We start from the raw sequence: 109,086 nt of genomic DNA, 5'->3' as shown, positions 1-109,086 counted from the left end.
AGCACGACGGCCGCATCGAAATCCGGTCCGCGCATGCGCACCGGACGACCCACTGTCCCTCAGTTCAACCGCGGCTCCAGACGCGCTTCGCGATCGGCATCGGCCATGTTCTTGACCGGATCTTCGTTCGGCTCGGGCTGGCACGGGCGGATTTCGTAGTCATTGTCCAGCACCGGGCGCGGCGAGGACTTCTCCTCCTCGGAGACGGTATCCACCACCAGGCCCGATTGCCGGGCAAGCTTCCAGACGTCGTCCTCGGTCGGGTAGGCCTTGCTCAGCTTGGCGTCTTGATAGAACAGCGCGTACGGCATTCGTCGTTTCCCCAAACAATTGACAACGCCAAGGCCCGTCCCGGGTTTCACACGAGATCGCCGTTCCGATCACGGAACCGTGAGCTAGATTCGGGCAAGCATCTGAAAACATGAGTCATTTCTGACCTTTCGCCGGAGGGGCCTGAGTCCTTAATGAGCGGTAAACCCCGGAAAAAAGAATCCCCGGGACTCCCCGGGTAGAATCGCCGGATGCTCCGAGCCATGAGAGCGATCCACCAGCCCCCCTACGAACGCGTGCAGCTCGCGCTTGCGGTTGTGCTGCTCGCAGCCTGTGCCGCCAACGTGGCGCTGGTCTGGTCGTGGCTTTAGGGAAACTTGGCTCCAGCCAAAACCTGTATGTAGCGGCCCACGCGAAAACGCCGTGGCCGCGCGACCCCGGCATCGATTGACGGCCCGGCCATTCCTTCCATCATTGCCGTCAGAACAAGTGCCCGCCGCCGCCTCCGCGGACGGGCCGCGATCGGGGTGGAGCTGACATGATCGAGATGCTGAAGGAACGGGTCAATTGCGACGCCGGCCTGGTGCGGCGCGGCCGCTACCTCACCACGACGTTCCTGCTCGAGATCGGCAAGGCCGCCTGGCTGATCGCGATCCATGAGGGCCGCATCGTCGCGGTGACGAAGGGCCCGTTCGTGATGCCGTCGTCGTCGTTTGCGCTGCGCACCTCGGACGAGGAATGGGACCGGTTCTGCGAAAAGCGGCCGCCGCCGGGCTCCAACGACCTGATGGCGCTGATCAAGCGCCGCGTGCTGAAGGCCGAGGGCGAGCCGCAGATCTTCATGGCGAACCTGCGTTACTTCAAGGAGGCGCTCGGCAAGCTGCGCCGCGAGGGAGCCGCCGCATGAGCGCCAAATTCGAACCGATCACCGGCCGCTACATGCATCTCGAACTGTCAGGCCGGGCGCACCGCGTCTATGTCGAGGAGGCCGGCGAGGGCACGCCGCTGCTCTGCCTGCACACCGCGGGCGCCGACGGGCGGCAATATCGCGGCCTGATGAACGATGTCAGCGTTACGCGCAACCATCGCGTCATCGCCTTCGACATGCCCTGGCACGGCAAGTCGTCGCCGCCCCAGGGCTGGCACGACGAGGAGTACCAGCTCACCTCGGCGCAATACACGGCGATGATCCTGGCCGTGATGGAGGCGCTCGATCTCGACCGGCCGATCGTGATCGGCTGCTCGATCGGCGGCCGGATCGTGCTGCATCTCGCGCTCGAGCATCCCGAACGCTTCCGCGCCATTATCGGCCTGCAGGCCGGCGCGCATGTCGATCCCTATTACGACCTGAATTTCCTGCACCGGCCGGACGTGCATGGCGGCGAGGTCGCGGCCGCCATCGTCTCGGGTCTGGTCGGACCTGACGCGCCCGACAAGGAGCGGTGGGAGACGCTGTGGCACTACATGCAAGGCGGCCCCGGCGTGTTCAAAGGCGACCTCTATTTCTACAAGATCGACGGCGATATCCGCGCCCGCATAGCCGAGATCGACACCAGACGCTGCCCGCTGTTCCTGCTGTCGGGCGAGTACGACTATTCCTGCACGCCGGAGGAGACGCTGGCGGTGGCGAACAGCATTGCCGGTAGTGAGGCTACCATCATGAAGGGCCTCGGGCATTTCCCGATGAGCGAGAACCCAAGCGAGTTCTTGAAGCATCTGCTGCCGGTGCTGGAGAAGATCGGCGGCGGCTAGAGCGTTTTCAAGCGAAGTGGATACCGGTTCGCGCTCAGAAAACGCGTCAGAACAAGAGTCGCCACTCTCGACCTCGTATGGCGCGGTGTGACAGACTGCGTCATCGCACGAAAAGGTTACGCGGGAGGTCTCCATGCTTCCGAAGGCTGAAGCGGCATATTTCGCGATTGCCGATATTTCCGGCTATACCAACTTCCTCGCGGCGGTCGAGCTCGACCACGCGCAGGATATCATCGCCGATTTCATGGACGTGGTGGTGAAAGGGCTGCGCCCGCCGTTTCGCCTCGCCAAGTTCGAGGGCGACGCGGCGTTCGTCTACTCGACCGGGACAATCGACGGCTCGCTCCTGCAGGACGCGATCGAGGGCGCCTATTTCAAGTTCAGGCGGCGCCTGCGCGACGTCCGCCAGGCCTCGACCTGCGAGTGCAAGGCCTGCGTCGCGATGGGCGATCTCGATTTCAAATTCGTCGTTCATCATGGCGAGATGGTGAAGCAGAAGATGGGCGGCAGGGAAGAGCTCGCCGGGCGCGACGTCATTCTGGTCCATCGGCTGCTCAAGAACACGGTGGGCGAGAAGGTCGGCGGGCGTGCCTACGCGCTCTACAGCGACGCGGCGATCCGTGCCATGGGCGTCGACCCGGTGGCACAAGGTCTGATCCCGCATCAGGAAACCATCGACATCATCGGCGATGTGACGCTGTGGGCGCGCGATCTCGAGGCGGCGTGGCAGCAGGACGACGCGCAAACGCGGATGGAGGTGACGCGCGAAGACGCCTACGCGATACTGGAGTTCGACATCGCCGCGCCGCGGCAGACGGTGTGGGAGTTCATCACCGTGCCCGGGCAATGGCGGAAATGGTGGGACGCCGACGACATCGTCGAGGAGTCAGGCAAGGGACGACGCGGTGTCGGCACCAAAAATCATTGCGCGCACGGCAACCATACCAACGTCGAGGAGACGCTCGACTGGCGTCCGGTCGATTACTTCACGGTCGGCATCACGCTGCCGGTGCCCGGAGCGCCGCGCATCATCATGACCCGGGCCGTTCTCGACGGCCCGGACGGAACGTCGCGTTTCGAGCTGCGGATCGCCAAGCCGAAGCCGAAGGACCGGGCGTTCCTCGATGGCGCCGCGGCCAAATTCGCCGAACGGATGACCCGGGCCGTGGCCGGCCTCCGATCGATGGTGGAAGGCAAGCAGCCTGCCGTTGACGCTGTGGAGGAGCCGACGCTGGCGCGATCGAGCGGACGCTTCCTGAGCGAGCCGGTGAAACCGGGCGCGCGCGGCTGAAGGTCGGCGAACGATTCGGAGATCAAGGGGAGGCGGTTACTTGCCGGAGCGCGGCAGCTCGCTGTTGTCGCGGATCGCGGCGCGGACCTTGGCCATGGTCGTGGTGCAGTATTCCTCGCGCTCCCTGAGGAAACGCTGCTGCTGCGCGCGGAAATTGGCAACACGCTCCCGCACCTCGGATCCGAAGTCGCCGCTGATGTCGAGCTTGGCAAATTGCGGCGGCTGCGCCGGCGGCGGCGGGACTTCGACGACGGTCACCGTCAAAGGCGGCGGCGCGGTGGGCAGCCCCTCGAGCACGGTCGGCACCGGAAGCGGCGGCGGCATGACCACCCTTTGGGCCTCCGCCGCAGGCTTGATCTCCAAGGCCGGCTTTGCCTCCAAGGCGGGCTTTGCCTCCAAGACTGGCTCTGTCTCAAAGACTGGCTCTGTCTCAAAGACTGGCTTTGCCTCAAACGCTGCCTCGGCCGCGGTGGCGGGCAGCGGGGCAGGCGGCACGGCGGTCTGCGGGGCAGGCGTCGGCAGCTCGGCGTCGGGCAGCTTGCCCTTCACCGACTGTACGAAAGCCATTGTCTGCGCGATCAGGAGATCGCGTTCCTTCATCCACTTCATGGCGCACCTTGAGCGGGCGGATTGCATCAGAGCAACCCCGCGGAAGCAAGCACTCGCGATCATGATGGTTGACGAAGACGCCTGTTTTGCAGGCACGGTGACAAAATTGTGACGTGCCTGGGCGCGAGGACGGTCAGCGCTGACGGGGATTGGTGTTCGGGACGAACGGGGTACCGACGATCCGGACCGGCGTCTGGGTCAGTGCTTGGCTTGGGACCGGCGCCTGATTCGCGGCCGGCCGGGGCGCGGCGCTGGCCGGCGCGGGCGCCGGATCGAGCAGGGCGACGATGCCGGCGGCAGCCACGCTCAGCAGCGTGAAGCTGCCTAGAAGCATCAAATTGCGGTTGGTCTCGCGTACCCTCATGCGGGGAAAATCGCGTGAGGGGGCATAATGTTCCGAACAAATCCTCAGGCGTTTTCGCGCGGTTTGACATCAAGCTTGAGAAAGTGCGGCAGGAGCAGACCTGAAAGCTCAAGTCGCGAGTCCACCGGCCCGGTGTGGCAACGGGAGCGGGCGGGTTCCGCCTAGTGAGCCATCGCCTCGACAGGTGCCGGTTCGGTGCCGCGGGCCTCGATCAGGTCGGCGTAGCGGCCATACTCCTCGGCCATTTCGAGCAGCTTTTCACGCACCGCGGCGTCGGTGACCTGGCGGGCCAGCCGTCGCGCCTGATCGGACTGGAAACGATAATGGGCTGTGTCGGACATCGTAGGCTCCTCACACATGTGTAAGGGCCATCCGACAAAGGTTCATCAAGACGTCATTCAAGGGAAGACGTCATTGAAGGGCAGGCGCTATTGAAGGGTGTTGGGCCGATCGGTCACCGTAGCCGCGACCGGGTGGCCGGCCTTGTCCTCGCGGACCTCGACCTCGAACCAACCCATCTCCTTCAGCTCGCGCGCCTTCTTCTCGGCCGCGTCTTCGCTGTCGCGCTTCAGCACGATTTGGCTGGTGCCATCCCGGGCAAGGATCAAATAGGTCATTGGCTGAGTCCCATCCCACATTCTGCATATCGCGTTTTGGGCTGCAAGGACAGAAACAAGGCAAGGGATGGGTGATCCTACGGGGATGATCCCACGATTCCTGCCAAGGCACAGGGCGTCCGGCTGTTCCCGACGGCTGTCGATATCGGCCAGCTACGCCGGATGATCGCCGACATCCGAGACGCGCTTGAGACCAGCGGAGCTTGACTGGCGAGCTGTCCGCCACTGGCTTCCAGTGGCAGGTGTACAAGTTGCGCTTCGTAAAAGCGCACTGAGATGACGGACATCATCCTGCTTTGCTTGCGAGCCTGCCGAGCAAGGCTCGTTCGATGAGTCGCCGCTGTCTTGCGTGTTCCCGCAAGTGCCGTCGGTGATGCGAGGCATCTGGTGGAGACCGGAAGACTACTGCTTCCGTTAAACGTTGTGGGTAATCCAACTGAGGCTCTTTGATTGAGCCGCAAATACATGCTCGGCTTGGATCAAGGACAATGCGCGGCGCAAGCCGCGAAGATCTGGATGGAGGACTCGATGCCCAGGCACTTCGGTTTGAAGGCAACATCGGCGGCAGGACGGTCGGCATTCACGGGATCATCAAGAGATTTGCAGCAGCGGACCGCGTCGGCATCTGCGTCGAAGAATCGTGCTTCGGTCAATTCGCCGGCGTCAAAGCCCGCTTCGCCTTGCTCGGAGCTGCCGTATTCTCCTACGAGCTGGCGGGGCTGCTGCGGTCGACGGTCGATCTCGGCCGACTGAAGCTGCGCGCGACGAGGCGCGGCTGACCAGTCTTCATAGCTCGGACGGCTCGTGCTTCTTGTCGCGCTTCAGGTCCAGGCGATCGACGCGTTCATCGATCAGTCGATTCAATCGCTCGTCCCGCGGCGTATCCTTCCTGTACAGCCCGCCATGCAGGCGATAGGCGACCAGGAGCAGGACAACAGCAACGCCGACGAGATAGTAGGACCAGTTCATCGTCAGAACCGCGCCTGGCAGTGTCCATTGTGAAATAGCGAGCCTCGGCAACTGTGCCAGGCAGCGCTACCGGCGGCTCGCCAGCATCACCACAAGGTCAGCTCAATTGGCGCCCGCGAGGATGAACAGATTGTTGTAGACGGGCAGTGCAATAAGGGCGACCACATAAGCCATTTGGCGTTCGCTGTTGCCGTGCCAGAGCAACCATATCACGAGGTAGGTCAAACCCAGTTTGGCAACAAGCCACCATTCACCCAGCCACTCCTGAGTGAGCCACATGAACGGGTTCAGTTCGCCCATTCCCCGCTGCAAGATCTCGTTGGTGGTGATGAGATCCGAGTAGCCCATCAGCAGGGCAGAGACCAGCAGCAATGCCTTCAGCAACGACGTCCTCGCCCGCGACTGCTTTTCCGTCATCCGGTGCCTGCCCGAAATCCGCTTGTGGCTCCTTGTGGCGCAATTTTGCGGAATGTTTTCAGCGAGTGCAAGCCTCCACCACCCCGTTGCCAACACCCCGCGCTCCAACGCAGCCACGTCGGGCATCCCGTACCGAGGCACGGTCAACTGACCCGTTTCGTTGATTTCGTGAAAAACTGGTGCCGGCTGAGTGCTCCACACAGTTTAGCCGACAGGAAAACGTTGGCATTATTAGCTTTGGAGCTTGGTCCGAACCGGTGAATCCCACAACTGCGAGGCGGCCAAAGCCACGGCGGCGGTAGGGCAGGGCCTTCAATTCGTTCTCGTTTTGCGGTCTGTTCCCGTCGCCCTCGGGGTACTGGCCTGTTTCCATCCCCAGTGGCCTACTTTGAAATTTCGAGTGGCCTAGTTTGGGTTTAACCGTGTCGCAACCATGCGTTGCCCGTTGTTCTCGGTAGGACTACTGAGAGGCCCCATCGGATGTTCTGCCCCATTCGATTTTTGATCCATATCAAGGAATTTTATCCCGCAGAACAACCCGGGAAGCGCCGTAAGGATCATGTCAGCATGGACACCTAAGATTCATGCATGGACCGCGACCTGATCTATTTCCGTCTCTCGCTGGTCTGGCTGGTGCTGGTCGCCGCTGGGTTCGTCTACGTGCTGCTCGCGTAAGAACGCGGCGCGCGAAAGCCCGGTGCATGCTAAAGCACCGGGCGAACGCTAATATGCTCCAATCGGGCAATGGACGATAAGGCGCTCTTACTACGGAGCTGTATACCCATACATGTACGGCTTGTGGCGTCCGCGCTGTAATGCCGCATCATGCAGGGCCGCCTCAGTTGGCGGCCTCTTTGTATCCGTCCGGGGAAGGCCGCCCCTGCCGGTGAGGCGTGGACTATGTGATGCTGCGATGTAGTGGATTTCACAAATTAGGGTTTGAATGTCCCGATTACATTGGATTGAGATTCGAGCGGTCGGACGGATAGCGATTATGGCGCGTCCTCGCGCTGACGATTGGTTGGAGACGGAGGTGACCGAGTGGAAGAACTCCGGCGTCGATGTGGTGGTGAGTCTTCTGGAGCATGAGGAGGTTTCGGAGCTTGGGTTGCAGCGTGAAGCCGAGCTTTGCCGTTCTAATGGGATCGACTTCATTTCTTTCCCGATTCCAGATCGTGGATTACCAGAATCTCGACGTGAGGCTTCGCAGATCGCTCACTTGTTGGCCACTGGCTTGCGAGACGGTCGTTCCATCGCGATCCATTGCCGGGCCGGGATTGGCCGGTCTTCGGTAATTGCAGCTTGCGCACTGATCTGTTCCGGAATCGAGGCGGAGGAAGCGCTTGCGCTGATTAGAGCTTCGCGAGGCCTGATCGTGCCGGATACCGACGAGCAGCGCGATTGGGTGGTGGCCTTCGGCAATGCGCAGCGCGGCGAGGTGCCGCCTGGCTGACTGCGTTCACGCCGCGTGAGCGACGTTCTGATGGCGCCAGTTCCAAGGTGGGAGTTCGCGAATGCGCTTTGCGGGGTGATCCGGCAGGCGGGCCAGCACATCGGCGAGCCAAGCCTGTGGATCGATGCCGTTGAGTTTGGCGGTGGCGATGAGGGTGTAGATTGCCGCCGCACGTCGGCCGCCCTCATCGGAGCCGGCGAAGGTCCAATTTCTTCTGCCCACAGCGACAGCCCGTAGCTCTCGCTCGGCGGCGTTGTTCGACATGCAAAGCCGCCCGTCATCAAGGAAGCGGCTAAATGCATCCCAACGGCTGAAGCAGTAATTGATCGCTTTGGTGGTGTCGTTGTTCCTGGAGAGCTTGGCGCGCTGCTCGCGTAACCACGCCTCCAGCTCGACGATCAAAGGGCGGCTACGCTCCTGGCGCACACGCAGACGCTCCTGCGCAGCAAGACCGTTGATCTCGCGCTCGATGGCGAACAGGACATCGATGCGCTTGACCGCCTCGGCCGCGATCGGCGCCTTGCTGAGCCGCGCGAGATCAAAGAACTTGCGCCTGCCGTGCGCCCAGCACGCGGCCTCGATGATCGGGCCGCCCTTGCGATTGGCCTCGTAGAGCCTACCAAAGCCGGCATAGGCGTCGGCCTGCATCAGTCCGGCATAGCCCGCCAGATGCTGCTCCGGATGCGCACCGCCACGATCGGGCGAGTAGAAGAACACGGCCGCCGGCGGATCTGGGCCGGCAAACGGACGGTCGTCGCGGACGTAGGTCCAGAGCCGGCCGGTCCGGGTCTTGCCCTTGGCCAGGACCGGCACCGTGGTGTCATCCGCGTGGATGCGCTCGGCTGCGAAGACATGGCTCCGGATGGCGTCAACCAGAGGCATCAGGGTTGCCGCGGAGGCACCTACCCAGTCCGCAAGCGTCGATACGTTGAGGTCGATGCCCTCACGCTGATAGACGTCGCTCTGACGATGGAGCGGCAGGTGCAGGCCGTACTTGGCAAACAGAACATGGGCCAGCAGCTTGGGCCCTGCACGCCCGCGCGCAATGGGATGCGAGGGAGCCGGCGGCTGGGTGATCGCTTCGCAAGCCCGGCAGACGAGCTTCTCGCGCACGTGCTGGATCACCTTCCACTGGCGCGGAACGAGCTCCAGCGTCTCGGTCACGTCCTCGCCAAGCTTGCGCAATCGGCTGTCGCCGCAGCATGGGCAGGTGGCAGGCACCGGATAGACAATGCGCTCCCGCGGCAAATGCTCCGGCAGCGGCCGGCGGGCTGGCTTGCGGCGCTCGAACGATGGCACCGCAATCTTCTCGGCCGCTATCCGCGCGGCCGTCTCAGCTTGCGCCGCGTTCTCCTCCAGATCCGCGAGCTGCAGCTCGAGCTGGTCCAGCAATGCGCCGCGCTCGGAGGACTGTCCGAACTGCTCGTGCCGCAGCTTCTTGATGGTGAGCTTGAGCTTCTCGATCAGCAAGGTCCCCGCCTGGGCCTCCGCTTCCGCGGCCATCCGGGCCGCTCGCTCGGCGCGCAGCATCGCCTGCAGCGTGGTCACATCGTCGGGAAGAGAATCATCGGCGCCCATCGCCGACCAGAGAATCACAGGACGCGTTCGCTGTCCGAACCGCTGATTGTGCCACCGATTCAAATCCCAGCGATCAGCCGGCCGCCTGCGGTCGCCAGGTATGTTGCGGCATCCGCCAGTCGATGCCCTCCAGCAGGTAGCCAAGCTGGGCGGGGGTGATTGTCACCACGCCATCAGCCGACGACGGCCACAGGAAGCGGCCGCGCTCCAGCCGCTTGGCATACAGCGACATGCCCAGCCCATCGTGCCAAAGGATTTTGAGCAGCTTGCCGCTCTTGCCACAGAATACGTAGAGATCGCCGCCGTGCGGGTCGCGCCTAAAGGCTTCCTGCACCAGCAAGGCCAGCGAGTTCATGCCGCGGCGCATATCGGTGTGGCCGGTCGCAACCCACACCCGTACGGCGGGCGCAATGGGGATCACCGCAGGCGTCCATCTGCCAGCGCCGCCACGGCGGCCTTCAGCGTCGCCGCGTCGACCGTACCCGCGATCCGCATCCGAACCCCGGCAGCAAACTCGATCTCGATCGACCCGCCGTTGCTGGCCGGCGCGACTGGACAAGACGTCGACCCTAGTTCCGCGACCACCATCGCCGGTACGAAGCCAGGTTGATGGGCGGCATCCTTCGGCTCAGGCCGAAACGACCGCCGCCATCGCAGCAGCAATGAGCGCGAAACACCATACCGCCGCGCTGTTGCCGCAACTTGGCGCGGCGCCTGTAAGCTCTCTAGGACGATCTTGAGCTTCTCATCCTCGGACCAGCGCCGCCGCCGGCCCGTGTCCACCACCTCAAGCCGCTCGACTTGGGCACTGCGCATATCACTGTCCATAAGGACAGTTCTCAACAACACGCCTCATTCTGCAAGGCGGCCTTCACCGGACGGATACGCCTCTTTCACCTACCGCAGCTGACAGTGGCCTATTTCGCATCTGCGAGTGGCCTATTTCGGCCAGTACCGCCCTCGGGGTGCTGTCTGTATTTAAGCCCCGTGTCCTGGTTTGAATTTGAGAGTGGCCTACTTTCGATTTTGTCGCGTCCACCGCAAAGCGGATCGCCCCATAAGCACCAAAACCAACACGACGGTCAGAAGACCAAAAATCGATTGTGTGTTAGCGGCGAACTCGCCGAATGAGCTACCGTCCTTCGGAAGGATGCTTGCAAACGCGAATGTGGCGAAACTCATGCCGCAAGAGAACTTGAGCCTGTCGATCCCCTGATGTAGTCGGGTTCCTCTAACATTAAGCCCCCCAAGGCCACCTTAGTTGGCGTTGTCCCTGATCTTGCCCTTACCTTCGCAGGCCGCGCATTTGACCGGATAGATTCTGTGACCCGGCTGCACCGCCTGCGCAATCGGCTGGACGCCCGTTCCATTGCAGGCCGGGCAGATACGCTCTTTGATTTTCGGCTGCATGTTGGGCCTTTCTGGCCACGCCTCAATTGGGCGAATCGAAAGGGGCCGCTCCACGCGCGGCCCCTTGCCGGCTTAGTTTCGAAAATCTGTTCGGGATGAAAAGCTAGCCCCGGCAAGGGTTAGGTTAGAGTTTTCAACAACATTGTTGGATTCCGGAAGACTACGGTGTTTCGCTATTGGAACCCTCCCGGAACCCGATATCACCCGCTCGCGTTAACTGACTGCCTCTCGCGTAATGCACAGGAGGAGGTTGGCATGATGGAGCATCCCAATCTTGATTCGTATGCAGTTCGAGCGCGCATCTGTCTTGGCTTTGCGATCATTGGAGCGGTGCTATTCGCCGCCGTAATGCTCACTGGCATACGATAAAGGCCGCCTCAGTTGGCGGCGCCTCCCCGCTCAGATTTTCGGCGCAGCACCGGCCCGATCGAAGACCGGCGTCTCTTCTTCGTCGTCAGGTGCAGCACCGGTCGGCGTATCTTCTGTCGCGTGTCGCAACAACTCGGTGTCAGCGTCGAGCCCGTCAACGGTTTCGTTTGCCTGACTGCCCGAGTCGCGCCGCCGAGCGGGAACCTGTGCCGCGCCGGAACCAGTAATGGCATCAATTGCGCTCGACCGACGTGGCGTCCAATTCTTCCGTGTCATTGGAACCTCCGTGACGAGTCAATCTTTTCGCTCGCTCCAGGTTCCGCTCAGCAGGTCTAGTCAAACCCGGCACGCAATGCCCGGCTATTTTTCTGCGTTGCATCCCACCGGAGTTATCCGGCCATCCACCGTCGCGTTAGCGGCGGCCTTTACACCTATCAACAACAGAAAATGAAAATGATTTGGAACGACAAAGACGATTGCGTTGAATCGATCGCTGGATCACTTGAACGAACCGCCGCTTGGCGCACAACACTGGTTGTCAAATTTCTGGACGATCCGCGCAATCTGCGGGCCGCAGACACGCTCGAAACGCTTGCTGCGGCCGCAGCTGATCTTACCGACGAACAATGGCACGAGCTACAGCCCCACTTTGGCGGTTGGGCCTCAGAGACGTGGCGAAACGCATTGAGCCAATCCGCAAGGGTTATCGGGTTTCAGCATCGCTCCGTGAACTTCAACTACTTCTTGAAAATTCTACTGCAAAATCTCACGCCAGAGAGTGTTGCCGCCTGATGGTCGTTGCCAGCCGGATATCGCTCAACTGTTCGAAGACATGAATTTCGCAGAGATCGAGATTCATACGCTGGCTGACGGCTCAATCAATGAAATGCATATTGGTGTTAAGGGCACCATGAGCGCACTATTCCTGAAGGGGCTCGCTCAGAAGGTTAGGCGCGGACTCGGGGGAGCTGTCCGGGCAGGCAGGAATCCCGGTGGCGATTTATACGGATAAGGGCGTAGTGTCGGCTAAACTGGTGGTGCCGGCTGAGGGGATTGAACCCCCGACCTTCAGTTTACAAAACTGCTGCTCTACCGCTGAGCTAAGCCGGCGACATGGGTATGATTTGCGCGCTCGCATAGCAGACTTGGTGCGCCGGGGCCAGAACCTGAAGGCCAGAACCCGGGAGGTCCGGATCGACCCTTCGCCTCCACCGGCCAGGCGGCAAAAAGGCGGCCCGAAGGCCGCCCTTTTGCGCATCAGCGGTTCGCCTGAGCTACTGGCAGGGATGCCGCAGGCCGTCGCTGCCGCGGAACCAGGTGCCGGGGGTGCAGACAAAGCCGTTCTGCCGGGCATATTCCTCGCCGCCGATCGGGGTGCGGGCATAGTCGGGGCCGCCGAACGGGGCGGTCGCGATCGCAGCCGCGGTGCCGACCGCGCCGCCGACCACGCCGGCCGCGGCGTCGACGGGCCCGAACGGGCCGGGGTCAACCCGGTTGTAGCTGTCTTGCCAGCTCGGATTCTGCCAGGCGCGGTCCCGCCGATAGGTATGATGGCGATAGGTGGCGTCCGACCCCATCGCCTGGCATCGAGCGTCCGGTGTGGCATTGGAGCAGCGCGCGGCGGTGCCGATTGTCTGTTGCGCCATCGCGGGGCCGGCCAGCACGGATGCGAGCAGGGCTGCTGCGCCAAGGAAACCACCAAGGATTCTGAGTTGTGTCATGCGAGATTCTCCTCTTGTCGTCGTGGAGAGCTAATCTCGCCATGCCGCGACCGTTCCGATGCGGCCTTGCCCTGCGTTCAAACCGGTGTGAAGTTCCGCGACACTCGCGCATGATGTGTTCCGGACCATGCTGTCATTGACGAGAATTGCATGCACACTGGTGACATCGACTACGCCGCCGGCGACGCCAATTTGCGCGGCTATCTTGCGTTCGAGGACCGCGGCGTAAAGCGTGCCGGCGTGCTGGTATTCCACGAAGGGCTCGGGCTCGGCGATTTCACGATGGAGCGGGCGCGCAGGCTTGCCGAGCGTGGCTATGTGGCGTTCGCCGCCGACATGTTCGGCGAGCGGCGGCAGGCCGCCGATCTGCAGCAGGCAATGACGCTGATCGGTCATTTGCGCACCAATCCCGCCACGCTCCGCGCACGTGCCCGCGCCGCGCTCGCGACGCTCACGGCATTGCCCGAGGTCGACGCTGCCCGTTGCGCGGCGATCGGCTTCTGCTTCGGCGGCACGGTCGTGCTCGAGCTCGCGCGCGACGGCGCGGACCTCAAGGCCGTCGTCAGCTTCCACGGCGTGCTCTCGACCACGCAGCCTGCGGCAGCGGGTGCGGTGAGGGCGAGCGTGCTGGTGTTGACCGGAGCCGACGATCCGCTGGCGCCTTCCGACCAGGTCGCGGCGTTCGAGAACGAGATGCGCGCCGGCAAGGTTGCTGACTGGCAGGTGATCAGCTACGGCAACACGCTGCACGGCTTTACCAACCCGACCGCCGACGGCTCGATCATGAAGTCGGCGCTCTACGACGCGCGGGCCGACCGCCGCTCCTGGGCGGCGATGCAAGGCCTGTTCGACGAGGTGCTGGTTTGACGAGCTGCCGGCCTGACAAGATCGGCGATGTGGTGTTTGATCTGCCGTCACGCACCGGCGCGGGGGATTGATGTTCGGAATCTTGAGTCTTGGTTTTCTGCTCGGCATGCAGCATGCGCTGGAGCCGGATCACATCGCGGCGGTATCGAGCATCGCGGCGCGCCGTACCCATGTCGGTGACATCGTCAAGCACGGCCTGACCTGGGGCCTCGGTCACACGCTCACGCTGTTCGTCTTCGCCGGCGCCGCGATCCTGCTCGGGCACGCGATCCCCGAGACGGTGGCGCAGCCGATCGAGACCGCGGTCGGCGTGATGCTGGTCGGCCTCGGCGCGCATGTCTGGTGGCGGCTGTGGCGCGACCGCGTGCACTTCCACACCCATTCGCATGGCGACGGCATGACGCATTTCCACGCCCACAGCCATGCCGGCGAAACCGTGGCGCGTGCGTCCACCGTGGCGCTTGCGTCCACCAGCCCGCACGTCCGCGCGGCGCACAGCCACGCCCATGGCTTCCGCTGGCGCACGCTGCTGGTCGGCCTGATGCACGGCATGGCGGGCTCCGCGGCGCTGTTGGTGCTGACGGTGTCGCAGGCCCCGAACCCGGTGATCGGGCTTGGCTATGTCGCGCTGTTCGGCGTCGGATCGATGATCGGGATGGGCGTGCTGTCGAGTGTGATCGCGGTGCCGCTCGCGGCCTCCGCGCGCTGGCTGACCTGGGCCAATCGCGGCCTGCAAATGGCGGTCGGCGCGGTCACGATTGCGATCGGCATCCACGCGATCATCGAGAACGCGTTCACCTGACGCATACGCACCCAGAGCCGCCGTTAACGATTCCTGATGCCGCACGGCCGCATTGACCGGATGCCGATGCTTACGCGTTAGGCTTACCGCCAGTTTGGCCCGCGGCCTTAACCCTTCCGCCAAGCCGTTGGATTAGGCTGCTGGTGGAACAATTCGGGACGCTGGGTGAACATGCGCGGAAGTCTTGCGCTGGCGATATTGGCTGCGATGACCTCGACGGCGCTGGCCGGCGGCGGTTTCGACATCGTCGTGCCCAATCGCCCCGCGCGTGCCCATCATCATCAATGGCGTCGACGCGTCCTACGCCGTGGTCGAAAGCGCGATGGGGCTGGCCCGCAACGACTCGATGGTGCCGACCGTTTATGGCGGCCGCCCGATCGATCCCGAGCCGAATGTCGGCCATTATTATCCGAGCCTCGGCCGCATGCCGGGTTACGGCCGCCTCGAAATCGAGCCACCGGCCAACCGCCGCCTGCCGCAGCCGGCCGAGAGTTATCATCAATCGTGGGGGGCGCAATCCGCGCCGCTCCCGGCGCAGTCCAGCGTGCCGGTCGATCCGCCGCCGGTGATCTACGCGCCGCAGTTCAACGGGCCGCGGCCGCTGCCCGGACCGGTCCCGCGGCCACCGCGTCCCCGAGGACCCTAAACCAACTGCCCCAAATCAAGAGCCCCTCGCGGGGCGCCTTCATAGCCACCAAGAGCTACGCGACGAACAGAGACCATCAGGAGAGAGTAATGCGTCAAATGATCAAAGGACTGATTGCGGCCGTGGCCGTCATGGTGACCGCGCCCGCAATGGCGTGCGGTTTCAACCCTTGCGGTGCGCCGGTTTATGCCGCGCCTGCCGTGACCTATGGCTGCGGCGGCTGCGGTGGCTACGGCTACGGCTATGGCGGTTACGGCGCGGTCGAACGCCTGCCTGACCCGGATGCGGCCTACCCCGACGCAGCGCAGCAGTACTATTACGTCAACCAGGGACCGAGCTACACCGGCCCGGGCAATTGGGCGCCGCGTCCGTACTACCGCCAAGGCTATGGCCGCCCGTATTACGGCTATCGCCACTACGGCTACCGTCATCACTATCGGCCCTACCGTCCGCACTACGGCTATCGCTACGGCTACGCGCCGCATCGCTACGGCCATCCGGTGCTGCGCCGCTACTACTGATCCGACGATCGGTCGAAGAGATATCAGCGCCCGTTCGCGTCAAGCGAGCGGGCGTTTTCGCTCACATCAGCCCGAGACGGCTGGCGCCGATATAGAGCGCGAGCACACAGGCGTTCGAGACGTTGAGGCTCTTGATCTCGCCAGGCATGTCGAGGCGGGCGACGACGCGGCAGGTCTCGCGCGTCAATTGCCGCAAGCCCTTGCCTTCGGCGCCGAGCACCAGCGCGAGCGGCTGCTGCAACTGAACCTTGCCGAGATCCTCCAAGCCCTCGCTGTCGAGGCCGACGGTCTGGAAGCCGTGGTCGTTCAGTTCGTTCAGCGCACGCGCCAGATTCTGCACGGTGACAACAGGCACCAGCTCGAGCGCGCCGGAGGCGGACTTCGCCAGCACGCCGGTGGCCTCCGGGCTGTGGCGGGCGGTGGTGATGATCGCCTTCACCGCAAATGCCGCGGCCGAGCGCAGGATAGCGCCGACATTGTGCGGATCGGTGATCTGGTCGAGCACCAGCACGATGCCCTCCTGCGCCAGCGTGTCGATGCCGGGCGAGGGCAGGGGATCGGCCTCCGCCAAAAGCCCCTGATGAACGGCATCGGGCGTGAGGCGCCGGTCGATATCGCCGGGCCGGACGATCTCCGGGGTGACCCGGGTCGCGATGTTTTCGTCGGCGAGGCGCTTGGCGGCGTTCTCGGTGAGGTAAAGCTTGCGGATATGGCGGTCCGGGTTGGCAAGCGCGGCCGCCACCGTGTGCCAGCCATATAGAATCACCGGCCCGTCGGAACCGGATTCGCGCTCCCGCCGGGCCGGCGGGCGGCCGAATTTCGGTCCTTTTTGGAAGGGTTTACCGCCCTTGCCTCGGAAATTGGGTTTGCGGTCGCGATCGCTCATGTGAGGCTTGTGTCACGGCTCCCGAATATTGGCAATTTAACCGGCAAATAGGCGGCCCGCTTGGTTGACTTTGGGGACCGCCTTCGCCCATAAACGCGCCCGACCGCGCACCCGCTTCGGGTCGGCCGGTTATCAGCGTCATTTCGATGACCGGTCCGCCGCCACTCGCGCGGCCGGTTCGATGCTGTTGGACGGGGGAGTGTCCCGAGTGGCAAAGGGAGCTGACTGTAAATCAGCCGCCTCATGGCTTCGCAGGTTCGAGTCCTGCCTCCCCCACCAGCAATTTCAATATCTTACATGGTGGGTGCTTCCCAGTAGCTGCGCGCTTCCGAGATTTGGGAAGCATATGGGAAGCATCAGAAAATGAGCCGCTACGCGGCGCGCCTAGCGGCCTGCTGTGCAATCCACTCGTCGATTTCCGACTCAATCCAACCCACGCGGTTCTCGCCAAGCTGAACGCGTCTAGGAAACTTGCGCTCGGCCTCCAGCGTGTAGAGATGACGGCGGGTATAGGTGATGCCGCGCGTGTCGTTTAGTTCGCAATATCGAAGCAGCTTGACCGGCTTCTGATTGTCGTTGGCAGCTACAGGTGACTCCAAAATCAGCTCCTCTGAAAAATAGAAACCGCTCGCGCTAAATCACACGAGCGGGGATGTGGTAGGGGCAAAACGTTCAGCTCGTCCAAGCGGGCTCAAGATCAGTGTTGAGCCAGGTTTGTAGACGGACGAAGCCGGGCCATTTAACCAGCGAGGTGGTGTCGCGAGCTTCAACGACGATTCCTGTGATGCAGCCCTCGGTGCCAGCTTCAACAACACCTTCACCGAATAGCGGCGACCAAGGCGTTAGTTCGCTGGCATGGTGCTCACCTTCCTCATCGCGATCTGTGCGAACGGCCTGATAGCGGCCGCCCTCGCAACCATGGATATAAACAGTTCCATCCGAGGTTCGTGCATACGCGCCGGTCTCAAAAAGACACGGCTGTTCGGTCCCGGAAACCGGGTTCACGTGAATGGTCATCTTGGACTTACCCCCCATTAGGACGACTCGTCCCACGGCACAATATGACACGTCGCGGCCAGCAACGCAAGCAAGCCATTGAAATAATTGATAAAATAGGACCAGTGGTCCTATCGGTCAACAAGCCATTGGAGTGCTTATTGCTTTCGGCGCTTGCAACATCGTTCTATTTTTGTTCTTATTGGTCGGCATCGATCCAAAGGGCCTAAAATGCCAGACCTCGATTACGTCCGACGGGAAATCGAACACATGCGCGTCCAGGTTGGGCGCCAGCGCAAAGAGATTCTTCAGCTTCAGCGAGCTGGTCTTTCGACAGCCTCAGCCGAACACCTTCTTGGACGGATGCACACCAAAATCGATGATCTTTGCGCCCAGCGAGACCGCCTCAAGAAGGAGCTGCCAGCGCCCAAGGCCAAGAATGTGCTTGGCGGCCGGAGTTGATAATGCAGTGGTACGACGACAGCGCGGATAATCCACCGTGGATCAAAGCGCTTGCCGAAGTCCGGCGCCTAGGGTCGCGTGAGGGGTGGCGCTACCAGCACGTCCAGGCAATCATCGTGGCGATCGACCAGTATGCCGAGTCCGCTCTTGGCAACCGGGACTTCTTTTTGAACAAGCCGCATTCGATCGGTGGTGGTGGCAAGGGCGGTGTGCCATAGCGCTGAAATCCAGCTAGGACGTCATCTGCGGCCTAACGCTGCACTACGCGGCGCGGGCAACTTGAGCCATTCAGATGCCGAGCTTAACTCGAAACGCCGATACTGCAGGGTCAGGCTGCCCAAATTTAATTACGATACGGTCGTCATCTCTGCCGCCGATGGACTCGACAGAAACATCAGTGATCAGTTGACCGTTGGCAAGCGCGCGCTTGAAGGGATTTGGAAATCCCGAAACGTTGGGCTCGACTAGTCCTCCGCATATTTCGTCAATGTCTGACGGAGAGTATTTGCCAGCTAAGATTTCCAGAAGCCTACGGGCGGACATGCTGACTGACAAGATTCTATCTCCACTAATGCCAAAGGAAAAATCTGTACGGGCGCCGGAATTAAAGGTCTTCTGCGCAGCCTGAATCGCAGCGTTCTGTGCGTCAAAGATTGGCGACGGCAGACTCGCGAGCATTCCGTTCAGTATGGGCTCAATTTGCGGCCTTACCGCAGCGTCACGCGTCCATATGTGGCTTATAAACTGGCAATCGCGACTCATTCCAGGTTTGCGCTTCGAGGTGATCGCGCAGACAAAATCAACAGACGAGCTGGTTCTTAGGAACTTTCGGATTATGTCGTCTGCGGAGAAGGCACCGATATCTCGTCCAGCATTCCCAGATAAGACTGAGCAGCCGCCATCGCAAACAATTACTCCAGTTATGCCGGTTGCGGTTCTAAGTTGCTTCGCCTTCTTATCGAGCCTGTTCCAAAGCGGGTTCTGATTGATGGACCGCGCCTGATTGTACATTCGATGACCATAGGTCATGTACCTTTGCAGAGGATCGTATGTGATGGTGATGGCAAAGTCAGGCTCGGCAATCGCAAACTCGCGCTTGGCGGAGCTGTCGTCGTTCAATTGACGCAAGAATGGACCAAGATATCTTTTTAGACTTTCCAAGCGATCGTTTGGCTCTGGTATGAGCAGCCAAACTCTATTTCCGATCTTCGTAGACTCGATCTGAAAGCCAAACTTGCTGGGGTCCAGTCCAAATCGCTGTACAATAGTGGCGAAGTCACGAGAAAACGCATCAACTTGGTTTTCTTCGTGATAGCCGTCGTCCGACACCGTAGTTACATCAGCGACGAACAAGGTTGTGGGGCTGCCCTGAGGCGTGAATGCAACATCTGGCTTTTTGCCGCTGGGAAGAACAACTTGGTAGGAAACACCGCCAATACGGCTAAGACCGTAGCAAACTGATATTTCCCAAATGGCGGCTAGACTCTCAGAATGGCTGTTTAGCCTCGTTGCGAGTTCGGCAAGATCGCTTGCGGGAAGGAGCGGGCCCACACTGTCAAGCAGAGCTTGGATCGTTCTTCGCGAGAACACGGGTTCTGCTCCTTCAGGCTCGCCGCCAGCTTTTCTGTCAAAATCTGAGGTTGAGTAGCTAAAATTAGTACCACGGGCGCGCATGCCACCATAGTCTAGCGAGATGAAACGGCACCTAGTATTTCCGATCCACTTTGACTCACGAGCGTTGACGCTTGCGGACGAGGGCGAGTCTTGGAGCGATCAAGTCAAGACCCTCCACCGAGAAAACAAAGAAAAAACGATCAAAGGGCTGGAGCTAGAATTTGGCTCACGTCATCTAGAAACGAAGATTCAGAATTTTCGTGATCTTGGCAACATGCCGTTTTCGATAATCTCGTACCACAACGGCTTCTTTCAGCAGGCTCGAAGCGCATTCGTCGTTGGATCATATTATCCGGCAGCTACGGGCGCGTGCGCCCTGGCCGAACGAATACTCAATCATCTCATTATCGACCTTCGGGCGGATCATTCGCATACGCCAGAGTTTAAGACGGTTTATAGGAAGAGTTCATTCGACGACTGGAATCGCGCCGTCAAAATTCTAAACTCATGGAATGTTCTGCGTGGTGATGTCCCTAAGACATTTCTTGAATTAGGACGCCTCCGCAATCGGCTAATACACTTCGACCAAAGTGTTTACGCCGAGCAACGTGCGTGCGCGTTAGATGCGATTAAACTATTAGCGCAAATCATAAGTTCGCAGTTCGGATTCTTTCGACCTGAGCATTGGTGGGCGATAAAGGACACTCGTGGGGCGCAGTTCATTAGTGAGGCCGCCGAGAGTGATCCGTTCATCAAGAAGTTCTACCTACCAAGCTGTCCCAAAGTCGGGCCGTACTATGCAGTCGACTTCATCGAAGGCGGAGTGGTTTTCTTCGATCGCGAAAATTACCCCGACAGTGAAATCTCAGACGAAGAATTTGCGTCTCTGTTCGCGTCGCGAAAGTCCGGCGACGTTGTTGAGAGCAAACCGTCTGACGACGTGCGCTTTGTTGGATACCTGATGAACAATGGCCGCTATGTATCAGCGAGAAGGGCGCCGGACGGCGGTAGTTGGATGCTTGACTGGTGAATTCACCCCTGCATGTGGAGGGAGTCTCTTGCAACCGCGGTCGGATACGTGTCAATTCGAAAACAACCGTAGAGCGTAGTACCGGAGTTGCCGACAAGGCCAACTAGCAAACGGAGCACGGAGTTTCATGAAGGCCCTATATGCAGCCTATCTCACCGGCGTAGCGGGACAGACGATCGGCCTATTCTATATCGGGGATGGAGTGTTGGCGGGTGTTGACGTGGGCATGATGAAGTACGAGGGAAACTACGTTGTCTCCGAGGACGGTAGCCTAGACGGCACATTAACCTACATCCTGCCACCCGGTGTTCCGTTGATTACAGGAGCACCGCCCGCAACCGGTTTAACCAGAGTGAATATGAAACTCGACTTACCCAGCAATTTCGCTGACGGCCGTGTTGTAACGATCGACACGCCTCTTGGTCGCGTCAACGCGAAGTTTGAGAAATTAAAGGACGTTCCATGATGGACTGCCCCGCCGGATTTTGGTGCATGCAATTCAAGGATTGGCTTAATCTGGCAATTTTGGTCATCACCGCCATTGCGATCGTTGTTGGGCCAATCGTTGCTGTACGTCTAACGCTCAGGCTTGAGGAGGTGCGAGAGAAGCGGCGCGACAAGTACCGTACTTTTCACGCTCTGATGCGAACAAGGCGCGTAACGTTGGCTCCAGACCACGTGACCGCGCTAAATGTCATCCAGACTGAATTTCACGACGACGAAAAGGTCATAGCTGCGTACAAGAAATACATTGACAATCTCGGCGGACCGTTGCTTCCGCCGAATTCATCGAACGATGAAATTAAGAAGTTCGTTGACGCTCGTGACGATGCGTTCAACGACATGATGTTTGAGATTGGTAAGCATTTGGGCTATTCGCTCGATAAGCGTGAGCTGGCCCGATACTCATACGCTCCGCAGGCGTGGGTTAATGTCGAGTCAGAGCAGAACGCCATCCGAAGTTTGGCTATCGAATTATTGCTGGGGAAGCGATCGCTGGCGATTTCTCCTTTCCAGCCAAGCTCGCCTTCCGATAAATTTCCACCGCCCCCGACAGTCACGAAGACTTGAGAATAGTTATGCTACAAGCCGCTCCTAAATCAAAGGAGCCTCCCATGGCGAAGAAAGCAACCAAGAAACGCGCGAAGCGGCGTGAGTGGACTAAGGCAGATATCAAAGACCTTAAGGCGCACTCGAAGGCACGTACGCCTGTCGTCAAGATCGCGAAGCTAACTAAGCGCACTGTCGGCGCACTGCGCCAGAAGGCGTTGCATCTTGGAATCGGGCTCGGACATCAGCGATAGAACAGGGCCGCCAGCGTCATTTTGCGGCTAGGCACATAAATGGCGATCGGCTCGTGTCGGTCGCCTGCTCGGGCGTTCCGGCACTTTGAGGAATGCGAGCTTCCCATTCCTGCTTAAACAAAGGAAAGATCGGAACAGTAGCCCTTTCGGACGAGCGCTCGTCATCGCCCCTGTTGTTGCGGACAAGTGTTGCGACCCAAGTCAAGGATTGACCTCCTCAGTGTAGAAGAATTTTCGCTTAACCCATTTAAAACCTTCGTGCTTGGTAATTGCAGCAATCTCGATAGCGCCCCCTACGGTTTCAGCGCGGAAGTTAAACCGTACAAACTTTATGGTCGTTTCTACCATGAAGGTAGCGAGGTCAATAGCATCTTGGATAGGCATTGCGGCCATCACGACTGGAACGCTTAAAGCGTTGACCATTTTGGTCGTCGCCGCAAAAGCATCCGCCTCACTCAAACCTTCCTTTTTCAAAAATTCACGAGTACCGGTGCCTATTCCTAAAATGAGCCGGTCCAACGCTTCGTATTCGCCGTCCCACCTGGGACCGAAGGACTCCTTTGTCTGAGTTCGTTCTGGCTCGGCGCACTTGTCGCCAATTATCTTCACGTCCCATACTTCCGGCAGTTCGGCGTCAGTAGAATAGCCGCAAATCTTGCAGCCAAGGAAATAGTCTTTCGGAGCGGCCGTCCCATATTCCGTGATGAAGCGTTCCTCAAAAAAGAACTTTCGAAATTGCTGAGCGACAAACTCCATTGTGTAGTTGTCGGGCAGCTTCCAATCGGTGTGGTTTTTGTCTTCACCAGCCAAACGCCTGCGCAAGTCTTTCGCGAGAGTTGCAACAGATGCCGACCCGATGCCGCCAACACCCCAAAACATTACACCGATCGGAAGGCCCTTTACGAGGTTGAAGACCTTGTTGGCGTTGCTGTAAATCTTCAACGGATTTCCAGTTGCTGGGTCGAAGAAGCTCACGGCGCTGTCCGCAGCGAGAACTATCCCGTCATTTATCTTGACCGTGACCACAACCGTCATTCCGCCCCCCCCGAATCGTCGAAGCCAAGTTATACCCGCTCGGGTGTTTGGTCTCGACGATTCTCGCTTGGGCTGCGTCAGCGATAAAGCTAAGGCCTACAGATTCCGACCCGCCTTCGCCTTGCGAACTGCAGCAATTGTTCTGTCTTCGAATTCGGCGCGATCTTGCGCCATCTGAGCCTTGAGAGCCGCGATTTCCGGACCAGAACCCTGCACGTTGTAGGATGGCGCGAAAGACACGTGCACATCGCCGCCGCCTGGTGAAACGCCGTTCGGAAGAATTTGCGCGCCTTCGGCACGTCCATCAACTCAGGGCCTTTCTCTCCGACGATAGACCAGCCGCCAAGTGCACTATCCGTGCCGTTGGCGAACATTGGGAAGGATAATCCGCGCGTACCGGCACCTTGACCACTACTCATTGTCATCGTGCTGGCACTCGTACGAGTGCAGAGGCTCCAACTGACTCGCTCTGCGACCGAGTTAACCGAAGGCGCCCTATGGGGCGCTTTTTTATTGTCAGAATATTAACGCGGTACCCGACGGCGAAGTGGACACCGGTGCTCAAGCCGGCAAGATCGCTTAGCAAGCTCATACATATAGGGCACGGGCGGAACGCGAGTTCTGCCCCTTGCCGTTTGATGACAGAGGGTTCACCTTTTCGGCTATATTGGGCGGGCTCAGGTGCTGCTGATTCAAAAACCTTGAGGGGGTTCGAATCCTAAGGCTTTGAGAACGAAACTGGAACCGGTTTTGCGCTAGAGTATATTAGGCAACAACCATCTGGCTGTAGAGCTTCAGTTAGGCTCCCTCGATTGAGGAATCGCTATGGCGAAGACGAAACTACCCGAGAGGGTGGATGATGGCGCTCGTCCGGAATCCAGGAAGAAACCCAAGGTTGAGCGCGAGGGTCTGTCGGACTTGGTCGAGATAGCCAAGCAGGCAGCCGAATATAGGAAGAACTTCGGCAAATGGTGGGGCGGGTTGCTTCTACTGTTTACGATTAGCGCTGCATCGCGGCGTCGCCCCTTTTTGTGGAGCGGGCTATTTGCGCTAGGGACCGTGGGCGTAGGCTTGATGACAAGATATGTTGTGCCGCTGATTGCTGGCTGAGGATGGCTTTCGCGAACTTGAGGGATGTCACGTGCCCTTTCGGCAACTGATCAAGAGCCCATCGGGGTGTTCTTCACTCTCTCTCAACTTGAACTCGCAATTCGACTGCGGTTGTGCGCATCATCGCTCTAATTTTTGATCGCGACGTCGCGGGAGAAACTATCTTCGAATTGCTTGATGCGCCTTTCTCAAGTCACACGTTGACTGGTCCCTGACCAATTCGGTCCGCTCGTGCTTGTTCATCAACGTTCCTAAGTTGAATTCGGTGGTGGACGTGCGGCGAAAGCGGCGCGTGTTGATAAACGAAAGGGACGTGCTACAAGGCCGCCTCACATGCGAGGAGCACATGCCGAAAAAGAAAAAGAAGACCGTTGCTAGGCGCGTATGGACGGCAACCGACGTTCACAAGCTCAAGGGGCTCGCCAAGAAAGGCCTCGGTGTCGCCAAGATTTCGAAGGCCTTGAAGCGGACTGTGGCGGCCACGACGGTCAAAGCATCGTTGCTAGGCGTGTCTTTGAGTACACGAGATTAGTTCCTGCGTTGGGTGGTTATGTTAAGCTTGCGGCTGCAGTTCGTGTATCGCTGGGCTTAGCCAGATGTCAGACTACGCCGTATTCATTGTGGATGCCGACCCTGTTTGGCCTCCGGCCGAGTTTAACGATTGGGACTCGGCCATTCGACATGCAGTTAGGGTTGCAAAGACGTTCAAGGGTGTAACAGGAAGTCCGGGTTTTCAAATTATCGGGCACGACTGCGATGACGGCGTCTGGTCGGTGGAAGGATTACTGTTTATCGGGATGATGATCGATGAATATGACGAGCAGCACTAGCGGCGTAAACCTCCGATTTCGCACTTTAGACGCGTGCGAAACAGAACCGTTGCAGCAGCCTGTAGATGATGTTCTTTCTAGAAGTATTTCTTTGAGGGGTCATCATTATCGCCTTGGCCATCGTCGGTCAGCGTGATTTTGCTGGCGTCGACAGGCGTTCCGCCCATCTGACCGAGCGTGAGCCGCAACAGGTTGAGCGCGTTTACACTCAGTTCCTCACCAGTGATCTGCCTTCCGCGAATCTCGCTGGCGATTTCGACCAGGGCGCGATGGGAATGGTTCAGCCACGGTAATTCGTCAGCAAACGTGTTCCATGCCTCGATCTGAGGTGCGCTTTTTATCCATTTGGGAGGCTTACCTAGCGGGCCTTTGGAGGGCGGGTCTTTCCTCGCCTTAAAGCGCTTTGGGTCGTGTAGTATCCGGCCGGTTGCGCTGGCTTTGGCCAACGGCGTGCGTGGACGCGGCATCATAAAATCCTAAAAAGTAGAGAGAAAGTTCTGAATTGCGGGAGTGCGTATGAAGGACCACTCCGGTTGGAGGCGCCTAAAGCCGCTAGACTTTCAGGGTGCCCCCTACCTCATGGAGAGCGCGTCCCTGCTGGTGCCCGTTCTTGACCAGCAGGGATCGCGGCAACCCGCGTCGTTAGAAGCAATGCAACAATCTGGCGCGAGCGGCCAGGCGTTCCGTTTCTTCGGTTCGACGCCGGTTGCTATCGGCGAGCGACCATCGCCTGTTCGGCCCGGCATCCGACCTCGGACCTGCCGAGAGTGTATCTCGGCGACCGCCGTCCAACGCGCTAAGCCGCTCCATCAATGACTCTATGCGGGTCGCGTTCTTCTCCCGCTGGGTCTTCGCGTTATGCATTCCGCTGTCTATCTGGAACGGCATCGAGTTGACGCTGTCCCTGAGAGACGGGCTATGATTGGCGTCGATCAGGCGGGCGAAGGCCTGCGTGCAGGCGCCTGCCGCCACAAGCGAGCATTCTCTTAACTCGGCACTTTCAATAAAGATCACCTTGTGGCGGCCGACCATCTCCGTGCGTTCTTTTGTGCGCATGATTCCCACAGAAACGGCGGCTTGCTTGCCGCTTGCAACCATCTGCTTAATCGTGTCCGCATAACGCTTGTTGTCGAGGGGAAAGCGGAAGGCGAGGCCACTTTCAGTATTGGCAAACTCCAAACCGCTATTTGTTGAGCAGATTACTTCGGTGGAATCGTGCGCGAGCCACATCTCTGTTCGGCTGTTGCTCGCGAAGTGCGCATCGAACGCACAGTCTTCGAAGACAAGTATCTCTCCCGTCTTCGTGCCGATAGGCTCGTTCATGAGAACGGCTAATCCTTCGACGCAGAGCCGGGGCTCATCCGCTTCACGTTCCCCTGTGGCTGGCCTGGAATGACCTTTGAGATATCGAGCGTATTTCTTAACCATCCGATCATGAGCGGATGTGTCGAATCCGATTAGATAATTCAACGGACGGCCTGCGGCATGTCAGATCGGTCAATGACGCCAGCGTCGACAAATTCGCGCATGCTGTAATGATATCCACCGCACGGATCGCGGGACGAACCTAAGAAGCTAAGGAACACTCGATTTAGACTCGAGATATTAGCTGACGTGTTCTCGACCTCATCCAAGTATCGATCATAGTCGGTGTGCGCTGCATGCAGATCAAAAAGAGCCTTTGCGAAAGCTTTGGCTCGCTTCATCACGTCTGGTTTGACGGCGTCACACACCAGACGCGACCCGATATCTCGCTGATTGCGAATCTCGCTATCGAGTATGCCGATCGCTTTATTTAGGTCGCTCAACTCTAAGAGTAGCTTATCCAGGCGAGGCATATCGGGATCAGCATCTGGGAGCGGTGCTTGGCCCAAGATAGAGCGCACCCTATTGTCGGCAGCGTTACCATTGCTTGGTGCCGTTTGAATTCGAGCGCGAATGATTGCCGCTTCGGCTACCTTTGCGGTCTTTTCGGCTTGCAGACTGTTGCGCTTATTTTCCAGCTCGGCAATGCGGGGATTAAGTTCGGTAGGCTTGGGGATAGTTTTCATCGGGTTGTCGTGTCCAGTCGGAAGTGCAAGTTTTCAATAATCGACCCGATATCAACTACCAAGGCGGCTTCGTTTTTGAGGATTGAGTCAACGTCGCCGTCTGGAGATACGTTATGGATCGTTGCCGCGCCGTCTAGCGTGGCGGTCATCACGGTTCTGCCGGCCGGGAATGGGCAACCAATCTCTCGACCGCGCTGCGGTTCGTCGGTGAATTTTGTGGCTAGAGATACGGCTATGTTTGCCGGAATGCCAAGGCGTGCGATCTTATGCGCGATTGCAAGTTTGGTGATGGTACGGAGACCAAACCGACGCGGCTTGCCTCGCCCATCGCCGGGGACATCATCGCCCGACAGGCCAATCACCTTGCGATCGAGCCACCGGTTAAAGGTTTCGATGGGAATGTTTGTCGCCGCCACTACAGCGGCACTTTTTAGTTTGCCACGTGCGGGCATATGCAGTCCTTATGATTGAACCTCAGAGGAGGTTTAATAGGCACAGAAAGAAAGCAGCCTGCGCCGTTGGCGGCGCCGACTGATTCAAAAAAAGAAGCCAGCGCACCGCTGAAGGGGAGTAAGCGTCGTTCTCAGGCCACAGCTTTGAGGTCTTGACGACAATAGGCCCACGGAAGCAGCTGATCGATGTCGCTGTTTGGATGGCCGTTGACGATCCTGGTGAGGGCGTCGGTCAGGTAAGCGAGCGGATCGACGTCGTTCAGCTTACAGGTTTCGACCAGGGAGGCGATGGTGGCCCAGTGCTCGGCGCCGCCGTCGGAGCCTGCGAACAGCGCATTTTTTCGGTTCAGCGTGATCGGACGGATCGAGCGCTCGACGACGTTGTTGTCGAGCTCGATGCGGCCGTCATTGATGAAGCGCGTCAGGCCCTCCCAGCGTGAGAGCGCATAGCGAATGGCGTCGGCCAACTTGCCCTTTTGGCTGATCAACGCGAGCTTTGCGCGGAGCCATCGCTCGAAGGCTTCCGCCAGCGGCCGGATTTTCTGCTGCCGAACGAGACGGCGCTCCTCGGCGCCGCGACCACGGATGTCTCTTTCGATGGCGTAGAACTCGGCGATATGCTTGAGCGCCTCGCTGGCAATGGGCGCGGGACCGGGTGTGGCAAGTTCGTAGAAGTTACGTCGCATGTGCGACCAGCAGAATGCAAGTTGGACATCGCCACGCTCGGCGAGCTTGCCATAGCCGGCATAGCCATCGACCTGCAGGATCCCTTCGAAGCCTGCGAGATGGGCGATCGGCCGATCGGCTTTGCGATCGGGGGCATAGACATAGGCAACGCCCGGCGGATCGGCACCGCCCCACGGCCGATCGTCCGCTGCATAGGCCCAGAGCTGACCGGTCTTGGTGCGCCCGCGGCCGGGATCGAGCACCGGCATCGTCGTCTCGTCGGCGAACAGCTTTGGCCGTTGCCTGAGCTTGGCGAGCAGACGGTCATGCAGCGGACGCAGGTGGAAGGCAGCTTGTCCTACCCAGTCCGCCAGCGTCGAACGATCGAGCTCAATGCCCTGGCGGGCGTAAATCTGCGCCTGCCGGTAGAGCGGCAGGTGATCGGCATATTTGGAGACCAGGACGTGGGCGACGGTGGCCTCGGTCGGCAATCCGCCCTCGATCAGCCTAATCGGGGCCGGCGCCTGCATGACCCCGTCCTCGCAAGCCCGGCAGGCGTATTTGGGACGCCGGGTCACGAGGATCCGGAACTGCGCCGGGACCAGGTCCAGCCGCTCGCTTCTATCCTCGCCGATCCGGTGTAACTCGCCCTCGCAACAGGGACAGGTCTTGCCCTCGATGTCGACGACGACCTCGATCCGCGGCAGGTGCATCGGCAAGGCGCCACGGTTGCCGCGGCGCGTGCGAGCCCGCGCCTCACGGCCTTCAGGCGCGCTCACGTCCTGTGCCGTCTCGTTGTATGCGGCAACCTGCTCGACGTCTTCCAGTCCCAGCAGCATCTGATCTTCAGGCAGCGTCTCTGCCCGCCGGCCAAACCGATGCCGCTGCAATTCCTTGATGATTTGACGCAGCCGCTCGCTCTCGCACCGCTCGGCAAGCAGCATCGCTTTCAGCGTCTCGGGATCGTCAGGCAGGGCGTCGCTCACACCCAATTCAGAGCATATTCGCCGCCATCTGGCCACGCGTCCCACGCTCCTGATTCACTTCGCCGCGGCGCTGCCAACAGCTATCCGGCTTGCGTTGGCGCCGGCGTCTCTCGCGCCTCATGCACAAGCCGCCAGTCGAGCCCCTCCAGCAGTGCCGACAATTGCGCCGCCGATAGGCGCATCACGCCGTCCTCGATCTTCGGCCAGCGGAAGATCCCATCCTCGAGCCTCTTGGCGAACAGGCACAGACCCGTTCCGTCCCAGAACACCAGCTTGATCCGATCCGCGCGCTTGGCCCGGAACACATAGACAGCTCCCGAGAATGGGTCTGCCCGCATGCTCTCGCGCACCAGGGTCGCGAGCCCTTCCATCCCCTTGCGGAAGTCCACCGGTTTGGTCGCCACCATCACCCGGACCGCACCCGACGGGCCGATCACCGGATCGCCTTCAGTGCCTGGACAATCGACGCAATCATCCTCGCATCCGCACCACGACCGGCCCGGATCGTGATGCCGTCGACTTCGATCTCGATGATCCCGGCATCGCAACGGCGAGCCCGGGTATCCGCCTTGGCCTTGCAGCGCACCGCTTTGCGCTCAACAGCGGGCGCCGGCACCGCGGCATCCATCACCGCCGGCACAAACTGTACTTCTTCTATTTCGGAATGACCGCCTGCTCCTTCTCGCAACTGACGTCGCCAGCCAAACAACTGCTGCGGCGACAATCCATGCCGTCGGGCTACCGAACAGACCGAGTCGCCGCTCGCCACGATCTCTGCAACGATCCGCGCCTTGTCCTCATCGCTCCACTTCCGCCGGCGGCCGGCTCCGGTGAAGACCTCAAGCCGCCGCACCGGCTCCGTGATAGCGCTATGCACTGTGTCCATTCTAAGCCTAACGGTCCAACCGAACCGCAGACTCGCAGATCACTCCGTCATCCGGAAGGTGGCCGCTGAACAGCGCTTACGAAGGGGAAACGGCGGTGCGCTGTGAAGTCGATTTAAGAATTGAAAGTATGGAAAGCGTCGAAACGCCAATCCATACTTTCAGTGTACCACGCTAGGTGGGGGTGCTGTAGACACCCACGGTTCAGCCAGTCTCACCGGTCCGGGTGTTTGGTTCAGATACGATTTTGCGCGCTGCGGATGACAGACGGCCGGACGTGGGAGCGTGAACGCCCCAACCATCGGCATGACAAATCTGGGAGACTCGCCGTTCTGTTCAATCCGATCTAGCTTGTCATAGAACCGGGTGAGTTGACGTAGCGCCGCCAGGATCATGGCCTGTCCGGCTGCGCTTGCCTGCCCACGATCCTTGCGACCTTGGTCGAAACCAAGCATTTGAGCGGACCAGCAATCAACCATGACTTGCTTTAGCACTCTGAACCCATCACCCAAAAAATCTTCAACGAGAGCCACCACCTGTCGAGCATAGAGATAACGCGCGGTCGGGTTCTTCACTGTTGGATCATCCTTGAAGGGATCGTGCAGCGGTTCGCCTAGCGCAATGGCGAGATGGATTCGGAATAGCTCCGCGTTGGTCCAATTTCTCCGATTTTCAAATTCATTGTCGCCCAACTCTTCCCGGGCGGCCATTTCCTTCAGCGGATAGGGTTGTGGTTTGTTGTCGTTTGCGACAGGCGGCTGACGGGCGTCGCCATAGACATTTACTTTCGTCTCAACAGGCAGAGGTTCGTTCGGGCGGAAGTTGACGCGGGGGCTGGTTCGCTTGCCATCCAGTGCACGGACTTGATCATCCGTCTGTCGTGGAGCAGCGACAGTAGTCAGTTCGCCTGTGTCCTGGTCGTGCTGTGTAACTGTTTCGGCCCGCTTCACGCGGACTACGTCTGAAATCGTTCTTGCCATGTTACTTTCAATTCAATGCTCAAAAAATCCCGCCGCCATTCTGGCTGGTCAGGTCGCGCAATAGGTCGTCACCCGCCGCAAGGCGAGCGCTGGCCGTTCGGTTAGATTGGTGGTGTCCCCGGGGCCGCGAAAAAATGCGGCCAGTTCCTAATTGCAATGACGGTGTTCTAGCGCAAAACGGTACAAAAATCTACCCGCGTGCACTTCTTCGTTGTCAGAGTTCTAACTGAATCTCGCGCCAAAATCTAGCTGCGGACACTTGCCCGTGTCGCGCGCGGGAGCCGATACAGACGGTGCGCTAGGAAATGGTCCCCAGGGACGCACGGGTCCCGAAAAAACAATTTTTGAAAATACAGGCTGAGCCGAGGCGGGTCGCCGAACGCCACTGCGTTCTCGTGGCACGCGTTGCTTGAATGGTCCGCTTTGGGGCGCAGAGCGGACTTAGGCTGACGCCGTGGAAGGTCCGAAAGGGCCATAAGCAACATAGCGGCTGAGTGGAGGTCAGTTGGGTACACTCGGCTGGTCAGGCGCGCAAGACTCGTCGCGCGAACCACGAAATGGCTACCGCGACACTAAAACTTACGAGCGCAAGACACGTGATAACCACGAAAACTACTGGTTGACGTTCATCATTATACAGGGTGTGGTTGAGAACGTTCACTGTTCCACCACCTATCCCCCCAAGAGAGAACTGGAACGGGTTCGACCACTCCAGTCTCACTTGAAACCAAGTAGCTGCAATTATGCCTGCAATAAGTGGACCCGCTATTCCAGTAACGAGTAGCCGAGTTCCGAAAAGCGATTGGCCGATAAACACTTGAATAAACACTTGCGATGCGGTGGTCACGATAACAATTAGCGAAAGGCACAGCGCACCCTGGAGCGCTCCTCGCCATGCGTTTCCGCTGGGCGGCGGCTTTTTACTATCTGCGGGAATCGAAGAAACTGAAAATTCTGCAACATCCGGAAAGTCGATTTCGTGATTGTAGCGGTAGGACAAACTCGGAATGGCTTCATCGATCAGTTTGAGCGTCTGACCAACAGTAATGTGGTTATAGTTACGCGGCTTAGTGATAGTTATGTGGGTCGCATCGATCGGGATTGGCGAACATTTCGGGTATCCACCGTCAGACGATGTTTCATCAACAACGCGAACCCCGGCGGTATTTTGTGTTTCGAAGAAGATGCAGGGAAGAATATTTAGCTGCATGTAGTTATTTCGAAACCAAATGTTCAAATCGCGTAGTCTGGCTTCGTGCGGAGCTAATTCGGAAATGGACGCTGTCGTCCGCAACACGTACTTTAAGAATTGAGCTATGCCAGCAAGGTGGCTACCCGCGTGCGGCGTTGAAAAAAATACTATTCCTCTAGTTTGATCAGCAACTCGCTTGAACCGCGGCGTCACTGTCGTGGAATGTCGGATGATCTCCTTTGCAAGCAGACCTCCCATGCTGTGGCAAACAAACACGATTGGCCGCGACCCAATGTTTTTGTTGTCAAAAAGTGCAAGCACGTTTAGAGCCCTGTCTGGCAGGGGCATGGAATGTCCGGTCCATTCGGAGGCGTGCACGTCATACTTCAAGGACCAGATATTCAAGTCCGGACGATTCCGACTTAGCCATTCGCCCCACGAATTAGGGCGATCGAGAACCCAGCTACCGCTTGAATCGCCTTCCAGACCATGGACGAAAATTACGTCACCCGCAGCTTGGGTTTCTGCCCTATGTACAGAGATAAGTTCGGTTTCAGCCATAGTACGGGTGCTCCGCACGAACATCATGGACCCTGGGTTGCAACATGACAAGGCGGCAGGAAAGCTTCCGCTATGGCAGCCCGGCTTACCGACGCCTGTGATGTCGCGGCACTGGATGTCCGACCCCAAGCTCAGGGAGACGACATCCCATCGGTTCAAACGGGAGATGAAAATCGCCTTGGCTGTTGCGCATAAGACGCTGGCGAATGGCCGCTTCCGGTCAGAAGCGGCTCTGGTCGGCGCGAGGCGCGGACTTCCGAAGTCCCATCAAGTAGACGTTCGTTGACCGTGGCAGCGGCGGTCGGGATGGCACCGGGAAGGCCAACCCGATCGCAATAACCGGGCTGGCCTGTAGTTCTACTGGGCTGCGTACTCGATGCGCCCCATCGCTTTAACGGTAGCCAGCAGAGTCTTGCCGTGGAAATCCGACGTGTCTCCGGGCTCTAGAAGACCGGTGGCTTGCCGCACCTGCGTAAAGAATGCACTACCTTCACGTTGCACATTTTCGTCGGCAGAAAGAAGTTTGAAGGCATGTGAAAACTCGGTGCCCTCGTGTCTTCCTTCCTCAATGCGATACGCGAATATTAGTCGTCGTTCTTCACTGAAGCTGTCGCCAGTGATTTCACTTCCGACGATCTTGACCCGATGCCTACCGATCGGTGTCTTCGATGACAGCCCGACATCTTTTGGAGCCGTTTGCAGCTTGCCCTTGTCCGGGCCGTTTTCTCGGTTGCGGGCTATGGCCGCCTCCTTTGGGTTTTCGTATGGCTCCGGCAAGTCTTCCAGGTATCGCTCTTCGGCGAGCCAGGTGTGCAGATGCTTCCACCATTTCCTTTCGGTGCCGGTTTGCTGGTAGTGGGAGGCCCAAGCAGTGGCCTTCGCCACAAGCTCGTCATGTAGCGCTGATGAGGGCGCCAACGCTCTGTACGCGGCCTGTGCCTTGGCACGCTGGTGTTTGCGAGGAAAGACAGCCCAAAGCTCTTCGAAGCCTCCCGGGTCCACCGCCGAAGCCGCCGGGTCGGCCTCTAGGCCGGACGCGGGCGGTGCCGTAGGCACGGCGGGGGTATCTTCATGTATACCTACCGTAAGCATGCCTGTAGGCATGTTACGTAGGTATGTTTGGGTGCCTTCAGGGGCACCGCTAGGGACCATAGAGGTGCCTTCAGGGGCCCCCCTTGAGGTGCCTTCAGGGGCACCGCTAGTAGAGGTGCCGTCTAAGACACCGCTAGCCGCCTTCAATGCAAAATCGAAATTCAGGTCGTATTCGGTTGGCCGTGTCCCGATGCCTTGCCGGATAACGCTGATTACGCCGTGTTCGATGATCCGGCGCAACGACGGAATAATCTTATTGCGCTCTGCACCGGTTGCCATTTCTAGATACCTCAGGCTGGCCCGAGCATTACCGAACTTCGCGTAATACCTTTCAATAACGTGACGTGCGATCTTGTGATCCAAACGCGTTGCCCACGGCGCATCGATAACAGCACCGAGCAATTTATACTGCTTGAGCAGAACTGGTTCGGAGGTGGGACTCGAACCGTTCAAACTTGAATGGGCCATTTACGCGGAAACACTCTCTGCCGTGAGATTTTGCAGCAGAATTTTCACGAAGAAATTGAAGTTCACTGAGCGATGCTGAAAACCGATAACTCTAGCGGATTGGCTCAAAGCGTTTCGCCAGGTTTGTGATTCCCACCCGCCGAACTTGGGCTGCAATTCTGACCACTGTGCTTCAGTGATATCAGTTGCGGCAAGCGCCAGCTTCTCAAGGGCTTCGGCTGCCTTTGCGTTTCGAGGATCGTCCGGAAATTTGACGACTAGCGTTCTGCGCCAAGCGGCGGTTCGTTCAAGTGATCTAGCGATCGATTCAATGCAATCATCTTTGTCGTTCAAAATCATTTTCAGTTTCTGTTGTTTGATATGATGAAGGACCCGTCGCTACAATTAGTCACGGGTTGGTGGCCGGAAATTCCGGTACTGATACAACGCTAAAGGAAGTGCCGGGCGTTGCGGGCCGGGTTATCTAAAAGTGACAGGAATTGCAGGAAAGACATGAAACAAGTAGTCAAACGATGCGCCGACGTGATCCTCAGCGGTCGAAAAGCGCGGCCGAAGGAATTCCATTGGTCGATCTATGGAATCGCGGCCGGCGCATTCGTAGGACTATTTTTGGGTGGAGTAGGCATAGCCGCGCTGGGCGCGGCCATCGGCGTATCGGCTTGGATTATCACGGCCATCGCCGGAGGAATGATCGGCAACCGAATAGGTATCGGGAAAGACAAGGCAACCCTGGCCAAGGTCAAGAAGTGAAGCCGTTCGAATCTGCATCAATTGTCGTCGCGCGGTAGTTTTGCGATTGCTCGACGGAGCATGATTCAATGCAGCGCGTGCGGACTAACCCGCCGTCACCGGCCGGTGGCCCAGAACGACCAACTCCTCCGGAGTAAACGCAGTGATCGCAGTGCGGATTCTCGGACATGTCGTATTTGCCTGTTGCGCACCTGTGGATGACTCGCTAGCCCCTGTTGCCACCCAGCTTAATATGCGGTTCGGCCGGATCGATCTTTTCTTCGTCAATGGAAGCCGCAACGACATCGCGGCCGTACGCCTTGCGGTGCTCCGTTCCATCAAATTCGAAGACGAAGCTAAAGGGTGCCCAGTGCTTTGAAAATTCCGACTCTTCTATGCCATCGTCGCCGTTCAGTTCGGCACTGAACAAATTGATTTGCGCGTTTGGTGGGATAACCCCTGAGTCTCTGACGGGAACGAGCATTACGTTTCGTCCATCAACGACCTTTATCGTCATTTCTAGACGCGCTCCCGTGATGCCAGATATCAAGTACGCGTTTTTCAGTCGTATTTCCCTGTCGCCAGTATTCTTCCCTTCGATGTTGATTGAAATAATATCTCTCCCGCCATCACCTCGCGGTGCCCAACGAAGATGCGGAATTGCCACCCACGCGAGTGGTGTGCCTTCCAACTTCCGGTGGGCTACTTCGTACTCGTAGATAATGTTGGGCCGAGCCGGTTTCGCAGAATTGAAATGCGCAGTTCTGATGAGGTCGGCGGGAATACTGACTGGCCCACTATTCGGGTCCGGTGCCCGCCCATCGTAGGTGACAATCAATTCGTCACGAGCATTCAAGGCCAATCGGAAATTCGCGACTGTCGGCGTGCGAGTTCCGTATATCGTTACCTCCAGGTCACAACTCTTAAAGCCGGGGATGTAATACATGTACTCGTCTTTCCCCGGCTCGAAGAACATGTGTAGTATTGGGTTTCCGTCTTTGCGGGCACAGACGCTGATCTTTTTTGTTTGTCCGGGCCTAAGATGAAACGGGCCGCCGCCATCTCTCTCTCGATTTCTTGCAGTCCTCAGAGGCAGTGGAAGATTCGGTTTATAGATGGCGGTCATGTCGTCGGCTTCGTTGCCGCGCGGGCCAGACGATCGAATCGGCCTCATATCTGTTACTACCGCTAAGCAATTCTGCAGGTCGTCTCCCGAATCGTTCTTGATTTCGAACTCAAAAACACGACTGTCCATGAGCGGGAGAAATCCACATTGGAAGCTGACGACCTTGATCTTGGCTCGAAGTTGTTCTTCGAGTTCGATTATGCGCAACAGGTGCGAATTGCGTCGGTCAAGCCATTTCCTCGACCCATCGAGAATGATGATTGCGCAAGCAGCCGCAATCAATGCCAGGCCCATGATGACGGATGGCGGAAGCCCCTTGAACCATGAAAGCCATGCGCTCACGAGTGCCGCCGCTGGCGGGCAAACGTATTGTATAATCGTCCACAGGTTTGAGGGAGAAAATAGATTCTTTAGCCAAGACATATCTTTCTCCACCCCGAACTCTAAGGTGCGTAGTGAAGCCAGACGATACGCGATTTGCGGTCCATGTTCAGCCGGCCTCCACGACCTTTATCACATGTTCTTCCCATTTGGTCAGCGCGGCGAGCTTTTGACGGAGATAGTTCGCGTTGTTGTACACACGGTCCATGTCTTTCTTGGAGTGGTTCAGTATCGACTCTGAGACCTCGCCCGTCACGTCCAAGTCTTCCGACATTGTGGTTTTGCCGGTGCGGCGCAAATCGTGAAAAACCCACGGCTCGTTGAATTTAACGATTTCGTCGAGCTTCTCTTTCAGGTGCGTGTAGTTGGCAAAGCCGGTGTCCCACTTACCGAACACCATCGTTCGATCGTCGAGCTTGCGCGACGATATGATTTCGTAGGCGAGTGGGGCGAGGGGGATAATGTGCTTTCCGCCCTTTTTGTTCTTGACCCGGCTCTTTGGAAACTCGAGTCGCTTTTCCGCAACGTTGATTTCGGACACGCTCATGTCGCCAATTTGACTCTCCCGTTGCAGGGTTAGCACCATAAGCTTGAGGACATCGCGTTCGTCATCGGAGAATACGTCGTTGGCCAACGCTGCCCAAACACGTTGCAATTCGCTGCCGCTCAACTCTCTGTCGCGTCGAACCTCTGGAGCCTTGTTCGTCTTGTCGACCGGATTATGGGTGCAGTGACCTTCGCCGATCGCCCAATTGAAGAACTTGGACAGGGCGGAACGGGCGCGGTTCATCGTTGTTGTGCCCGTCTTCCGGATTTCCGCCAGTTCAAGGGCAACGTCTGCAATCTGTATATCGTCCAACGCCATGCCGTGGAGCGCCTTGAAATGGACGTTCAACGCACGCTTGTTGTCGTTATAGTACTTCGCCGCCCATTCCGGCTTGAAGGTTTCGAGGAAAGGGTCAACGTAAACGCCGAAGGTCTTAGCCGCCTTGGCTACCGCTTTCTTCCGCTGGGTCGCTGGATTGATCTTCTGGGCGACTAGGTCAAATACGGCCTTCGCATGGACCTTGGCATCCGTGAGGCTGACCTTGCTGGCGTTGCCTAGGGTCATGCGACCCGATTTCGTACCAATACGGTATTGAGCGACATAATATTTCCGCCCGCCGCTCCGGACCCGGAGGCCAAAGCCGGGCATGCTCTCGTCAAACTCAATGTGGTCGGACTTTCCGGCTGGCGCCTTGAATGCCCTGACGTTGGCTTCGGTGAATTTCATGGTAGGCGGCCCCTCGAATTGGGAAGCATATGGGAAGCACTGAGAGTGCGTCCGACTGCTTTCCAGCTCCCAATAATCAGCCACCTTTTCATTGTGCCCGTGAAAAACGCAAGGGGAATGCTTCCCAGTTCACACCACTTCCTATTGAAAATCTGACTGTAAATCAGCCGCCTCATGGCTTCGCAGGTTCGAGTCCTGCCTCCCCCACCACGCTTCGCCCTGACGGGCTACGCGTGGCGCAGCCACGCCTGACCTGTCAGGGCAAAGCGTGTCCGGCGTAGCTTGAGCGCCAGCGAAAGCGAAGACGACGGACTGGCCAAGGGCCTCGCTTCCACGAACTTCAATTCGACACGTTACTCCCATTTCGCTGGGCATGCCGACAAGGCGTCTCGCGCCGCCACCACGACTCACCCCCGCAACCCGCGCCGCAGCAGTTTCGCGAAATCCTGCGCCATCTGCGACGGCGCTTCATGCGTCGGCGAGAGGATCGCGATCTGGTACTGGATCTTCGGCTTGAACGGGCGGATGGCGAGGCCCTCGGTGAAGGGCTTGCTCACCACCGGATCGACGATGCCGACGCCGCGGCCCTCGGCGACGAGCTGGCACGCGGTCGAAAAAAACTCGGTCTCCGCCACCACGTTCCAGCGCGCGCCATATTCGGAGAAGGCGGATGCCAGTTGCTGGTAGATCGGATCGCCGCGAAACAGCGTGACGAACGGGACGCCGTCGAGGTCGTCAGGGGTGATCTGCTTGAGCTTCGCGAGCGGATGCGCATGTGGCAGCATGCACACGCACTCATACGAGAACACCTCCATGTGCGAGGTCGGATAATCCAGCGGCAGTTCGGCGACCGCGAGATCGAATTGCTGCGTCGAGATCAGCTCGCGGACGGTCGCGGAATTGCGCGTGATGATCTTGATCTGCAGTTCGGGCTTGTCCCTGGCGAACTGCGACAGCAGGCGCGGCAGCAGGCTGATCGAAATGCTCGGATAGGCCGCGATCGCGAGGTGGCCGCGCCGCCCGGACCTGATCTCGGCCGCAACGCGCGCTGCGTTCTCGGCGGCTTCGAGGGCGCGCGCCGCCTCGACATAGAACAGCTTAGCTTCCGGGGTCGGTTGCAGGCGGCCGCCGCGGCGCAGGAAGAGATTGAGGCCGGTCTCGTGCTCGAGGCCAGCGATCATCGTGCTGATGCCGGGCTGCGACATGCCGAGCAGTTCGGCAGCCCTTGTCATGGTGCCGTGGAGCATCAGGGCGCGGAAGCATTCGAGCTGTCTGAGGCGCATGGGGCGACTATACGAATCTGCTATAATGGGAACAATTAATATTATTAGAATTACATGACGAGCGGTGCTCCAATGGCGCAACGAGCCATTGAGGAGGCACCAAATGACCGCAGCAACCATCGATCTGACCCGCGCCCGTCTGATTCCAGCCCGCAACGGCGTGGCGGCTCGCCTGGATGCGGGGGAGACGGTCATGGTCGTCAACACCCACGGCAAGCAGGTGGTCGATACCTGGGCGTTCAATGCCCGCGACACCGGCGAGTTCATGTCGATGGAGCACAGCCGCGCATCGATGCTGCGGCTTGTTCCGCGCGTGGGCGACACGCTGACCACCAACCGGCGTCGCGCGATCCTTACCTTCGTCGCCGACACGACGCCGGGAATCCACGACACGTTGATCGCGGCCTGCGACATTCACCGCTATCGTCAGCTCGGTGCCGCCGGCCATCACGACAATTGCACACAGAATTTGGCGCACGCGCTCGAGGCGATCGGCCTGTCGGCTGCGGTGACGCCGGCTCCACTCAATCTGTTCATGAATGTACCCGTCACCGACGGTGGTCAACTGGACTTCAAGTCGCCCGTCAGCGAGGCGGGGCAGTATGTGGCGCTGCGTGCGGAGATGGATCTCGTCATCGTGTTCTCCGCCTGTCCGCAGGACATGGTGCCGGTGAACGACATGCGGCCGACCGACGCTCACTTTCTCATCGCCTGATACAGGCCGCGCGGAGAACCAATCATGCGCAAGCTGCCGCCGCTCAATGCCGTCCGCGCGTTCGAAGCCGCGGCGCGCCACGAGAGCTTCACCGCCGCCGCCAATGAACTCTGTGTCACGGTGACGGCGATCAGTCACCAGGTTCGGCAACTCGAGGCAATTCTGGGCCACAAGCTGTTCGAGCGCTCAGGCCGCGCGGTCGTGCTGACCGCGGAGGGCCATGCGGTGTTCCCCATGCTGCGCGACGGCTTCGACCGCATGGCGAGCGCCTTCGCCGCGATCCGTCAGCCGGCCGACGGCGATGCGATCACGGTATCGACCACGCGCGCCTTCGCCGAGCGCTGGCTGATGCCGCGGCTCGCGCGCTTCAACGCGGCGTTTCCGCACCTCGTCGTCCACATCGATGCGACCGAAGAGGTGCGGACGCCGGGTGCCGACGGCGTCGATCTGGCGATCCGCTACGGACGCGTCGACCGCGCCGGCGAGACATCGGTGCTGTTCAGCGATCGCTACATCGCGGTTGCGGCGAGCGCGATCTGTCCGCCCGGTGCCCGGCTTGCCATCGACGACGTCCGTTCGCGTTCGCTGCTGGCCTACCGCTGGAAGAACGCCGCGCTGGATTCGCCGGCGTGGTCGGCCTGGCTCGCGGGGGCCGATCATGATCCCGGCCGGGACTTCCGTATCTCATGGTACAGCGAGGAGCCGCTGGCGTTGCACGCCGCCGAGCGCGGGCTCGGGCCGCTGTTGTGCAGCGATGCGCTGGTGGACGAGCAATTGCGTCAGGGCACGCTGCGCCGGCTTGATGGTCCCGCGCTTGCGGGCTTTGCCTATCGTCTCGTCGATGCGCCGAGCGCTGCCCGGCGCAAATCGGTGACGGCGTTCATCGACTGGCTGCGGGCCGAGGCAGCCACCTTTCGGGCGGCTCCCGAACAGGTCATGACACGGGCCGCGTGAAGTAGGGCAGGGTCTCGACGCGGACCTGGTAGGTGCCCGCCTTGACCAGGCCGTCGAGATGCGCGGCGATGTCCTCGAGCGATGCGAACCAGACCTTGCGTTCGGCAACGATTTCTTCGAGCCAGCGCTCCACGACGCGCCAGCGGGCAAGCCGGCCGGTCAGGAACGGGTGCCAGATCCCCATCCAGAATCCGCCGGCCTCATAGGCCGCCTCGAACTCCTCGAACGAGGCGGCAAGGCCTTCGCTCGGCGATTTGACCGGCATCATGTAGCCGATCTCCGCGTAATGGGCGAAGGGCGGCCAATCGTCCGATCCCCAGTGCGGCGGCATCTCGTAGAGCGACCCGCGCGCGGTGCGCATCTGGTACGGGATGTCGTCGGCCATCAGCGACGAATCGTAGACAAAGCCGTGCTCGATCAGGAGATCGATGGTGGTCTGGTTGGCGTTGTAGACCGGCGCGCGGTAGCCGCGCGGCTTGCGCCCGGTCATCGCGACATGGATGCCGAGCGCGCGTTCGAAGGCCTCGCGCTGCTCAGCCGAGGAAATTTCCGTCGGATCCTCGTGGAAGTAGCCGTGATGGCCGATCTCGTGGCCATCCTTGAGGATCGCCTCCACCGCATCCGGATAGCGCTGCATGGTCCAGGCCGGCATGAAGAACGATTGCTTCAGGCCGAGGCGGCGATAGGTCTCAAGGATACGCGGCACGCCGACGGTCGGCCCGTATCGTCCCATCGTGATCGGATAGAGCCGGTCGAAGGAGTCCTTCGGGCGCGCGATGTGGATCAGGCTGTCGGCGTCGACGTCGAACGTGATCGCACAGGCGCAACGCGCACCGTTTGGCCAGGGGATGGGGTTGCGGATCATCGGATCATCCTCGTGCAGCCGGCGGACAGCGGTGCATCATTCCGCGGCGACATTAACAGGCTCGTCGATTCCAAGACACTGCCGGACCAGCACCGGAATCGCGGCGAAGGCGTCGGCGAGCGAGCGCCGGTAGCGTTCATCGTTGAACTCCTGGTAGTCGACCGCGATCAGATGGCTCTCCTGCACCCCGAGATAGTGTGCGCAGGTGAAGATGTGAGTCTCCAGATGGTTCATGGTTTCCCGCACCCCGCCGGGGCCGAAGCCGAATTCGCCGCGCGAGCTCAGCACCACCAGCGTCTTGCCGCGCATGATCGGCTCGAGCGGAAAGTCGCCGCGCGCGAGATCGAAGCTGAAGGTCTTGTCGATGCGGATCACCTTGTCGAACCATGACTTCAGCGCCGCCGGCATGCCGTAATTGTGCATCGGTGCGCCGATCACGATCACGTTGGCGCGTTCAAGCTCGTCGATCAGCGCATCGGAGAGACGAAGCTCGTCGTGCTGCTCCGCCGTGCGGTCGCCGGGCGCGGTGAAGGCGGCGGCCACCCACGCCTCTGTGATGAGCGGCGGCGGGGCGCGGCCGACGTCGCGCGAGATGATCGCGGCGCCGGGCTCGTGCGTCAGCCAGTGCTCGACAAACGACTTGGAGAGCTTCCGGCTGACCGAACGGTCGCCGCGCGGGCTGGCATCGATATGCAGAAGTGTCGTCATCCCTGGCCTCGGCTGATTGGGGGCAATGCGTCGGCTCCACAATGACCCGGGTGTCGGGTTCGGCGTGATTGACGAATCCGGCAGCTGAGTTGAGAAAATCTCAACAGTGAAGCGGCGCGCCATGGTGACGCGGTCTGCGAGCGTGATCGCGGCGGGATCTGTCCGCTATTCAGCACGCAAACTTCACTCTCGATGTCGTCTCAACCCGGTTTGAGGATTTCTCATTATCGTCTCACGCTGCCTGCTGCTCAGATGCCCCATCCCGGCCCAAACCAATGCGCCGGACAACGGGGGAAACATGTTGCTCAAGCAGACACAGCTTCCGGCGCAGGATGAGGCCGGCTTCGATGCCCACGGAATTGAACCGGTGCCGGCGGCGCACCGCACGTCGTCATCATCAGATCAGTTCTGGATCTGGACCGGCGCGAACATTGCGCCGATCAACTGGGTGCTGGGCGCGCTCGGCATCCAGCTCGGCCTGAGCCTGCTGCAAACGCTTGCCGTCATCGTTGTCGGCAATCTGTTCGGCGCGGCGCTGTTTGCCGCCTTCTGCCTGATGGGGCACCGCACCGGCGTGCCGCAGATGGTGCTGGGCCGGCTGGCGTTCGGCCGCCGCGGCGCCTATCTGCCGGCACTGGCGCAGGTCCTGATGCCGATGGGGTGGGTCGCGATCAACACCTGGATCGTGCTCGATCTCTGCATGGCTGCGTTCGATCGGATGGGGCTTGGCGGCAGCATCGAGCTCAAATACGCGATCGCGGTGCTGGTGATGCTGTTCCAGATCGGCATCGCGGCCTGGGGCTTCAATGCCATCAAGGTGTTCGAGCGCTACACCATGCCGTTCATCCTGCTGATCATGGCGGTCATGACCGCGCTGGCTTTCCTGCGCGTCGATATCAAGTGGCAGTCGGCAACCGTCACCGGCATGCCGGCATTCGCGGCGGCGACGCAACTGATGACCGCGATCGGCGTCGGCTGGGGCATTTCGTGGCTGACCTATGCCTCCGACTATACGCGCTTCACCAAGCCCTCGCTCGGCGCCGCCAAGGTGTTTCGGGCGACATTCCTCGGCATGTTCCTGCCGACGGTCTGGCTCGCCTTCCTCGGTGCTGCCATTGCGTCCGCCGGCGCCGGCTCCGATCCGTCGAAGCTGATCATCGCGGCTTTTGGTGCGATGGCGCTGCCGGTGCTGCTGGTGCTGCTTCATGGTCCAATCGCGACCAACATCGTCGTGATCTATTCGGCGGCGCTGTCGTCGCTCGCGCTCGATCTGCGGCGGCCGCGCTGGGTGATCTCGGTGCTGTCCGGCCTGATCGCCTCCGCGATCCTGTACGCCTTCCTGCAATCGGGCGATTTTGCCCATGCCTTCGACAACTTCATGGTCGCCCTGATCGTCTGGATCAGCCCATGGGCCGGAGTGACGCTCGCCGACTTCTACCTGGTGCGACGCGGCCGCATCGATGTCGCCTCGCTCTACGAGGAACCGGGTCGGGATCGTGATTTCAACTGGGCCGGGCTGATCGCCTTTGTCGCCGGCTTCGTAGCGGCGTGGGCCTTCCAGATGGGCACCATCAAGGCCATGCAGGGCCCGCTGGCGTTGGCGACCGGCGGAGTGGACCTGTCGTGGCTTACCGGCATCGGTGTTGCGATGGCGAGCTACCTTGCGCTGCATCGGCTGTTTGGACGTCCGCTGGCGCGGAGTGTCCCGTCGCCGGCCGCAGACGCAGTGTCGATCGAGCCCGCGCCCACATCGACCTGACAGGGGCACGGCTTGCGCCTGTTCACTCCATCCGCGCAAACATCTCCACCAGTGTCTCGCGCAGCCAGCGCTGCGCGGGGACGGTGTCGTTGCGCTGGTGCCAGAACAGGCTGACGATGCGCGGCGGCGCCGGCAGCGGCACCGGCACCGCATGCAGATGGGGCGCATGGCGGGACTGCGCGCTGAGATCGCGCGGCAGCACCGCGATCAGGTCGGACTGGCGCACGATCTCGTAGGCGGCGTTGTAGTGATTGACGGTCGTGACCAGATTGCGCGACAGCCCGCGCGAGGCGAGGAACTGGTCGTAGGTCGGTAGCGTCTTGCCGGCAAGGCTGACGTCGACATGCTTGGCGTTGAGGAAGCTGCGGGCGTTCAGCCGCTTCCTGCTCGCCAGCGGATGATCCCGCCGCATCATGCAGGCATATTCGACGGTCCATAGCGATCGTGAGCGGATCACGGCCGGCGGCTGCTGCGCTTCGTTGACATAGACGCTCAGCACGCAATCGACCCGGTTGTCCTCGAGCCGGTCGCCGATCTCGAGAATGGTATTGGGCAGAGTGTGGATGCGCGCGGAAGGCGCGATTTCGCCGAAGCGCTTGATGAGCCGCGGCATCACCAGCGAGGACACGTAGTCCGACATCGACAGGCTGAATTCGGCCTCGGTGCGCCGCGGATCGAAAGCGTCCTCGTCGAGTGCATGGCGGACGTGTTCCAGCGCGTCGCCGATCGGCTGCCACAGCGCCACCGCGCGCTGTGTCGGGCGGATCCCGCTGGCTGTGCGTACGAACAGGGGATCGCCGAGCGCGTCGCGCAGGCGGGCAAGGGCGTTGCTGACCGCGGGTTGGGTCATCGTCAGCGCGCTCGCCGCGCGCGTGACGCTGCCCTCGGTCATCAGCGCCTCGAAGACTTTCAGCAGGTTGAGGTCAAGCGTGCGGAAGGACACGAGCAATATTCACAATGGTGATGTACCAGATAACAATTATAAATTATTCCCATAATATTGATTTGTCTATCATTCCCCCGGCTGACCTCGCGGCGCGTGCCGACCGTGGGGCGGAGGGGAGCTTTTTCATGTCAATGATTTCGGCGCGCATCGAGCGCCTGCCGTTCGCGCGTTTCCATGTGCACCTGCTGCTGATGGGCGGCCTGGGCTATCTGTTCGACGCCATGGATGCCGCCGTGCTGGCGTTCATCCTGCCGGTGCTGCGCACCGCCTGGGGGCTGACCAATGTCGAGACCGGCGTGCTCGGCAGCAGCACCTTTGTGGGCTATCTGTTCGGCGCGCTGCTTGCGGGGACGCTGGGCGACCTGATCGGCCGCCGTGCGGTGATGATGTCGGCGCTCGCGCTCTACAGTGCGGCCTCGCTGGTCAGCGCGACGGTGGACAGCTGGCCGGCGTTCTTCGCCGCGCGCGTCGTCGCCGGCATGGGCACCGGCGCGGAAAGCGCGATCATCGCGCCATATCTCGCGGAATTCGTGGCGCGGCGTTACCGCGGCGCCTTCACCGGCGCGCTCGCCGGCTTCTTCTCGTTCGGCTTCGTCGCGGCCGCCTTGCTCGGCTATTTCATCGTGCCGGCCTACGAGAATGGCTGGCGCATCGTGCTCGTCATCACCGCCATCCCTGTCGTGATGCTGCTGTGGTGGCGCCGGTCGCTGCCGGAATCGCCGCGCTGGCTGGAAAGCCGCGGCAGGGTGAAGGAAGCCGAGGCGGTGCTCGATAAGGTCGAGGCGAGCTTCGCGCGCGAGGGCCGTATGCTGCCACCGCCGGTCGCAGAGCCCGTTCTGCCGGCCGTATCGTCGGGAACGCTGCTGAGCAATTTTGCGGCGCTGTTGGCCGGCCGCCAGGCGCGGATCACCACCATGACCTGGATCATGTGGCTGTCGATCACGTTCAGCTATTATTCGTTCTTCGTCTGGATTCCCGGCCTGCTGGTGCAGAACGGCATGAGCATCACCAAGAGCTTCGGCTATTCGCTCGCGATGTATTGCGCGCAGGTGCCGGGCTACTTCACCGCCGCCTTTTTCAACGAGCGGATCGGCCGGCAGTCCACGATCGCATCCTACATGATCCTCGGCGGCGCCAGCGCGCTCGGGCTCGCCTTTGCCGCAAGCGACGGGCAGATCATGGCGGCCGGCCTGCTGCTGTCGTTCTTCATGAACGGCACCTATGCCGGCGTCTATGCCTACACGGCCGAAGTGTTTCCGACGGCGATCAGGACGACCGGGGCAGGCCTTGCGTCCGCCATCGGCCGCATCGGCGCGATCATTGCGCCGATCCTGGTCGGCTATCTCTACCCCAATTTCGGCTTTGCCGGTGTGTTCGGCGTCACCACAACGGTGCTGTTGATCGGTGCCGTCACCGTCGTGCTGATGGGCGTGCCGACGCGCGGCCGATCGCTGGAAGACATCGCAAGCGAGGCCGCGTGATCCCACCGGCTACGTTCTGACAGGAGACCCTTATGTCCACGACCCTCTTCAAGAATGCCGCGCTGCTCGATCCGCTGCGGTCCGATCTGCTCGAAGGCCACCACGTGCTGGTCGAGGATCGCCTGATCAAGGAGGTGTCCGACCGGCCGATCGAGGCCTCAGTCGATCGCGTCATCGACCTCAAGGGCAAGACCCTGATGCCCGGCCTGATCGACCTGCATGTGCATGCGGTCGCCGTCGAACTCGACCTGTCGCAGCAGGCGCGGATGGCGAACGTGCTGGTGACGCTGCGCTCGACCATGCTGCTGCGGGGCATGCTGAAGCGCGGCTTCACCACCGTCCGCGATGCCGGCGGCGCCGGCTATGCGCTCAAGCAGGCGATCGACACCGGCCTGACCGATGGGCCCCGGCTGTTCGTCTCCGGTCGCGCGCTCAGCCAGACCGGCGGGCACGGCGACGGGCGCGGCCGCTCGGACTATCTGGCCGACCCGACCTGCTCCTGCTGCGTGCGGGTCGGCGCGATCGCGCGCGTGGTCGACGGCGTCGATGCGGTGCGCAAGGCGGTGCGCGAGGAGCTGCAGATGGGCGCCGACCAGATCAAGATCATGGCGTCCGGCGGCGTCGCGTCGCCGACCGATCCGATCGGCGCGTTCGGCTATTCCGAGGACGAGATCCGCGCCATCGTCGCGGAAGCTAAGGCGCGTCACACCTATGTGCTGGCGCATGCCTACACCGCGGAGGCGATCGAGCGCGCGGTGCGCTGCGGCGTGCGCACCATCGAGCACGGCAATCTGGTCGATCTTCCGACCGCGCGCCTGATGGCCGAGCAGGGCGCCTATGCGGTGCCGACCCTCGTCACCTACGAGGCGTTGGCCACCGAAGGCGCCAAATACGGCCTGCCTGCCGCGAGCGTCGCCAAGGTCGCCGACGTGCGCGATGCCGGCTTGCGCTCGCTCGCGATCTATCGCGAGGCCGGCGTCAAGATGGGTTTCGGCACCGATCTGCTCGGGCCGTCGCAGCGGCTGCAGAGCGACGAATTCCGGATTCGCGCCGAGCTGCTCGGTGCGCAGGCCGTGATCCATAGTGCGACCATTGTCGGCGCCGAAGTGCTCGGCATGGAAGGCAAGCTCGGCCGCATCGCGCCGGAGGCTTTCGCCGATCTGCTGGTGGTCGAGGGCAATCCGCTGCGCGACGTGGCGTGCCTGCTCGGCCAGGGCGAGCACATCCCGCTGGTGATGAAGGCCGGCAAGGCCGAGGTCGACCGGCTCGGCGGGTAGGACGGGAAGAGGTCGGGCTGAATCGATCCTGCGACAGGCTCCCTGAACCGCTCCCGCTTGCGGGCAGGGCGATCGCATATGGCTATCGGCCAAGTTCCATAGCCGGCCATGACGACGTCGAGACGTCAGTTGTAGAAGTCCGCAAACGCCATATGCGATAGTCCCGGAGCGAGGCGCCTCTGCACGATTTCTGGATAATAGAAGAATGCCGCTGATTTGCCCGACGAGTCAAGTTGCCGCGTCCGCCGGTTACTTTGCATGGGGTTGTTTTCGATATTTTGGCAGTGCGTCCATGCGACGGCAGGCCGATTAGCGCGATCACGATACCGCTGGCGGCGTTGACGCGGCCGGGCGGAAGCACGACATATCGCGTGCCGACCCCACCCGCCGCTCCGGAGCAAGAAATGAACGCGCCCCCCAACATCGATCGCGTCACGCCGCAGTCCGACGGCGACGTTGTGAGCTGGCTGACCAACGAAACGCGCGACCAGCGCTTCATCGACAATATCTTCGCCGAGCTGTGCGTCCGGCTGCAGCGCACGGGCATTCCCCTCAAGCGGGCGACCATGAATCTCCTGATCCAGCATCCGCAATGGCTCGGCGCCCGGATCATCTGGGCCGACGGGAAACGCGAGGCCGAGATCACGCGGGTCGACTACGATGTCCAGCAGCGATCGGAATATATCGGCAGTCCGGTCTACGAAATCCATCAGGGCGCCGACGAGGTGCGCGAGAAGCTCGAACGTGACCCGTCGCAGGGCCGCAAGCACGCGCTCTATGACGACATGCGCGCGCAGGGCCTGACCGATTATGTGGCCTGGCCGCTGCTGCATACGCTCGGCAAGCGGCATGTCGTGACCTTCGCGACCGACCGTGCCGGCGGTTTCGATGATGCGCAGATCGCCAGCCTGAAGACGGTGCTGCCGGTGCTGGCGCTGGTCAGCGAGATCCGGATGAAGAACCGCCTGGCGCGGACGCTGCTCGAGACCTATGTCGGGTCGCACGCCGGCGAGATGATCCTGGCCGGTGCGACCCGGCGGGGCAGCGGGACGACGGTGCGCGCCGCGATCATGATCTGCGACTTGCGGGATTTCACCCGGATCTCGGACTCCTGGCCGCGCGATGACGTGATCGATCTCCTGAACGACTATTTCGACGCGATGTCGGAGCCGATTGCGCGGCATGGCGGGGAAATCCTGAAATTCATCGGTGACGGCCTGCTTGCCATTTTCCCGCTCAGCGAACCCAAGGCCTGCGCCAACCTGCTTCATGCGGTAGCCGAGGCGCGGCTGGCGATGGCGGCGCTGAGCGAAAGGAACGGCATGATGGGCCGTGCGCCGATGAATTACGGCATCGGCGTCCATGTCGGCGACGTCATGTACGGCAATATCGGATCGCGCACCCGGCTCGACTTCACCGTCATTGGCCCTGCCGTGAACATGGCTTCGCGCCTCGAAGCCCTCACCAAGCAGTTGAAGAAGACGGTGCTGCTGTCCCGCGCCTTCGCGGATCTCGTCGAGCACGATTTCGCGCTCGAACATGTCGGCGAGCACCCGGTGCGCGGCTTCAGCGAGCCGATCGAGCTGTTTGCCTATGACGGCTGAAGAAATCTTCAGGCCGGCGTCGCCTTCTGCGCCGGCGCAGCCCGATCGATGAATCCCTTGGCGAGGGCGTGATAGACGCCCTCCTTGCAGATCAGGCGCGAACTCGCATGGGCGATCAGGGCCGCGGCCATCAGCGGCACGACCATGGCGTGATTGTCGGTCATCTCGGTGACGATCACGAAGGCCGTAATCGGGGCCTGAACCACGCCGGCAAAATACGAGACCATGCCGAGCAGCATGAGGGCCGCAAGCGGCGCGCCGTGAAACAGCGGCGCGATGTTGGAGCCGAGCCCGGCGCCGACCGCGAGCGAGGGCGCGAAGATGCCGCCCGGCATGCCGCTGATCGAGGCGAATGTGGTCGCCAGGAATTTCCACACGCTGAAGCTCGCGGGCAATTGTGATCCGGCTTCGAGCGCGGATTTGACCTGCTGATATCCCGTGCCGTAGATCGCGCCGTCGGAGGCGATCCCGCAAATCGCCGCTGCAAATCCGCAGATCGCGGCAAAGCCAACCGGATAGCGCTTGATCGTGCGTCCGACCGGATTGGCAAATCCGCGCGCCATTGCGATCAGGATGCGGCTGAACAGGCCGCCCGCCAGACCTCCGGCCACGCCGCAGAGCGGGACCGCGAGCCAGTCGGCGCCGTTGCGCAGGGCCGTCGCGCTGGTGCCGAAATAAGTGTAGTTGCCCATCAGAGCGAGCGAGGTCAGGCCCGCGGCGATCACCGCGCCGATGATCAGGCTGGAGGTTCGCGTCTCGAAGGCGCGGCTCATTTCCTCGATGCCGAATACGATCCCGGCCAGCGGGGTGTTGAAGGCTGCCGCGACGCCGGCCGCCGCACCGGCAAGGATCAAGCCGGGTTGACGCCGGGGCGAGAAGCGGCCGAGCGCAAACATGATCGACGCGCCGATCTGCACCGTTGGCCCCTCGCGGCCGACCGATGCGCCGCACAACAGGCCGAACAGGGTCAGCAGAATCTTGCCGGCGGCAATGCGCAGCGAAACCAGACTTTCGCGGGCGGTCTGGTCGGTCAGATGGCGCGCGGCAATGGCCTGCGGGATGCCGCTGCCCTGCGCGTTCTGAAAAAAGCGATTGGTCAGGTAGACCGACAGGGCGAACCCTATCGGTGTCAGCACCAGAGAGGCATAGCGGACATGCGACACCAGTGCGGAGAAGGCGACCTGCGCCAGATCCGCGAGCTGCGCGAGCGCGACGGCCGCCGCACCGACTGCAATGCCGCCCAACAAGAAGATGGCCCGGCGCTGCCAACGCGCGGAAACGATTCTGAACAGCCGCCTCTGGCGGTTGGAGGGGAAGCCCATTCTGACGCAATTCCGGCTGATGTCGTGGTCCGGTCCGGACGGATCACGTCATTCCTAGCACGCGTCGATGGTGGGCGAAGCTCAACAAATCAGGAAGGCGTGCCCGCGCAGCCGCCACGTGCCGAAGTCGAAGTTTGTGTTTTTTCCGCGGGCAGCAGATATCCCGCCGCCTATCTCCGCTGTCTATCTCCTGCGCCGCTGCTTCCTCGGAAACAGCCGATCGCGGATGTAGCGCGAGGTCGGCGTCAGGCGAAGTCCGCGCGGCTTCTGCCAGGCGGCGCGGTCGATCTCTTTCTTGTCGCCGATCGCCAGCCGTCCCTTGGCGTTCTTGGCGATGAAGATCGCATCGCTCATCCTGCGGCCGGAACGCTTGTTCTTGGCCGTCACTTCCTTCCACAGGCTGAGCCTGCCGAGCTTGAGCTTCGGCAGCTCTTCCTTGATCTCACGCTTCAGGCAGTCCTTGCCGGTCTCGCGCGCACGCCTGCGCCCGCCGGGGAACATCCACAGCCCGTCAGATCGACGTCGGACCAGAAGGACCTTGCCGCGCTTCGCGGCAACCAGTTTGGAAGACTTCGTCATGTACTGCGCAATGATCGAAACAGAATCGACTCCATTCTAATTTGTCTATTTGAGTAGACAAGTTCCAAGGGCGAATTGTTCCACAGTCATATGTCGGCTGTTTGTCTGCCACGGATCGCCTGAGCACTGAGGAAATCCTGACGACACGCATCCTCTAAGAGGAGGCCGCAAATGAAGAGGCCGCCGGCTGTGGCGGTCTGTCGCGGCCTCACCGCGGACGCTTGCACGCGTTCGCCCGATCCCGGCCGGGCGCGTTCGTCCGTGGCTCTCGGTCGCTTCATCGAACATCCTCACGTTGAGTTTGTGGGAATGGTGATCCTCCTGGTTCCCGCAGCAGGAACCGGGCACGGCCTTCGATGACAAAAATCCACGACAGGCGGGCTCCGCCGCTTGACTGTATGTTCTCGTTTTGTTCTAATTGCCCTCCATCGTGAATAGGAGGCCGCCATGGACAACCGTATCAGCGAAATTCGCAGGCAGATCAGGGCGCTGCGCGTCAGCATGCTCGAGGCCGAGGCCATCATGCGACAGCAGATCAACCGGGATGAGGACTGCGCCTTCGTGGCCGGGGACCTCCTGAAGATGCGCCTGGTGATGAGCCGTCTGGTCGAAGAGCGGGGCATGCTAGGCGACCGCGAGCCGATCATCGTGCATGCGAGCGTTGCTCCGCGCCGCCGCGCCGCGACACCGATCTTCCTTCGCGCGGCGAAGCGGGAGCTCGTCGCCGGCGAAGCGCGTGGGTGATGACGCACTAAGGATGCGGCGGCTGCGCGCCGAGTTGCGCGAGCTCGACGCATCCGTGAACCGGCTCAGGCAGGCCGGACGCGATAGTGCATCGGCGCAGCTTCTGCTGTCGCGCAAGCGCGCCGAGCTCGAGGACGTGATCTGCCGGAGGAAAGATGAGAGAGCCGCTTCGGTATTTCCACGACAGCGATGATCATGCGCCCTGGATCAAGGCGCTGGCCGAGGTCCGGCACATGGCGACGCGGGAAGGCTGGTGCTTTAACCACGTACAGGCGATCATCGTGGCGATCGACCAGTATGCGGAGGCCGCGCTTGGCAACCGCGAGTTCTTCCTCAACCGCCCGCAGACCGTCGGCCCGCTGCGGCGAGGCGAGGTGCCGTAGACGCAGCATCGCGTGCGACATTTTGCGAGCTGGCGCTGTCGTCATCACCGCCGTGTGGTTGACATGCTCAAGGCAGCACATCGGCGGGATGTTTGTCGCGATGCTCGACATATTCGACGCGGGTCTGGTCCGGATGCAGCACCAGCATGTTGCGGCCGGTCGGGACCGGCTTGGGGGCCTCGAGTATCGTGGCGCCGACGCCGGGGAGATGCGCGGCGAATGCATCGATGTCGTCGACCAGAAACGTCAGATGCGTCGCCGTGAACGGCTTCAGGCTCCGTTCCGTCCCTGCAATGAACAGGATCGAGGCGACCTGCGCCAGCCTGAGATCATATTCGGGATAGTCGAACCGAAGGCGCGCCCGCTGGCCGATCAGGGCTTCGTGGAAGGCCACGGCCTCGTCCAGGCCCTCGAGCGGCAGGTAACGTCTCGCCAGGATATTGAGTATCTTCATCGCCAGGTCCTGATGTTCTCATGTTGCTGCGACCGCCATCCGCTGCAGCCAGACGACGCGACAAGGCGCGCCGCCGCTTGCGCAGCGCCGCGATCGCTCGATCGATCTGGTCGAGCTTCTCCTGCATCACGGCGGAGCAGTTCACGCGCGCGCCGCGCCGGCCGTCTTCAAGCGCGGTCAGAAGATTGCGGAGCTCGCGGGTCGAGAAGCCCGCGGCGATGAGGTCTTTCACCCACGCAGCTCGCTCGATCTCCGACGCGGAGTAGCTTCGATAGCCGTTTGAATTCCGGCGCGGCACGATCAGGCCAGCCGCCTCATAATGCCGAAGCGCCCGTGCACTCACGCCAAGATGGTGTGCCGCCTCCTGAATCCGCATCGCGATCTCCTGTCGAGGGTCGGCCTAGCACCTTCTCATTAGTGGCAATGTCAAGCGCCGTGTTGCGGGGGCTGTGCCGGGCGCCGCCGCTGAACTGCGTCAATCCTCCGACGCGGACGCAGGGGCCAAATGTCCCGGCCTGCCTGATGTGGCCGGGATGGCCAATCCGCTGCCGGCGACATATCGTGACGGTCCGCGGCCGAATCTGAGGCGGATCGTTCATCGCCGGGTCATCTACATCGGGCCATCGTCAGCGCCGCGCCCGCGAGGGGCGGCGGCACATTTTTCGGAGGAGGTTTCGGATGATCAGGGGCTGGCAGATTGCGACGTCGGCGCTCGCCATCGTCGTGATGGTTGCAACGCCGGGCGCAGAAGCGAAGGCGGCGCAGTGCGGCAACGGGCCCGGCGGATTCGAAGCCTGGAAAGAGCAGTTTGCCGGCGAGGCGAGGGCCAAGGGCGTCGGCGCCACCGCGATCGACGCGTTGATGCAGGCACATTACGCCAGTGCGACGATCGCCGCGGATCGCGGCCAGCGCAGTTTTGGCCTGTCGCTCGAGCAGTTCATGGCCAAGCGTGGATCTGCGACCATCGTGGCGCGCGGCCGTTCGCTGAAGCAGTCGCAGGCGGCGCTGTTCGCCTCGATCCAACAGCGCTACGGCGTGCCGCCGGGACCGCTGATCGCGATCTGGGGCATGGAGAGCGGCTTCGGCAGCCAGCGCGGCAACCAGAACATGCTGTCGTCGATCGCGACGCTTGCCTATGACTGCCGTCGCCCGGACTTCTTCACCGACCAGCTCTATGCTGCGCTGAAGCTGATCGACCGCGGTACTTTGTCCGGGAGCACGCGCGGTTCGATGCATGGTGAAATCGGCCAGACCCAGTTCATGCCGAAGAACGTCCTCGCCTACGGCACCGGCAATCTCGACGTCGCCGCCAATGCGCTGAGCTCGACGGCGAACTTCCTGCACGCCCATGGCTGGCGCGCTGGCGCCGGTTATCAGCCCGGGGAACCCAACTTCGCCGCGATCGAGGCATGGAACGCAGCGCAGGTCTATCAGAAGGCGATCGCCATCATGGGACGGCAGATCGACGGCCAATGAGCGCAGGGCAGGGTTCCTTCACCCCAGGTTCCTTCACTCCCTGTTAACGCAACGGTGCCCAGATCGTTTGCGGTGAAACGGAGCTAGGCTCCATGCTCAAGAACGGCACCTATGCGGCGTGGTTTCGAACGTCGCTCGCTGACGGCACCGGCATCGTGCACGTGGCCGATGGCAGGCTGTGGGGCAGCGATGCCATCATGCTCTACAGCGGCACCTACGAGGTCGACGGCGAGCGCTTCTCCGCCGTTCTCACGGCCAGACGGCACTCCGACGGACATTCGACCGTGTTCGGCACCGACGATCTCGTGGTGCGGCTCGACGGCGTCTCGAGCGGCGCAATCGCAACCTGCAAGGGCAGGGCCGATGCCGTGCCCGATCTCGCCTTCGAGGTGACGCTGATTCCGAGCCACGAGGTGACACCCGAGCCGCCGCCGGATCTGCCGCTGCCGAAGTTCGATCCGAGCAAGCTGCCGAAATTGCCGAAACGCTCGAGCCGTTGAGCAGCTCTCCAGGCGCGATCTCTATGCGTCGCTCGGGCCCGCGGTTTCCGGAAACGGTGCGCCGGGAGTGTAGCGCTTCAGCGCGCGGATCTCGTAGACCGCCGACGGGTTGACGCTGCGCAGGTCGCGCGCCGCGGCGATCGCTTCTGCTTCATCGGCGCAATCGATCACGTAGAAGCCCAGCAGCTGCTCCTTGGTCTCCGAGAACGGGCCGTCGATCACGATGCCGTGGCCGGGCCCGCGCAGGGTGCTGGCGTTGCGGGTCTCGCCGAGCCGGGCAGCCGGGCCGAGCCGCCCCTTCAACCGTTGACGGACCTCGCGCAGACCCGCCATGACGGCTGCGTCCTCATCGGCGCTCCACGACTGGACCTCGGCTTCGACGTGATAGGCCAGGATGGCATAAAGCATCTCGTGAGCTCCTCATTTCTGATGCGGCAGGCCCAAGGACGGCCCAAAGCCGGCCACGCCGACATTTCATGTGTAGCGGACCGGCCGGTTTTTGTGCTGCGACAAGGTATCCCGCCGGCGGCATGGCGGCGGCGAATCGCGCGGCCCGGACAGCCAAAAAAGGCGCGGCGAAATCGCTTCCGCCGCGCCCCCGGATTTGTTGTCTCGCTGGTCAGGGCTGAGAGCGCCCCGATGCCAGGCTGATTACTCAGAGCCTAGCGGGCGATCCCAGCGAGGTGACAGCGCTTGAGACAAGACACTAGATCACCTCCTTTCTTTGTTGATGGGACCAGCAATATAGGTGGCGAATCTGCCGCTGTTAAGGCCGCCGTCCGTCCCATCCGGGCCAGGAACCGGCCGGATTGCGCGAACATATTCTGGTTCACCGGCGCATAAGGACGCCCGCCGAGGCAGTTGAGACGGCCGTCCGGCCGTGTTAGGTGATCGCTCGATGCGGGTGTAGCTCAATGGTAGAGCAGCAGCCTTCCAAGCTGAATACGAGGGTTCGATTCCCTTCACCCGCTCCAGTCTTTTCAATCACTTGCGGCACCGCCTCGACCCTATTCGGGCAAAGGGGCCGCTGCTCCTGCGGACAAAATCCGCGCTTTGGTCGTGCACCGCAGCGCTTCCTAGTGCCGGCAAGATCACGCCGAGCGCTTCAGGTGGGCGCGCTGCAATGGCGCGCGGCATCCGTATTGAACTAGGCCCAAGATAGCGGCGACCAATTGTCGGTAGACTGGAGGACCACGACATGCCCGACTGGATTCTCGCGCCGATCTGTGTGGTCGCACTGGGCGGCTTTATCTGGTTCGCATTTCGACAGGGTTTCAGGGTCAAGCCCGACGAGAACAACCGCGACCATCCGACTTTGCCCCTTGGGCCGGACGGGTCGTGGCGCTAAGGGCAGCGTCGAGCGACAGCTGCTGCCGGCGCCACACCTGCGTGGCCCATGGTCGTGGTGAGATCGTGATGCGGCCGAGGGTGCCAGGGACGGGTATCAACGGCGTCCTTTGCGGTCGGCGACCCTACGCCTTTTGGAGCATGCCGATCGTCACGTGAACCTTCTGCCCAGATGTGTAGACGTAATAGCTACCGGGATTTTGCATTTCCTTCCTGGGGCTAGAGCCGGCGCCGTCCGCATGCATTTTAAGCGGGCGGTGTTGTGCTGATCTGAACCACCGCCCCGTCGCAGCATCCCGCTCCCGCGCGCGGAGGCGGCCCATGAAGCGCATACCCACGAGCGAAGCGATCATCACCGTCGCCTTGTTGGTGATATTCGCGCTCGTGATCTGGTTTGGCGCTATGCCTTGAGACTCAGGCGGCCGGCGCAACGAGCCCGAGAAATCTCGACGGGTCGGATGCGTAGGGTGTTTGGGACCGCGATGCTGGCGGATGGCTCCGTCAGGGGAGCGAAACGACTCGCAGGTTGTTCGTGCTTCCCGCCTGCCCAAAGGGAATGCCGGCGACAACGACCAGCAGATCCCGGCTTGATGCAAACTGCTCTGCATGCGCGAGAGCCGTCGCGCGCTCGACCATCTCCTCATAGCTCCCGACATCGTCGGACAGAACGCTGTGCGCGCCCCAAAGCAGGCACAAGCGACGCGATACTTCGCGGCTCGGGGTAATGGCGAGGATCGGCAGGCTCGGCCGCTTGCGCGCGACGCGTGCGGCCGTGGTGCCGCTCGACGTGTAGGCCACGATGGCTGCGGCGTGAATGACGGAGGCGAGGTCGGCGGCGGCCGTTGCAACCGCATGCGGCGGCGTCTGCTCTTCGCCGGGCTGGGTCGCCTCGACGATCGAGCGGTACATCTTGTGCTGCTCCGTGCTGCGGATGATGCGATCCATCATCTCGACGGCCTCGCGCGGATAGTGGCCCGTCGCGGATTCCGCCGACAGCATCACGGCGTCTGCGCCGTCATAGATCGCGGTCGCAACATCGGAGACTTCCGCGCGCGTCGGGGTTGGCGCTGCGACCATGGAGTCCAGCATTTGCGTGGCGACGATCACGGGCTTCACCGCGAGACGGCAAGCCCGCACCAGCTCCTTCTGGCGCCCGGGCACGTCCTCATGTGGAATTTCGACGCCGAGATCACCCCGCGCAACCATGATGGCGTCGCACAGCTGGATGATGTCGTCGATCCGCTCGAGTGCTGCCGGCTTCTCGATCTTGGCCATCAGGCCGGCGCGGTCGCCGACCAGGCTTCTCGCCTCGATGATGTCGGAGGGCTTCTGCACGAAGGACAAGGCGACCCAGTCCACGCCGAGGTTCAGACCGAACTCCAGATCGAGGCGGTCCTTGGTGGTGAGCGGCGAAAGGTCGAGCACCGTCCCCGGCAGATTAACGCCCTTGTGGTTCGAGATCGTGCCGCCGACGATCACCTTGGCTTCGATGAAATCGGCACCGAGCCCCGTAACGCGAACCCGGACCCTGCCGTCGTCGATCAGAAGGTCGTGGCCGGGGGCCACGGCGGCAAAGATTTCCCGATGCGGGAGCGGAATCGAGGATCGGTCGCCGTCCGATCCGGACAGCACGAACCGGATGGTCTCGCCGGCCGCCACGATAATCTTGCCATCGCGCAAGGTGCCGACGCGGATCTTCGGACCCTGGAGGTCCATCAGAATGCCGATCGGCCGGCTGACTTCCTGTTCCAGCTTTCGGATCGCGGCATGGATGCTTGCGTGGTCGCTCTGGGTTCCGTGGCTGAAGTTCAGACGGAACGTATCGACGCCGGCCAGCAGCAGTGCCTTGAGCATCTCGGGGGAACTGCTGGCGGGGCCGACGGTCGCGACGATCTTGGCCCGTCGATGACGACGCATGGGTCACCTCATTGCTGGCTTGCCGGCCGCAATCAGCACGGCACGGATATCGTTGACATTGGTAAGCGTTGGGCCGGTGCGCACGAGGTCTCCAAGGCGGTCGAAGAACGTGTAGCTGTCATGGGCTGCCAGATAGGCCCGTGCGTCGAGACTGCTCGCGGCTGCGCGCCGCAGCGTATCCGGACTGATCAAAGCTCCAGCCGCATCTTCCGTTCCATCAATACCATCGCTGTCTCCGGCAATCGCCCAGATATCGGACGTACCGGACAGGGCGATGACAAGCCCGAGCAGGAATTCGGTGTTGCGGCCGCCGCGCCCCGCCGGCCCGCGTCCGATCGTCACCGTCGTCTCGCCGCCGGACAGCAGCACGGCAGGGGCAGGGCCGGGCTGCGCATGGCTTGCGACCGAGCGGGCGATGCCCGCCATGACGGTTCCGAGTTCGCGCGCCTCGCCTTCGATCGCGTCTCCAAGGATGATCGGGGTCAGGCCTTCATCCCGCGCGGCCCTGGCCGCAGCATCAAGCGCGTGGAAAGGCGCTGCAAGGATGCGGACATCGGCCTCGATCTCGCCGGGTTTTGGGGTCTCGTCGGCTTGCGCGAGGACAAGCCGCGCCGCGTCCGGCAGGTCGATTGCAAACCGGCTCACGATCTCCTGCGCATCGGCTTTTGTGCTGCTGTCCGGCAGCGAGGGACCGGAGCCGATCGCGGTGGGATCGTCGCCGGGAATATCTGAGATCACGAGGGTCGTGACGTGGGCGGGGCGGGCGGCGAGCGCCAGCCGTCCGCCCTTGATCGCGGACAAATGTTTGCGGACGACGTTCATCTCGGCAATCGTTGCGCCGCTTGCAAGCAGGGCCCGGTTGACCGCCTGCTTGTCGGCGAGGGTCATCGGGGATGCAGGAAGGGTCATCAGGGCCGAGCCTCCGCCGGACATCAGGGCGATGACGAGATCGTCCGCTGAAAGCCCCTGAACGGCATCGAGCATGCGAAGGGCGGCGGCTTTGCTCGTGTCGTCAGGCACGGGGTGAGACGCCTCGAGCACTTCGATGCGGCCCGCGGGGACCGAATGACCGTGGCGCGTCACCACGACACCTGAAAGGTCGACATCAGGCCAGGCCGCGTCGAGGCCTGCCGCCATCGCGGCAGAAGCCTTGCCGGCGCCGACGACGATGCATCTGCCCTTCGGCTTTGCCGGCAGGGCGCGCGCAATGGTTATCCTTGGATCGCAGCTGGCGATGGCAGCATCGAAGATCTTCCGGAGCGCCGTCCGAGCCCGCGAGCCCGTCCAATCAGTGTTCAATCGCCGCACTCCGGCCAGGTGCAGGCGCGATCGCGGCCTTTGCCGTCGTCTCACTGCCGAGAATGAAGGCGCGCCGCATCGGCTTGATCACCAGCAAGGCCGTGAGAGCTGCGGTCGCATTGAGCGCAACCGCGACGATGAACACGGCCTGCCAGCCGAGCTGCGAGGAGATGATGCTCGCAAGCGGTACGAGCAGTGCCGCGGTGCCCTTCGCCGTGTAGAGCATGCCGTTGTTGGTGGTTGCGTATTTGGCGCCGAACGTGTCGCCCGACGTCGCCGGAAACAGGCTGTAGATTTCGCCGAAGACGCCGAAATAGACCGCCGTGGCCAGCACGAAAACAACCGGAATGTGGCCGTAGGTGGACAGCGTCAGCAACATCAGCGCCGCAGTCGCGAACGCAATGAACATCGTGTGCTCGCGGCCGATTGTGTCGGAGACCCAGCCGAAGAATGGACGGCCGAAACCGTCGAAGACACGATCGAGCGAGATGGCAAAGGTCAGCGCCGCCATCTGGAAGCCCGCCAGGGTGACTGGCGTATCCGCGATCTTGAAGTCGTGGGCGATCGGCCCGATTTGCGCGGCGGTCATCAACCCGCCGGAAGCAACCATGACGAACACCAGGTACATGACCCAGAAGATCGGCGTGCGCAGGACCTGAGGCGGCGTGTAGTCGATTGCGCTCTGCGGCAGGTTGAGCTGCTTTTTCCGCGGGGCCTCGACGCCATGCGGCGGGCGGACGAACCAGGCCAGCAGGAGAACGATGAGGCCTTGCCCGATTCCGAACGTCAGAAAGGTGCTTTGGTAGCCGCTGGCGGCAATCATGTTGGCGATCGGCACGACGGTGAGGGCTGCGCCGGCGCCAAAGCCTGCGGCGGTCGCGCCTGCGGCGAGGCCGCGCCGGTCCGGAAACCATTTCAGCGCGTTGCCGACGCAAGTGCCGTAGACGGCGCCGGCGCCGATGCCCGCGACAATAGCTGCTGTGTAGAGCATGATGAGAGAAGAGGCGTATGAGTTCAGCACCCAGGCCAAACCGATCATCAGCCCGCCGAACATGATGACGATGCGCGGGCCGTATTTGTCCACGAACCAGGCCTCCACCGGCACCAGCCATGTCTCGGTCATCACGAAGATCGTGAAGGCGAGCTGGATGGCCGGACGGCCCCAGTGAAACTTCGCGTCGATCGGATCAACGAACAGCGTCCACCCGTATTGCAGGTTGGCGATCATCGCCATGCAGACGATGCCGATCGCGAGCTGGAGCCAGCGGAAGCCGCCGGGCGACGATGCCGCTTTCGTGCTGGAGATCATGTGCGCTCCCAAAGAGAATGGTGGTCGTTTGGTCCGGCTGCGTCGGGCTGTCGTCCTGCCGCCGCCTACTGACGAAATTCGTTGGTCAACTCGCCGATTCCGTCGATCGCGATGGTGACCGTATTGACCGGCTCCTTCATCACTCCGACGCCGATCGATGTCCCGCAGCAGATCAGGTCGCCGGGCAACAGCGTCATGTCGTGTGAAATCTTGCTGACCAGCGCCTGCGCGCTGAAGATCATGTCGGCGATCGGATAATTCTGGCGCTCCACGCCGTTGAGGATGGTGCGCACGACAAGGCGTGCGGGGTCGACGCCCGAGGCAATCACGGGACCGAAGGGGCCATATCCGTCAAAACCCTTGGCCCGCGCCCATTGCGGGAAGGTCGGATCGCGGTTGAGAATGTCGGCGGCGGTGACGTCGTTGGTGCAGGTGTAACCGAATATGAAGGCGTCGGCCTGTTCGGGGGCGACGGCCGTGCAGCTCTTGCCGATGACAATGCCGAGCTCGCCTTCGTAGGTCGTCTTGCCGTCGTAGCCCAGGGGGCGCTTGATGACGGCGCCAGGCGCGGTCACGCTGGTCTGGGCTTTCAACAAATACAGCGGTTCGGCCGGCTCAGCTGATTTCAGCTTCGCCGCCAGTGCGTGAAAATTGTTCCAGAGCGCGATGATCTTGCTCGGCTCGGTTGGAGCGAGCAGCTCGACCTCGTCAAGCGCCAGCGTCTGTCCAGTCGGTCGTGTGTCGCCGAACATCTCTCCTGCGTGCACGGAGATGCCGGAGCGGGTGAGTTGCCCGAAGCCGATTTCGGCATGGTGGCGGAAGCGGACCCAGCGCGTCACATTGGCCATCGCGATCACGCCACCGCAAGCGATTGGGCTTCGACGCCGGCCGCCCCGTCATAGAGGCCTGCCAGTCTGGTGCGCTGCGCGACCAGCGCGAGCACCGCGTCGAGTGCAGGCGTCGCAATACCCGTCATCCGGCCCATCTCCTGCACCACGGTGATCAGCGGATCGATCTCGACGGGACGTCCGCGCTCGAGATCCTGCAGCATCGAGGTCTTGTGCGCGCCGACCTTGCGTGCGCCCTCGATGCGGCGTTCGACATCGACCCGAAACTTGACGCCGAGGCTTTCCGCGATCGCCTGGGCCTCCAGCATGATCGCTCTGGACAGCGCGCGCGTGCCGGGATTGGTGCAGATCACGTCGAGGGTCGCGTGGGTGAGGGCGCTGATCGGGTTGAAGCAGACATTGCCCCACAGCTTGAGCCAGATCTCGTCGCGGATGCGGTCGAGGACCGGCGCCTTCATGCCCGCTGCCGCGAACAGGGCGGCAAGCCGCTCGACATCAGGTGTGATCTCACCGGAGGGTTCGCCGAGCGGAAAGCTGTTGCCGTAGACGTGGCGGATCACGCCGGGCGCCTCGATTTCGGTGGCGGGATAGACCACGCAGCCGATGGCACGCGCGGGATCGAGCTCGTTCCACTGCCGTCCGCCGGGATCGATGCTCTCGAGCGCCGATCCTTCGTGCCGTCCGCCATGCTTGTAGAAATACCAATAGGGGATGCCGTTGACGGCGGTGACGATGCGGGTCCGCTCACCCAGCAGCGGGCGCATCGGTTCGATGACGCCGGTGATCGAATGCGCCTTGAGGCAGATGATGACGAAATCCTGTTCGCCGAGTTCGGCGGGATTATCGGTACAGCAAGGATGTACCACGCGCTCCTCTTCGCCGATCAGGAGCTTCAGGCCATTCTGCCGCATCGCGGCGAGATGCGGGCCCCGCGCGACCAGGCTGACATCGGCGCCAGCGCGCATAAATTCGACACCGAGATAGCCGCCGATGGCACCGGCGCCGTAGATGCAGACCTTCATGAAATCCTCGCGAGCAGAGTGGGGACACAGCATGAGCCGCAACGGCTCGAACCGAATTGCGTGGCAATGGCCTCGGGAAAATCCGTCAGGCCGCGCAGGCGGCTTCTTCCAGGGCCAAGCCGATGTCGCGCATGCTCACGACGCCGACGAGCCGGCCGTTGTCGATGACGGGGATATGGCGGATGTCGTGACGGATCATCAGACGCTCGACATCGGTGAGCGCGTCCTGCGAAGTGCAGGACACCAACGGCCGCGGCGAAATGAACTGCGCGACTTTCGCGGCAAGACCGCCCGTGCCGCGCTCGGCGATCACAGCGACGACGTCGCGCTCGCTGAACATTCCGACCACCGCGGCGTCGACGCTGCGCGAGGCGTTCCTGACCACCAGTGCGCCGACATTGCTCGCGTACATCAGGTTCGCCGCAATGCTCACGGTTTCGCTCGAGCCGATCGTCACCACGTGCGCACTGTTGGTGCGAAGGATGTCCCCGACATACATGGCATGGTCCTCCCGGTTACAGAATTGGGTCGTTAAGAAACAATCGTGGTATACATTATCCCAGAAGTCAAACAAAAGAATCGGCGTGTTCTGTAAGAAAATGGCAAAAATACTGACCTATTCTTCAGTTCTGCTGCCTTGACTCAGACGCCGTTTGGTATGCCATATGCCAATTGTGACGCTCGTTATCGGCGAGCAATTTCGTTCTGAACCGCAACCGGTTAGGGGCAGGTCGTGATGAAAAGAGAGCCGATCCGGCGCAAGCCGTCCGATCCCGATTTTCGCGCGCAGCCGGATCAGGACCCGCGAGACGGCGGCGTTCAATCGGTCGATCGCGCGCTGCAAATCATGGAAGCGCTTGCAGAGGATGACGAAGGCTATCGGCTGACCGATCTTGCGATCCGCATCGGCTTGCCGCCGTCGACGGCTCACCGGCTGCTGACGACGCTAGAGAATCGCAGGTTCGTGCAGTTCGACCGCGAAGAGTCGAAGTGGCACATCGGCGCGCAAAGCTTCGTGGTCGGCTCGACCTTCATGCGCCGTCGCAATTTTTCCGCGCGGGCATTGCCCTATCTGCGCAAGCTGCGCGACCAGACCAGGGAAACCGCCAATCTTGCAGTGGTCGATGATGATTCCATCATCGTCGTATCCCGCATCGAAAGCCGGGAGATCATGCGTTCGCTGACCAAGGTCGGCGGACGCGTGGCGCTGATCGCCTCGGGCGTCGGGAAGGCGGTGCTGGCCGCATATTCCGATGCCGACATCAACGCGATCATCCGCCGTCGCGGCATGCCGCGCCTGACGGAAAAGTCGATCATTCGGCCGGGCGAGCTGTTCAGGGAATTGGAGACCGTGCGACGCCAGGGCTATGCGGTGGACGATGAAGAGGCGCGGCTCGGCCTGCGGTGCGTCGCCGCAGTCGTCTTCAACGATTGCAGCGAGCCATTCGCCGCGGTTTCAGTGTCGGGGATGGCGGATCGGCTGACCGACGCGCGCTTGCCGGAGATCGGCGCCATCGTGCACCAGATCGCAGCCGAGCTCTCCGCAGAGCTTCGCGGCAGCAGCTGCACGCAACCGTAGCAGGGCGCAAGGCCTGCGGCTGTTCTCGCCGTTGCCGGTTTCCATTCTTTCGCAGGCGCTAATCACTTGGAGACATGCAAGAAATCGCAAGCCTTGCCATAGCGCGGAAAATCTAATCGTTTGCGTTGAGATCGATGATCGCGGGCCTGATGATCATGCTCAGGCCAACTCATAGCGAAGCGGGATCATCAGATGAAAATGCGAGCAGTGGATGCAGCAGTGCGCATTCTCGAACGCGAGGGGATCACCTGCGCGTTCGGCGTTCCCGGCGCCGCGATCAACCCGCTTTACTCCGCGCTGAAGCGCAACGGCTCGATCCGGCACATTCTGGCGCGCCACGTCGAAGGCGCCTCGCATATGGCGGAAGGCTATACCAGGGCGAAAGCGGGCAATATCGGCGTTTGCATCGGCACATCGGGCCCCGCCGGGACCGACATGATTACCGGCCTCTATTCGGCGATCGCGGATTCGATTCCGATCCTCTGCATCACCGGTCAGGCGCCGCGGGCGCGGCTCTACAAGGAAGATTTCCAGGCCGTCGACATCGAGGCGATCGCAAAGCCGGTGACGAAATGGGCCGTCACCGTGCGCGAGCCGGCGCTGGTGCCGCGCGTGCTCAGCCAGGCTTTCCATGTCATGCGGTCGGGGCGGCCGGGACCGGTGCTGATCGATCTTCCCCTCGATGTGCAGCTGGCCGAGATCGAGTTCGACGACGAGATCTATTCGCCGCTGTCGGTCTACAAGCCTGCGGCGACGCGCAAGCAGATCGAGAAGGCGCTCGAGATGCTCAACGCCGCCGAGCGGCCGCTGATCGTGGCCGGCGGCGGGGTGATCAACGCCGATGCGTCCGAGCTGCTGGTCGCGTTCGCCGAAGCGGTCAACGTTCCGGTGGTCCCGACGCTGATGGCGTGGGGCGCCATTCCGGACGATCACGCGCTGATGGCCGGCATGGTCGGCTTGCAGACCAGCCATCGCTACGCCAACGCCACGATGCTCGAATCCGATTTCGTGCTCGGCATCGGAAACCGCTGGGCCAACCGGCATACCGGTTCGATCGAGACCTACACCAAGGGTCGCAAATTCGTCCATGTCGACATCGAGCCGACACAGATCGGACGGGTTTTCAATCCGGACCTCGGCATCGTGTCGGACGCCAAGGCCGCGCTGGAAATGTTCGTGAGCATCGCCCGGGAGTGGCGGAAGTCCGGCAAGCTGCGCGATCGGCAGGCCTGGCCCGCAGCCTGTCGCGACCGCAAGCGCTCGATGCTGCGCAAGAGCCACTTCGACAACATCCCGATCAAGCCGCAGCGCGTCTACGAGGAGATGAACAAGGCCTTCGGCCGCGACACCTGCTACGTGACGGTGATCGGATTGTCGCAGATCGCGGGTGCCCAGTTCCTCAACGTCTATCAGCCGCGCAACTGGATCAACGCCGGGCAGGCCGGTCCGCTCGGCTGGACGTTGCCCGCCGCGCTCGGCGTGCGCGCCGCCGATCCCGACCGCGACATCGTCGCGCTGTCGGGTGACTACGACTTCCAGTTCCTGATCGAGGAGCTCGCGGTCGGAGCGCAGTTCAATCTGCCCTACATCCACGTCGTCGTGAACAATTCATATCTCGGGCTGATCCGGCAGGCGCAGCGCGGCTTCGACATGGACTATCACGTCCAGCTCTCGTTCGAGAACATCAACGCGCCCGAGATCGGCGCCTACGGTGTCGACCACGTGACCGTCGCAGAGGGGCTCGGCTGCAAGGCGATCCGCGTGACGGATCCGAACGAAGCACAGGCCGCGTTCGCGACCGCGCGCGAGTTGATGGCCAAGTATCGCGTGCCCGTGGTGGTGGAGTTCATTCTCGAACGGGTCACCAATATCGCGATGGGAACGGAGATCGACAACATCGTCGAATTCGAGGAGGTGCTCGATCTTCCGCTCGATGACGTGCCGAGCGCACAACGATCCGGCACGCTGTTGCCGGCCTGACGACATCATTAGCGCTGCTCCAAGCGGAGATTCCACCCGTGCCTCAATTTGCCGCCAACCTCACCATGCTCTTTAACGAGCTGCCGTTCCTCGATCGGTTCGCCGCCGCCAAGGCCGCGGGCTTCAACGCAGTTGAATATCTTTTTCCCTATGACTTCGAAAAGGGCGCGTTGCGGGAGGAACTGGCGCGCTGCGGCTTGACCCAGGTGCTGCACAATCTTCCGGCCGGCAATTGGGCTGCCGGCGAGCGGGGCATTGCGATCCTGCGCAATCGGGTCGATGAATTTCGCGACGGCGTGGTGCGCGCGATCGACTACGCGAAGGCGCTGGATTGCCGGCAGCTGAACTGCCTGGTCGGCATCGCTCCCGCCGGTGCTGATGCAGCAGAGCTGCGCGAGGTCCTGGTGTCGAATCTACGCTTCGCCGCCGGCGCGCTCGGACAGCATGGCATCAAGCTCCTGATCGAACCGATCAACACGCTCGATATTCCCGGCTTCTTCCTGAGCGGGACGGAACAGGCGGTGCAGCTCATTGCCGACGTTGGCTCATCCAATTTGTTCATCCAGTACGACATCTATCACATGCAGATCATGGAAGGTGATCTGGCGCGGACCCTGCAAAAGCATCTCGACCGGATCGCGCATGTCCAGCTCGCCGACAATCCTGGCCGTAACGAGCCGGGGACCGGCGAGATCAACTATCCCTATTTGTTCAAGTATCTCGATAGCATCGGATATCGCGGCTGGATCGGATGCGAATACAAGCCGCGGACGACCACGCTCGAAAGCCTTGCCTGGCACGCCGCGCAGACCTTCGTGACCTAGAGTTCTCCCGTTCCGATTGAATCGGAATGGAGCCCTGGATTTTTGCTTTGACGCGTTTTCTCCACGCGAACGGTATCCGCTTCGCAGGAGAACATCCAATCCGCCTGACAGGAGCGACGACAAATGAAAGACATCGGATTTATCGGGCTTGGCACCATGGGACGTCCGATGGCGAGCCACCTCCTGGCTGCCGGTTATCGCCTGTTCCTGCACGACGTCGCACCTCTTCCGCCAGAGCTGATTGCAGCCGGCGGCGTCGCTTGCGAGTCCGCGAGGCAAGTGGCGCAGGAAACGGACGCCGTGATCATCATGGTGCCGGACACGCCGCATGTGGAAGCCGTGCTGTTTGGTCAGGGCGGTGTCGCGGAGGGGGTCTCCAAAGGTATGATCGTGGTCGACATGAGCTCGATCTCGCCGCTGGCGACCAAGGAGTTTGCACGGAAGATCGATGCGCTCGGGGCCGACTATCTCGACGCGCCGGTTTCCGGCGGCGAGGTGGGCGCAAAGGCGGCGAGCTTGACCATCATGGTCGGCGGGCGGGAGCGGGCGTTCAACGCGATGAAGCCCCTGTTCGACGCGATGGGGAAGAATGTCACGCATGTCGGCGGCAATGGCGACGGCCAGACCACCAAGGTTGCGAACCAGATCATCGTGGCGTTGACCATCGAGGCGGTCAGCGAGGCCCTGCTGTTTGCGTCCAAGGCGGGCGCCAATCCTGCGCTGGTGCGCAAGGCGCTGATGGGCGGCTTTGCCTCGTCCCGGATCCTTGAAGTGCACGGCGAGCGCATGCTGAAGCGCAATTTCGATCCAGGCTTTCGCATCGAACTGCATCAGAAGGATCTCAACCTCGCGCTGGAAGGCGCGCGGGCGCTCGGGTTGTCGCTGCCGGGCACCGCGGCAGCTCAGCAGCTGTTCAACGCCTGTACCGCCCTCGGCGGCAAGGCCTGGGATCATTCCGCAATTCTGAGAGCGCTGGAAGTCATGGCGGCTCACGAGGTGGCGGCTGCCTGAGCTTCATGCAATGGTCACGGTGCCGAACTTCAATGGCGAGCCCCGGTGACGATCGCGACGGCCCGGCACCCGTATCCCAAAGAGCGATCTCTGGCTCCTTGACACGGTAAGTAAAAATATTATTACATACCGTGCTTGGGAGAGAGGGCTGATGTTGCAGACAAAACGAAGCTATGGCGGCATGGTGACCGCACCGCACCACCTGGCGGCGCAGGCTGGACTCGCGGTCCTGTCGGAAGGTGGCAATGCAATTGAGGCGATGATCGCCTCGGCCGCGACGATTGCCGTGGTCTATCCGCATATGAACGGCCTCGGCGGCGACAGCTTCTGGCTGGTCGGCCGTGCCGGTTCGATGCCGGTCGGGATTCAGGCTTGCGGACGCGCCGCGATGGCGGCGGATCGCGGCTGGTATCGCGAGCGTGGCTGCAGCAGCATTCCCGGTCGCGGCCCGCTGGCCGCGCTGACCGTCGCCGGGACCGTCGACGGCTGGCAGAAGGCCTATGAGCTCAGCCGCGATCGTCATGACGGTCGGCTACCGATGGCGCGGCTGCTCGAGCCCGCAATCCGGCATGCCGAGGAGGGCGTCGCCGTCACCAGCACGCTGCACGAGAACATCCGCAAGAAGCGGCATGAGCTCGAAGGTGTGCCCGGCTATGCCGAGGTTTATCTGCCGCAAGGCACCCCGCTCGCGCTCGGTGCGCGGCTGCGGCAGCCGCGTGTCGCCGAGACGCTGCGGCGTCTGGCCCAGGCCGGGCTGTCTGATTTCTATCGCGGCGAACTGGCGCGCTCAATGGCGGCCGACCTCGAGCGGGTAGGGAGCCCGCTGCGGCTCGCTGATCTGGAGCGGCATCAGGCATCGCTGGTGACGCCGCTGTCGGTCGAGGTGTCCGGACACAAGGTCTTCAACATGCCTCCGCCGACGCAGGGGCTGGCCTCGCTCCTGATCCTGGCACTTTATGCCCGGCGCATCGCTGACGAAGCCGACGGCGTCGATCATCTGCACAGGCTCGTCGAATGCACGAAAGCTGCGTTTCGTATTCGCAACGGCCATGTGACCGATCCCGACTACATGAATCGGCCGGCCGCTGAATTCCTGTCCGAGGAGTCGCTCGCCGCGCTTCACGAAACGGTATCCGACCGCCGCGCCGCGCCGTGGCCCGATCCATCCAAGCAGGGCGATACGGTGTGGCTCGCTGCGACCGATCGCAGCGGACTCAGCGTCAGCTTCATTCAAAGCGTCTACTGGGAATTTGGTTCGGGTGTCATCCTCCCCGAGAGCGGAGTCACCTGGCAAAATCGCGGAACGAGCTTCAGCCTAAACGAGACCGATACCAATCGGTTGGATCCGGGACGCCTGCCGTTCCACACGATCCAGCCGGCGATGGCCGAACTCGGCGACGGGCGGCTGATATCCTTCGGCACGATGGGCGGAGAGGGGCAGCCACAGACCCAGGCCGCCATCTTCTCTCGCTACGCCATGCACGGCCAGGAGCTGCAGTCCGCGATTACCGCGCCGCGCTGGTTGCTCGGTCGGACCTGGGGCGAGGAAAACAACAATCTGAAGATCGAATCCCGCTTCGATCCCGCGATCATCGATCGGCTCCGCGCGCTCGGCCACGACATCCAGGTGACCGGTCCGTTCGAGGAGTTCATGGGACACGCCGGTGCGATCGTCTGGCATCCGGATGGCTTGATGGAAGGAGCCAGCGATCCGCGCAGTGACGGCGTCGTTGCGACCCGCTGAGGGGCATTCCCGGCGCGCGATCCGCACGATATTGCGTCGTGCGGCTTGCCCCGCTAGCGGGACGGCTTGCTGAGGCGCGTCGTCGCCTTCGATGCTGCTGACCTGTCCTTGCGTGCCCCGGCAGGGGCCGTCAGCCAGGTCAGGATCATGTCCTGCGCATGCTCGCGCCGCAGCTCGAGCCAGTCAGACGCGCCGAGGTCCTTGTCGAACATCGCCGACAATGTGTACCGGTTGGAAACGTGGAAATAGCTCATCGCGGTGATTGAGACATAGAGCTGGATGGGATCGACGTCACCGCGAAACAGGCCCGCCGCCACGCCGCGCCGCAGAATGCTTTCGATGCTTGCAACCAGGGGCAAAGTGAGATCGGCAATCTTGCGCGACTTGCGCATATTGCGTCCGCGTTGAAGGTTCTCGGTGTTGATCAGGGCGATGTAGTTCTGGTGCTGCCCGAAGAACGTGAACGTGAAATCGATCAACCCGCTCATTGCGGCGATCGGCTCGAGATCATCCAGGTTCAGCCGCTGTTCGGCGGCGCGAATTTCGGTGTAGACGTCCTCGAGGACGGCAATGTAGAGCCCGTTCTTGTCGCCGAAATAGGCGTAGAGCAGGCGCATGTTGGCCTTGGCGCGCTGCGCAATGGCCTCGACGCGTGCGCCGCCGAGGCCATTGTGACAGAACTCGAAGGTCGCGGCGCGCAGGATCGCTTCCTTGGTGAGCGCGGAGTCGCGAGGCCGCTTTCCGCGTGTGGTGGTGCGGGTGGGGCTGGTCGGTGCTGTCGTCTCTGTCACGGCGTCAACCTTGCCTGGGCTCGGGTATTCACGCAGGGCACGTCCGCATCAGGCCACATCGGGCAGCGGACCGGTTCCCGGCGCAAGCAGCTGGGATTGAGATCGGCATTGCGACTGTTCGTCAAGTGCGATTCCTCCATGTTCACTGCTTCCGGGCGCCGGCTGCCACCATCACGCCGTTGTGCGCGACGAGTCGGCCAGCCTTGTAGACATCGCGTGGCTTGGGACGAGCGACCACGGCTTCCTGGACATGCCGGGCGTCCAGCACGACGAAATCCGCCGTCCCGCCGACGGTGAGGCCGTAGTCCTTGAGGCCAAGCGCGCGCGCTGCGTTGGTCGTCACCATGTCAAAGGCCGCGGCCAATTGATCGTCCGTGTTGAAGCCGGAGCGATAGCCGACCATCATTGCGCGTTCGAGCAGGTCGCCGTCGCCGTAGGGCCACCAGGAATCGCGGATGTTGTCGTTGCCGGAGAACACGGTGACACCGGCATCGCGGAGCAGCAACACGGGCGGAAATGCGTGCGCGCCCGGGGCATTGGTGAGAATGGCGACGCCGGCCTCGGCAAGCTGCTGCGCGGTACGCTGAGCCACGTCGCTAGCCACTTCGCCGAGCGCGTAGGCATGACTGATCGTGACCTTGCCGCCAAGACCCGACGCTTTGGTGCGTCGCGCGATCTCCTCGATCTCCGAGATGCCCTGCAGACCGCCGTCATGCAGGTGAATATCGATGCCGACGCCATGCCGTTCGGCGATCCCGAAGACGACGTCGAGATGCCCGGCGACGTCACCATCATGGCCTGCGGGATCAAGTCCGCCGACCAGATCGGCGCCGGCGCGAACGGCTTCCTCGAGCAATTTGGCCGTTCCGGGCGATGTCAGGATGCCGCTCTGGGGAAACGCGACGATCTGGATCGAAAGCTTCTCCCGGTGCGCCTCCCGCGCGGCGGCGATCGGTTCGAAATGTCGCAGGCCGACCTCGGCGTCGACATCCACATGGCTGCGCATGTGAGTGGTGCCCTGCGAGACGCAAAGGTCGATCAGGGCCGCGGCCCGAATTGGGATCGGCTTGGCGCCGGCGAGCGCTTCCTTTTCGAATTTGACGCGCTCGCGCACGTTGAAGCCCGCGGTGCAGGGCCGATGCGGCTTCCAGTCGTCGCCGATGAAGCATTTGTCGAGGTGGATGTGACCTTCGACCATGCCGGGGAGCACCAGGCGTCGGCCAAGGTCGCGCCTTTCGCCGACTGCGCCGTAGCTTTGCGGGGACGACGCGATCGCCACGATCTTGCCGCCGCGGACGGCGATTTCGACCAGCTGGCCGTCGGTGAGCCGCGCGTTCTGAAAGAGTGTGTCGATGGCAGTCAATTTGGGTCTCCAGTTTCTTATGTCGGGACGATGCCGTCGGGCAGGGCGCGCGAAAATGCCGCGATCTCACCGGCGGTGGTGATCCAGATGTCTTCGCGCCTTGCGACGATCGCCTGCAGGGCGCGTCGCAGCGGCCGCAGCCGGTGCGGCTGGCCGACCAGGTATGGATGCAGCGCGATGCCCATCACCAGCGACTGCTTGGCGGATTGCGTAAGCATCTCCTCGAATGTGTCCGTGATCATGGTCGCAAACTGTTCGCCGCTGTCCTTGCGCCCGACAATCGAGGGGATGTCGTTCAGTTCCTGTGGATAGGGCACGGACAGGATCCGCCCGCCATCCCTTGTCGAGAACCACACCGGCTGATCGTCCATGCACCAGTCGAGCAGATATTGGTAGCCCGCTTCAGCGAGAAGGTCCGGGGTCACGGCGGATTGCGAGATCCACGGACCGAGCCAGCCAAGTGGCCGTCGCCCCTCGGCACGCGCGATGACATCGGTCGCCTCCTCGATCAGTCGCTGCTCCTCGGCAGGTGAGAGCACGCCCTGCCGTTCGGAATTGGTTCGTCCATGGCCGACGACCTCGTCGCCGCGCGCGCGAAATGCGTCCATGACCTCCGGGCAGTAGTGATAGATGCTGCTGTTCGCGAGCACGGAGATCGGCAGTTTCAACTGGTCGAACAGATCGATGAGCCGCCACACGCCGACCCGGTTGCCATAATCGCGCCAGGCGTAGTTGAGGACGTCCGGATGTGGACCGCCCGGGCAGAGTTCGGCGCCAAGTCCATCGCCGAAAGCGAAATGCTCGAGGTTGAGCGCGATGTAAACTGCGAGCCGCTTTCCGTGTGGCCATACGAAGTCGGGGCGGCGCGTGATCGCGCTGTAGCGATAGCGGTCATGAGAGATGAGACCGCGCGCTGCATCCGCCGCTTGCGCGGATGTTGCACCGCCGAGAACGCCAGGTGAGGTGGCCCGCTCCGGTTCCGCTCCAGTCTCCCGTTGCATTGCAATCTCCATTCGGCGCGCGATCAGCCGCTTGACATTCGTCAATTTGTGAAGAAAGTTTTTACTTCCGTCAAGGCCGCGGAGACGGCGGCAGCGGACCAGAGGCGGCTCGGGAGCCGTCGGAGCGGGAGGAATTGCAGAAATGAGCTACGCTTGTACCCCCATCACCGGGTTGTGCCGCCGCGTTGTCTTGCAGGGCGCGCTCGCCATTCTCATCGGCTCTGTGCCGCTTGCGGAGCGGGCGCAGGCCGCCGAGCCGATCAAGATCGGCCTGGTCACCGCGCTGTCGGGGCAGTCGGCGCGCGCCGGCGAAGCATTGACCCGCGGCGCCACCATCGCGATCGAGGAGATCAACGCGAAAGGGGGCGTGCTCGGCCGTCCGCTGGAGCTGGTGCGCCGTGACGATGAAAGCAATCCCGCGAAGGGGCTGACCGCCGCGCGCGAACTGATCCAGCGCGAGAAGGTCGCGGTGCTGCTCGGCGGTCTCGATACGCCCGTCCAACTCGCGATCGTGCCGTTCGTCAACAACGTCAAGATGCCGTTCGTGGTGCCATGGGCCGCCGGCACCAACATCACGCAGAACGGCGCCGCCTCCAACTACGTGTTCCGCGTCTCGGCGATGGACGACGAGGTCGACAAGGCGATCGTTGCGTTCGCCGGCAAGACCTTCGCCGCCAAGAAGCCGGGCCTCATCCTGGTCAACAATCCCTGGGGCGAATCGAACGAGCATGGCCTGCGCGCGGCGCTGAAGGCGGCCGGGATCGAACCGGCGGGTGTCGAGAAGTTCGAGGCGAACGATGTCGACGTGGTCGCGCAATTGTCCCGGCTCAAGCAGGCCGGCGCCGACTCCCTGTTCCTGGTCGGCAATGTCGGTCCATCCTCGCAGGTCGTGAAATCGCTCGACCGGATGGGTTGGGCACCGCCGATCGTGTCGCATTGGGGGCCTGCCGGCGGCCGCTTCACCGAGCTCGCCGGGCCGAGCGCCGAGAGCGTCGTGTTCGTCCAGACCTACAGCTTCTTCGGCAACCTCTCGCCGGTCGGCAAGCGCGTGCTCGCCGAGTTGCAGGCGAAGTATCCGGACATCAAGGGCCCGGCGGACGTGACGCCCGCGGTCGGCTTCGCCAACGCCTATGACAGCGTCCTGGTGATCGCCGGCGCGATCCAGAAGGCCGGCAGCACCGATCCGACCGCCATTCGTGACGGCTTCTACGGAATCGACCGGCTGGAAGGCCTGATCAAGACCTATGAAAAGCCGTTCGCCGAGGACAAGCACGATGCGCTGACGGCGCAGGACTACATCTGGGCCCATTTCGAAGACAACCACATTTTGCCGTTCAAGAACTGACGGCAGCGGTCGTCCAGCAAGCAGATCGGGGTGATCATCGATGTCGTTTCTTTCGGCGATAATAACCGGAATGGCGCTGGGGAGCATGTACGGTCTGCTCGCGCTGGGCTTTCACGTCACGTACGCCGTATCCGGCACGGTCAACTTCTCGCAGGGCAGCTCGATGACCCTGGGAGCCGTTGCCGGATACTTCTTCCTCATCGTGTGGGGCTGGCCGGCCGCGATCGGCATCCCCGCGGTGCTGCTGGTCTGCGCGGTTTACGGCGTTCTGATTGAACGCTTCGCGGTTCGTCCGTTCGTGCTGCGCGGGTCGGACAACTGGCTGATGGCGACCGTTGCGGTCGGCATCATCGTCGACAATGTGATGCTGTTCGTGTTCGGCAAGGAGCCGCGCAGCTTCCCGTCGATGCTCGCGGCCAAGCCGATCCAGATCGTGGAGGGGGCAGGGGTCTACCCCCTGCAGCTCCTGATTCCCGTGGTCGGCCTCTTGCTTGCGCTGGCGCTGCATCTGATCACCCGCCGCACGCGGCATGGCGTCGCGATGCTTGCAGTGGTGCAGAATCCCAATGCCGCGCGGCTGATGGGCATCAATGTCAGCGGCGCAATTGCCGCAAGCTACGCAGTGTCGGCCATGCTGGCAGGCGTCGCCGCGCTGCTGATCGCGCCGCTGTTCAACGTCTCGTCCGAGATGGGCACGCTGTTCGGCATCAAGGCGTTCGCCGCCGCCATCATCGGCGGTCTCGCCAGCGCCTGGGGCGTCATGCTGGCCGGATTATGTCTTGGCTTGATCGAGGTGTTCGCGACCAACTATCTCGGGTCGGTCTACACCCAGATCATCACGTTCGCTTCCGTCATCGTCATCCTCGTCGTCATGCCGCACGGGCTGCTCGGCCGAGCTGGAGTTAAGAAGGTATGACCTCGCGCGCCTCCCTTCTCGTCGCGGTCGCGGCGTTCGCGATAGCCATCGGCTATGCCGCGGTCGCGGACAGCTATTCGGTGTTTCTGATCGCAACGATCTCGCTGACGGCGATCGGCTGCATCGGCCTCAACGTCCTGCTCGGCCTCGCGGGCCAGATATCGCTCGGCCATATCAGCTTCATGGCGATCGGTGCGTACACCACCGTGCTGCTGATGGAGAAGGCTGGCTGGCCATACCTCGCCGCGACGGCGGGGGCCATCGTGCTGGTCAGCATCGTCGGCGGGCTGCTCGCTATGCCGGCGCTGCGCGTGCGCGGGCCGTATCTGGCGATGGTGACGATTGCCTTTGGCTTCATCGTCGAGCATGTCACGATCGAGTGGCGCGACCTCACCGGCGGCGGCAACGGCCTGATGCTGAGTGCGCCGCCGAGCGTGTTCGGCTATGCGCTGTCCGAGCGTTCGCTTGCCATCGCCGGTGTCGTGCTGGTGTTTGCCGGCCTCATCCTGTTCGAGCGGCTGAAGCGCAGCGGCTGGGGCTACGCCATGCGTGCCGCCCGCGATACCGAGGTCGCGACGCGCTCGCTCGGCATCGATCTGGTGCAGGTCCGCGCCGTGGCCTTCGTGATCTCGGCGGCCGCGATGGCGCTGGCCGGCGCGCTGTTCGCGCCGCTGCAGGGCTATATCAGCCCGAGCTCGTTCCCGTTCCTGCAATCGGTGCTGCTGTTGTTCGCGGTGATGGTCGGCGGCGCCGGCTCGGTGCTCGGCCCGGTGATCGGCGCCGCGCTGGTGGTGCTGCTGCCCGAAGCGCTGTCGGACCTCGCCGAGTATCGCCTGCTGGCCTTCGGCGTGCTGCTGTTCGTCGTGCTGCGCGCCGCGCCCTCCGGCATCGTTGGCCTCGTGGAGCAACTCGCGGCAAGAGTCCTGCCGGCGCGCAAGCCGGTGGCCGAGCCCGCGATCGCGGCGGCGGAAACCGATGCGGCGATCCTCGAGACCCACAATGCGACGGGGCTCGACGTGACGGATCTCTCGATCTCGTTCGGCGGCGTGCGCGCGGTCCAGGGCGTATCGTTCAAGGCGGCGCCCGGTGCCGTCACGAGCATCATCGGTCCCAACGGCGCCGGCAAGACCAGCGCGCTCAATCTGCTCTGCGGCTTCTATCGGCCGCAGGCGGGGACGGTGAAGCTCGGCGACCGCGATGTCACGGGTATGACGTCGCATTTGCTGGCGCGGGTCGGCGTGGCGCGCACGTTCCAGACCACGCAGCTGTTCGGCTCGCTCACGATCCTGGAAAACATCCTGCTGGCCGAGCGGGTCGGCCGTCTCGGCGGCGTTGTTTCCGCGCTGCGCAACGCCGAGACCGAAGGCTTCGCCCGGTTCCTGCTGCGCTTTGCCGGTGTCGACGGCGATGTCGATCGTCTCGCGGATTCGCTGTCCCATGGCGAGAAGCGGCTGGTCGAGATCGCGCGCGCGCTGGCGTTGCGGCCCCGCATCCTGTTGCTCGACGAGCCCGCGGCGGGCCTCTCCAAGGGCGACAAGCAGCGCCTGACCGCGCTGTTGCGCCGGATCGCCGATCTCGGGATCGCCGTCATCATCGTCGAGCACGACATGCCGATGATCATGTCGCTGAGCGATCTCATCGTCGTGCTCGACGGCGGCAAGCGCATCGCGATCGGCGATGCGGCGGCGATCCGCAACGACCCGCTGGTCCGCAAGGCCTATCTCGGCGACGCGACGCCCGGTGAGAAGAGCCGCACGCCGCGGCCGGCGCGGCAGGGCACCGCACTCGAGGTCAAGACGCTCGATTCGTTCTATGGCCTGTCGCGCGCCTTGAACGGGATCGATCTGGTGGTCGCTCCCGGCGAGGCGGTCGCCGTGCTCGGCGCGAACGGCGCCGGCAAGACCACCCTGATGCGGTCGATCGCCGGTCTCGAGCCGCCGCGCTCGACGGGTGAAGTGCGGCTCGCCGAGACGCGCATCGACAGGATGCCCGCGCATGTTCGTGCCCGCCATGGCGTCGTGCTGGTGCCGGAAGGGCGGCAGGTGTTTCCGGAGCTGACGGTGAAGCAGAACCTGCAGCTCGGCGCCTATGCGCGCAAGGGAATCGATCTCGATGCCGAGATCGAGGCGATGTTCGTGCGCTTCCCGCGGCTGAAGGAGCGCATCGACCAGCGCGCCGGCCTGCTGTCTGGAGGCGAGCAGCAGATGCTCGCGGTGGCGCGCGGCCTTCTGACCGGCCCGAAGATCTACATGCTGGACGAGCCGTCGCTCGGGTTGGCGCCGCTCGTGGTCGATGAGCTGTTTGCGTCCTTTGAGCGGCTGCGCAGCGAGGGCATGACCATCATCGTGGTCGATCAGATGGCAGGCCACGCGCTCGCGCTGGCCGACCGGGCCTATCTCCTGGAGACCGGTGCGATCCTGAAGAGCGGCGCCGCCGACATCATCGCCGAGGATCCGCTGCTCGAGGCGGCCTATCTCGGCGGCGAGGCCCAGGCCGGCGCGCCGCAACGGCTCGCGGCACAGGCACGCTGAGGGAGGCGAGGGCGGATGTTCGTTGGAGGACACGAGGCTGACGGGCGCAAGCCGGATCGCGCGAGCGCGCCGGGCGAGCGGCGTCCCGAACCCGCAGCGACGATCTGTGCCGATGGGGAAGTGGGGCTCCTTGCCGACAGGGCGCTTCGCGATCGCGCCGCGGGCCAGGTCGTCGCCGTGTTCGAACGTTCGTTCTACGCCGTGATCGACGGGATCTGGATCTGCGTTGGACGGATCGGCATCGGATCGGGGCCGCTGCATGTGGTCGGCGACTTCCGATGGCCGGGATTGGCGGTCGGCGATCCGGTGCGGGTCGCGGACTCCATTCTGTGGATCGGAGCGACGCCGCTCGCGAATCTGGCCGCGCGGTCGGTCTGGGCGCCGCCCGCTGTACCACACTGGTCGACGGCCAGCCTGCGACACGGCCTTGATGCGGTCGATGAGGTGTGGGGCGGTGATCTGACTTCGGAGGGCCTGGCCGTGGTCGGGTCCGGACATGCTCCGGGCGACGGCTCTGCGCTGGTTCGGGCTGCCATGCCCGGTCTAGCCGCGCTGGAGCTAATCCTGGCAGGCTCGGATGACGATGCGGATCGAGACTCGGGGCTTGCCAGCCTGATCGGTCTCGGGCCGGGGCTCACGCCGTCCGGCGACGACCTGATCGGCGGTGCGCTGATCGCGCTGGCAGCGCTCGGACGCATCGAATGTCGCGATGCATTGTGGGACCATTGCCGCGCGCTGCTCGACGGCACCAACGACATCAGCCGAATCCATCTGCGCGCGGCGGCGCTGGGCTACGGCGCGGCGGCACTGCACGCTGCCATCCATGCAACGATGAGCGGCGAGGCCGCCGGATTTCATCGCGCCCTCACGGTCCTCACCGCGATCGGGCATTCATCCGGACTGGATGCATTTGCCGGCAGTCTGATCGTCCTGCGCCACGCCTTGCGCGAGCGGTGACGCCGTTGCGGATCAAATTTCGAGTTCTCCCAGACTGCTCCGAACGAAGTTCGGAGCTCTTTTTTTTAAGGCGCAATTGCGCTTCGACCGGTCCGCTGTTCGCGCGGGTATGGAAATTCGCATTCTTCGAGAATCCGGTCTTGACGAAGTAAGTGTTTTCTTATTAACTCGACACAACGAAAACGAACTTGGTTAGGGCGGAGACGATGACGGATCAGGATAGGCCGCAGTATCAGCAGTTGCTGGCGCGCAAGGTCGAAGTTGTGAATGTCGGGCTTGAGGGGTTCGTGAAGGACCTCCGCGACTGCGGCATCGACGTCGTTCACCTCGACTGGAAGCCGTCGGCGGGCGGAGATCCGCAGATGGCGGCCCTGCTCGCGAAGCTCGGTGTGTGAGGGCGCACCGATGAAGCTGATCGAAGACGCAAACCAGCAGGCGCTCGCCCGGATCCTCGAAGGGGAGCCGCGGCTGATCGACATCGTTCCCGCCCGCCAATTGATCCCGGGCCTGCGCGAACGAATGATCCTCCACGCCGGACCGCCGATCTCCTGGGACAGGATGTGCGGCCCGATGCGCGGCGCGGTCGCAGGCGCCATCGTGTTCGAGGGATGGGCGCAGGATCTGCCGACCGCGACCAAGCTCGCCGCCTACGGCGAGATCGAATTTCACCCGAACCACCACTTCGGCGCAGTCGGCCCGATGACCGGCATGACGACGATGTCGATGCCGCTGTTCGTGGTCGAGAACGCGCGCTTCGCCAACCGCGCCTATTGCGCGATCAACGAGGGGCTTGGCAAGGTGATGCGCTTCGGCGGCAACGACGCCAGCGTGCTGAAGCGGCTCGCCTGGCTGCGCGACGTGTTCGGGCCGACGCTCGGCAAGGCGATCCGTGTCGCCGGCGGCATCGACCTTAAATCGATCGTCGCGCGGGGCCTGTCGATGGGCGACGAGCTGCATCAGCGCAATCTGGCCTGCTCGAGCGTCTTCCTTCGCGAAATCGCGCCCTGGATGGCGCGAACCTCGACCGACAACGCCGTTCTCGCCGAATGCCTCGCATTCATCGGGCAGAACGATCAGTTCTTCCTCAACATCGCGATGGCGATGGGCAAGGCGATCACCGATCCCGCCAACGGCATTCGGGGGGCGACCATCGTCACCACCATGTGCCGCAACGGCACCGATTTCGGGATCCGCGTCAGCGGGCTCGGCGAGCAGTGGTTCACCGCGCCGGTCGAAATGCCGGAAGGGCTGTACTTTGCCGGCTATTCCGAGAAGGACGCCAATCCGGACATGGGTGATTCCGCCATCGTCGAGACGATCGGTCTGGGCGGATTTGCGATGGCGGCGGCGCCCGCCGTCGCAGGCTTCGTCGGGGCCGGCGCGCCGTCCGAGGCCGGCAACTTCACCCGCTCGATGGGCGAGATCACGGTAGCGCAAAATCCGGAATGGACCATCGCCGCAATGGACTTCGCGGGCGTGCCGACCGGCATTGATATCCGCCTGGTCGTCGATTCCGGCGTGGTGCCCGTCATCAACACCGGCATCGCGCATCGCGAGCCCGGCATCGGCCAGGTCGGTGCCGGCGTGGTCAAGGCGCCGTTGGCGTGCTTCCAGCAGGCGATCATCGCGATCGCCAAGGATTTGGGTGTGTCATGAACGTCGTTGTCCTGAACGAGGTCCGCAAGGGATTCTATCTCGACTCGGTCGCGCTGATGCGGCTGTCGCGCGAGGTGGCCGGCTCGCCCGGCGTGATCGAGGCGGCGTTGATGATGGGAACTCCGTCGAACGCTGCGATCATGCGCAATGCAGGGCTGCTGGAGGAGGGCACTGCCGTGAAGGGCAACGACCTCGTGATCGCGGTCAAGGCCGCCTCCGAGTCCGCTGCCCGCGAAGCCCTCGACAATGCGATCAAGTCGCTCGACAAGCCGAAGACCCAGGGCGAGGCGCAGGCTGCCTGGCGGCCGCACTCGATTGCCGCCGCTGTGAAGGTCAGGCCGGAGATCAACCTTGCGCTGATCTCCGTTCCCGGCGAGTTCGCCGCTGCCGAGGCCCGCAAGGCGCTCAATCGCGGCCTGCATGTCCTGATGTTCAGCGACAACGTGTCCCTCGAGGACGAATTGTCGCTCAAGCAGCAGGCGCGGGCGGCCGGCCTCCTGATGATGGGGCCGGATTGCGGAACGGCCGTGATCGGCGGCGCGCCGCTGGCGTTCGCCAACAAGATCAGGCGCGGCAGGATCGGCATCATCGGCGCATCGGGGACCGGAACGCAGGAGGTCTCGTGCCTGATCTCGGAAGCCGGTGCGGGAATCTCCCACGCCATCGGGGTCGGCGGGCGCGATCTGAAGAAGGATATCGGCGGCATCACCACGCTGATGGCGATCGATGCCTTCGAGTCCGATCCGGAAACCGATCACGTGGTGCTGATCTCGAAGCCGCCGCATCCCGATGTCGCCAAATCGGTGCTTGAGCGGATCGGCAGAAGCAGGAAGTCGTACACCGTGTGTTTCATCGGTGCTTCGGAAATCGAGCTGCCGCCGAACGCCCGCTTCTCGCCGACGCTGAAGGGCGCCGCGGAGCTGGCACTGGGAGACAAGAAGATCGGCGCAGGTTTCGACGCGAACGCGGTCGCGTCGCAGCTTCCGCGCAGTGGCCGAGGCGGCATCGAGGGCTTGTTCGCCGGCGGAACGCTGTGTGCTGAAGCTCAGGTGATCCTCGCTGCCGCAGGTCGGAAGGTGGCGTCGAATGCCGCCATCCCCGGCGTGGTCAAGCTCGGCGTCGAGCCGAACGCCGGACGGGATCGGCTGATCGATCTCGGCGACGACGAATATACCCGTGGCCGGCCGCACCCGATGATCGACCCGTCAGTGCGCGACGACGCGTTGCGTGCTGCGCTGAAGAACCGCGATCTTTCGGTGGTCCTGCTCGATCTTGTGCTCGGCTATGGCGCGCATGCCGATCCCGCCGAGCATCTGACCAGCATCGTCGCCGATCGCGGGCAAGATGCGCCGGCATTGATCGCGTCCGTCGTCGGCACGGAGCAGGATCCGCAAGGACGCTCCGCGCAGATCAAGAAACTGGAGCAGGCCGGAATCCTCGTTGCGCCGTCGAACGCGCAGGCGTGTGAGCTTGCGGTTGCCGTCGTCCAGAATGCCGGGAGGTAAGGAAATGCGTACACTCAATGACGTGCCGCGTCGCCTGGTGGTCGCGATCGGTGGCAATGCGGTTCACCCCGAGGATATCAGGGGCACTTCCCAGGAGCAGAAATCCGTCGCGCGGATCACTGCGGAAGCGCTGCTGCCGCTTGCGCAACTCGACAATGAGCTGGTCATCACGCACGGCAACGGCCCGGTCGTCGGCAAGATCATGATGCGCCAGATGCTGACGATGAGCCGAATCCCGCCGATGGACATGGACATCTGCGTCGCGCACAGCCAGGGCGGCATCGGCTATCTCTTGATGCAGGCGATCGAGAATGCCCTGCGCGAGCAAGGCAACCAGCGACATGTGGCAAGCCTGCTGACCCAGGTAGAGGTGGACAAGGACGATCCCGCGTTCAAGAATCCGACGAAGTTCGTCGGACCGTTCTTCTCCGAGGACGAGGCGAAGAAGATCAGCGCCGAGCTCAATTGGGCGATGCGTGAGGATTCAGGGCGCGGCTGGCGTCATGTCGTGCCGTCGCCGAAGCCCAAGCATGTCTGCGACATCTCGCTGGTCGATGCATTGGTCAAGCGGGGAACGATCGTCATTGCGGGGGGCGGCGGCGGCGTTCCCGTGGTTCGTGATGCAAAGGGCGTGCGCACCGGCGTGCCGGCAGTCATCGACAAGGATCTGACATCCGCTCATATCGCCAATGTGCTGGGCATCGAGGAGTTGCTGATCCTGACCGCGGTCCCGCGCGTTGCGGTGAATTTCGGCAAGCCGAACAAGAAGGAACTGGACCAGGTCAGCCTCGAGGAGATCAAGGCCTACCACCGCGAAGGACATTTTCCTCCGGGAAGCATGGGACCAAAGGTCGATGCGGCAATCCGGTTTCTCGAGGGAGGCGGCAAGCGCGCGATCATCAGTCACCTCGATTGCGCCATGGCTGCGCTGCGGGGCGAGACGGGGACGCACGTCGTTCAGTAACCACCGGGATTGGCGCATCGGCGGGACATTCGCCCGCGCCAATCTGCATTCGAGCGTCGAGCAAGATGGCCCGCGCTCATCGAGTTGAAGCAGTTGGGGCGCATCGGCGCCTCATTCTGATCAGGCGATCGAGCTGGCCGCTGGCTCAAGCTCACACATACAAGACAAACAAGCAGCCTGCGGGATTCAAGGGAACGACAAGGCGATGGCCATTCAATCCAGCATAAAGGCGAACCTGTACAAGGATTCCGTGTCGTTGATGCGGATCTCGCAGGTCACGGTCGCTCGGACCGGCGTGCAGCGAGTCACGCTGCTGATGGGAACGCGCAGCAACAAGGAGTTCCTGCAGCAGGCCGGGCTGATGAGTCCGGCGCTCGAGAGCGCCAAGCCAGGCGATATCATGATCGTTGTGGCGGACGATGCGCCCGAAAAGCTCGCAGCCGCCGAGCGGGAGATTCACTCCCTGATCGCCGGTGAAGAGCCGAAGGGCGGATCGACTGAAGCCGCGGCGGAAGCGCCGCCGCGCTCGATTTCCGGCGGCGTCGCGATTGCCGATCATGCCGACCTCGCATTGATCTCGGTGCCCGGCCCCTATGCCGCCGCGGAAGCCCTGAAGGCCCTGCGCCAGGGCCTGAACGTGCTGCTGTTCAGCGACAATGTGCCGATCGAACAGGAGCAGGCCATCAAGCGCGTTGCGGCGCAGAAGGGCCTGCTGGTGATGGGACCGGATTGCGGCACGGCCATCATCAATGGCGTGCCGCTTGGATTTGCCAACGTTGTTCGGCGCGGCGCGATCGGGCTCGTTGGCGCGTCGGGAACGGGTTTGCAGGAGGTGATGTGCCAGATCCATCGTCATGGCCAGGGCATCTCGCAGGCCATCGGCACCGGCAGCCACGACGTTTCGAGCGAGGTCGGCGGCATCACGATGTTGCAGGGCCTGGAGCTGCTCGCCGCCGACGCGCAGACCAAAGTTGTCGCCATCGTCTCCAAGCCTCCCGCGCCCGATGTCCAGAAGCGGGTAATCGAGCGGGCCAGCGCGATTGGAAAGCCGGTCGTGATCTGCTTCCTCGGCGCCGAGCCGGCTGCATCCGCCGGCAATGTTCACCGCACATCGTCGCTCGAGGAGACGGCGCGGCAGGCCGTCGCGCTTGCGGCACCCAGCCAGCCCGAGCGTAATGAAGGAGCGATCGAGCAGTTGGCAGCGAGGGTCTGTGCGTCGCTGGCACCCTCGCAGCGCTACCTGCGCGGTCTCTACTCCGGCGGAACGTTCTGCTCGGAAGCCCAGTCCATTTGGCGGGCGGCGGGTATTCGTGCCCGGTCGAACGCGCCGCTTGCCGGCGCAGACCGCTTGGCCGACTTGGAAGAGAGCCACGGGCACACGGCGATCGATCTCGGCAGTGACGAATTCACGGTGGGGCGTCCGCATCCGATGATCGATTATGGCGTGCGGATCGAATGTCTGCTGAAGGAAGCGGACGATCCGACCGTTGCCTGCATCGTTCTGGACGTCGTGCTCGGCTACGGCAGCCACCCCAATCCGGCGGAGGTCCTGGCTCCGGCGATCCGCCGGGCGAAGGCAGCCGCGCGAGCGCAAGGGCGGGAGCTTCCCGTGGTCTGCTTCGTCTGCGGCACGGATTCAGACCCGCAGCCCTACCAGACCCAGAAGGCCATGTTGGCGGACGCCGGCGCGGAGATTGTCGGCAGCAGCACGGGCGCAGCCCGCTCCGCGCAAGCCATCGCGAGCCGCATGGCCGCCGGCGACAACGCCACGGGGCGTCGCGTGATGCAAGGTGGAGAACGATGATGAACGCAGCCCCTTCCGCGCTCCAGCACAAGACTTCCGTCATCAGCCTCGGCGCCTCCGGCCTCGATCGCGGTGTCGAGAGCAGCGGAGCCCCGCTGGTGCGTCTGCAGTGGCGGCCCGTCGGCGACGGAAGTCCCGAGGTCGCCTGGAGTCTCGCGCAGCTGGTTGGCGATGCCGGCGATTCCGACTGCCTCGGATCGCGGATTGATCGCGCCAATGCGGAAGTGCTCGAGCGCATCCTGACCGCACAGCCGGTATGGGTCGACGTCGCCGCGCACGCATCCGAGGTCTGGCCGGACATGGGCCGGACGCTGCTCCATGCCGGTCCGCCGATCGCCTGGAACGATATGTGCGGCCCGATGAAGGGGGCGGTCGTCGGCGCAGTTTTGTACGAAAAATGGGCGGCGACCCAGGCGGAAGCCGAACAACTCGTCGCGGCAGGCGGCATCCGCTTCGCACCGTGCCATGAATTCGGCGCGGTCGGGCCGATGACCGGGATCATCTCACCCTCGATGCCGCTCTTCGTGGTGCTGAACCAGACCACCGGCAATCGCGCCTATGCGCCGATGATGGAATCCGGCGGCGCCAAGACGCTGCGTTTCGGCGCCTTCGCGCCCGAGGTGATCGAAGGCCTCAAGCTCATCGAGAATGTATTGGCGCCATGTCTGAAGGCCGCGGTCGCCGGCATCGACGGTGGTTTGCCGTTGAAGCCGCTGATGTCGCAATCGCTGCACATGGGCGACGACGTCCACAACCGCAACACGGCGGCGACCCTGCTGCTGTATCGCGCCGTCACGGAATCGCTGCTCAAGTCCTCGATCTCGCGCGATCTGGTTCACCAAACGCTGCGGACGATCGGGGCGGACGACATGTTCTTCCTCAGCCTGTCGATGGCGGCGTGCAAGGCGACCATGGATGCCGCGCACGGCGTGCCGTTCAGCAGCATCGTCACGGCAATGGCGCGCAACGGCGTGAATGTCGGCATCCGGGTCAGCGGCCTGAACGGGCAATGGTTTGTCGGTCCGGCCGACATCCCCGTCGGCCTATTCCTGCCGGGCTTCAGCGAGGCCGATGCCAATCCCGATATCGGCGACAGCGCGATCACCGAGACTGCGGGACTCGGCGCGTTCGCGATGGCGGCGGCTCCGGCGATGGTGCAGTTCGTCGGCGGCACGCCGCAGGACGCGCTGCGCTATTCGCGCGAGATGGCACACGTCACGATCGGCCGCAATCCCGGCTTCACTCTGCCGATGCTCGACTTCATCGGAGCTCCGGTCGGCATCGACATCCGCAAGGTCGTGGACGAAAGCATGCGGCCGGTCATCAACACCGCAACGGCGCACAAGGAGCCGGGTATGGGGATCATCGGCGCCGGCGTCGTGCAGGCTCCGATGAAATGCTTCGTCGACGCCGTCGGCGCGCTGGCGACGATGGCCGGGAGATGACGTTGCTTCGAGTCTGAGAACGACGGCAGCGGTCGCGCTGCCGATTGAAAAAATGCCGCAACAAAGATTGCGCCAACACCGGGAACGAACAGGAGGAAACAGATGAACGGTACCCGTCGTGCATTTCTGCAAACAGGCCTGCTCTCGGCAGCCTGGATCAGTTCATCAGGCCGACTCGCCTTCGCCGACGATGCGAAGCCGCTTCGCATCGGCATTCTCATTCCCGGGTCGCGGGCCGACCATGGCTGGATGGAGTCGGCCTATAACGGCATGAAGGCGGCCGAGCAACGCCACGGCAACAAGGTCGTGATCACGTCGATCGAGAACGTCAAGTTCGCCGACATGGAGCAGGCGCTCGTCACGCTCGCGAGCAAGAACGACATGGTGATCGGCGCCGCGGGGCAGACCCAGGCATCGGTGCTCAAGGTCGCCAAGCGCTTCCCGAAGGTGAAGTTCTCCATCGTCGGCCCGACCGGACAACCGACCGAAAACGTCGCGCAATACGACGTGCTGCAGGCCCAGATCGGCTTCATTGCCGGCGCGGTCGCCGCGATGATGTCGAAGAACGGCGCGGTGAGCTACGTCGGCGGGCTTGAAATCCCGGCCATCGTCAACACCGGAACGGAATTCGCTAACGGCGCCAAGCACGTCAAGCCGGACACCAAATGCTTCGTGACCTACACCGGCGACTTCGACGACGTCGCCAAGGCGAAAGAAGCGACCCTTGCCGCGATCGCGCAGGGGGCTGACGTCCACTACAACATCCTCAATCTCGGCGTGCGCGGAATGGAGCAGGCGGCGCGCGAGAAGGGCACCAGGATGATCGGGAGCTATACCAACTACTGCTCCGACAACAATCCGCTCTACATCGCCTACACGGTCAGCGGCATCGGCTTCATGGTCGAATATGCCATCGACCAGGCCGTCGCCGGAACATGGCACCCGGAGTACAAGCAGTTCGGCCTCGCGATGGGGCCACGTTCGGCCGACATCGAGATCTGCGCCGGCGCAACGCCTGAGATCCAGGCCAAGATCAAGGAGCTCAAGGACGACCTGCTGTCGAACAAGATCAAAGTCAAGGTGGGTTGACCGTGGCTCTTCTCGAACTGTCTGGCTTGACCAAGCGCTTCGGGGCTTTCACCGCGCTCGACGACATATCGCTGCTGATCGAGCGCGGCGAGGTGCACTGCCTGCTCGGCGAGAACGGCGCCGGCAAATCGACATTGTGCAACCTGGTGTTCGGGGTGCACCGGCCGGATGCCGGCACGATGACGTTGGGCGGGGAGCCGTTCGATCCGCGCGGCCCGGCGGAGGCGCTGCAGCGCGGCGTCGTGATGGTGCATCAGCATTTCAGCCTGGTGCCCAACATGAGCGTGGCCGAGAACCTGATGCTCGGCCGCGCCAGCGCGGTGCTGAAGCCGCAGGACATCATCGTGCGGATGGAGCAGCTCGCAGCGGAATACGGGCTCGAAATCGACCCCGAGGCGCGGATCGACGAGCTTTCGGTCGGCGAACGGCAGCGGGTCGAGATCATTAAATGCCTGCTCGGCGATCCACAGCTGCTGGTGCTCGACGAACCGACGGCCGTGCTGCAGCCGGACGAAATCGACGCGCTGCTGGCGATCTGCCGCCAGGTGGCGCTGCGCGGCAAGTCCGTGATCCTGGTGACGCACAAGCTGGGCGAAATCAGCCGCGTAGCCGATCGCACGACGGTGCTGCGGCAGGGCCGGATCATCGAGACCGTCGCGATGGACGGCGCCGACATCCGATCGCTGGTGCGCTCGATGGTCGGCCGCGACGTTCAGTCGGCAGGTTCGGTGCTCGCTGCGGCAGTCGACATCGAAGGCAAGACGCCGGCGAAACCCTCAGACGCGGCCGGTCCGGTGTCGCCGGGCGAGGCGGTGCTGCAGATCTCGGACCTCGTGTATCGCGACCCGCATGGTGTGCCGCGGCTCGATGGCCTGAGCCTCACGGTCGGCACCGGCGAGATCGTCGGGATCGCGGGCGTCGAGGGCAACGGCCAGACCGAGCTCGGACTGATCCTGGCCGGGCTCGCCTCGCCAAGCGCCGGCGCGATCGTGGTCGGCGGGACGCCGGTGGCCGGTTGCACGCCGCAGGAGATCACGGATGCGGGTGTCGGCATCGTTCCCGAGGATCGGCATGCGGTGGCCTGCATCAGGGAATTGTCGGTTGCCGAGAACCTGTTTCTCGGCGCCATCGGAAAATTCAGCCGCTTCGGCCTGCTCGACAAGTCGGCGCGCCGCAAGGCGGCGGAGGCGATGATGCGCGACTTCGACGTGCGCGCGAGCAGCCCGGACGTTTCGATGGCGAGCCTCTCCGGCGGCAATCAGCAGAAGGCGGTGCTTGCACGCGAGCTGTCGCTCGATCCGCTGGTGTTCCTGCTCGCCGCGCAGCCGACGCGAGGCCTCGACGTCGGTGCGATCGAGGCCGTCTACAATCGCATCCGTGCCGCGCGTGATGACGGGCTCGGGGTGCTTTTGATCTCCAGCGAGCTCGAGGAGCTGATGGCGGTGTCGGATCGGATCGCGGTGATCTACCGCGGAAAGCTGGTTGGCGAGCTCGCGGCCGGGTCGTTCAGCCGCGAGGCGATCGGAGCGATGATGTCGGGGCACGCGCATGTCTAGGTTGGCCATGGTCATGAAAAATCCGAAGCTTGCGCGGGTCGCGCAGGGCGCGCGGCTCGAACTCGTGCCGCTGCAGGTTCTGGTTCCGGTGGTAGCGACCCTTATCGCGCTCGGGATCGGCCTGCTCATCATCGCCGCCACCGGTGCATCCGTCCTCGAGGCGATCGAAGCCTTCTGGGACGGCATGGCGGGAAGCGATTTCAACATCGGTGCGTCGATCAATCGCGCCATCAGCCTCGCGCTGGTCGGTCTCGGCTTCATTTTCGCCAGCCGTGCCAACCTGACCAATGTGGGAGGTGAGGGGCAGATCGCGATGGGCGGGATGTTTGCGACGGCAGCGGCCCTGCATGGCGCCGGCGACCTGCCGTTGGGACTGGCGTTCATCGTGCCGCTCGCCGTGGGAACCATCGCCGGAGCCGTTTGGGGCGGCCTGGCCGGCTTCCTCAAGGCGGCGCGCGGCACCAACGAGGTCATCAGCACATTGCTGTTGAGCTTCATTGCGCTGCCGCTCGTGTACTGGTCGGTCGAATCCTTTCACCTGCTGCGCAAGCCGATCAGCGATGTGTCGTCGCTGCCGGAATCGGCGGAGATTCCTGACACGACCAAGCTGCCGTTGCTGTTCCCGGACAATGGATCTCCGCTCCATATCGGTCTGCTGATTGCGGCGATCGCCGTCGTCGTGGTGTGGCTGGTGCTCAAGCACAGCACGCTCGGCCTGCGACTGCGCGCCGTCGGCCTGAATGCCACGGCCTCCCGCCGTGCCGGCATGCGAACGAGCTTCTACGTGATCCTGGCCATGACGGTCTCCGGCGGCCTGGGCGGTCTCGGTGGCGCGATCATGATCCTCGGCCAGCAGTTCTATCTGACGAGTGATTTCTCGTCCGGCTACGGATTTGACGGGCTGGTGGTCGGCCTGCTGTCGCGCGGCTCGGCCGTCGGCGTGGTGATCGGTGCGTTGCTGTTCGGCTTCCTGCGATCGGGATCCATCAACATGGAAATCTCGGCGCACGTCCCGTCCGCGGTCGTCCTGATCTGCCAGGGCCTGATCGTCATTGTCATTGCAGGCTCCGCAATCCTCACCAACCGAAAGGCGACCCGATGATTGACGAACAAATGGCCGTGTTCATCGGTTCCGGACTTCGTCTTGCTGTTCCGATCATCTTCGCCGCAACCGGCGAGATGCTGAGCGAGCGCGCCGGCGTGCTCAATCTCAGCCTCGATGGCATGATGCTGATGTCGGCCTTCACGGCGGCGCTGGCGTCGTGGGCGACCGGCTCGCCGCTTCTCGGCGTGGCGGCCGGCGTCTTGGTCGCGATGGCGGTTGCCGCGGTCCAGGCCGTGCTGAGCGTGACATTGCGTGCCAATCAGCTGGTGGTGGGGATCGGATTCAACATCCTGGCGCTGGGAACAACCACGTTTCTCTACCGTGAGATTTTCGGGCCGTTGTCCCGCGATCCGATTCCCGGCTTCGCGCAGCTCAATCTGCCGTGGCTTGCCAGTATCCCGGTGATCGGGCCGGCATTGGCGAACCAGACCGGCCTTGCCTATGTCAGCATCCTGATGGTCGTCGTGACGTGGTTGATCCTGAAGTACACGTCGTTCGGGCTGGCGGTGCGGGCGGTCGGCGAGGATCCGCGCGCCGCGGACAAGGCCGGCATCAGCGTCGCCAGGACGCGCTATCTTGGCGTGCTCTACGCCGGCATCCTGGCGGGCCTCGGCGGCGCATTCATGTCGGTTGCGGACAGCAATACATTCACCGAGAACATGACCAAGGGCGCGGGCTATCTTGCGATTACGGCCGTGATCTTCGGCGGCTGGAATCCCTGGTACACGCTGGCGGCGTGCCTGCTGTTCGGCTTCGCGACCGCGCTGCAATTCCTGATGCCGGCGCTGCAGCTCGATGTGCCGGTCGCGCTGCTGTTGCTGTTGCCATATTTGCTGGCGCTGGTCGCTATCGCGGGCTTCGTCGGCAAGAGCCGACAGCCCTCGGCCCTGACCATTCCGTTCGAACGCGGCGGCTGATCGCAACAGACTTCAAGAAAACATAGCCAAGAAAACATAGGCAAGGGAGGACAATCCGATGACGAGTTCCACGCTAGCCAAGGCCGCGGAATCCGCCGCGACCGACGCCGCCAATCCCCTTGGGTCTGCTCCCGGCTACAAATGGCTGGTCGACGACAACAACGTCAACATGGCGATGGCGCCGCCGCCGCCCAAGGCGGTCACGATCGACGCGCAGCCTCAAACCGTGACGGTCGATCTGCACCGCACCGTCCTCATCGTCGTCGACATGCAGAACGACTTCTGCGCGAAGGGGGGATGGGTCGACCATCTCGGCCTCGACCACACGCCGGATCGGGCGCCGATCGAGCCGCTGCAGAAGCTTCTCCCGGTGTTGCGGAAGGCCGGCGTGCACGTCATCTGGCTGAACTGGGGCAATCGGCCCGATCTGAAGAACATGGCGCCCAACCAGCTCCATCTTTACAAGCCGAAGGGCGTCGGCATCGGCCTTGGCGAGCCGTTGCCGGGCAGTGGCGCGCGCGTGCTGCAGAAGGACAGCTGGGCCGCGGCCGTGGTCGATGAATTGAAGCAGGAGCCCGAGGACATTCACGTCGACAAATACCGGATCAGCGGCTTCTGGGACACGCCGCTGGATAGCATTCTGCGCAATCTCGGAACCAAGACGATCCTGTTTGCCGGCGTCAACACCGATCAATGCGTGCTGCATTCGCTCACCGACGCGAATTTCCTGGGCTACGGTTGCCTCCTGGTCGAGGACTGCTGCGCAACGACCTCGCCGGGCTACTGCGTTGAAGCAACCCTGTTCAACGTCAAGAAATGCTTCGGCTTTGTGACGCATTCGTCAAACGTCATCGAGGCCATCTCAGGAGCACATCCGACGGCGTGACGGACTTGGGCCCGGCGCGACACCACCTGTGGCGGGCCGCCGCTTGCGACGTCGGCCGCCTCCGAGTGCACACACTAGCCTTGTGACGCCGCTTGCGATTCTCGTTCACCTGAGCCCAGGCGCGGCTCGGTCCCGGCCAGCAGCCGCTGGATGTTCGCGCGATGGCGCGCGATCACGTAAAGGCCGCCTGCGATAACCAGCAGCCGATAGGGCAATGGCTGCTCCAGGGCGCAGACCAGCGCGATCGCAGTGAGCGCCGCCAACATTGAGCTCAGGGAAACGATCCGGGAAATTGCCAGCACAACGCCAAAGGCCGCAGCGGCTCCGAAACCGACTGGCCAGGACAGCGCCAGCAACACGCCGAGCCCCGTCGCTGCGGATTTGCCACCGGTAAAATTCAACCAGATCGAACGGCTGTGGCCCAGCAATACCGCAAGTCCGGCCAGGCAGACCGCCCAAGGCAGCAAGGTTTGCAGATCAGGCGCCGTCGGTGGCGTGACGGACGGCAATGTTCCGAGCCAGGGATAAAACCAGCGGGCAAATGCAATCGCCCCCGCGCCCTTCAACACATCGACCAGCAGGACCACCAACGCGGGCCACTTGCCCAAGGTACGCAAGACGTTCGTGGCCCCGGTGGACCTGGAGCCGTGCTCCCGGATGTCGATGCCCTTGAGCAGTTTCCCGGCGAGATAGCCCGCGGGTATTGAACCGAGAAGGTAAGCTGTCGCCAATCCAGCCGCACTCGCAATCCAAAAAACCATAGGCCTCTCCTCGATGCGCCAGTGTCAGGCAAGCGTCATCCGGAGTCTACCGCCATGCGACGGCCGATATCGTGGATACGAGGGGGCGATCCCCTTGCCGGCTCCAATCCCCTTTGGAATAGGCTGGCCTTGCGATAGATACCGCGATCGACATGCCGATCGAGCGGCGATGCTGCTGCGACGGAGACAGGACACGGAATGACGACGCAATCAATCGAGATTCGCCGCCTCTTGCCTGCGGACGCTGCGCTTTATCGCGACATCCGTCTCGAGGCGCTGCGCTTGAGTCCCGACGCGTTCGGCAGTGCGTATGAGACGGAGAGCGTGCATCCGGTCGAATGGTTCGCGGAGAGGCTCGCGCACGGCGCGGTGATACTTGGGGCGTTTCGGGATGATGAACTCGCCGGCATCGTTGGCTTCATCGCGGCGGAAGGGCCGAAACGGCAACACAAGGGCATGCTGGTCGGGATGTATGTGCGGCAGCTGGCGCGGAGGGTCGGTGTCGGCCGGCTCCTGGTCGATGCCGCGCTCGAGCTCGCCGCGCAATCGGTCGAGCTGGTGCAGCTCGTCGTGGTGAAAGGCAACGAGCCTGCCTGCCGGCTTTACCAGCGCGCGGGCTTTGTCGAGTACGGGTTGGAGAAGCATGCCCTGAAGATCGACGGCCGCTACTACGATGACATCCTGATGGCAAAGGACTTGGTCGGCAGCGCCTGACGTCGCGCAAGGTGGAGTGTCACAATTCCGGCGGCTCGTTGCGGTAGCCGCACATCCACGCTTAGGGCCACGCATTCGTTTGCTGTCATCGCCCCGGGGACGCTGCCATGCCGAAGATCGATCTGACAAAAGTGCCGGAACGCAAGGGGTCCGGCTATCCGGCCGAATTCACCGCACCGTGCGCGGAACGAATCCGGCAGCGTCTCGGCGACGCCGGCGGGCTCGCTGATTTCGGCGTCAATCTGATGCGGCTGCCGCCGGGCAACTGGTCGAGCCAGCGCCATTGGCATTCGGACGAGGATGAGTTCGTCTATGTGCTTGCGGGCGAGGTGGTGCTGATCGAGGACGGCGGCGAGACAGTGCTGCGCGCCGGCGATTGCGCGGCGTTCCCGAAGAACTCCGGCAACGGGCACCACATGATCAACCGGTCGCAGATGACGGCGACCTATCTCGAGGTCGGCTCGCGCTCGCGCGCCGACGTCATCACCTGCTCCGACATCGACATGATGAGCCCGAGCTCCGACGGCCGCTTCCTGCACAAGGACGGCCGGCCGTACGAATAGGCCCTGAACCGCAGGCCAGCGAAAAATCCGGCGTTGCGGATTGGCCGGCGAAGGACCAATCTTCCGGCGAGGGAGCTTTGGTCGCGTGCCATGACGGAATGGTATTTCATCTGGATTGATGGCCCGCGCGGCCCCGAGCCGCAGAAATGGTCGTCGGACGCGCTGTGGGGGCAGGTGGCCCGTCAGGACGTCATTGTTCGCTTTCCCTTGAGCGATCGCGAAGCCGGGTTGTCGCTCGACCAGCTGGCGCGGCTGCATCCCGTACCGCAGTGAGCTGCGCGCGACAGGCTCACACGATGAGCCGTCCTTCGCGCTCCGCGACCGTGATCTGGGCTTCCGTCCCCGAATTGAAATCAAGCCGGTCGGCCTCGATGCCGTCGCTGAAGATGACGCCGTTCTCCGGCATCAGCGAGCGGACGCTGAGGCGCTCGGTGCGTTCGAGGCTGCCGCAGACCAGCGTGACCTGCGAGGTGCGGCTTGGAAACGGCTCCCGCACCGCAAAGCGCAACGCGCCGGCGTCCCATGCCTGCGGGAGATAGGGCGGGCTGCCGGCGCCGCCGCCGAAGCTGCCTGCGATCGCGAGCGAACCGGTGACGATGCTCTTGAACCAGGCGGTCGAGCCGAGACCGGTCGCGACGATCAGACCGCTCGAGGACTGACGCTCCTTCTGATCGGCGAGGGCGATTTCGTAGACGGCTGATGTATGCGTGCGCGCGCCGATGAAGAGGTCGTTGACAGCATGGAGGATCTGGCCGTTGGTGAGCGCGGCCTTGGCCATCGTCACTGCCTTGTGGCCGCGTTTGTCGCCTGCGACCTCGCGCAGCAGGGCAGGGAGGTCGCGCGGCACGAACGGCAGCAGGATGCCGTCGTAGCGCCTGGCATCCGGATTGAGTCCGATCAGCGGATGGCCGTCCAGATACTTCATCGTGTTGGCGACGACGCCGTCCTGGCCGAGCGCCACCACGATGTCGGAGGGACCGAAGATGAAGTTTGGCAGAAAGCTTCGGTCAATGATCTGGTAGCGGCCCCATTGCTCCAGCGCTTGCACGGTGACGTGGCGCTCGGCGTGGTAGACATCGTGCTCGCGCTGGTAGTCGGAGAAGTCGGCGCCGAGATGTTCGACATAGAAGCGCGCCTGTGCCGCTGTCAGGTATTTGGCGATCAGCTCCTCGAGCCGCGTCTTGCGGGTGACGAGGACGATCTTGCGGTCATTGTCGGCGGGCACGGGGAGCCTCCACGACGGGCCTGTCCAGCAGCGTGTTGAGCAGATCGGGCGAGACGTTGAGCTGGCCGATCTTCTCGGCCTTCTCGGCGATGCCGCTGAAGGCCTGTGCGATCAGCTGTCCCGGCTGCATGCCGGCTGCGGCCAGCGCCTGGATCACGCGGGTATCGACGCCCTCGAAGATCTTCATCAGCGCGCCGACCCGATAGGCCTCGGCATCCGCCAGCGTGCGGGTGTTCTCGGCGTTGAGGCCGACGAAATCCTTGCGCTTGCTCTCCAGCGTGATGTCGGCGACCATGCCGGCCTCGCGCAGCTCGGCCTGCTTGGCCGCAACGCTCGCTTCGGCATCCATCTGGGTCTCCCGGATCGAGCGCTTCTTCTGCTCGACGGCGATCTCGGTGTCGAGCTCGCTCTCGCGGATGGCGCGTTCCTGCTCCACGGCGAAGTTGCGCCGCGCGAAGATCGCCTCGTCCGCGCTCTTGAGGATCGCCTCGCGCGCCTCGGCCTCCAGCGCCTTGGCGGTGTCCGGGGTCGGCTTCACGCCGCGGATCGAGACGCCGAGAATTTCGAGGCCGAGGGCAGCGATATCGGCGCGGGCGCGCAGTCCGCTCTCGATCAGGCCGGCGATGCGGTCGGCGGCCTGCAGCGCTTCCTTCAGGGGCAGTTCCTTCACCGCCTGCTGCGCCAGCACCTCGACGGTCGCGAGAATCCGCTGCGGCAGCTGCTCCGGGTCGTCGGACTCGTAGGTCTTGCCGTCGGCCTTGAGCGTGAAGTTGAGCATCGCGGCAGCCTTCTGCGGCTCGCTGATCCGGTAGGTGACATGGCCCTGAATGGTCAGCGCCTGGAAGTCGCGCGCGATCTCCTGAAAGATGAAGGCGGCATCGCGGCTGCCGATCGGCACCGCGACCAGCGAGGTGACCGGCCCATAATAGAAGCCGGACAGGCCGGCGCCCTGCTGGGTCACCGCGCCGCGGCGGTACTTCATGAGATAGGTGGTCGGCTGGGCCTTGATGAAGCGGAGACCGAACATGGTGTGCACTCCTGAGTAAGTGTGTCTAGGCAACTAAGTTAGTTGGACTGTACAACTAAGTATGCTATTGTCAAGCGGTGCCGTGAAAAGGTTCACGCCAACAGAGCGTTTCGAGCGAAGTGGGCACCGGTTCGCGTGAAGAAACGCGTCGAGACAAGAAGCTCTAGAGAGGCGGGGAGAACATGCCCGAGAAGCCGGAACTCGACTTTCCGAGGCCGCTGACGACGGTCGACGTCGTCATTTTCGCCGTACGGTCAGACGCGCTTCAGGTCCTGCTGGTTCAACGCCCAAGAGCGGAAACCGAGCCGTTTCCAGGGTCTTGGGCCTTGCCCGGCGGCTTCGTCGATATTGCTGGCGATCGCGACCTCGAAGCCTGCGCCGCGCGCAAGCTGAAGGACAAGACCGGCGTGGTCAGTCCGTATCTGGAGCAACTCGGCAGCTGGGGCAGCGCGTCAAGAGATCCGCGCGGCTGGTCTGCGACGCATGCCTACTTCGCATTGCTGCCGGAGCATGCCGCCGGCGGCGCGCTGGCCGCGGATGCACAGTGGTTCGCGGTCGAGGGCGAGAAGGTGAGGCCGAAGCTTGCTTTCGACCATGCCGAGATCCTGCAGGCGGCGGTGCAGCGACTGCGCAGCAAGGTCGAGTACACGTCGCTGCCCGCCTATCTGATGCCGCCGGAATTCACGCTGCCGGAACTGCAGCGGACCTACGAGATCGTGCTCGATCGTCCGCTGGAGAAGAGTGCCTTCCGCACCCGCATGCTCGCCGCCGACCTGATCGAGCCGGTCGCAAAGATGCGCAAGGGGCCGAACCGGCCGGCACAGCTCTATCGGCTGAAGAAGGCCAGGGCGCCGGTGTTCTTTGCGCGCACGTTCAATCCGCCGGGTTGAACGTCATACCGATAGATCGAAGCCGGGCGTCGCGACGTCGGACAGGAACGAGGCAAGGAACATTTTTCCAAGCACGTGCCTGGCCGCGGGTGTGCGGGCCTTGAGCCGGCCGCTTCGGATGGCCGCCCTGAATTCCGTTGGCGTCGGCGCCGCAATATTGGTGTGAGGTGCCGCGCGTGGCGCCATTGCTGACGCGCTGAGCAGGACGCTGGCGTAATAAAGTCGGCTAAGGGCGCGCACGAGCCCAAGCCGGGCACGCACAGCGTCGTCCGGCGCGCGGCCGAGGCATGACCGCAGCAGGACGTCTTCGAGCTCCGCCGACCGCGCGATGCCGTCGCCGATGATGGCGATATCGACCAGCGGATCGTTACGATAGCCGGACTCCCAGTCGATCATCCAGAGCCGCTTGCCGTCGTACAGGATGTTGGCGGGAATCAGATCATTGTGGCTGGAGAGCGAATTCGCATCATTCCAGACATAGGCCGCACGGATACGCTCGAAATGTTCGCTGTATCGATCGAGCGTGCCAGGAGCAAACAAGCCGGTACGACAGACGTGGGACCAGAGCCAGCCCACGATATCCGGATAGCGTACCAGATGTGGAAAGACCGGTGTCGCGTGCAGCCGCGCCAGCAATTCGCCGAGCGCCTCTGCCAACGCAGGCAGTCCGCCAGCGTAGCTGCCCAGCGGTTGCCTCGCGACAAAGTCCATCACGGCAATGCGCGAGCCTTCGTCGGCGTAGTAGAGCCTTGGTGCAATGCCGGCTTCGGCGGCGATGCGCAGCGACGTATATTGATGCGGATTTTGCAGCGCGCTCGCTGGTCCCTCGATCCGCAATCGCTGCAGCGGACTGACCGGCCCCTCCGCTCGCAACAGATAGCGGCGGCCGCCCGCATCGATTCGGAACAGCCGCGCGCCCGTTGTGCCGCCTGAGATTGGCGTCGCAGCGTCGATCGTTGCCCTGCCGATCACCTCACGCAACGCAGCATGCGCTGCGTCACGCTCTGCCGGCTGAAGTGTATCGAGATCACTCATGCACAAAAAGTTAGCATGACGGCTATGCGTGCCGAAATCGCATTGATGTTGAGTTCCCGATCTTCAATTGCTGGTCGCGCGCGACGAAGCATGAAACAATGCCGCAAAAATCATGTCGGGAGAAAACTTGATGTCGTTCGAGCGGGGGTTGCATGGCGCCGGTGCGTGCAGGACCGTGAAGTGCAGATCATGGATCGCGTTGCCATTATTCTGCCTGATCAGCACGTTCGGAGTGATGCATCACGCCGTCGCGAACGAATCCCTGGCGATCGTGGATGCGCGTGTACCGGCGGTCGACAAAGCGGGCGGGGACCTTCCCTTGACGATGACGATCAAGAACGAGGCCGACAGCGCCGACGCGCTGCTTCGTGTCCGCTGCCCGGTCGCGAATTTTTCCGAGCGCCACATTGTCGATCGCGGCGAAGGCGCGCCCGCCATGCGCTCGATATCCAATATACCAGTCCCGGCCAAGGCGACGCTCGAACTGAAGCGCGACGGCTATCACGTCATGCTGCTGCAGTTGCGTCAGTCGCTCGCTCCCGGCGAGACCTTCAAATGCGCAATCGTTTTTCAGAAAGCAGGCACCATCGAGACGGAGGTACAGGTCCAGAAGTGACCCAAGACAGGTGACTAAGGAAGGCGGCGGGCGGCACAGCCGATCGTCGGGACTCAAGGCTTCTCGCGCGACCGCCCGTATGTGACGAGCGGTTCGATCAAATGAAGAATGCTAGATCCGGAGGAAATGAACTCATGACAAGGTTGAATTGGGTTAAATCGCACATGCTCGCGGCGGCAGTAGCATCCGCCGCGACCTTCGCGGGCTCTTTCGCGCTCGCCGACGATGTCAACCAGGATCGCCTGCTCAATGCTGACAAGGAAGCAGGCAACTGGCTGCACCACCACAAGAACTATTCGGCGACCCGCTTCTCGTCGCTGGCGGATATCAACAAGGACAACGTCAAGAACCTGAAGGTCGCCTGGACCATGCATCTCGGCGGCGTCGAGGGCGGCGGAATCTGGGGGCACGGCGGCCTGGAGGGAACTCCGATCGTCGAGAACGGATTCATGTACGTCACCGACGGCTGGGGCTCGGTCTACAAGATCGACGCGCACGGCGGCCAAGGCGTGCTGCTCTGGAAGATGGATCCCAAGACCGACCACGACTGGGCCGGCGCGGTCGCCTGCTGCGGCGTCGACAACCGCGGCGTCGCGCTGTGGGACAACCTCGTGATCTCGCACACGCTCGACGGCCGCCTGATCGCGACCAACAAGGAGACCGGGCAGGTCGCCTGGCAGCGTCAGGTCGCCGATCCCGACAAGGGTGAGGTGATCACCGGCGCGCCGTTGATCGTCAAGGGCATGGCGATCACGGGCGTCGCTGGCGCCGAATACGGCATTCGCGGCTGGGTCGCCGCGACCGACCTGAAGAGCCAGAAGGAAGTCTGGCGCACCCACACCATCCCGGGCAAGGACGAGCCCGGTTCCGAGACCTGGAAGGACGACAAGAACGCCAAGGCGAGCGGTGGCGGATCGACCTGGGTCACCGGCAGCTACGACCCGTCGACCAACACCATCGTCTGGGGCGTCGGCAATCCCGGACCGGACTGGGACAACGAATACCGGCCCGGTGACAACCTCTACACCGACTCGTCGCTTGGTCTCGATGCCGACACCGGCAAGATCAAGTGGCACTACCAGCACACGCCGAACGATCCCTACGACTATGACAGCGTGGCGGAGAACGTGCTGGTCGACGTCCCCGGTCCGAACAACACGACGCTGAAGCTCGCGCTCGAGGCCGATCGCAACGGCTTTGCCTATGCGGTCGATCGCAACACCGGCAAGTTCATCTGGGGTCTGCCCTTCGTCAAGAAGGTGACCTGGACCAAGGGTCTCGATCCCGAGTCCGGCAAGCCGGTGGAGTATGATCCGAAGCAGGGCGTGCAGAAGTACAATGCGTCGGTGACGCCGAGCCGCACCAACAAGGAGACGGATATCTGCCCCGGCAACATGGGCGGCAAGAACTGGCCGCCGACCGCCTACAATCCGAACCTGAAGCTCTGGTACATTCCCGTCATCGAGAGCTGCAACCACATCAAGGTCGAGGAGATGACGCCGGACAAGGTCAAGGCGCGCGAGTTCTTCACCGGCGGCGGACCGAGCCAGCCGGTCAAGATCACCGGCAGCGTGACCGCGATCGACGTCACCACCGGCAAGGTGGCAGGGAAGGCGGAGACGCAATTCCCCAACCTCGGCGGCATCCTGGCGACGCCCGACCTCGTGTTCTCCGGACAGCCGTCCGGCGAGGTGATCGCCTACGACGCGAAATCGCTGCAGCAGCTCTGGCAGTTCAACACCGGCGGTGGCGTCAATGCGCCTCCGATGACGTTCTCGGTGGACGGCAAGCAGTATGTCGCGATTCTGGTCGGCCTCGGCGGTGCCTGGGACAAGTGGTTCATCGATGCCACGCCTGAGCTGAAGCGGATGCAGCCGGGCTCGATGCTCTACGTGTTTGCGCTCTGATATCGCAAGCGCGGGAGGCTTCACGTCGAAGCCTCCCGCGTCGATCTGGCCGAGAGAAGAAACAAAACAAAATGAAGCAAACATGGCTGGTTGGCGCGTGGCTAGGCTGCGCGCTGGTGATGGGATCTATGGGTATGGCGCACGCGCAGTCCGCGAGCGATCCGACCGATGCGGGCAAGGCGGTGTTCAAGCGCGGCAATTGCGTCGGCTGTCACAAATGGCACGGCAATGGCGGCGGCGGTTATGGCGGCGATGCGCTGTCGCTGCGCAAGACCGAGCTGACCCGCGAGCAGATCATCGAGACGGTGACGTGCGGGCGGCCGGGCACCGGCATGCCGTTCTTCGTGCGCGGCTCCTATGACACCGCGAAATGCTACGAGATGACCCGGCAGGATGTCGCCGACCGCATGCCGCCCGAGGCGAATGTGTTCCTGCGGCCGAACGAGATCGAGGCCGTCGCCGATTACGTCCTGGCCCACGTCAAGGGCAAGGGTGAGCCGAGCTACGACGAATGCATCGCCTTCTTCGGCGACGGCTCGCGCGTCTGCAATATCTACAAGGAGGCCGGCCACGCCGCCGCGCCGTCCGACCAGAGCGAGAAGGCAAAGCCATGAGCAAGCAGAGATCGGCAATCCGCGCGTTGGTCTTCGCCGCGTCAGTCACCGCCGCCGTTCCGGCGATGGCGACCGCGGGTGACCTGCGCGACATCAATGTCGGCATGGCGATCAGCAGCGTTCCCGACGCGGGATATATCAACCTGACCTGCGTCGGAGAGCAGACCCACCGGCTGGCGGAATGGGCGCAGTGGGCGGCTTGCCCGGCCGGGCCGGACCAGCTGCGCGGCATCCGCTTCGAGTATGACCGCGAGACCGCGCGGGAAGGCACCATGGTCGGCGGCCATCCGGCGATCCTGACCGTGATGATCGACAAGGACGCCAGGATCGCGGCGCTGACGATCGAGACCGATCCGAAGGCGCGGCTCTATCTGCGCAAGAAGGCGTTCCTGCTCGGCCTGCAGGCGAAGTCACGCTACGGCGAGGACGGCTGGAGCTGCTCGGAGGCGAAGCCGGGCGCCGACAAGCAGGAGGTCGGTGGCGTATTCGTCGACGAGACGTGCAGCAAGACCGCCGATGGCCGGACCGTCCAGATCGAGCGTCACCTCTACCGTGAGCCGAACAAGGAGCTCAAGGACATGACCGACGAGACCCGGATCACGATCCGCCGCGCGGGGTCTTAGGAACATCGATTGGGCGCGTTTGCGCCGCGTAGCCCGCCCGATCTCAGGTCTCGATCGGCGCTGCGTCGAGGTCGATCTGCGGCAGCAGGCCGGGCGACTGCCGTTCGACCAGCTCGCGCATCTTTCCGATGATCGCCTTGCCTTCCGCTGAGACGATCGAGCTCGGGCCGGCGACGGTGATGACAAGCGGGGGCGTCTGGTCGGCCTCGGTCAGTCGCATTGCAATCGCGCTCAGGCCGGGTGTTCCCATGTCGCGCGTATAGGCGAAGCCCTGGCGGCGGATTGTCGCCAGCGCATGCTGGATATCGCCGAAGCGGACCGCAGATGACGGCGCTTCCTCGGCGTTGATCCGCTGCACGATCCGCCGCGCATCCTCGTCGTTCATCAGGCTGAGAAACACCCGGCCCGGCGTCGAGTGGGTCAGGAGCCGGCGCGCGCCGGGCTCGAGATAATAGCGCACCGGTGTCGTGCCCTGCAGCACGCGGATATACTGGCTGTAGAGCTGGTTGCGCGCCACCACGAAGGTGGTCAGCCGCGTCGCCTCATGCAGCTCGCGCGTGATCGCATCGAGCGTGACGCCCGGCAGCCTTTCGCTCGTGAGCCAGCCGCCGAGCAGGGCGATGCGGACCGTCGGCCGGTAGGTGCGCGCCTGCCGGTCGTGGTCGAGATAGCCGAGCTCGACGAGGCTCTTCAGCAGCGCCGACGTGCTCGACGGCGGATAGTTCAACCGGCGCGCGATCTCGGTCATGGCCGCGGGCCGCTCGATCTCGGCAAAATACTCGAAGATGCGGAGCACGCGATGCGCCGACTTGACGATTGACGGATCGGGGCTGCCGTCGGCGGCGCGAAACAACTCGTCATGCCTGTTAGCCTCGATCACCATCGCCGCGGGATCGTCGGGTTGCGTGCGCACGCGGTCGGCGACGATGCGCCTGCGGCCCCGCCGGGACGGGGGCTGGGTATCGGAGCGAACTCCCTTCATCTCTGGCCGCGCATGTCCTCGAACTCAGCGCAAGCTTGCTGCGCTGCAACATTCATTGTCGCCCTCTGCTGTCGAATGTGCAGCGAAACCAGTGAAGGTCAAGCGTCCGCGGTGCAGCATGACCGGACGTACGATCCGCGCGCGGCCGGCATTTCTTCCACATATCTGAAATTATTCTCGCAAGCTGCTCCGCCGATGGACTTCGCCGCGATCGTTCCCGATGTTGCAGGCGAAGTGTGAACACCGAGCGATGACATCCCGCGCACCGGCACGGCTGCTGCGACGTCATCCCGAACAAGGAGAGCCTCGATGCAGATGAGCGCGCGCGACCTTCGCAGCTCCAACGATGCCGCCGATCCGGCCCGCCACATCTCCCATGATTGCGCAGGCCTCAATTTCTATGATCTCGATCGCGGACTTCACGGCCTTCTGGGGCTCTATCTGGCGCGCGAGGATCGCGAGCGGCTGGAACCGCATTTCCGCCGCCTCGGCGAACTGGCAGGAGGCAGGCTCGACCGGCTGGCGCGGATTGCCGACAAGCATGCGCCGGTGCTCAATCCGAGGGACGCCTACGGCCGCGACGAGGATTGGATCGACTATCACCCGGCATACCGGGAGATGGAGGCGATCGCGTTCGGCGATTTTCAGTTTCACGCCATGAGCCATCGCGCCGGCGTGTTCGGCATGGACCGGCCGCTGCCGGCCGTAGCCAAGTATGTGTTTCAGTATCTGTTCGTGCAGTCCGAGTTCGGGCTGATGTGCCCGATCAGTGTCACCGACACGTCGACGCACCTGATCCGCAAGTTCGGCTCGGACGAGCTCAAGGCCTATCTGCTGCCGAAGATGCTGTCGGACGACATGGCGACGCTGTGGAAGGGCACCCAGTTCATGACCGAGCGCGCCGGCGGCTCCGACGTCGGCGCCGTCGAGACCGTTGCGCGGCGGGATGGCGACGTCTGGCGTCTGACCGGCGACAAATGGTTCTGCTCGCACGCCGATGCCGACGTCGCGCTGATGCTGGCGCGGCCGGAAGGGGCGCCCGATGGCACCAGGGGGCTCGCACTATTCGCGCTGCCGCGCCGCCTCAAGGACGGCCGGCGCAACAGCTACCGGATCGTCCGTCTCAAGGACAAGCTCGGCACCAAATCGATGGCATCAGGCGAGATCCGGCTCGACAACGCGGTTGCCTATCTGGTCGGCGATCCGGCGCAGGGCCTCAAGCAGATGATGGAGCAGGTCAACCTCTCGCGCCTGTCGCACGGCGTGCGCGCCGCCGCGATGATGCGGCGTTGCGTGAACGAGGCTGTCGCCAGCGCCTCGTCGCGCCTGGCGTTTGGCCAGCGCGTTATGGATTTCCCGCTGCTGCGCCGTCAGCTGATGAAGCTGATCGTGCCGACCGAGCAGGCGCTGTCGATGATGCTGGTGGCCGCGCGCGCGATGGACGATGCCAATGCCGGTTCGGCGCAGGCGAGGGACCTGCTGCGCATCCTGACGCCGCTGTTGAAGTACCGCGCCTGCCGCGACAACATTCCGGTCGCTACCGGCGCAATGGAGGTGCGCGGCGGCAACGGCTATATCGAGGAATGGGTGCAGCCGCGGCTGGTGCGCGACGCCCATGTCGGCGTGCTCTGGGAAGGCACCAGCAACATCAACGCGCTCGACATCATTTCGCGCGCCGTCGGCAAGAGCGGCGCGCACCGGGCGCTTGCCGGTGTCCTGCAGTCGCGCCTCGAGGAGGCGAAGGCGTTGCCCGAGCCGTTCCGCAAGCGCCTCCGTACCGCGCTCGATCGTTCGATCGGCTTTGCCGAGCGGGTGGCGGTCGATCCCGGTTCGGAGCATGCGGCGCGGCTTGCCGCCAGCGCGCTCTACCATGCGGCATCGGCCATCACGCTCGCATGGGAAGGATCCCAGCCGGAGGTCGATGCAAGGCGGCTGTTGCTGTCGCGCTTCGTGCTCGAGCATCGTCTGACCGCGAAGGACCCGCTGGCTCCGGGCGACGACGCTTGGGAGCGCGAGGCCATCGATCTGATGCTGAGCGATGCGCCGGTCACATTCGATCAAGCGGTCAGGTCCCTGACAGCCTGACCACAAGAGAACAAAAAACATCGCGGGGAGGTCTCTATGCGATCGATTGCGGCCGCGCTTACGGCGGTCTTGTGTCTGGCTGCGGTTGGGTCCGTGCGCGCGCAGGTGTCCGGCGACGTGGTGCGCATCGGCGTCATCAACGACATGTCGGGACTTTATTCCGATCTTGGGGGCGAGGGGTCGGTCGAAGCGGCCCGGCTCGCGATCGAGGATTTTGGCCCGACCGTGCTCGGAAAGAAGGTTGAGCTGATGTCCGCCGACCATCAGAACAAGCCCGATATCGCCTCCGGCATCGTGCGTCGTTGGATCGACGAGAACGGTGTTGATCTGATTGCCGATGGCGGCAATTCGGCGACGGCGCTGGCCATTCAGGCCATCACCCGCGAGAAGAAGCGCATCTTTGTGATTTCTGGGCCCGGTAGTTCCGATCTTACCGGAAAGCAGTGCTCGCCTTATGGGTTTCATTTCACCTACAGCACTTACGCTGAAGCCTCCGCCGTCACCAAGGCCATGCTCAAGAAGGGCGCGGATACGTGGTTCTTCCTGACCGCGGACTACGCCTTCGGCCATGCGCTGGAGCGTGACGCATCAAGCTTCGTCACGACCGCGGGGAGCAAGGTCGTTGGCTCGGTTCGCCATCCGCTCGGTGCGTCGGACCTATCGTCGTTCCTGCTTCAGGCACAGAACTCGAAGGCGAAAGTCATTGCATTGGCGAACGCGGGCGGCGATACGGTCAACAGCCTAAAGCAGGCTGCGGAGTTCGGCATCGGAAAATCTGCCGACCAGAACATCGTCGCTCTTCTGATGTTGATCACGGACGTGCATTCGCTCGGCCTTGAGGCCGCGCAGGGCATCATCTACGCGACGTCGTTCTCGTGGACCCAGAACGAGGCAACCCGGACCTTCGGTCATCGCTTCATGGCGCGTCGGCACGGGCAGGCGCCGACCATGATCCAGGCCGGCGTCTACAGTGGAGTGATGCATTATTTGAAGGCAGTGCAGGCGGCCGGAACCGACGATCCTGGCGCCGTGGCCGGCGCCATGCGCAAGCTTCCGGTCAACGATTTCATGACGCAGAATGCACAGATCCGCGAGGATGGGCAGGTGATGCGTTCGATGTATTTGGTCCAGGCCAAATCGCCATCCGAATCGCGGGAGCCTTGGGACTACGAAAAGGTGATCGCGACGATTTCGCCGGACGAAGCCTGGCGGCCGCTCGCGGAAGGCGGTTGTCCGTTTGTGACGAAGGCTCAGTGACGTTTGCGTTCGCAGCGATCGAGCGTTTTCGAGCGAAGTGAACGCCGGTTCGCGTAAAGAAAACCCGTCAGAACAAGAATCTGGAGCTTCGGTTCTGATTCAATCAGAACCGAAAATGCTCTAGTGCCGCGCCAGCAGCACCACGATGATCAGCGCCAGGATCGCGCACAGCACTTTCCAGAAGGTCACGGGATCGCGGTCGTGCAGCGATTTGCGGGTCGTGACGGCGGGGCCGGCCCAGGTGGCGCCGTTTTCCAGTTCGTGCGCGAACTCGATGGCGTCGCCGAAGCGTTGCGCGGGCTCGACGCTGAGCGCCTTGCCGATCACGGCATCGAGCCAGGCCGGCAGGTCTGGCCGGTAGCGTGACAGCGGCGCCGGTTTGCCGAACCGCGGCCGCGAGAACGGCTCGATCTCGCCGAACGGATAGTTCGCGGTGAACATCCGGTAGACGGTGACGCCGAGCGCGAACAGGTCGGAGGCCTCGTCGCCGGCCTTGCCGCCGAACAGTTCAGGCGCCATGTAGCTCGCCGTGCCCGGAATATCCTCGGCGGGGAAATCCTCCAGCAGCGGCACGCGCGCGACGCCGAGGTCGACGAGGCGCAATCCGCCGTCCTTCAGCAGGATCACATTGTCGGGCTTGATGTCGCGATGGATGATGCCGGCGCGGTGCAGAGCCGTGACCGCGCGCACCAGCTTGGTTGCAATCGCAATGCCTTCGGTGAGCGACAGCCGCGGCGCGCGGCCAAGCCGCTGCTCCAGCGTTTCGCCCTCGTAGAGCGGCATCGCCGAATAGAGCCTGGTTTGCCGCTCCGCCGGCACCTCGATGATCTCGCCGATCCAGAGGCTGCGGACGCGCGCGGCGACCCAGGCCTCGCGCACGAAGGCGAGGCGGTAGGAACCTTCGCTGGCGACCCGTGGATGCGGAAACTTCAGCACGACCTCGCGGCCGGCGCGCTTGTCGGTCGCCTTGAACAGGCGGCTGTAGCGCCCGTCGGACAGCACGTCGTGGAGCGCGAAATCGTCGATCGTGTCGCCGCTCTCCGGCAAGTCCAAAATCGGCAAGGTCGCGATCGCGTGGGTGAGATCGTCGCGATCCGCCGGCGGCAGGTCGACGACGTCCAGCACCAGCGCGGTCGTGTTGTCGCTGCTGCCGGCCGCGAGCGCGGCATCGACGATGCTGCGCGCCGATTCGTCAGGCGGCGTGCGCTCCTCCAGCAGTTGCTGGAGGCGGGAGTCGGAGAGCGCGCCGTGAGCCCCGTCGCTGCAGATCACGAGACGGTCATGCTGCCGCAGCCCGACCGAGGTATAGTCGAAGCGGGCGAACTCCTCGAAACCGATGGCGCGGTTGAGCATGTGGGCGAGGTCGCCGCGGCCGGCGATATGGTCCTGCGTCAAGCGCTCCAGCCGTCCGTCGCTCAGGCGGTAGGCGCGGGTGTCGCCGATATGGATCACATGGCATTGCCGCCGCGACAGGATGATCGAGGAGAACGCGCACGCCAGGCCGCTGCGCGCGGCATCGACGCGGCCCTGGCCGTAGATCCAGCTGTTGGCGGCTTCCAGCGCCCGCGCGGCGCGGCGGCGGACGCCGAGCGTCTCGGGCAGCGAATAATAGGCGTCGATGAAGCTGCGGACCGCGACTTCCGCGGCCTCGCGTCCGCCCTTGTGGCCGCCGACGCCGTCGGCGACCGCGGCCACGACGTCGCGATGCAGCGTGCCCGGCTGGCCCAGGCAGGCCGCGACGTAATCCTCATTGGCGGCGCGCTTGCCGGTCTCGCTGGCGAAACCGACGCGAACGCCCAAATCCGGTTGCGCGCCATTCGCCACGTCCTAGCCCGTCCTTTCGGAGCGGGCCGTCAGACGCGCGCTCCTGACACCGCGCCCCAGGTGGTGCGCCAGCGGACCTTGACCATGGCAAGTCCGACGAAGCCAAGCAACGCCAGCACGCCGAAGAACAGGAAGCCGGCGCCGAAGCCGCCGGTCATGCCCTTGGCGAAGCCGAGCGTCTGGGCGAGGAAGAAGCCGCCGATGCCGCCGGCGCAGCCGACCAGCCCGGTCATCAGGCCGATCTCGTGGCGGAAACGCAGCGGGATCAGCTGGAACACCGCGCCATTGCCCATGCCGAGCGCCAGCACGCCGATCGAGAACAGCAGCACCGAGATCCAGGCGATGCGCGGCAGTTCGGTCAACGCCCAGCCGCCCGCAGCCGGCGCGGTCGGGCCCTCCGGCATGAAGGCGATGACGAGATAGGCCGCGACGACGACGCCGAACAGGATCGACAGCGAACGAATGCCGCCGATGCGGTCGGCAATCATGCCGCCGACCGGGCGGAAGCCCGAGCCGAACGCGACGATCAGCGCGACCAGCATGCCGGCCGCCACGCCCGAGACGTGATACTGCACGGTGAAATAGAGTGGCAGTGCATTGGCGAGGCCGACGAAGCCGCCGAAGGTGATGAAGTAGAAGAACATGAACCAGCGGCTGTCGGAATCCTTCAGCAGCGCACCGTAGGCCTTCAGCGAGATCTTCTTGCGCTCGCCCGGCGCGTCCTTGGCCGCGACGGCGTAATAGGCGAGCACCATCAGCATCGGAATTAAGAGGCAGCCGAACACGGCCTGCCAGCCCCAATGTTCGGCAATGCTCGGTGCGAGCAGCGTATCGAGCACGACGCCCATATTGCCGGCGCCGGCGATCCCCATGACGACGCCCTGATATTGCGGCGGATACCAGCGGCTGGCCTGGGGTAGGGCGACCGCGAACGAGGCGCCGCCGACGCCGAGCGCAAGCCCGAACAGCTCGATCGCGAGCTTGCTGGTCAGCCCGAAATGCCACACCGACGCGGTCGCGGCGATCACGACGAGCTGGGCGATGATGCCGGTGCGCTTGGCGCCGATGATGTCGGCGAGAATGCCCATCGGCACGCGCAGCAGCGCGCCGGCCAGCACGGGAATGGCGACCAGGGTGAACTTCTCGTTGACCGCCAGATTCATGTCGCGCGCGATGTAGACGATCAGCGGTCCGAGCGCGACCCACGCCATGAAACTGATGTCGAAGTACAGGAACGCGGCGAGCAGGGTCGGCCAGTGACCTGCCTTCTTGAATTCGGCTAGCTTCATCGCAACGTCTCGCGCTGATGCGGCGGAGACGGCCGCACAGGTGCGGTCATCTCGGGCGCAGATAAATCGAATGTGGGTGAATGGTGAGTGCACTCTTCGTTGAGACGCACTCCGTCAACCGTTCAGATCAGCAATTTGCGTGCCATCGA

General features: G+C 62.8%; 115 protein-coding genes, 3 tRNA genes and 1 pseudogene. 62 read left to right on the top strand and 57 right to left on the bottom strand.

Translation table 11 applies throughout. The features are described from left to right. Positions 1–59: 59 nt before the first annotated feature. Complete coding sequence (locus ACVIGB_RS12580; RefSeq protein ID WP_456722452.1) at positions 60–311, bottom strand: hypothetical protein; 252 nt, start codon at positions 309–311, stop codon at positions 60–62. A 497-nt stretch (positions 312–808) separates the two neighbouring features. Between ACVIGB_RS12580 and ACVIGB_RS12575 the strand changes: the two genes are divergently transcribed. From ACVIGB_RS12575 to ACVIGB_RS12565, 3 genes are all read left to right on the top strand, one after another. Further along, positions 809–1,177, top strand: a complete 369-nt coding sequence (locus ACVIGB_RS12575; protein WP_456722453.1) for a hypothetical protein — start codon at positions 809–811, stop codon at positions 1,175–1,177. Next, positions 1,174–2,022, top strand: a complete 849-nt coding sequence (locus ACVIGB_RS12570; protein ID WP_456722454.1) for an alpha/beta fold hydrolase — start codon at positions 1,174–1,176, stop codon at positions 2,020–2,022. The genes ACVIGB_RS12575 and ACVIGB_RS12570 overlap by 4 nt, the downstream gene beginning before the upstream one ends. A gap of 133 nt (positions 2,023–2,155) precedes the next feature. Continuing rightward, the gene (locus tag ACVIGB_RS12565) at positions 2,156–3,313 is read left to right on the top strand and encodes a DUF2652 domain-containing protein (RefSeq protein ID WP_456722455.1); all 1,158 of its coding nucleotides are present in this window, start codon (positions 2,156–2,158) and stop codon (positions 3,311–3,313) included. 36 nt (positions 3,314–3,349) lie between these two features. Here ACVIGB_RS12565 and ACVIGB_RS12560 read toward each other — a convergent pair whose 3' ends face one another. From ACVIGB_RS12560 to ACVIGB_RS12545, 4 genes are all read right to left on the bottom strand, one after another. After that, positions 3,350–3,922, bottom strand: coding sequence for a hypothetical protein (locus tag ACVIGB_RS12560; RefSeq protein ID WP_456722456.1), 573 nt, complete (start codon positions 3,920–3,922; stop codon positions 3,350–3,352). Positions 3,923–4,055: 133 nt separating this feature from the next. Further along, the gene (locus tag ACVIGB_RS12555; RefSeq protein ID WP_456722457.1) at positions 4,056–4,286 is read right to left on the bottom strand and encodes a hypothetical protein; all 231 of its coding nucleotides are present in this window, start codon (positions 4,284–4,286) and stop codon (positions 4,056–4,058) included. Between the two features lie 161 nt (positions 4,287–4,447). Next, a complete protein-coding gene (locus ACVIGB_RS12550; protein WP_092115094.1) occupies positions 4,448–4,627 on the bottom strand; it encodes a hypothetical protein in 180 nt (59 codons plus the stop codon). 87 nt (positions 4,628–4,714) lie between these two features. Beyond that, positions 4,715–4,903, bottom strand: a complete 189-nt coding sequence (locus ACVIGB_RS12545) for a hypothetical protein (RefSeq protein ID WP_298373030.1) — start codon at positions 4,901–4,903, stop codon at positions 4,715–4,717. A 488-nt stretch (positions 4,904–5,391) separates the two neighbouring features. Between ACVIGB_RS12545 and ACVIGB_RS12540 the strand changes: the two genes are divergently transcribed. After that, entirely contained in the window at positions 5,392–5,682 is a 291-nt protein-coding gene (locus ACVIGB_RS12540; protein WP_092115092.1) for a hypothetical protein, read from the top strand. A gap of 7 nt (positions 5,683–5,689) precedes the next feature. Here the strand turns inward: ACVIGB_RS12540 and ACVIGB_RS12535 are convergent, their stop codons facing one another. Beyond that, complete coding sequence (locus ACVIGB_RS12535) at positions 5,690–5,872, bottom strand: hypothetical protein (RefSeq protein WP_456722458.1); 183 nt, start codon at positions 5,870–5,872, stop codon at positions 5,690–5,692. 102 nt (positions 5,873–5,974) lie between these two features. Further along, positions 5,975–6,406 (bottom strand): DUF5658 family protein, encoded by a 432-nt coding sequence (locus ACVIGB_RS12530; protein ID WP_244549499.1) that lies wholly within the window; start codon positions 6,404–6,406, stop codon positions 5,975–5,977. 826 nt (positions 6,407–7,232) lie between these two features. On the opposite strand from ACVIGB_RS12530, the gene ACVIGB_RS12525 reads away from it, so the two are divergent. Further along, a complete protein-coding gene (locus tag ACVIGB_RS12525) occupies positions 7,233–7,742 on the top strand; it encodes a protein-tyrosine phosphatase family protein (protein ID WP_456722459.1) in 510 nt (169 codons plus the stop codon). A 6-nt stretch (positions 7,743–7,748) separates the two neighbouring features. Here the strand turns inward: ACVIGB_RS12525 and tnpC (ACVIGB_RS12520) are convergent, their stop codons facing one another. The 5 genes from tnpC (ACVIGB_RS12520) to ACVIGB_RS12500 all read right to left on the bottom strand — a co-directional run bounded on the left by tnpC (ACVIGB_RS12520) (position 7,749) and on the right by ACVIGB_RS12500 (position 11,375). Further along, positions 7,749–9,320, bottom strand: a complete 1,572-nt coding sequence (tnpC, locus tag ACVIGB_RS12520; RefSeq protein WP_456725192.1) for an IS66 family transposase — start codon at positions 9,318–9,320, stop codon at positions 7,749–7,751. A gap of 73 nt (positions 9,321–9,393) precedes the next feature. After that, positions 9,394–9,741, bottom strand: a complete 348-nt coding sequence (gene tnpB, locus ACVIGB_RS12515) for an IS66 family insertion sequence element accessory protein TnpB (protein ID WP_456722460.1) — start codon at positions 9,739–9,741, stop codon at positions 9,394–9,396. Continuing rightward, entirely contained in the window at positions 9,738–10,148 is a 411-nt protein-coding gene (gene tnpA / locus ACVIGB_RS12510) for an IS66-like element accessory protein TnpA (RefSeq protein ID WP_456722461.1), read from the bottom strand. The genes tnpB (ACVIGB_RS12515) and tnpA (ACVIGB_RS12510) overlap by 4 nt, the downstream gene beginning before the upstream one ends. Positions 10,149–10,577: 429 nt before the next feature. Further along, complete coding sequence (locus ACVIGB_RS12505; RefSeq protein WP_375789745.1) at positions 10,578–10,730, bottom strand: zinc finger domain-containing protein; 153 nt, start codon at positions 10,728–10,730, stop codon at positions 10,578–10,580. A gap of 399 nt (positions 10,731–11,129) precedes the next feature. Then, positions 11,130–11,375, bottom strand: a complete 246-nt coding sequence (locus ACVIGB_RS12500; protein WP_456722462.1) for a hypothetical protein — start codon at positions 11,373–11,375, stop codon at positions 11,130–11,132. A gap of 177 nt (positions 11,376–11,552) precedes the next feature. On the opposite strand from ACVIGB_RS12500, the gene ACVIGB_RS12495 reads away from it, so the two are divergent. Next, a complete protein-coding gene (locus ACVIGB_RS12495) occupies positions 11,553–11,891 on the top strand; it encodes a hypothetical protein (RefSeq protein WP_456722463.1) in 339 nt (112 codons plus the stop codon). Positions 11,892–12,134: 243 nt separating this feature from the next. Here ACVIGB_RS12495 and ACVIGB_RS12490 read toward each other — a convergent pair. Both ACVIGB_RS12490 and ACVIGB_RS12485 read right to left on the bottom strand, forming a co-directional pair. Next, positions 12,135–12,209, bottom strand: a tRNA-Thr gene (locus ACVIGB_RS12490). A gap of 164 nt (positions 12,210–12,373) precedes the next feature. Then, positions 12,374–12,820 carry a hypothetical protein gene (locus ACVIGB_RS12485; RefSeq protein WP_456722464.1) on the bottom strand — a complete coding sequence of 149 codons (447 nt, stop codon included), beginning with the start codon at positions 12,818–12,820 and terminating at the stop codon, positions 12,374–12,376. Positions 12,821–12,970: 150 nt separating this feature from the next. Here ACVIGB_RS12485 and ACVIGB_RS12480 point away from each other — a divergent pair, with 150 nt between their 5' ends. From ACVIGB_RS12480 to ACVIGB_RS12465, 4 genes and pseudogenes are all read left to right on the top strand, one after another. After that, positions 12,971–13,687: a dienelactone hydrolase family protein gene (locus tag ACVIGB_RS12480; RefSeq protein WP_456722465.1), complete on the top strand. Its 717-nt coding sequence runs from the start codon at positions 12,971–12,973 to the stop codon at positions 13,685–13,687. Between the two features lie 70 nt (positions 13,688–13,757). Continuing rightward, a complete protein-coding gene (locus ACVIGB_RS12475; protein ID WP_456722466.1) occupies positions 13,758–14,489 on the top strand; it encodes an urease accessory protein in 732 nt (243 codons plus the stop codon). Between the two features lie 171 nt (positions 14,490–14,660). Further along, positions 14,661–15,135 (top strand): annotated as a pseudogene (locus tag ACVIGB_RS12470) (hypothetical protein). Positions 15,136–15,224: 89 nt separating this feature from the next. Next, positions 15,225–15,656, top strand: coding sequence for a hypothetical protein (locus ACVIGB_RS12465; protein WP_171947621.1), 432 nt, complete (start codon positions 15,225–15,227; stop codon positions 15,654–15,656). A 61-nt stretch (positions 15,657–15,717) separates the two neighbouring features. Here ACVIGB_RS12465 and rlmB read toward each other — a convergent pair whose 3' ends face one another. After that, a complete protein-coding gene (gene rlmB, locus ACVIGB_RS12460; protein WP_456722467.1) occupies positions 15,718–16,542 on the bottom strand; it encodes a 23S rRNA (guanosine(2251)-2'-O)-methyltransferase RlmB in 825 nt (274 codons plus the stop codon). A gap of 193 nt (positions 16,543–16,735) precedes the next feature. Between rlmB and ACVIGB_RS12455 the strand changes: the two genes are divergently transcribed. Beyond that, positions 16,736–16,821, top strand: a tRNA-Tyr gene (locus ACVIGB_RS12455). 92 nt (positions 16,822–16,913) lie between these two features. Here ACVIGB_RS12455 and ACVIGB_RS12450 read toward each other — a convergent pair. Then, positions 16,914–17,141, bottom strand: coding sequence for an AlpA family phage regulatory protein (locus ACVIGB_RS12450; protein WP_456722468.1), 228 nt, complete (start codon positions 17,139–17,141; stop codon positions 16,914–16,916). 73 nt (positions 17,142–17,214) lie between these two features. Beyond that, complete coding sequence (locus tag ACVIGB_RS12445; protein WP_456722469.1) at positions 17,215–17,559, bottom strand: hypothetical protein; 345 nt, start codon at positions 17,557–17,559, stop codon at positions 17,215–17,217. Between the two features lie 443 nt (positions 17,560–18,002). Here ACVIGB_RS12445 and ACVIGB_RS12440 point away from each other — a divergent pair, with 443 nt between their 5' ends. Further along, a complete protein-coding gene (locus ACVIGB_RS12440; protein WP_456722470.1) occupies positions 18,003–18,218 on the top strand; it encodes a hypothetical protein in 216 nt (71 codons plus the stop codon). Between the two features lie 70 nt (positions 18,219–18,288). Here the strand turns inward: ACVIGB_RS12440 and ACVIGB_RS12435 are convergent, their stop codons facing one another. Then, positions 18,289–19,674, bottom strand: coding sequence for a hypothetical protein (locus ACVIGB_RS12435; protein WP_456722471.1), 1,386 nt, complete (start codon positions 19,672–19,674; stop codon positions 18,289–18,291). Between the two features lie 64 nt (positions 19,675–19,738). Here ACVIGB_RS12435 and ACVIGB_RS12430 point away from each other — a divergent pair, with 64 nt between their 5' ends. The 4 genes from ACVIGB_RS12430 (at position 19,739) to ACVIGB_RS12415 (ending at position 21,948) form a co-directional block, all read left to right on the top strand. Beyond that, positions 19,739–20,644, top strand: coding sequence for a hypothetical protein (locus ACVIGB_RS12430; RefSeq protein WP_456722472.1), 906 nt, complete (start codon positions 19,739–19,741; stop codon positions 20,642–20,644). Between the two features lie 127 nt (positions 20,645–20,771). Next, positions 20,772–21,110 carry a hypothetical protein gene (locus tag ACVIGB_RS12425; RefSeq protein WP_456722473.1) on the top strand — a complete coding sequence of 113 codons (339 nt, stop codon included), beginning with the start codon at positions 20,772–20,774 and terminating at the stop codon, positions 21,108–21,110. 26 nt (positions 21,111–21,136) lie between these two features. After that, positions 21,137–21,715 (top strand): DUF6680 family protein, encoded by a 579-nt coding sequence (locus tag ACVIGB_RS12420; protein WP_456722474.1) that lies wholly within the window; start codon positions 21,137–21,139, stop codon positions 21,713–21,715. A gap of 44 nt (positions 21,716–21,759) precedes the next feature. After that, positions 21,760–21,948 (top strand): hypothetical protein, encoded by a 189-nt coding sequence (locus tag ACVIGB_RS12415; protein ID WP_456722475.1) that lies wholly within the window; start codon positions 21,760–21,762, stop codon positions 21,946–21,948. Positions 21,949–22,149: 201 nt separating this feature from the next. Here ACVIGB_RS12415 and ACVIGB_RS12410 read toward each other — a convergent pair whose 3' ends face one another. Then, a complete protein-coding gene (locus ACVIGB_RS12410; protein WP_456722476.1) occupies positions 22,150–22,983 on the bottom strand; it encodes a hypothetical protein in 834 nt (277 codons plus the stop codon). Positions 22,984–23,808: 825 nt separating this feature from the next. Between ACVIGB_RS12410 and ACVIGB_RS12405 the strand changes: the two genes are divergently transcribed. The 3 genes from ACVIGB_RS12405 to ACVIGB_RS12395 all read left to right on the top strand — a co-directional run bounded on the left by ACVIGB_RS12405 (position 23,809) and on the right by ACVIGB_RS12395 (position 24,923). Beyond that, on the top strand, positions 23,809–24,093 hold the full coding sequence (locus ACVIGB_RS12405) for a hypothetical protein (RefSeq protein ID WP_456722477.1): 285 nt from the start codon (positions 23,809–23,811) through the stop codon (positions 24,091–24,093). A gap of 346 nt (positions 24,094–24,439) precedes the next feature. Then, positions 24,440–24,625 carry a hypothetical protein gene (locus tag ACVIGB_RS12400; RefSeq protein WP_456722478.1) on the top strand — a complete coding sequence of 62 codons (186 nt, stop codon included), beginning with the start codon at positions 24,440–24,442 and terminating at the stop codon, positions 24,623–24,625. Between the two features lie 64 nt (positions 24,626–24,689). Continuing rightward, positions 24,690–24,923: a hypothetical protein gene (locus ACVIGB_RS12395; RefSeq protein WP_456722479.1), complete on the top strand. Its 234-nt coding sequence runs from the start codon at positions 24,690–24,692 to the stop codon at positions 24,921–24,923. Positions 24,924–25,000: 77 nt separating this feature from the next. On the opposite strand, the gene ACVIGB_RS12390 is transcribed toward ACVIGB_RS12395, so the two are convergent. From ACVIGB_RS12390 to ACVIGB_RS12340, 11 genes are all read right to left on the bottom strand, one after another. Then, positions 25,001–25,390 carry a hypothetical protein gene (locus tag ACVIGB_RS12390; protein ID WP_456722480.1) on the bottom strand — a complete coding sequence of 130 codons (390 nt, stop codon included), beginning with the start codon at positions 25,388–25,390 and terminating at the stop codon, positions 25,001–25,003. A gap of 175 nt (positions 25,391–25,565) precedes the next feature. Beyond that, positions 25,566–26,351, bottom strand: a complete 786-nt coding sequence (locus ACVIGB_RS12385) for an HK97 family phage prohead protease (protein WP_456725193.1) — start codon at positions 26,349–26,351, stop codon at positions 25,566–25,568. A 38-nt stretch (positions 26,352–26,389) separates the two neighbouring features. Beyond that, positions 26,390–26,974: a hypothetical protein gene (locus ACVIGB_RS12380; protein WP_456722481.1), complete on the bottom strand. Its 585-nt coding sequence runs from the start codon at positions 26,972–26,974 to the stop codon at positions 26,390–26,392. Beyond that, positions 26,971–27,426: a hypothetical protein gene (locus ACVIGB_RS12375; protein ID WP_456722482.1), complete on the bottom strand. Its 456-nt coding sequence runs from the start codon at positions 27,424–27,426 to the stop codon at positions 26,971–26,973. Before ACVIGB_RS12375 ends, ACVIGB_RS12380 begins: the two co-directional genes overlap by 4 nt. A 131-nt stretch (positions 27,427–27,557) precedes the next feature. Next, positions 27,558–29,036 carry an IS66 family transposase gene (tnpC, locus tag ACVIGB_RS12370; protein ID WP_456724947.1) on the bottom strand — a complete coding sequence of 493 codons (1,479 nt, stop codon included), beginning with the start codon at positions 29,034–29,036 and terminating at the stop codon, positions 27,558–27,560. 122 nt (positions 29,037–29,158) lie between these two features. Continuing rightward, positions 29,159–29,515 (bottom strand): IS66 family insertion sequence element accessory protein TnpB, encoded by a 357-nt coding sequence (tnpB, locus tag ACVIGB_RS12365; RefSeq protein ID WP_456718266.1) that lies wholly within the window; start codon positions 29,513–29,515, stop codon positions 29,159–29,161. Then, positions 29,512–29,931 carry an IS66-like element accessory protein TnpA gene (tnpA, locus tag ACVIGB_RS12360; protein WP_456718265.1) on the bottom strand — a complete coding sequence of 140 codons (420 nt, stop codon included), beginning with the start codon at positions 29,929–29,931 and terminating at the stop codon, positions 29,512–29,514. Before tnpA (ACVIGB_RS12360) ends, tnpB (ACVIGB_RS12365) begins: the two co-directional genes overlap by 4 nt. A gap of 192 nt (positions 29,932–30,123) precedes the next feature. Beyond that, the gene (locus ACVIGB_RS12355) at positions 30,124–30,942 is read right to left on the bottom strand and encodes a hypothetical protein (protein ID WP_456722483.1); all 819 of its coding nucleotides are present in this window, start codon (positions 30,940–30,942) and stop codon (positions 30,124–30,126) included. Positions 30,943–31,465: 523 nt separating this feature from the next. Next, positions 31,466–32,695, bottom strand: a complete 1,230-nt coding sequence (locus ACVIGB_RS12350) for an esterase/lipase family protein (RefSeq protein WP_456722484.1) — start codon at positions 32,693–32,695, stop codon at positions 31,466–31,468. Positions 32,696–33,052: 357 nt separating this feature from the next. Further along, a complete protein-coding gene (locus ACVIGB_RS12345) occupies positions 33,053–34,255 on the bottom strand; it encodes a hypothetical protein (RefSeq protein ID WP_456722485.1) in 1,203 nt (400 codons plus the stop codon). Then, positions 34,256–34,594 carry a hypothetical protein gene (locus ACVIGB_RS12340; RefSeq protein ID WP_456722486.1) on the bottom strand — a complete coding sequence of 113 codons (339 nt, stop codon included), beginning with the start codon at positions 34,592–34,594 and terminating at the stop codon, positions 34,256–34,258. It abuts the gene before it with no gap. Positions 34,595–34,747: 153 nt separating this feature from the next. Here ACVIGB_RS12340 and ACVIGB_RS12335 point away from each other — a divergent pair, with 153 nt between their 5' ends. After that, entirely contained in the window at positions 34,748–35,005 is a 258-nt protein-coding gene (locus tag ACVIGB_RS12335; RefSeq protein ID WP_456722487.1) for a hypothetical protein, read from the top strand. A gap of 205 nt (positions 35,006–35,210) precedes the next feature. Here the strand turns inward: ACVIGB_RS12335 and ACVIGB_RS12330 are convergent, their stop codons facing one another. From ACVIGB_RS12330 to ACVIGB_RS12320, 3 genes are all read right to left on the bottom strand, one after another. Further along, entirely contained in the window at positions 35,211–36,533 is a 1,323-nt protein-coding gene (locus tag ACVIGB_RS12330; RefSeq protein ID WP_456722488.1) for a hypothetical protein, read from the bottom strand. A 67-nt stretch (positions 36,534–36,600) separates the two neighbouring features. Further along, positions 36,601–37,764 (bottom strand): tyrosine-type recombinase/integrase, encoded by a 1,164-nt coding sequence (locus tag ACVIGB_RS12325; protein WP_456722489.1) that lies wholly within the window; start codon positions 37,762–37,764, stop codon positions 36,601–36,603. Between the two features lie 407 nt (positions 37,765–38,171). After that, a complete protein-coding gene (locus ACVIGB_RS12320; RefSeq protein WP_456722490.1) occupies positions 38,172–39,047 on the bottom strand; it encodes a LysR family transcriptional regulator in 876 nt (291 codons plus the stop codon). A gap of 103 nt (positions 39,048–39,150) precedes the next feature. On the opposite strand from ACVIGB_RS12320, the gene ACVIGB_RS12315 reads away from it, so the two are divergent. Beyond that, the gene (locus tag ACVIGB_RS12315) at positions 39,151–39,762 is read left to right on the top strand and encodes a DUF1989 domain-containing protein (RefSeq protein WP_456722491.1); all 612 of its coding nucleotides are present in this window, start codon (positions 39,151–39,153) and stop codon (positions 39,760–39,762) included. Between the two features lie 24 nt (positions 39,763–39,786). Continuing rightward, positions 39,787–40,716, top strand: a complete 930-nt coding sequence (locus ACVIGB_RS12310) for a LysR substrate-binding domain-containing protein (RefSeq protein WP_456722492.1) — start codon at positions 39,787–39,789, stop codon at positions 40,714–40,716. Here the strand turns inward: ACVIGB_RS12310 and ACVIGB_RS12305 are convergent. Together ACVIGB_RS12305 and ACVIGB_RS12300 are read right to left on the bottom strand one after the other, a co-directional pair. Next, complete coding sequence (locus ACVIGB_RS12305; RefSeq protein WP_456722493.1) at positions 40,697–41,581, bottom strand: polysaccharide deacetylase family protein; 885 nt, start codon at positions 41,579–41,581, stop codon at positions 40,697–40,699. The two genes, ACVIGB_RS12310 and ACVIGB_RS12305, sit on opposite strands and share 20 nt — an antisense overlap. A gap of 36 nt (positions 41,582–41,617) precedes the next feature. Continuing rightward, entirely contained in the window at positions 41,618–42,289 is a 672-nt protein-coding gene (locus ACVIGB_RS12300) for an FMN-dependent NADH-azoreductase (RefSeq protein WP_456722494.1), read from the bottom strand. 298 nt (positions 42,290–42,587) lie between these two features. Here ACVIGB_RS12300 and ACVIGB_RS12295 point away from each other — a divergent pair, with 298 nt between their 5' ends. Then, entirely contained in the window at positions 42,588–44,048 is a 1,461-nt protein-coding gene (locus ACVIGB_RS12295) for a purine-cytosine permease family protein (RefSeq protein ID WP_456722495.1), read from the top strand. Positions 44,049–44,070: 22 nt separating this feature from the next. Here ACVIGB_RS12295 and ACVIGB_RS12290 read toward each other — a convergent pair whose 3' ends face one another. Further along, on the bottom strand, positions 44,071–44,997 hold the full coding sequence (locus ACVIGB_RS12290; protein WP_456722496.1) for a LysR family transcriptional regulator: 927 nt from the start codon (positions 44,995–44,997) through the stop codon (positions 44,071–44,073). 122 nt (positions 44,998–45,119) lie between these two features. Here ACVIGB_RS12290 and ACVIGB_RS12285 point away from each other — a divergent pair, with 122 nt between their 5' ends. The 3 genes from ACVIGB_RS12285 to ACVIGB_RS12275 all read left to right on the top strand — a co-directional run bounded on the left by ACVIGB_RS12285 (position 45,120) and on the right by ACVIGB_RS12275 (position 49,356). Then, a complete protein-coding gene (locus ACVIGB_RS12285) occupies positions 45,120–46,475 on the top strand; it encodes an MFS transporter (RefSeq protein WP_456722497.1) in 1,356 nt (451 codons plus the stop codon). A gap of 32 nt (positions 46,476–46,507) precedes the next feature. Then, a complete protein-coding gene (locus tag ACVIGB_RS12280) occupies positions 46,508–47,752 on the top strand; it encodes an amidohydrolase family protein (RefSeq protein ID WP_456722498.1) in 1,245 nt (414 codons plus the stop codon). A 404-nt stretch (positions 47,753–48,156) separates the two neighbouring features. After that, complete coding sequence (locus ACVIGB_RS12275; protein WP_456722499.1) at positions 48,157–49,356, top strand: adenylate/guanylate cyclase domain-containing protein; 1,200 nt, start codon at positions 48,157–48,159, stop codon at positions 49,354–49,356. Positions 49,357–49,364: 8 nt separating this feature from the next. On the opposite strand, the gene ACVIGB_RS12270 is transcribed toward ACVIGB_RS12275, so the two are convergent. Continuing rightward, on the bottom strand, positions 49,365–50,678 hold the full coding sequence (locus tag ACVIGB_RS12270; RefSeq protein WP_456722500.1) for a chloride channel protein: 1,314 nt from the start codon (positions 50,676–50,678) through the stop codon (positions 49,365–49,367). 183 nt (positions 50,679–50,861) lie between these two features. Further along, positions 50,862–51,257, bottom strand: coding sequence for an NUDIX hydrolase (locus ACVIGB_RS12265; protein WP_092115072.1), 396 nt, complete (start codon positions 51,255–51,257; stop codon positions 50,862–50,864). Between the two features lie 447 nt (positions 51,258–51,704). Between ACVIGB_RS12265 and ACVIGB_RS12260 the strand changes: the two genes are divergently transcribed. After that, a complete protein-coding gene (locus tag ACVIGB_RS12260) occupies positions 51,705–52,001 on the top strand; it encodes a hypothetical protein (RefSeq protein ID WP_342711844.1) in 297 nt (98 codons plus the stop codon). Between the two features lie 155 nt (positions 52,002–52,156). Next, on the top strand, positions 52,157–52,384 hold the full coding sequence (locus tag ACVIGB_RS12255) for a hypothetical protein (protein ID WP_456722501.1): 228 nt from the start codon (positions 52,157–52,159) through the stop codon (positions 52,382–52,384). A gap of 67 nt (positions 52,385–52,451) precedes the next feature. Here ACVIGB_RS12255 and ACVIGB_RS12250 read toward each other — a convergent pair whose 3' ends face one another. Both ACVIGB_RS12250 and ACVIGB_RS12245 read right to left on the bottom strand, forming a co-directional pair. Continuing rightward, positions 52,452–52,778 carry a VOC family protein gene (locus ACVIGB_RS12250; RefSeq protein ID WP_456722502.1) on the bottom strand — a complete coding sequence of 109 codons (327 nt, stop codon included), beginning with the start codon at positions 52,776–52,778 and terminating at the stop codon, positions 52,452–52,454. Then, positions 52,714–53,214: a MerR family transcriptional regulator gene (locus ACVIGB_RS12245; RefSeq protein WP_456722503.1), complete on the bottom strand. Its 501-nt coding sequence runs from the start codon at positions 53,212–53,214 to the stop codon at positions 52,714–52,716. Before ACVIGB_RS12245 ends, ACVIGB_RS12250 begins: the two co-directional genes overlap by 65 nt. Before the next feature lie 350 nt (positions 53,215–53,564). Between ACVIGB_RS12245 and ACVIGB_RS12240 the strand changes: the two genes are divergently transcribed. Beyond that, positions 53,565–54,314 (top strand): lytic murein transglycosylase, encoded by a 750-nt coding sequence (locus tag ACVIGB_RS12240; protein ID WP_456725194.1) that lies wholly within the window; start codon positions 53,565–53,567, stop codon positions 54,312–54,314. A 92-nt stretch (positions 54,315–54,406) separates the two neighbouring features. Continuing rightward, positions 54,407–54,814 (top strand): hypothetical protein, encoded by a 408-nt coding sequence (locus ACVIGB_RS12235; protein ID WP_173637262.1) that lies wholly within the window; start codon positions 54,407–54,409, stop codon positions 54,812–54,814. A 21-nt stretch (positions 54,815–54,835) separates the two neighbouring features. Here the strand turns inward: ACVIGB_RS12235 and ACVIGB_RS12230 are convergent, their stop codons facing one another. Next, positions 54,836–55,222 (bottom strand): YciI family protein, encoded by a 387-nt coding sequence (locus ACVIGB_RS12230; protein ID WP_092115067.1) that lies wholly within the window; start codon positions 55,220–55,222, stop codon positions 54,836–54,838. Positions 55,223–55,714: 492 nt separating this feature from the next. Between ACVIGB_RS12230 and ACVIGB_RS12225 the strand changes: the two genes are divergently transcribed. After that, positions 55,715–55,788, top strand: a tRNA-Gly gene (locus ACVIGB_RS12225). A gap of 224 nt (positions 55,789–56,012) precedes the next feature. Continuing rightward, on the top strand, positions 56,013–56,162 hold the full coding sequence (locus tag ACVIGB_RS12220) for a hypothetical protein (protein ID WP_171947620.1): 150 nt from the start codon (positions 56,013–56,015) through the stop codon (positions 56,160–56,162). A 500-nt stretch (positions 56,163–56,662) separates the two neighbouring features. Here ACVIGB_RS12220 and pyk read toward each other — a convergent pair whose 3' ends face one another. The 6 genes from pyk to ACVIGB_RS12190 all read right to left on the bottom strand — a co-directional run bounded on the left by pyk (position 56,663) and on the right by ACVIGB_RS12190 (position 63,055). Next, positions 56,663–58,078 carry a pyruvate kinase gene (gene pyk, locus ACVIGB_RS12215; RefSeq protein ID WP_456722504.1) on the bottom strand — a complete coding sequence of 472 codons (1,416 nt, stop codon included), beginning with the start codon at positions 58,076–58,078 and terminating at the stop codon, positions 56,663–56,665. 3 nt (positions 58,079–58,081) lie between these two features. Further along, positions 58,082–59,377 (bottom strand): glycerate kinase type-2 family protein, encoded by a 1,296-nt coding sequence (locus ACVIGB_RS12210; protein WP_456722505.1) that lies wholly within the window; start codon positions 59,375–59,377, stop codon positions 58,082–58,084. Continuing rightward, the gene (oxlT, locus tag ACVIGB_RS12205; protein ID WP_092115063.1) at positions 59,367–60,686 is read right to left on the bottom strand and encodes an oxalate/formate MFS antiporter; all 1,320 of its coding nucleotides are present in this window, start codon (positions 60,684–60,686) and stop codon (positions 59,367–59,369) included. Before oxlT ends, ACVIGB_RS12210 begins: the two co-directional genes overlap by 11 nt. A gap of 65 nt (positions 60,687–60,751) precedes the next feature. After that, on the bottom strand, positions 60,752–61,534 hold the full coding sequence (locus tag ACVIGB_RS12200; protein WP_456722506.1) for a fumarylacetoacetate hydrolase family protein: 783 nt from the start codon (positions 61,532–61,534) through the stop codon (positions 60,752–60,754). A gap of 5 nt (positions 61,535–61,539) precedes the next feature. Further along, positions 61,540–62,556, bottom strand: coding sequence for a 2-dehydropantoate 2-reductase (locus ACVIGB_RS12195; protein WP_456722507.1), 1,017 nt, complete (start codon positions 62,554–62,556; stop codon positions 61,540–61,542). Positions 62,557–62,641: 85 nt separating this feature from the next. Next, positions 62,642–63,055 (bottom strand): CBS domain-containing protein, encoded by a 414-nt coding sequence (locus tag ACVIGB_RS12190; RefSeq protein ID WP_456722508.1) that lies wholly within the window; start codon positions 63,053–63,055, stop codon positions 62,642–62,644. Between the two features lie 237 nt (positions 63,056–63,292). Here ACVIGB_RS12190 and ACVIGB_RS12185 point away from each other — a divergent pair, with 237 nt between their 5' ends. From ACVIGB_RS12185 to ACVIGB_RS12165, 5 genes are all read left to right on the top strand, one after another. Further along, positions 63,293–64,135, top strand: coding sequence for an IclR family transcriptional regulator (locus ACVIGB_RS12185; protein ID WP_456722509.1), 843 nt, complete (start codon positions 63,293–63,295; stop codon positions 64,133–64,135). Positions 64,136–64,327: 192 nt separating this feature from the next. Further along, a complete protein-coding gene (gene gcl, locus ACVIGB_RS12180) occupies positions 64,328–66,115 on the top strand; it encodes a glyoxylate carboligase (protein WP_456722510.1) in 1,788 nt (595 codons plus the stop codon). A 38-nt stretch (positions 66,116–66,153) separates the two neighbouring features. Further along, positions 66,154–66,939: a hydroxypyruvate isomerase gene (hyi, locus tag ACVIGB_RS12175; RefSeq protein WP_092115059.1), complete on the top strand. Its 786-nt coding sequence runs from the start codon at positions 66,154–66,156 to the stop codon at positions 66,937–66,939. A 123-nt stretch (positions 66,940–67,062) separates the two neighbouring features. Then, on the top strand, positions 67,063–67,950 hold the full coding sequence (locus ACVIGB_RS12170) for a 2-hydroxy-3-oxopropionate reductase (protein WP_456722511.1): 888 nt from the start codon (positions 67,063–67,065) through the stop codon (positions 67,948–67,950). Between the two features lie 151 nt (positions 67,951–68,101). Further along, positions 68,102–69,694, top strand: coding sequence for a gamma-glutamyltransferase family protein (locus tag ACVIGB_RS12165; protein ID WP_456722512.1), 1,593 nt, complete (start codon positions 68,102–68,104; stop codon positions 69,692–69,694). Between the two features lie 53 nt (positions 69,695–69,747). Here the strand turns inward: ACVIGB_RS12165 and ACVIGB_RS12160 are convergent, their stop codons facing one another. The 3 genes from ACVIGB_RS12160 to ACVIGB_RS12150 form a co-directional block, all read right to left on the bottom strand. Beyond that, entirely contained in the window at positions 69,748–70,485 is a 738-nt protein-coding gene (locus ACVIGB_RS12160) for a TetR/AcrR family transcriptional regulator (protein WP_456722513.1), read from the bottom strand. Between the two features lie 142 nt (positions 70,486–70,627). Further along, positions 70,628–71,848: an amidohydrolase family protein gene (locus ACVIGB_RS12155; RefSeq protein WP_456722514.1), complete on the bottom strand. Its 1,221-nt coding sequence runs from the start codon at positions 71,846–71,848 to the stop codon at positions 70,628–70,630. A gap of 17 nt (positions 71,849–71,865) precedes the next feature. Next, positions 71,866–72,849 carry a polysaccharide deacetylase family protein gene (locus ACVIGB_RS12150; RefSeq protein ID WP_456722515.1) on the bottom strand — a complete coding sequence of 328 codons (984 nt, stop codon included), beginning with the start codon at positions 72,847–72,849 and terminating at the stop codon, positions 71,866–71,868. A 142-nt stretch (positions 72,850–72,991) separates the two neighbouring features. On the opposite strand from ACVIGB_RS12150, the gene ACVIGB_RS12145 reads away from it, so the two are divergent. The 15 genes from ACVIGB_RS12145 to ACVIGB_RS12075 all read left to right on the top strand — a co-directional run bounded on the left by ACVIGB_RS12145 (position 72,992) and on the right by ACVIGB_RS12075 (position 91,525). Continuing rightward, on the top strand, positions 72,992–74,194 hold the full coding sequence (locus ACVIGB_RS12145) for an ABC transporter substrate-binding protein (protein ID WP_456722516.1): 1,203 nt from the start codon (positions 72,992–72,994) through the stop codon (positions 74,192–74,194). Between the two features lie 40 nt (positions 74,195–74,234). Continuing rightward, entirely contained in the window at positions 74,235–75,110 is an 876-nt protein-coding gene (locus ACVIGB_RS12140) for a branched-chain amino acid ABC transporter permease (protein ID WP_176530589.1), read from the top strand. After that, entirely contained in the window at positions 75,107–77,641 is a 2,535-nt protein-coding gene (locus ACVIGB_RS12135; protein ID WP_456722517.1) for a branched-chain amino acid ABC transporter ATP-binding protein/permease, read from the top strand. The genes ACVIGB_RS12140 and ACVIGB_RS12135 overlap by 4 nt, the downstream gene beginning before the upstream one ends. A 15-nt stretch (positions 77,642–77,656) precedes the next feature. Continuing rightward, on the top strand, positions 77,657–78,598 hold the full coding sequence (locus ACVIGB_RS12130) for an oxamate carbamoyltransferase subunit AllH family protein (RefSeq protein WP_456722518.1): 942 nt from the start codon (positions 77,657–77,659) through the stop codon (positions 78,596–78,598). Positions 78,599–78,804: 206 nt separating this feature from the next. Then, positions 78,805–78,993 carry a hypothetical protein gene (locus tag ACVIGB_RS12125; protein ID WP_456655227.1) on the top strand — a complete coding sequence of 63 codons (189 nt, stop codon included), beginning with the start codon at positions 78,805–78,807 and terminating at the stop codon, positions 78,991–78,993. A gap of 10 nt (positions 78,994–79,003) precedes the next feature. Then, a complete protein-coding gene (locus tag ACVIGB_RS12120) occupies positions 79,004–80,254 on the top strand; it encodes a DUF1116 domain-containing protein (protein ID WP_456722519.1) in 1,251 nt (416 codons plus the stop codon). Further along, on the top strand, positions 80,251–81,759 hold the full coding sequence (gene fdrA / locus ACVIGB_RS12115; RefSeq protein ID WP_456722520.1) for an acyl-CoA synthetase FdrA: 1,509 nt from the start codon (positions 80,251–80,253) through the stop codon (positions 81,757–81,759). The genes ACVIGB_RS12120 and fdrA (ACVIGB_RS12115) overlap by 4 nt, the downstream gene beginning before the upstream one ends. A gap of 4 nt (positions 81,760–81,763) precedes the next feature. Beyond that, positions 81,764–82,723: a carbamate kinase gene (gene arcC / locus ACVIGB_RS12110; RefSeq protein WP_092115048.1), complete on the top strand. Its 960-nt coding sequence runs from the start codon at positions 81,764–81,766 to the stop codon at positions 82,721–82,723. A 205-nt stretch (positions 82,724–82,928) separates the two neighbouring features. Continuing rightward, on the top strand, positions 82,929–84,527 hold the full coding sequence (fdrA, locus tag ACVIGB_RS12105) for an acyl-CoA synthetase FdrA (RefSeq protein WP_456722521.1): 1,599 nt from the start codon (positions 82,929–82,931) through the stop codon (positions 84,525–84,527). After that, positions 84,527–85,972 carry an oxamate carbamoyltransferase subunit AllG family protein gene (locus ACVIGB_RS12100; protein WP_456722522.1) on the top strand — a complete coding sequence of 482 codons (1,446 nt, stop codon included), beginning with the start codon at positions 84,527–84,529 and terminating at the stop codon, positions 85,970–85,972. Before fdrA (ACVIGB_RS12105) ends, ACVIGB_RS12100 begins: the two co-directional genes overlap by 1 nt. Before the next feature lie 102 nt (positions 85,973–86,074). Further along, on the top strand, positions 86,075–87,061 hold the full coding sequence (locus tag ACVIGB_RS12095) for a BMP family protein (protein ID WP_456722523.1): 987 nt from the start codon (positions 86,075–86,077) through the stop codon (positions 87,059–87,061). 2 nt (positions 87,062–87,063) lie between these two features. Further along, positions 87,064–88,617: an ABC transporter ATP-binding protein gene (locus ACVIGB_RS12090; RefSeq protein ID WP_456722524.1), complete on the top strand. Its 1,554-nt coding sequence runs from the start codon at positions 87,064–87,066 to the stop codon at positions 88,615–88,617. 13 nt (positions 88,618–88,630) lie between these two features. Then, positions 88,631–89,719 (top strand): ABC transporter permease, encoded by a 1,089-nt coding sequence (locus ACVIGB_RS12085; protein ID WP_456722525.1) that lies wholly within the window; start codon positions 88,631–88,633, stop codon positions 89,717–89,719. Then, a complete protein-coding gene (locus tag ACVIGB_RS12080; protein WP_456722526.1) occupies positions 89,716–90,639 on the top strand; it encodes an ABC transporter permease in 924 nt (307 codons plus the stop codon). Before ACVIGB_RS12085 ends, ACVIGB_RS12080 begins: the two co-directional genes overlap by 4 nt. Before the next feature lie 58 nt (positions 90,640–90,697). Continuing rightward, positions 90,698–91,525 carry a cysteine hydrolase family protein gene (locus ACVIGB_RS12075; RefSeq protein ID WP_456722527.1) on the top strand — a complete coding sequence of 276 codons (828 nt, stop codon included), beginning with the start codon at positions 90,698–90,700 and terminating at the stop codon, positions 91,523–91,525. A 74-nt stretch (positions 91,526–91,599) separates the two neighbouring features. Here the strand turns inward: ACVIGB_RS12075 and plsY are convergent, their stop codons facing one another. Then, positions 91,600–92,286 (bottom strand): glycerol-3-phosphate 1-O-acyltransferase PlsY, encoded by a 687-nt coding sequence (gene plsY / locus ACVIGB_RS12070; RefSeq protein WP_456722528.1) that lies wholly within the window; start codon positions 92,284–92,286, stop codon positions 91,600–91,602. Positions 92,287–92,484: 198 nt separating this feature from the next. Here plsY and ACVIGB_RS12065 point away from each other — a divergent pair, with 198 nt between their 5' ends. The 3 genes from ACVIGB_RS12065 to ACVIGB_RS12055 all read left to right on the top strand — a co-directional run bounded on the left by ACVIGB_RS12065 (position 92,485) and on the right by ACVIGB_RS12055 (position 93,836). Next, on the top strand, positions 92,485–93,000 hold the full coding sequence (locus ACVIGB_RS12065) for an N-acetyltransferase family protein (RefSeq protein ID WP_456722529.1): 516 nt from the start codon (positions 92,485–92,487) through the stop codon (positions 92,998–93,000). A gap of 107 nt (positions 93,001–93,107) precedes the next feature. After that, positions 93,108–93,563 (top strand): cupin domain-containing protein, encoded by a 456-nt coding sequence (locus ACVIGB_RS12060; RefSeq protein ID WP_092115041.1) that lies wholly within the window; start codon positions 93,108–93,110, stop codon positions 93,561–93,563. 90 nt (positions 93,564–93,653) lie between these two features. Beyond that, positions 93,654–93,836 carry a hypothetical protein gene (locus ACVIGB_RS12055; RefSeq protein WP_456722530.1) on the top strand — a complete coding sequence of 61 codons (183 nt, stop codon included), beginning with the start codon at positions 93,654–93,656 and terminating at the stop codon, positions 93,834–93,836. Between the two features lie 16 nt (positions 93,837–93,852). Here ACVIGB_RS12055 and ACVIGB_RS12050 read toward each other — a convergent pair whose 3' ends face one another. Both ACVIGB_RS12050 and ACVIGB_RS12045 read right to left on the bottom strand, forming a co-directional pair. Then, a complete protein-coding gene (locus ACVIGB_RS12050; RefSeq protein WP_456722531.1) occupies positions 93,853–94,788 on the bottom strand; it encodes a sugar kinase in 936 nt (311 codons plus the stop codon). Next, entirely contained in the window at positions 94,772–95,815 is a 1,044-nt protein-coding gene (locus ACVIGB_RS12045; protein ID WP_456722532.1) for an SPFH domain-containing protein, read from the bottom strand. The genes ACVIGB_RS12050 and ACVIGB_RS12045 overlap by 17 nt, the downstream gene beginning before the upstream one ends. 182 nt (positions 95,816–95,997) lie before the next feature. Here ACVIGB_RS12045 and ACVIGB_RS12040 point away from each other — a divergent pair, with 182 nt between their 5' ends. Continuing rightward, entirely contained in the window at positions 95,998–96,705 is a 708-nt protein-coding gene (locus ACVIGB_RS12040; protein WP_456722533.1) for an NUDIX hydrolase, read from the top strand. A 3-nt stretch (positions 96,706–96,708) separates the two neighbouring features. Here ACVIGB_RS12040 and ACVIGB_RS12035 read toward each other — a convergent pair whose 3' ends face one another. Further along, positions 96,709–97,740 carry a phosphotransferase gene (locus ACVIGB_RS12035; protein ID WP_456722534.1) on the bottom strand — a complete coding sequence of 344 codons (1,032 nt, stop codon included), beginning with the start codon at positions 97,738–97,740 and terminating at the stop codon, positions 96,709–96,711. Positions 97,741–97,852: 112 nt separating this feature from the next. Here ACVIGB_RS12035 and ACVIGB_RS12030 point away from each other — a divergent pair, with 112 nt between their 5' ends. The 4 genes from ACVIGB_RS12030 (at position 97,853) to ACVIGB_RS12015 (ending at position 101,500) form a co-directional block, all read left to right on the top strand. Then, on the top strand, positions 97,853–98,356 hold the full coding sequence (locus tag ACVIGB_RS12030; RefSeq protein WP_456749142.1) for a copper chaperone PCu(A)C: 504 nt from the start codon (positions 97,853–97,855) through the stop codon (positions 98,354–98,356). 134 nt (positions 98,357–98,490) lie between these two features. Continuing rightward, positions 98,491–100,263 (top strand): PQQ-dependent dehydrogenase, methanol/ethanol family, encoded by a 1,773-nt coding sequence (locus ACVIGB_RS12025; RefSeq protein ID WP_456722535.1) that lies wholly within the window; start codon positions 98,491–98,493, stop codon positions 100,261–100,263. 128 nt (positions 100,264–100,391) lie between these two features. After that, on the top strand, positions 100,392–100,877 hold the full coding sequence (locus tag ACVIGB_RS12020; RefSeq protein ID WP_456749373.1) for a c-type cytochrome: 486 nt from the start codon (positions 100,392–100,394) through the stop codon (positions 100,875–100,877). Further along, positions 100,874–101,500 carry a hypothetical protein gene (locus ACVIGB_RS12015; protein ID WP_456722537.1) on the top strand — a complete coding sequence of 209 codons (627 nt, stop codon included), beginning with the start codon at positions 100,874–100,876 and terminating at the stop codon, positions 101,498–101,500. Before ACVIGB_RS12020 ends, ACVIGB_RS12015 begins: the two co-directional genes overlap by 4 nt. A 43-nt stretch (positions 101,501–101,543) precedes the next feature. On the opposite strand, the gene ACVIGB_RS12010 is transcribed toward ACVIGB_RS12015, so the two are convergent. Continuing rightward, positions 101,544–102,482: an IclR family transcriptional regulator gene (locus tag ACVIGB_RS12010; RefSeq protein WP_456722538.1), complete on the bottom strand. Its 939-nt coding sequence runs from the start codon at positions 102,480–102,482 to the stop codon at positions 101,544–101,546. Between the two features lie 315 nt (positions 102,483–102,797). Between ACVIGB_RS12010 and ACVIGB_RS12005 the strand changes: the two genes are divergently transcribed. Continuing rightward, positions 102,798–104,567 carry an acyl-CoA dehydrogenase family protein gene (locus ACVIGB_RS12005; protein ID WP_456725196.1) on the top strand — a complete coding sequence of 590 codons (1,770 nt, stop codon included), beginning with the start codon at positions 102,798–102,800 and terminating at the stop codon, positions 104,565–104,567. 36 nt (positions 104,568–104,603) lie between these two features. Then, the gene (locus ACVIGB_RS12000) at positions 104,604–105,824 is read left to right on the top strand and encodes an ABC transporter substrate-binding protein (protein ID WP_456722539.1); all 1,221 of its coding nucleotides are present in this window, start codon (positions 104,604–104,606) and stop codon (positions 105,822–105,824) included. Positions 105,825–105,944: 120 nt separating this feature from the next. Here the strand turns inward: ACVIGB_RS12000 and ACVIGB_RS11995 are convergent, their stop codons facing one another. Beyond that, entirely contained in the window at positions 105,945–107,648 is a 1,704-nt protein-coding gene (locus ACVIGB_RS11995) for a protein kinase domain-containing protein (protein WP_456722540.1), read from the bottom strand. A 29-nt stretch (positions 107,649–107,677) separates the two neighbouring features. Further along, on the bottom strand, positions 107,678–108,937 hold the full coding sequence (locus ACVIGB_RS11990; protein ID WP_456722541.1) for an MFS transporter: 1,260 nt from the start codon (positions 108,935–108,937) through the stop codon (positions 107,678–107,680). Positions 108,938–109,086 lie beyond the last annotated feature (149 nt).

Source organism: Bradyrhizobium sp. USDA 4341 (assembly GCF_054063755.1).
The sequence above is the reverse complement of the archived record's forward strand: the minus strand, read 5'-3'. Positions and strand labels throughout refer to the sequence as shown.

Excerpts from the sequence above, each read along its gene's own strand:
- ACVIGB_RS12375 (WP_456722482.1), bottom strand. The coding sequence starts at position 27,426 with ATGCCCGCACGTGGCAAACTAAAAAGTGCCGCTGTAGTGGCGGCGACA.
- ACVIGB_RS12185 (WP_456722509.1), top strand. The coding sequence starts at position 63,293 with ATGAAAAGAGAGCCGATCCGGCGCAAGCCGTCCGATCCCGATTTTCGC.
- tnpC (WP_456724947.1), bottom strand. The coding sequence starts at position 29,036 with ATGCTGCTTGCCGAGCGGTGCGAGAGCGAGCGGCTGCGTCAAATCATC.
- oxlT (WP_092115063.1), bottom strand. The coding sequence starts at position 60,686 with ATGATCTCCAGCACGAAAGCGGCATCGTCGCCCGGCGGCTTCCGCTGG.
- fdrA (WP_456722520.1), top strand. The coding sequence starts at position 80,251 with ATGAACGTCGTTGTCCTGAACGAGGTCCGCAAGGGATTCTATCTCGAC.
- ACVIGB_RS12025 (WP_456722535.1), top strand. The coding sequence starts at position 98,491 with ATGACAAGGTTGAATTGGGTTAAATCGCACATGCTCGCGGCGGCAGTA.
- ACVIGB_RS12390 (WP_456722480.1), bottom strand. The coding sequence starts at position 25,390 with ATGCCGCGTCCACGCACGCCGTTGGCCAAAGCCAGCGCAACCGGCCGG.
- ACVIGB_RS12405 (WP_456722477.1), top strand. The coding sequence starts at position 23,809 with ATGGCGAAGACGAAACTACCCGAGAGGGTGGATGATGGCGCTCGTCCG.
- ACVIGB_RS12140 (WP_176530589.1), top strand. The coding sequence starts at position 74,235 with ATGTCGTTTCTTTCGGCGATAATAACCGGAATGGCGCTGGGGAGCATG.
- ACVIGB_RS12395 (WP_456722479.1), top strand. The coding sequence starts at position 24,690 with ATGTCAGACTACGCCGTATTCATTGTGGATGCCGACCCTGTTTGGCCT.
- ACVIGB_RS12385 (WP_456725193.1), bottom strand. The coding sequence starts at position 26,351 with ATGGTTAAGAAATACGCTCGATATCTCAAAGGTCATTCCAGGCCAGCC.
- ACVIGB_RS12170 (WP_456722511.1), top strand. The coding sequence starts at position 67,063 with ATGAAAGACATCGGATTTATCGGGCTTGGCACCATGGGACGTCCGATG.
- ACVIGB_RS12280 (WP_456722498.1), top strand. The coding sequence starts at position 46,508 with ATGTCCACGACCCTCTTCAAGAATGCCGCGCTGCTCGATCCGCTGCGG.
- ACVIGB_RS12555 (WP_456722457.1), bottom strand. The coding sequence starts at position 4,286 with ATGAGGGTACGCGAGACCAACCGCAATTTGATGCTTCTAGGCAGCTTC.
- ACVIGB_RS12015 (WP_456722537.1), top strand. The coding sequence starts at position 100,874 with ATGAGCAAGCAGAGATCGGCAATCCGCGCGTTGGTCTTCGCCGCGTCA.
- ACVIGB_RS12305 (WP_456722493.1), bottom strand. The coding sequence starts at position 41,581 with ATGATCCGCAACCCCATCCCCTGGCCAAACGGTGCGCGTTGCGCCTGT.
- ACVIGB_RS12350 (WP_456722484.1), bottom strand. The coding sequence starts at position 32,695 with ATGGCTGAAACCGAACTTATCTCTGTACATAGGGCAGAAACCCAAGCT.
- arcC (WP_092115048.1), top strand. The coding sequence starts at position 81,764 with ATGCGTACACTCAATGACGTGCCGCGTCGCCTGGTGGTCGCGATCGGT.
- ACVIGB_RS12495 (WP_456722463.1), top strand. The coding sequence starts at position 11,553 with ATGATTTGGAACGACAAAGACGATTGCGTTGAATCGATCGCTGGATCA.
- rlmB (WP_456722467.1), bottom strand. The coding sequence starts at position 16,542 with ATGAGCGATCGCGACCGCAAACCCAATTTCCGAGGCAAGGGCGGTAAA.
- ACVIGB_RS12540 (WP_092115092.1), top strand. The coding sequence starts at position 5,392 with ATGCGCGGCGCAAGCCGCGAAGATCTGGATGGAGGACTCGATGCCCAG.
- ACVIGB_RS12065 (WP_456722529.1), top strand. The coding sequence starts at position 92,485 with ATGACGACGCAATCAATCGAGATTCGCCGCCTCTTGCCTGCGGACGCT.
- ACVIGB_RS12580 (WP_456722452.1), bottom strand. The coding sequence starts at position 311 with ATGCCGTACGCGCTGTTCTATCAAGACGCCAAGCTGAGCAAGGCCTAC.
- ACVIGB_RS12565 (WP_456722455.1), top strand. The coding sequence starts at position 2,156 with ATGCTTCCGAAGGCTGAAGCGGCATATTTCGCGATTGCCGATATTTCC.
- ACVIGB_RS12445 (WP_456722469.1), bottom strand. The coding sequence starts at position 17,559 with ATGACCATTCACGTGAACCCGGTTTCCGGGACCGAACAGCCGTGTCTT.
- ACVIGB_RS12295 (WP_456722495.1), top strand. The coding sequence starts at position 42,588 with ATGTTGCTCAAGCAGACACAGCTTCCGGCGCAGGATGAGGCCGGCTTC.
- ACVIGB_RS12255 (WP_456722501.1), top strand. The coding sequence starts at position 52,157 with ATGAGAGAGCCGCTTCGGTATTTCCACGACAGCGATGATCATGCGCCC.
- ACVIGB_RS12235 (WP_173637262.1), top strand. The coding sequence starts at position 54,407 with ATGCTCAAGAACGGCACCTATGCGGCGTGGTTTCGAACGTCGCTCGCT.
- ACVIGB_RS12075 (WP_456722527.1), top strand. The coding sequence starts at position 90,698 with ATGACGAGTTCCACGCTAGCCAAGGCCGCGGAATCCGCCGCGACCGAC.
- ACVIGB_RS12035 (WP_456722534.1), bottom strand. The coding sequence starts at position 97,740 with ATGAGTGATCTCGATACACTTCAGCCGGCAGAGCGTGACGCAGCGCAT.
- ACVIGB_RS12475 (WP_456722466.1), top strand. The coding sequence starts at position 13,758 with ATGTTCGGAATCTTGAGTCTTGGTTTTCTGCTCGGCATGCAGCATGCG.
- ACVIGB_RS12355 (WP_456722483.1), bottom strand. The coding sequence starts at position 30,942 with ATGGCAAGAACGATTTCAGACGTAGTCCGCGTGAAGCGGGCCGAAACA.
- ACVIGB_RS12435 (WP_456722471.1), bottom strand. The coding sequence starts at position 19,674 with ATGCGCGCCCGTGGTACTAATTTTAGCTACTCAACCTCAGATTTTGAC.
- ACVIGB_RS12420 (WP_456722474.1), top strand. The coding sequence starts at position 21,137 with ATGCAATTCAAGGATTGGCTTAATCTGGCAATTTTGGTCATCACCGCC.
- ACVIGB_RS12080 (WP_456722526.1), top strand. The coding sequence starts at position 89,716 with ATGATTGACGAACAAATGGCCGTGTTCATCGGTTCCGGACTTCGTCTT.
- ACVIGB_RS12005 (WP_456725196.1), top strand. The coding sequence starts at position 102,798 with ATGAGCGCGCGCGACCTTCGCAGCTCCAACGATGCCGCCGATCCGGCC.
- ACVIGB_RS12525 (WP_456722459.1), top strand. The coding sequence starts at position 7,233 with ATGTCCCGATTACATTGGATTGAGATTCGAGCGGTCGGACGGATAGCG.
- ACVIGB_RS12265 (WP_092115072.1), bottom strand. The coding sequence starts at position 51,257 with ATGACGAAGTCTTCCAAACTGGTTGCCGCGAAGCGCGGCAAGGTCCTT.
- ACVIGB_RS12240 (WP_456725194.1), top strand. The coding sequence starts at position 53,565 with ATGGTTGCAACGCCGGGCGCAGAAGCGAAGGCGGCGCAGTGCGGCAAC.
- ACVIGB_RS12200 (WP_456722506.1), bottom strand. The coding sequence starts at position 61,534 with ATGGCCAATGTGACGCGCTGGGTCCGCTTCCGCCACCATGCCGAAATC.
- ACVIGB_RS12410 (WP_456722476.1), bottom strand. The coding sequence starts at position 22,983 with ATGACGGTTGTGGTCACGGTCAAGATAAATGACGGGATAGTTCTCGCT.
- ACVIGB_RS12010 (WP_456722538.1), bottom strand. The coding sequence starts at position 102,482 with ATGAAGGGAGTTCGCTCCGATACCCAGCCCCCGTCCCGGCGGGGCCGC.
- fdrA (WP_456722521.1), top strand. The coding sequence starts at position 82,929 with ATGGCCATTCAATCCAGCATAAAGGCGAACCTGTACAAGGATTCCGTG.
- ACVIGB_RS11990 (WP_456722541.1), bottom strand. The coding sequence starts at position 108,937 with ATGAAGCTAGCCGAATTCAAGAAGGCAGGTCACTGGCCGACCCTGCTC.
- ACVIGB_RS12575 (WP_456722453.1), top strand. The coding sequence starts at position 809 with ATGATCGAGATGCTGAAGGAACGGGTCAATTGCGACGCCGGCCTGGTG.
- ACVIGB_RS12275 (WP_456722499.1), top strand. The coding sequence starts at position 48,157 with ATGAACGCGCCCCCCAACATCGATCGCGTCACGCCGCAGTCCGACGGC.
- pyk (WP_456722504.1), bottom strand. The coding sequence starts at position 58,078 with ATGCGTCGTCATCGACGGGCCAAGATCGTCGCGACCGTCGGCCCCGCC.
- ACVIGB_RS12550 (WP_092115094.1), bottom strand. The coding sequence starts at position 4,627 with ATGTCCGACACAGCCCATTATCGTTTCCAGTCCGATCAGGCGCGACGG.
- ACVIGB_RS12315 (WP_456722491.1), top strand. The coding sequence starts at position 39,151 with ATGACCGCAGCAACCATCGATCTGACCCGCGCCCGTCTGATTCCAGCC.
- ACVIGB_RS12440 (WP_456722470.1), top strand. The coding sequence starts at position 18,003 with ATGCAGTGGTACGACGACAGCGCGGATAATCCACCGTGGATCAAAGCG.
- ACVIGB_RS12260 (WP_342711844.1), top strand. The coding sequence starts at position 51,705 with ATGGACAACCGTATCAGCGAAATTCGCAGGCAGATCAGGGCGCTGCGC.
- ACVIGB_RS12135 (WP_456722517.1), top strand. The coding sequence starts at position 75,107 with ATGACCTCGCGCGCCTCCCTTCTCGTCGCGGTCGCGGCGTTCGCGATA.
- ACVIGB_RS12045 (WP_456722532.1), bottom strand. The coding sequence starts at position 95,815 with ATGTTCGGTCTCCGCTTCATCAAGGCCCAGCCGACCACCTATCTCATG.
- ACVIGB_RS12570 (WP_456722454.1), top strand. The coding sequence starts at position 1,174 with ATGAGCGCCAAATTCGAACCGATCACCGGCCGCTACATGCATCTCGAA.
- ACVIGB_RS12500 (WP_456722462.1), bottom strand. The coding sequence starts at position 11,375 with ATGACACGGAAGAATTGGACGCCACGTCGGTCGAGCGCAATTGATGCC.
- ACVIGB_RS12560 (WP_456722456.1), bottom strand. The coding sequence starts at position 3,922 with ATGAAGTGGATGAAGGAACGCGATCTCCTGATCGCGCAGACAATGGCT.
- ACVIGB_RS12095 (WP_456722523.1), top strand. The coding sequence starts at position 86,075 with ATGAACGGTACCCGTCGTGCATTTCTGCAAACAGGCCTGCTCTCGGCA.
- ACVIGB_RS12220 (WP_171947620.1), top strand. The coding sequence starts at position 56,013 with ATGCCCGACTGGATTCTCGCGCCGATCTGTGTGGTCGCACTGGGCGGC.
- ACVIGB_RS12100 (WP_456722522.1), top strand. The coding sequence starts at position 84,527 with ATGAACGCAGCCCCTTCCGCGCTCCAGCACAAGACTTCCGTCATCAGC.
- tnpC (WP_456725192.1), bottom strand. The coding sequence starts at position 9,320 with ATGGGCGCCGATGATTCTCTTCCCGACGATGTGACCACGCTGCAGGCG.
- ACVIGB_RS12535 (WP_456722458.1), bottom strand. The coding sequence starts at position 5,872 with ATGAACTGGTCCTACTATCTCGTCGGCGTTGCTGTTGTCCTGCTCCTG.
- ACVIGB_RS12125 (WP_456655227.1), top strand. The coding sequence starts at position 78,805 with ATGACGGATCAGGATAGGCCGCAGTATCAGCAGTTGCTGGCGCGCAAG.
- ACVIGB_RS12055 (WP_456722530.1), top strand. The coding sequence starts at position 93,654 with ATGACGGAATGGTATTTCATCTGGATTGATGGCCCGCGCGGCCCCGAG.
- ACVIGB_RS12150 (WP_456722515.1), bottom strand. The coding sequence starts at position 72,849 with ATGCAACGGGAGACTGGAGCGGAACCGGAGCGGGCCACCTCACCTGGC.
- ACVIGB_RS12310 (WP_456722492.1), top strand. The coding sequence starts at position 39,787 with ATGCGCAAGCTGCCGCCGCTCAATGCCGTCCGCGCGTTCGAAGCCGCG.
- ACVIGB_RS12330 (WP_456722488.1), bottom strand. The coding sequence starts at position 36,533 with ATGTCTTGGCTAAAGAATCTATTTTCTCCCTCAAACCTGTGGACGATT.
- ACVIGB_RS12320 (WP_456722490.1), bottom strand. The coding sequence starts at position 39,047 with ATGCGCCTCAGACAGCTCGAATGCTTCCGCGCCCTGATGCTCCACGGC.
- tnpA (WP_456722461.1), bottom strand. The coding sequence starts at position 10,148 with ATGGACAGTGATATGCGCAGTGCCCAAGTCGAGCGGCTTGAGGTGGTG.
- ACVIGB_RS12245 (WP_456722503.1), bottom strand. The coding sequence starts at position 53,214 with ATGCGGATTCAGGAGGCGGCACACCATCTTGGCGTGAGTGCACGGGCG.
- plsY (WP_456722528.1), bottom strand. The coding sequence starts at position 92,286 with ATGGTTTTTTGGATTGCGAGTGCGGCTGGATTGGCGACAGCTTACCTT.
- ACVIGB_RS12165 (WP_456722512.1), top strand. The coding sequence starts at position 68,102 with ATGTTGCAGACAAAACGAAGCTATGGCGGCATGGTGACCGCACCGCAC.
- ACVIGB_RS12340 (WP_456722486.1), bottom strand. The coding sequence starts at position 34,594 with ATGATTTTGAACGACAAAGATGATTGCATTGAATCGATCGCTAGATCA.
- ACVIGB_RS12485 (WP_456722464.1), bottom strand. The coding sequence starts at position 12,820 with ATGACACAACTCAGAATCCTTGGTGGTTTCCTTGGCGCAGCAGCCCTG.
- ACVIGB_RS12085 (WP_456722525.1), top strand. The coding sequence starts at position 88,631 with ATGAAAAATCCGAAGCTTGCGCGGGTCGCGCAGGGCGCGCGGCTCGAA.
- ACVIGB_RS12230 (WP_092115067.1), bottom strand. The coding sequence starts at position 55,222 with ATGCTTTATGCCATCCTGGCCTATCACGTCGAAGCCGAGGTCCAGTCG.
- ACVIGB_RS12325 (WP_456722489.1), bottom strand. The coding sequence starts at position 37,764 with ATGAAATTCACCGAAGCCAACGTCAGGGCATTCAAGGCGCCAGCCGGA.
- ACVIGB_RS12130 (WP_456722518.1), top strand. The coding sequence starts at position 77,657 with ATGTTCGTTGGAGGACACGAGGCTGACGGGCGCAAGCCGGATCGCGCG.
- ACVIGB_RS12145 (WP_456722516.1), top strand. The coding sequence starts at position 72,992 with ATGAGCTACGCTTGTACCCCCATCACCGGGTTGTGCCGCCGCGTTGTC.
- ACVIGB_RS12285 (WP_456722497.1), top strand. The coding sequence starts at position 45,120 with ATGTCAATGATTTCGGCGCGCATCGAGCGCCTGCCGTTCGCGCGTTTC.
- ACVIGB_RS12300 (WP_456722494.1), bottom strand. The coding sequence starts at position 42,289 with ATGACGACACTTCTGCATATCGATGCCAGCCCGCGCGGCGACCGTTCG.
- ACVIGB_RS12400 (WP_456722478.1), top strand. The coding sequence starts at position 24,440 with ATGCCGAAAAAGAAAAAGAAGACCGTTGCTAGGCGCGTATGGACGGCA.
- ACVIGB_RS12335 (WP_456722487.1), top strand. The coding sequence starts at position 34,748 with ATGAAACAAGTAGTCAAACGATGCGCCGACGTGATCCTCAGCGGTCGA.
- ACVIGB_RS12120 (WP_456722519.1), top strand. The coding sequence starts at position 79,004 with ATGAAGCTGATCGAAGACGCAAACCAGCAGGCGCTCGCCCGGATCCTC.
- ACVIGB_RS12020 (WP_456749373.1), top strand. The coding sequence starts at position 100,392 with ATGGGTATGGCGCACGCGCAGTCCGCGAGCGATCCGACCGATGCGGGC.
- ACVIGB_RS12505 (WP_375789745.1), bottom strand. The coding sequence starts at position 10,730 with ATGCAGCCGAAAATCAAAGAGCGTATCTGCCCGGCCTGCAATGGAACG.
- ACVIGB_RS12465 (WP_171947621.1), top strand. The coding sequence starts at position 15,225 with ATGCGTCAAATGATCAAAGGACTGATTGCGGCCGTGGCCGTCATGGTG.
- ACVIGB_RS12270 (WP_456722500.1), bottom strand. The coding sequence starts at position 50,678 with ATGGGCTTCCCCTCCAACCGCCAGAGGCGGCTGTTCAGAATCGTTTCC.
- ACVIGB_RS12030 (WP_456749142.1), top strand. The coding sequence starts at position 97,853 with ATGTCGGGAGAAAACTTGATGTCGTTCGAGCGGGGGTTGCATGGCGCC.
- ACVIGB_RS12190 (WP_456722508.1), bottom strand. The coding sequence starts at position 63,055 with ATGTATGTCGGGGACATCCTTCGCACCAACAGTGCGCACGTGGTGACG.
- ACVIGB_RS12345 (WP_456722485.1), bottom strand. The coding sequence starts at position 34,255 with ATGGCCCATTCAAGTTTGAACGGTTCGAGTCCCACCTCCGAACCAGTT.
- ACVIGB_RS12545 (WP_298373030.1), bottom strand. The coding sequence starts at position 4,903 with ATGACCTATTTGATCCTTGCCCGGGATGGCACCAGCCAAATCGTGCTG.
- gcl (WP_456722510.1), top strand. The coding sequence starts at position 64,328 with ATGAAAATGCGAGCAGTGGATGCAGCAGTGCGCATTCTCGAACGCGAG.
- ACVIGB_RS12040 (WP_456722533.1), top strand. The coding sequence starts at position 95,998 with ATGCCCGAGAAGCCGGAACTCGACTTTCCGAGGCCGCTGACGACGGTC.
- ACVIGB_RS12195 (WP_456722507.1), bottom strand. The coding sequence starts at position 62,556 with ATGAAGGTCTGCATCTACGGCGCCGGTGCCATCGGCGGCTATCTCGGT.
- ACVIGB_RS12415 (WP_456722475.1), top strand. The coding sequence starts at position 21,760 with ATGGCGAAGAAAGCAACCAAGAAACGCGCGAAGCGGCGTGAGTGGACT.
- ACVIGB_RS12060 (WP_092115041.1), top strand. The coding sequence starts at position 93,108 with ATGCCGAAGATCGATCTGACAAAAGTGCCGGAACGCAAGGGGTCCGGC.
- ACVIGB_RS12380 (WP_456722481.1), bottom strand. The coding sequence starts at position 26,974 with ATGAAAACTATCCCCAAGCCTACCGAACTTAATCCCCGCATTGCCGAG.
- ACVIGB_RS12000 (WP_456722539.1), top strand. The coding sequence starts at position 104,604 with ATGCGATCGATTGCGGCCGCGCTTACGGCGGTCTTGTGTCTGGCTGCG.
- ACVIGB_RS12480 (WP_456722465.1), top strand. The coding sequence starts at position 12,971 with ATGCACACTGGTGACATCGACTACGCCGCCGGCGACGCCAATTTGCGC.
- ACVIGB_RS12425 (WP_456722473.1), top strand. The coding sequence starts at position 20,772 with ATGAAGGCCCTATATGCAGCCTATCTCACCGGCGTAGCGGGACAGACG.